Origin of the sequence: Streptomyces sp. cg36, assembly GCF_041080675.1 — a bacterium.
GTDB lineage: Bacteria > Actinomycetota > Actinomycetes > Streptomycetales > Streptomycetaceae > Streptomyces.
Genome location: NZ_CP163520.1, coordinates 3,296,962 through 3,410,987, shown reverse-complemented (window position 1 = coordinate 3,410,987; position 114,026 = coordinate 3,296,962). Strand labels below are relative to the sequence as shown.

Genomic DNA, 114,026 nt, shown 5'->3' with positions numbered 1-114,026 from the left:
AGGGCGTCCTCCTGGAAGACCAGCGCGCGCTCGGCTGAGGGCGCGAGCACCGCGTCGCCGTCCTGGGTGACCCGGCCCGCCAGCGGCGGCAGCAGCCCGGCGAGGGTGCGCAGCAGGGTCGACTTGCCGCAGCCGGAGGGGCCGACCACGGCCAGCACCTCGCCCGCCGCGACGTCGAGGTCGACCCCGTCGAGCGCGGGCGCGCCGGGGCGCCCGAGCGCCGCGCCGCGCAGCGCGAGCGCCGCCCCGGCGACGGCGGGGGCGTCAGACGAACTGGTCATGGGGCACCGCCTCGGTGGTGGGCGTACGGGGCGCGGGAGCGGGGGACCTGGGGGTGCGGACGCGGGGCCCGGGCACGTACGAGGTGCGCGGCAGCCAGCGGGTGAGGCGGCGGCCCAGCCACTCCACGGCGGTGGCGGTGAGCCGGCCGAAAACGCCGATGGTGACCATGCCGACGAAGACACCGGGGTAGTCGACGACCGTGTAGTCCTGCCAGGTGCGGTAGCCCACCCCGTACTCGCCGGAGATCATCTCGGCCGAGATCACACAGATCCACGAGACGCCGACGCCCACCGAGAGGCCGCCGAACACGCCCGGGAGCGCGCCCGGCAGCACCACCGAGCCCAGCACCCGCCACCGGCCGCCGCCCATGGTGCGCACCGCCTCCTCCCAGACCGGGGTGAGCGCGGCCACCGCGTGCCGGGTCGCCACCAGCACCGGGAAGAACGCGGCGGCGAAGGTGATGAAGACGATGCCCTGCTCGTTGGAGGGGAACAGCAGGATCGCGACCGGGACCAGGGCGATCGCCGGGATGGGCCGCAGCACTTCGAGGACCGGGCCCAGCAGGTCGGCGGCGAGCCGGGAGCGGGCGGTCGCGGTGCCCGCGGCGACGCCCGCGACGGCGGCGAGGACGAATCCGACGAGGATCCGGGTGAGGCTGTCGGTCACGTCCTGCCAGTACGTCGCGGTGCCGAGCCGGTCGCCGAACTCCCGGGCCACGTCGGCCACGGTCGGGAACTGCTCGAAGCGCAGCCACAGATCGACGTCCAGCGAGGTCAGCAGCTGCCACAGCCCGAGGGCGGCCACCAGCGACAGCGCGCGCGTCAGCCGCCGCCTCATGAGGCGGCCGAGGTCAGCGCGGCGGCGTACGGGAGGGTCCGCGCGCCGGGGTGGGCGCCGGTGTACCGGGCGGCCACCGACGCCGTCACGAACGGCTTCAGCTCCCCGCCGTCGCGCACCCACACCGCCCGGTCGGCGAACCACAGGGTGCCGGTGGTGGCGTCGGGCACGTACACGGCGCGCACGGTGTCGCGGTGCGCCGCCGCGTAACGCAGCGCCTGCCGGGGCGAGTCGAACTGCTCGGTGCGCTCCGCGCCCTTCAACCACACCTCGCTGTGCGGCGCGGCCCCGGCGAGGGGCCACCGTCGCCCGTAGCCGGCTCCGTAGGCGCGCTTGGCGTACTGGTCGTCGACGAACGCGTCCACGTCCACGTCACCGACCAGCTTCGCCGCCTTGAGGACCGGCACGTCCTGCTTGAGCGCGTCGACCAGCCGGGGCTGGAGCGTCGGGTCGAAGGTGGCGATGCCGTGGGCGCCGTTGTAGAGGTAGACCACCTCGGCGGGCAGCCCGGTCGCCGTCGCCACCGTCTCCGCCGCCGCCACCGGATGCTCGCGCAGATAGGCCGTGGCGGTGAGCTGTGCCCGCAGGAACGCTTCGAGCACGGCGGGGCGCTTCTTCGCGAAGTCCTCGCGCGCGGTGACGCCGTGGAACGTCGGCAGGTTCAGCTCGGCCCCGTCGTACAGCGCCCTGGCCTTGCCCTGGAAGGCCAGCAGCCCCGGCCAGGCCACGAACTGCGACAGCGCGTCCGCGCTGCCCGCGCCCAGCGCCGAAGCGCCCACCGCGGGCTGCTGGTTGACCTTGTGGATGTCCTTGTCCGCGTCGAGCCCGGCGCGTTGCAGCGCCCGTACGAGGGTGCCGTCGGCGGCCGAGCCGATACTGGTCGACACCTTCTTGCCGCGCAGGTCACCCAGATCGGTGAGTGTGGAATCCAGCGCTGTGACTATGGTGTTGAGGCCGCCGCGCAGGTTGTAGCCGGTGACCGAGACGAGCCGGGTCGGACGGCCCAGCTGCTTGCCGCGCGCGGCGTTGATCAGCAACGGGAAGTCGCCCATCGACCCTATGTCGATCTTTCCGGCGGTCATCTGCGCGGTGATGGGCGCGCCCGTCGCGTAGTCCTCCCACTTCACCTTGTAGGTGACGCCGTCCTTCCTGCCGCGCTCGGCCAGCTCGTGCTCGAAGGCGCCGAGCGAGCGCAGCAGGGTGCCCGCGGTCACGGTGTTGATGGTCTTGGACTGGTAGCCCACGGTCACGGTGACCGTCCTGGCGCCGCCCGCCCGGGCGTCCCCGCCGCAGCCGGTGAGGGGCAGGAGCAGGGCGGCGGCGGCGATACCGGCGGTGGTCGTGCGTTTCATCGGATTCGGCCTCTCACCTGAGTAGATAGGGCATGTTGACCGTGACGGCCCCGGTGGGGCACCGGGCGGCGCAGGGGCCGCAGTACCAGCACTCGTCGACGTGCATGTACGCCTTGCCGCTGTCCGGGTGGATGGCGAGCGAGTCGAGCGGGCACATCTCGACGCAGAGGGTGCAGCCGTCGATGCACTTGGACTCGTCGACGGTCACGGGCACGTCGGCCCGCTGGGGCGCCAGGGGCATGGCTGTCTCCAGGGAAGGGGTGCGGCGGGGGTACGGGGGCGGGGCGCGGCACGCCGGGCGGCCACGTCCACGGGCCGTGGATCACACGGTCCGGGTCAGGCGGCGCGGCGTCCGGTGCGGGTCGGGCGGCCGGGGTCGTGCGGTGCACACGGGGGTACGCGGGGGCGCACGGGCGGGTCACGCCGTGCGGTGCAGGACGCCGCTCATGGTGATGCGGTCGCCCCGGAAGCGGATGAACTCCAGGTCCACCGGGCGGCCGTCGCGCAGACGGGTGAGCCGTTCCAGCATCAGGACGGCGGCCCCGCGCGGGGCCTGGAGGACGGCGGCGGAGTGCGCGTCGGCGCTGACGGCCTCCAGGGTGATGTCGGCGGAGCCGAGCGACTGCCCGGTCAGGGTCTCGATCAGCCGGAAGACATCGGTGTTCTCCAGGTCGCAGCCGATCAGCTCGGCCCCGATGTCCATCGGGATGTAGGTGAGGTCGAGGGAGAGCGGCAGACCGTTCAGCAGGCGCAGCCGCTCGATGTAGAGCACGTCTGCGTGCTCGGGGACGCCCAGGCGCCCGGCCACCGGAGCGGGCGCGGGCACCGGCCCGGCCGTGCGCACCACGTTGGTGACCGCGCCGTGCTCGTGCAGGGTCTCGGCGAGGCCCTGCAGCCGGTCGAGGCCGTGCGCGTACTTCTCGCAGACCACCACCGTGCCCACGCCGGGCTGCCGCTCCACCAGGCCCTCCGCCCGCAGCAGGTCGAGCGCCTGGCGGACGGTGTTGCGCGAGACCCGGTAGTCGGCGCCGATCGCGTCCTCCAGCGGCAGCACCCCGCCGGGGAAGCCGCCCGAGAGCGCCTGGCGGCGCAGCAGGTCGGCGAGCTGCCGCGCCCGGTCCGCGCGCAGCCTGCGCCGACGGGCGGCGGAGACGGGCGCGGTGCGCTCTCGGGTGCGTTCGGCTGGCATGCGCTGGACCATACCGACGGCCGGGGCGAAGTGGTGTTGCCACAGTGTTGCGCCACCTGTGGATAACTTTGCGCCCACTCTGACCTGCGGTTTCGCGCCCGTACGAGGGAGATCTGCCAGGACGGCGGCGGGGGGCGTCGGCCCGGGCCCCTATCGTGGCAGAGGTGGCGGAGTTACGAGGACGACGGGCGGGGACGCAGCGATGATCGGGACGGACGAAACGGGCGTGACGGGCGGAGCGGAAGGGCTCGCGGCCGGAGCGGAAGGGCTCGCGGCCGGAGCGGAAGGGCTCTCGGCAGGTGTGGACGGGCTCGCGGGCGGCGCGGCGGGCGAGAGCGAGGCGCTGCGCACCCTGCACCGGGTGTTCGGCTACGACAGCTTCCGCGGTGACCAGGGCGAGGTCATCGAGCACGTGGTGGCGGGCGGCGACGCGGTGGTGCTCATGCCGACCGGCGCCGGGAAGTCGCTCTGCTACCAGATCCCGGCCCTCGTCCGGCCCGGCACGGGTGTGGTGGTCTCCCCGCTGATCGCCCTCATGCAGGACCAGGTGGACGCGCTGCGGGCGCTCGGCGTGCGCGCCGGGTTCATCAACTCCACCCAGGACTTCGACGAGCGCCGCACGGTGGAGGCCGAGCTGCTGGCGGGCGAGCTGGACCTGCTCTACCTGGCGCCGGAGCGGCTGCGGGTGGAGGCCACCCTCGATCTGCTCTCCCGCGCCAAGATCTCCGTCTTCGCGATCGACGAGGCGCACTGCGTGGCGCAGTGGGGCCACGACTTCCGGCCCGACTACCTGGCGCTCTCCCTGCTCGGCGAGCGCTGGCCGGACGTGCCGCGCATCGCGCTCACCGCGACGGCGACCCGGGTCACCCACAAGGAGATCACCGACCGGCTGGTGATGCCGCGGGCGCGCCACTTCGAGGCCAGCTTCGACCGGCCGAACATCCAGTACCGGGTGGTGTCCAAGAGCGACCCCAAGAAGCAGCTCCTCGCCTTCCTGAAGGAGGAGCACGAGGGCGACGCGGGCATCGTCTACTGCCTGTCCCGGGCCTCGGTGGAGAAGACCGCGCAGTACCTGTGCGACAACGGGGTGGCGGCGGTGCCGTACCACGCGGGCCTGGACGCGGGCACGCGCGCGAGGCACCAGTCGCGCTTCCTGCGGGAGGACGGCCTGGTCGTGGTGGCGACCATCGCGTTCGGCATGGGCATCGACAAGCCGGACGTGCGGTTCGTGGCCCATCTGGACCTGCCGAAGTCGGTCGAGGGCTACTACCAGGAGACCGGCCGCGCGGGCCGTGACGGCCTGCCGTCCACGGCCTGGATGGCGTACGGCCTCCAGGACGTCGTCCAGCAGCGCAAGATGATCCAGAGCGGCGAGGGCGACGAGGCGTTCCGCCGCCGGGCCGCCGCGCACCTCGACGCGATGCTGGCGCTGTGCGAGACCGCCGAGTGCCGCCGCGCCCAGCTCCTCGGCTACTTCGGCCAGGAGGCCGCGGCCGAGCGCTGCGGCAACTGCGACACCTGTCTGACCCCGCCCGAGACCTGGGACGGGACGGTGGCCGCGCAGAAGGTGCTCTCGACGGTGGTGCGGCTGGAGCGGGAGCGGCGCCAGAAGTTCGGCGCGGGCCAGATCATCGACATCCTGCTCGGCCGCAAGACGGCCAAGGTCATCCAGTTCGACCACGACGGCCTGTCGGTGTTCGGCATCGGCGAGGAGCTCTCCGAGGCGCAGTGGCGGGGCGTGGTGCGGCAGTTGCTGGCCCAGGGCCTGCTGGCGGTGGAGGGGGAGTACGGGACGCTGGTGCTGACGGAGACCAGCGCCGAGGTCCTCGGGCGCAAGCGCGAGGTCCGGCTGCGTGCGGAGCCCGCGAAGCCGGAGCGCGCGCCCCGCGCGCGGGGCGCGGCCAAGGCGAAGGCGGCCCCGGCCGACTTCCCGGAGGAGGCGGCCCCGCTCTTCGAGGCGCTGCGCGCCTGGCGGGCCGCGCAGGCCAAGGAGCAGGGCGTCCCGGCGTATGTGATCTTCCATGACGCGACCCTGCGGGAGATCGCCGTCGCCCGTCCCGGCTCGGTGGCCGAGCTGGGCACCATCGCCGGGGTGGGCGAGAAGAAGCTGGCGACGTACGGGGAGGGCGTGCTGGAGGTGCTGACGGGGGAGGGGGAGTAGCCGGGGCGGGCGTCGGCCCCGGCCGCGGGGGCGCGGTGGCCGCACCCCCGCCCGCCGGGGCGTGAGTCCCGCCGACGCCCCGCCGGCCGAGGGGAAGCCCGCCGGAGGCGGGAGCCCGCCGGAGCGGCTCCCGGCGGCTCCTGGACTCTCCGACCATGAGCCGCCGATCAGGAGCCCGCGATCAGGACTCCGCGATCGAGAGCCGCCGATCAGGAGCCCGCGACCATGAGCCCGCGACCAGGAGCCGCCGACCAGGACTCCGCGACCAGGACTCGGCGATGCGGAGTCCGCGACCAGGACTCCGCGACCATGAGCCGCCGATCAGGAGCCCGCGACCAGGAGCCGCCGACCAGGAGTCCGCGACCAGGACTCCGCGACCAGGACTCCGCGATCGAGAGCCGCCGACCAGGACTCCGCGATCGAGAGCCGCCGATTCAGGACGCGACGACGCGGCCGGTGACCTCGCCGAGGCCCACTCGGACGCCGTCCGGGCCCGGGGCCCAGGCGGTCATGGTGACGACGTCGCCGTCCTCCAGGAACGTCCGCTTGCCGGTGGGCAGTTCCATCGGCTCCGTACCGTTCCAGGTCAGCTCCAGGAAGGAGCCGCGCTGGTCCCGCTCGGGGCCGCTGACCGTGCCCGAGCCGTAGACGTCGCCGGTGCGCAGCGAGGCGCCGTTGACCGTCATGTGGGCGAGCTGCTGGGCGGCGGTCCAGTACATGCCGGCGAACGGCGGCTCGGCGACCAGCTGCCCGTTGAGCGCCACCGAGATGCGGATGTCGAAGCCGCCGGGGACCTCGGCCGCCGCGTCGTCGAGGTAGGGCAGCAGCGGGAAGTCCCGCGCGGGCGGGGCCACCCGGGCGTCGCGGAGCGCCTCCAGCGGGGTGACCCAGGCGGAGACGGAGGTGGCGAAGGACTTGCCGAGGAACGGGCCGAGCGGGACGTACTCCCACGCCTGGATGTCCCGCGCCGACCAGTCGTTCAGCAGGAAGAGCCCGAAGACGTGGTCCTCGAAGGAGGCCAGGTCCACCGGCTTGCCCAGCGGCGAGGGGGTGCCCACCACGAAGCCCACCTCGGCCTCGATGTCCAGCTTCACCGAGGGGCCGAAGACCGGCGCCGGGTCGGCGGGCGCCTTGCGCTGGCCGTGCGGGCGGGCCACGTCCGTGCCGGAGACCACGATCGTGCCCGAGCGGCCGTGGTAACCGATGGGCAGGTGCTTCCAGTTGGGGGTGAGCGCGTCGCCGTCCGGGCGGAAGATCCGGCCCACGTTGGTGGCGTGGTGCTCGCTCGCGTAGAAGTCGACGTAGTCCGAGACCTCGTACGGCAGGTGCAGGGTGACCGTGTCCAGCGGGTGCAGCAGCGGCTCTATGTCGGGCCGGTGCGCGGGCACGGTGACCCAGGCGGTGAGCGCCCGCCGGACGTCGCGCCAGGCGGTGCGCCCGGCGGCGAGCAGCGGGTTGAGCGTCGGCCGGGCGAGCAGCGCCGCGTACGGGGAGCCGAGCGCGTGCGCGGCGGCCCCCGCGTCCAGGACGTGGTCGCCGATGCGGACGCCGACGCGGCGGTGGTCGGGAGCGTCGGGCGTGGAGAAGACGCCGTACGGAAGGTTGTGCGGGCCGAAGGGGTCGCCCTCGGCCAGGTCGAGCGGGCTCTGCTCGGACATCTGTGCCTGCCTCGCTTTCCACGGGTGTGGAGGACACGTTACGTCGGCGGTGGTGGCGCGGGCAGTGTCTAAAGAGTTCGTAATGCCCGGAAAATCCACCTCCGGAAGGGGTGATTCCCCCTTACCTTCCTTGCCGGGACCCGAACGCGGCGAGGGGGCCGTGCGTTCCGAGGGGGGACTGGTGTCGCGCAGCACGCTGTGCACGGCCGACCGGACCGTGCCCGCACTCATCGTCAAGATCGGCAACTATCCGCTGCACCACGGAGGCGTCGCCGCGATCCGCACCCTCGGCAGACTGGGGGTGCCGGTGTACGCGGTGACCGAGGACCGCTGGACCCCGGCGGCCCACTCCCGCTATCTGCGCCGGGCGTTCACCTGGCCCACCACCGGCCGCGAGGACCCCGGCGCCCTGGTCCGGGGCCTGGCGGGGATCGGCCGCCGGATCGGGCGTCCGGCCGTGCTGGTGCCCACCGACGAAGAGGCCGCCGTGCTGATCGCCGAGCACCGCGCGGAGCTGGCCGGGCCCTTCCTCTTCCCGGCCGTGGACCCCGCACTGCCCCGGCGGCTCGCCAGCAAGCGCGGGCTGCACGAACTCTGTGTGGAACACGGGGTGCCGTCCCCGGCGGCGGCCTTCCCCGACAGCTACGGCGAGGTCGAGGACTTCGCCCGGCACGCCCGCTTCCCGCTGGTCGCCAAGAACCGCGAGGCGTTCGTGCGCCGCGCGCGGCCCGCCGTGCGCGGCACCACCCGGGTCGAGAGCGCCGCCCATCTGCTCGCGCTCGCCCGGGGCTGGGGGGAGCGGCCCGGCGTCGTCCTCCAGGAGTACCTGCCGCGCGAGGACGCCGAGGACTGGATCGTGCACGCCTACTTCGACGAGAACGCGGCACCGCTGGCGATGTTCACCGGCGTCAAGGTGCGCGCCTGGCCGCCGCACGCGGGGATGACGGCCACCGCGTACGTCGTCGACAACCCGGAACTGGCGCTGCTGGCCGAGCAGTTCGTCAAGCGGATCGGATACAGCGGCATCGCCGATCTCGATCTGCGCTTCGACCGGCGCGACGGGCGCTACAAGCTCCTCGACTTCAACCCCCGGATGGGCGCCCAGTTCCGGCTCTTCGAGAGCGCGGCCGGCGTCGACGTCGTACGGGCCCAGCACCTGCACCTCACCGGCCGCCCGGTCCCCGAGGGCGAACAGCGGGCCGGGCGGCGCTATGTGGTGGAGAACATCGACCTGCCCGCGCTCCTCGCGTACCGGCGCGGCGGCTACACCACCCCGCACGCGCCCGTGCGCCCCACCGGCACGGAACTCGCCTGGCTCGCCCGCGACGACCCCCGCCCGTTCCTCACCATGCTGGCCCGCCTCGCGCGGCCGGGCGCCGCGCACCTCTACCAGCTGTGGCGGAGCTCCCGCCGCGTGCCCGTCGACTGACCAGCGAGGAGACTGCCACGTGATTCGTCCGGTAGCTGTCATCGGGGCGGGGCCCTACGGGCTGTCGAGCGCCGCGCACCTGCGCGGCCGGGGGATACCGGTCCGCGTCTTCGGCTCGCCGATGGTGAGCTGGCGCGCGCACATGCCCGCGGGCATGGTCCTCAAGTCGACGCCGTCCGCCTCCGCCATCGACGCGCCCCAGCCGGGCCACACCCTGGTCGACTTCTGCGCCGACACCGGGACCCGGCGCCACGAGTCCGACTGGGACCTGATCCCGGTGGCGGACTTCGCCGCGTACGGGCAGTGGTTCGCCCGGCGGCTGCTGCCGGACCTGGAGGACGTCCGGGTGGTCTCGGTGGACCGGGCCCGGGGCGGGCACTTCGAGGTGAAGCTCGACTCGGGCGAGTCCTTCGAGGCGCACGCGGTGGTGGTCGCCACCGGGCTCACGGGCCTGGCCCGGATGCCCCGGGAGCTGGCGGCGGCCGTCCCCGACGGCCCCCGTGCCACCGGCCCCGTCTCGCACGCCTCCCAGCACGCCGACCTCTCCCGCTTCGCGGGCCGCGAGGTCCTGGTGGTCGGGGCGGGCCAGTCGGCGCTGGAGAGCGCGGTGCTGATGGCGGAGGCGGGGGCGGACGTACGGATCGTGGCGCGCCGCCCCGGGGCGGTCCGCTTCGGCGCGGCCCCCGACCGGCAGAGCCGCCTCAGCCCCGGCTCGCCCTTCGGCCGGGCCTGGTCGCTGTACGCCTTCTCGTACCACGCCACCCACTTCCGCCATCTGCCCGCGCCCGCCCGGCACCACCTGGTGCGCACGGTGCTCGGGCCGCTCGGGGCGTGGTGGCTGCGCGAGCGGTTCACCGGGCGGGTGGCCGTGACCGAGGGGCGCCGAGTGGTGCGGGCGCGGGTCGAGGGCGGGCGCCCGGTCCTGACGCTGAGCGGCGGCACCGGCCCGCAGCGCGAACTCGCCGCCGACCACGTGCTGGCGGCGACCGGCTACCGGATGGACGTGGCCGCCCTCGACTTCCTCGGCCCGGGCCTGCGCACCCGGCTCGCCACCACCCGGGGCGCCCCGGTCCTGGACGCGGGGTACCGGTCGACGGTGCCGGGGCTGTACTTCACGGGGCTGCCCGCCGCCTCCTCGTTCGGGCCGGTGATGCGGTTCGTGTGCGGCACGGAGTACGCCTCGCCGAGGCTGGCCGCGGCGGTGGCGGCCGGACGCTGACGGGCCGGTGGCGGCCCGGGGGCGAACGGGCCGGTGGCGGCCGGGAGCTGACGGGGCGACGGCGGACAGGGCCCGAACGGGTCCGCGCGCGGCGGGAGTTCAGCCCGCCGTGCGCGGGAGGCGCTGCTCCCAGGTGCGGTGGAACACGACCTCGTCGCCGTCGCGGCACACCACCTCGTCCGAGGTGATGAAGTCCGCGGCGTCGCAGGAGATCTCCGAGCGGGTGGTGACCGTCACGTCCCAGCCGAGCTCGGGCCGGTGCAGCCGGACCGTCCAGTGCGCGCGGGCCCGCGCGGAGAGCGGGTCCGACTCGTCGACGGTGTACGTCTCGTGGCCCTCCTCGGTGTGTTCGAGCCCGTCGGGGTGGACCCGGGTGCCGCCGTACCCGGGCTCCACCTCCAGGCGCCACTCGCCCCGGGCGACGTCGCGCACCACCAGCCGGCGCGGGCGCGGCTCGTCCAGCGGCTCCGGCGCGGCCACGCCCAGCGGCGCCGACTGCTCGGGCGGCGCGAAGGCGAGCGCGTCCCGGGTCGGTCCGCGCAGCGGCAGGGTCAGCGAACTGCCCGCCGGTTCCAGGGTGAAGCCCACCGAGTCCGCCTGCGGCCAGAGCCAGGGCCAGTACGCGGAGGAGACGGCCAGCCGGACGCGATGGCCGGGCGGGAAGCAATGGCCGGCGCCGCCGAGCGGAAACGTCACGTCCAGGGTGGCGCCCAGCGGCCAGGCGTCCGCGCGGTCCGCTCCCTCGCGCGCGGACAGGTTCAGCGCGCCCCGGGTGACGAGCGTGGACGAGCCGTCCGGCGCCACGTCGCACAGGCGCGCGGCCACCTGCCCGAACGGCACGTCCATGCGCAGCCGCAGGGTCACCTCGGGCCGCCCCAGGACCTCGACGGGCGGCCCCTCGTGCGGCACCGCGAAGTCGAACGCCGCCGAGTACGCGTCCTCGGCGCGCTGGTCCGGCGCCAGGTCCGCGTCCTCGCCGGCCGGGCGGAAGGGACCCGCGTCCATCCCGGTGTGCTGCGGCGAGCCCACCCGGACCGGGCCGCCGCCGAGCGCGTGGACGACGGGCGCGACGTGCGGCGAGGGCCAGGCCGGGTCGCCCACCCAGCGGCCCGGCAGCTCGCCGGGGCGGGGGGCGGGCCGGTACGAACCGGTCAGCCAGGAGCGCAGCCGCGGCTCGTCGAGCACCCCGCTCTCCCGGCCCCCGAGCCACTGGTCCCACCAGCGCAGGCTCTCCTGGAGGAAGCCGATCGCGGGCCCGGGCGGCAGCTCCCGGTCCGGGTACTGGCGCGCCCAGGGGCCGATCAGCCCGCGCACCCGGTCCGGCGCCAGCTCGGCCACCAGCCGCAGCACGGTGTCGCGGCCCGGGTCGCACCAGCCGCCCACCGCGAGCACGGCCGCGCGGATGCGCCCGTACTCCTCGCGCAGGCCGTGGCTCCGCCAGTGCGCGTCGCGGGTCTGGTGGCCGAGCCAGGTGTGGAGGGCGGGCCGCAGGGCCGCGAGCCGGGCCGGCCACATCTCCCGCCACTCCGCGCCGACGTGGGCCGGGTCCGGCGGGAGCGCGGTGCGGGCGAGGAGCGCCGCCGAGCGTCCGTGCATGTCCTCCGCGAGGACGGAACCTCCCAGGTAGGGACCGTCGTTGTCATGGAGGTCGTCCGAGGAGCAGACGGTGACGACCGCTTTGAGCGGCTCGGGCGCGAGGGCCGCGATCCGGAGGGAGTTGACGCCGCCCCAGCCGATCCCGAACATGCCGACCCCGCCGTCGCACCAGGGCCGGCGCGCCAGCCATTCGACGACCGCGACCCCGTCCGCGAGCTCCTGGGCGTCGTGCGGCTCGCCCGGCAGCCCCTCGCTGTTGCCGTGCCCGCGCACGTCGACGCGTACGGAGGCGTAGCCGTGCCCCGCGTACCAGGGGTGGCGCTGCGCGTCGCGCGCCGCGCTCGCGTCGGTGAGCCGGTCCGGCGCGTACTCCAGCAGCGCCGGTACGGGCCGGTCGGTCTCGGGGCGCCAGATCCGCGCGTACAGCCGCGTCCCGTCGGCGAGCGGGACGCGCACGTCCGCGCGGGTGGTGGCGTACGGGAAATCGGTCCGGATGCGCATGGTGGCCTCGGTCGGTGGACGGGGTACTCGGTGCGCCCGGGCCGGGCACGGCCGTACGTGCGCGGGGCGCTCTTCGGGGACCCGGCGTACGCACGGACAAAACGCCCATGAGTGGTCGAACAAGTCGATCACGAACATACCGGGGTGTATGGGACTGTGCGCGCGGGGTGACGGGAAGGCGCCCACGGTGATCGAACAACGACCGGATACGCTGACTTGAGTGAAGGCAGCGACACATCGACAATCCGTGTGATCGTCAGCAGACAGGAGTACCCCTCGTGACCGTCGTCGGGCCGTTCGGGCTGAGCGTGCGGGACCAGGCTCTTGAGGCCGATGTCCAGACCGGATTGGCGGCAGTCGAGGCGGGTCTGCTCGACGCCACCAAGAGCGAGGTCCCCTTCATCACGGAAGCCGCGCAGCACCTCGCGCGGGCCGGTGGCAAACGCTTCCGGCCGCTGCTCGTGATGCTCGCCGCGCAGTTCGGCGACCCCTACGCCCCGGGCGTCGTGCCCTCGGCCGTGGTCGTGGAGCTCACGCACCTGGCGACGCTCTACCACGACGACGTCATGGACGAGGCCGAGGTCCGGCGCGGGGTGCCCAGCGCCAACGTGCGCTGGGGCAACTCGGTGGCGGTCCTCACCGGCGACTTCCTCTTCGCCCGGGCCTCGCACATACTGGCCGACCTGGGCCCGGAGGCGGTGCGCATCCAGGCCGAGGCGTTCGAACGGCTGGTCACGGGCCAGATCCTGGAGACCGCCGGCCCGCGCGACGGCCGCGACCCGGTGGACCACTACCTCGACGTGCTCTCCGGGAAGACCGGCTCGCTGGTGGCCGTCTCCGGCCGGTTCGGCGCGATGATGTCGGGCGCCGACGAGTCGGTCGTGGACATCCTCACGCAGTACGGCGAGCGGCTCGGCATCGCGTTCCAGCTGGCCGACGACGTGCTGGACATCGCCAGCGACTCGCACGAGTCCGGCAAGACCCCCGGCACCGACCTGCGCGAGGGCATCCCAACGCTGCCGGTGCTGCACCTGCGGGCCCAGGCCGCGCAGTACGGGCACCCGGACGACCTGGAGCTCGTCGCGCTGCTCGACGGCGACCTGACGGACGACGCGCGCCACGCCGAGGCCCTGCGCCGGCTGCGGGTGCACCCGGCGCTCGAACAGGCCCGCCGGGACACCGTGCGCTACGCCGAGGAGGCCCGGGCCACCCTGGCACCGCTGCCCGAGGGCTACGCGAAGTCGGCCCTGGAGGAGCTGTGCGACGCGGTGGTGCACCGGGCGGGTTAGCGCCCCAGGGGCGCCCCCGGGCGCCCCTGCCCGCCGCTCCTCGGCGGCACGGGCTCAGTAGCCGGAGCCGTTGCCCGCGTCCGCGCCGCCGGTGTCGCCGCCCGTCGTGGTGCCTCCGTTCGTCGTGCCGCCATGGGTGTCGGACCCGCCGGAGGTGGTGCCGCCGCCGGTGTCGGAGGTGGCCTTGGCGCCGCTCGGGGTGATCGCGAACCAGGTGCCGCCCGCCCCCTGCCCGTACGCCTCGCGGGGCTCGTCGTCCTTGGCGTACCGGTAGAGCGGCCAGCCCGCGAGGGTCAGCTGCCGGGTGCCGTCCGGGCGGGTGACCGAGCCGACCAGGGCCTTGTCGATGCCCTTGAGGTCCAGGGCGCCGGTGGCGGGCGCCGGGGCCGGGGGCCAGATCGCGGCGCAGGCGGCCAGGCAGTTCGAGCGGGACGGCTTGGCGGTGTCCTGGTCGAAGCGGTAGAGCACGTACCCCTTGCTGTCGGTGACGACCGTGCCGACCTTGTCGACCTTCGCCGCGCTGAGCGTGGCTCCGGCCGGGGCCGCCGGGGTCGGTTTCGCGGGGGCCGTCGTGGTGGCCGACGGCTTCTCGGTCCTGCTGCTGTTGCCACTGCTGCCGCATCCCGTGGCCGCGAGCGCGAGGACGGCGGTCCCGGCGGCCGCGCCGACGGCGAGGCGATGGACGGTGAGCATGGCGATCCCCTTTGGTGGTGCCGATTGCTCTCACTCGGGTATACGGATTCCAGGCCATATCGACTCGAACACCCGCACTGGTGATGATGCGGCCCGGACCACCGGGGTGAGAGCGGAGACGCGCCCGGGCATCCCGTACGTGTGCCCGGCCCGCGCGCCCCAACTCCCCGTCCGCTTCTGACAGGTACGGGACGGGGAACCCCTACGGGAGGGGTTACTCCGCGGGGATCACTGTCATCCCAGAGAGGTACGCCAGGTTGCTCCCCCGGGCTGACGCCTTACGGCGGCCGATTTGGTCAGATGGACAACACCACTCCTGACCAATTCGGGTGAGAATGGCGGCGCGGGGTGGACGAGAGCGCAGCAGGACGGACGGACGCCGCCGACCACGGAGGTAAGGCACACATGGCACCGAACGACAGCGCACACACCACCGAGGAGGCCAGGGACCTCGTCGCGGGCCGCCGCAAGGCCGCGCGGTATCTGGTCCCGGTCGGGGTGGCGGGGGTGGCGGCCGCGACGATCGGGCTGGTCCCGGCGCTCGCGGCTTCAGGTGACCCCGATCTGCCGAAGATCAGCGCACAGCAGCTCATCGAGAAGATCGCCGCGTCGGACGCCCAGCAGCTGTCCGGCACGGTGAAGATCAACACGGATCTGGGGCTCCCGTCCGTCGACGGGCTCGCCTCGCTCGGCCCCAAGCGCACCGGGGGCGGGGGCGGTTCGTCCGCCTCTCCCGACAGCAAGCTGATGGAGCTCGCCTCCGGCAAGCACACCCTGCGGGTGGCGTCCGACGGCCCGGACCGCCAGAAGCTGTCGGTCCTGGACAAGGCGTCGGAGTACAGCGTCATCCACAACGGCGCCGACGTGTGGGCGTACGACAGCGCGTCCAACCAGGTCTACCACTCCAAGCGGGCCGCCGACGGCAAGAAGGAGCTCGGCGGCCACCCGGGCAAGGCGCCCGGGGCCGTGCCGACCACGCCCAAGGCGATGGCCGAGCAGGCCCTGAAGGCCGTCGACCCCACCACCTCGGTGACGGTGGACGGCACGCTGCACGTGGCCGGGCGCGACGCCTACCAGCTGGTGATCAAGCCGAAGCAGTCCGGCTCGACCATCGGCGCGATCCGCATCGCGGTCGACGCCAAGAACGGCGTGCCGCTGAAGTTCGTGCTCGCGCCGGCCGGCGGGGGCAAGGCCGTGATCGACGCGGGCTTCACCAAGGTGGACTTCGGCAAGCCGTCGGCCTCGACCTTCGACTTCACCGCGCCCAAGGGCGCCAAGGTCACCCAGGACGACGGCAAGGCGCACGGCGGCAAGGCCCCGAACGGCCCCCGGGGCCAGGAGTCCAAGGGGCTGAACGTCATCGGCAAGGGCTGGACCGCGGTCTACCGCCTGGACGCTCCCGGCGGGAAGGACACCGCGGGCCTGGTCTCCGGCAAGGGCGACATGAGCAAGGTCCCGCCGGAGGCCCAGAAGTTCATGAACTCGCTGGGCGACCACGTCACCGGCAAGTTCGGCTCGGGCACCGTCTTCAAGACCCGGCTGATCAACGCCCTGATGACCGACGACGGCAAGGTCTACGTGGGCGCGGTCAGCAAGGACGCGCTGGTGAACGCGGCGAACGCGGCCAAGTAGCGCCACGCGACAGGGGGCGGGGCAGCAAGGGGGAGGGGGACCCGGTTCCCCCTCCCCACCCCGCCGCCGCCCCCCCGCCCGCCCGCTTCCGGGCGGGCGGGGGCGGCGGCGGAGCACCGGATCGACGGAAAGGAACGGGGTGGGGAACTCCCAAGCGGTCATCGAGACCAGCGGCCTCAGCAAGCGGTACCGCGGCGGCCAGCTGGCGGTCGACGGCCTCGACCTCACCGTGCCGGCAGGGAGCGTCTTCGGCTTCCTCGGCCCCAACGGCTCGGGGAAGACGACCACCATCCGGATGCTGATGGGCCTCATCGAGCCGACCTCCGGCGCGGCGCGCGTCCTCGGCAGCCCCATGCCCCGCGCGGGCCGCACGGTCCTGCCGCACGTGGGCGCCCTGATCGAGGGCCCCGCGCTGTACGGCTTCCTGTCCGGCCGCGACAACCTCGTACGGTACGACTCGGCCGACCCCACCGCGGACCCCCGCACCCGGGCGCGCCGGGTGGCCGCCGCGCTCGACCGGGTCGGCCTCGCCGCCGCGTCCGGCAAGAAGGCGCGGGCGTACTCGCTCGGCATGAAGCAGCGGCTCGGCCTGGCCTCCGCACTGCTCCAGCCCCGCAAGCTGCTGGTCCTCGACGAGCCGACCAACGGTCTCGACCCGCAGGGCATGCGCGAGATCCGCGCCCTGGTGCGCGAGCTCGCCGCCGACGGCACCACGGTCTTCCTCTCCTCGCACCTCCTGGACGAGATCGAGCAGGTCTGCACGCACGCGGCGGTGATGGCCCAGGGCCGGCTGATCGTCCAGGGCGAGGTGGCCGAGCTGCGGGCGGGCAACCGGGGACGGCTCGCCGTCACCACGCCGGACCCGGCCGACGCGGCCCGCGTCCTGAAGGAGCACGGCGTGGCCGATGTGGCCGTGGACGGCGACCGGGTCACCGCCGAGACACCGCCGGACGAGGTGGAGCTGGCGGAGCTGACCGCGGCGCTGGTCCACGCCGGAGTCCGGGTGCGGTCCTTCGGGGTCGAACGGGCATCACTGGAGGACGCGTTCGTGGCACTGACGGGGGAGGGTTTCGATGTCGCGGGTTGAGCCGGACGTCACGGAAGGGACGGCCGGGGCGGCGGCCGGGAACACGACGGGGAGCACGACGGGGAAGGCGCCCGCGAAGGCGGCGGGCCCGGCGCCGGAGGGCACCCCGTCCGGGGCGCGCCCGGCCGAGGGCCCCGACGACCGGCCCGCGGACGGGGCCGTCGCGCGGCCCGCCGGGGCGGCGGCACCGGCGGCCCGGGACGCCGGGACCGCCGAGGCACCACGTTCGCCCGGCCTGCTGTGGACGCTCGGGCTCTTCCGGTCCGAGATCGTCACCGTCGTACGGCGGTGGCGCACGATCGCGCTGCTCGGCGTGCTGGCGGCCGTCCCGATCCTGATCGGCATCGCCGTGAAGATCGAGACGGGCGGCGGTGGCTCGGCCGGGCCCGATGGCGGCGGCGGCCCGGCCTTCATCTCGCAGATCACCAACAACGGCCTGTTCCTCGTCTTCGCCGGGCTGGCCGCCACCCTGCCGGTCTTCCTGCCCATGGCGATCGGCGTGGTCGCGGGCGACTCGGTGGCGGGCGAGGCCAACAGCGGCACCCTGCGCTACCTCCTGGTGGTCCCGGCGGGCCGCACCCGGCTGCTCCTCGCCAAGTACGCGTCGGTGCTCGCGTTCTGCGTGCTGGCGACCCTGGTGGTGGCCGCGTCGGCGCTGGCGGTGGGGGCGCTGCTCTTCCCCCTGGGCGATGTGATCACGATCTCCGGCACCCAGATCTCGTTCGCCGAGGGACTGGTGCGGGCGCTGGCGATCGCCGGGGTGGTGGCCCTGTCGCTCACCGGCATGGCGGCGCTCGGCCTGTTCATCTCCACCCTCACCGGCAGCGGCATCGCCGCGATGGCGGCCACGGTGGGGCTGCTGGTCACCGTGCAGATCCTGGACCAGATCCCCCAGCTGCACGCGATGCAGCCGTATCTGTTCCCGAACTACTGGTTCTCCTTCGCGGACCTGCTGCGGGTGCCGGTCTACTGGGACGACGTGATGAAGAACCTGGAGCTCCAGGCGGTCTACGTGGCGGTGTTCGGCACGGCGGCCTGGGCCCGTTTCACCACGAAGGACATCACGGCCTGAGCCGGGGACGCGGACGGGACGCGGACGGCCCCGGACGGGACGGATACGGATACGGAACGAACCCGGACGGACACGGAACGGTCGTGCGAGCCGACCCCCGTGGCGGCTCGACACGACACGTGCCGTTTCCTCGGCACATTGTTGGAGCAGACCATTCCGCTGTCAATACGCCCTGGGCCGCCCTCGTAGACTCGGCGTGTGACCGAGTCGCCGCGTTCCGCCCCCAACCCCCGCCGCCGGAGCGAGAGATCACGCCGGGCGATCCTCGGCGCGGCCCTGGAACTCTGCGCGGAAAACGGCTACGGGCGGGTCACGATCGAGGGCATCGCCGCGCGTGCGGGTGTGAGCAAGAAGACGATCTACCGCTGGTGGCCGACGAAGGGCGCGGTGCTCCTGGAGGGGGTGATCGAGGCCGTGGTGAGCACCTCGCCGCTGCCCGACACCGGGGACATCGACACGGACCTGGTGACCCATGTCACCAGTGTGATGCGGGTCTTCACCTCGCCGGTGATCGGGCCCGCGTACACCGGGATCCTCTCCGAGCTGCTGCACGAGGAAGCGCTGGCCAAGGCCGTCAACGAGGAGCTGGTGGGGCCGCGCGTGGCCCTGGTGCACGAGCGGCTGCGGGCGGCCCGCGACCGGGGCCAGCTCCCGCCGGACGCGGACCTCGACCTCGCGGTGGAGCTGCTCTACGGGCCGCTGTACTACCGGCACGCCCTGCAGCGGCCGTTCCACGACCCGGACAGGATCGCCCTGCTGGTGGCGCACGTCCTGCGCGCGCTGCGCACCCCCGCCCGCGGCTGACGGACTCCGCAGCCGCGGGCGGGGGAGGCGTTCCGGGTCAGAAGGTCAGCTTCCAGCTGTTGATGTAGCCGGTGTCCTGCGGGCCCTTGTCCTGGACCTTCAGCTTCCAGGTCCCGTTGGCCGTCTCCGTCGAGGCGTTGACGGTGTACGTGGTGTTGATGTTGGGCGTGGAGTCCGACGAGGAGTTGTGCAGCCGGTACGCCTTGCCGCTCGGGCCGATCAGATCGACCACCAGGTCACCGCTGAAGGTGTGGACGATGTTCACCGCCACCTTGAGGGCCGCGGGCGCGCTGCCCGTACGGCCGCTCACGGTGATCGACGAGGTCACGGCCGCACCCGGGGAGTCCGGGATGGTCACGTCGGTGGTGTTCTCGTAGCTGTCGCCGCCGGGCGGCGTGGTGGTGCCGGTGGAGAGCTGCCACAGCGCGTACGCGATGGCGTCGGTGTTGTGGTCGAGCGCGGTGTCGTCGATGTTCGCGCTGGTGTCGCAGGACTCGTGGTAGCAGGCGTCGAACGCGCGGCCCGCCGTGCCGCCCCACTTCTGCGCCTGGGCCGAGGTCTTGGTGTAGTCGGCACCGGAGAAGAGCCCGCCGACGGGTATCCCGATGTTCTTGAACGGGGCGTGGTCGGAGCGGCCGTCGCCCTCCGTCTCGATCTCCGTGGGTATGGAGAGCGTGGCGAAGTAGTCCTTGAAGACCTTCTCCAGGGCCGGGTCGTCGTCGTAGACGAAGTAGCCCGGGTTCGGCGAGCCGATCATGTCGAAGTTGAGGTACGCGGAGATCTTGGCGCGCTCCGCCGACGACAGGCTGTTGACGTAGTACTTCGAGCCGACGAGCCCCAGCTCCTCGGCGCCGAACCAGCCGAACCGCAGGTGCTTGTCCGGCTTGAGCTGGGCGCGCGAGACGGCGAGCGCCGCCTCCAGGACCCCGGCCGAGCCGGAGCCGTCGTCGTTGATGCCGGGCCCGGCGCTCACCGAGTCCAGGTGGGCGCCGGTCATCACGGTCTTGGTGGTGTCGCCGCCCGGCCAGTCGGCGATCAGGTTGTAGCCGGTGGCGCCGGAGGCGGTGAACTGCTGGACGGTGGTGGTGAAGCCGGCCGCGTCCAGCTTGCCCTTCACGTAGTCGAGCGAGGCCCGGTACCCGGCCCGGCCGTGGGCGCGGTTGCCGCCGTTGGCGTTGGCTATCTGCTGGAACTGGGCGAGATGCGCCTTGACGTTGGCGACCGGGATGTCCGGTGCGGCGGCCGTGGCCGCCCCGGCGGGGGCGGCGGCCTGGACGCCGGGGGCGGCGAGACCGAGGGTCAGCGAGGCGGCGGCGACGGCCGCGCCCGCTGCCAGGGAGTTTCTGAAGCGGTTGCGCATGGGGGGCTCCGTATTCCGTTCGGGGATGGGACGGAAACGCGAGCCTGATGTTCAAGGAGAGTTTGACGAGACGTCAAGAACGGATTTCGGACACGTATGTTCGATTTTCGGAGGATGGCCGGAACCGCGTTCCCGTCGCGGATCCGGCCTTTCGCCGCAAGTGGGCCCGTGACCGGGCGCTCAGACCGCGGGCTCCCGGGCCGCCGCCGCACCCGGCGCCACGGGCGGCACCGGCGGCACCGGTGCCGAGTCGCCTGCCGCCTCCGGCGGGACCGGCGCCGCCGCGGCAGCGGCCTCCGGCGGCACCGGCGCCCCGTCGGCGACAGTCTCCGGCGGCATCGCCCGGGCCGCCGCCAGGGCGATCCGGCCCCGGCGGGCCGTGCGCAGCGCGTCCCAGGTCAGCAGCGACAGCGCCAGCCACACCAGCGCGAACCCGGCCCAGCGCTCGGCCGGCATCTCCTCGTGGAAGTAGACGATGCCGAGCCCGAACTGGAAGACCGGCGCCAGGTACTGGAGCAGCCCGAGCGTGGAGAGCGGCACCCGGATGGCCGCCGCGCCGAAGCAGACCAGCGGCGCGGCCGTGACGATGCCGGTCGCGGCGAGCAGCGCGGAGTGCCCGAACCCGCCGGTCGCGAAGGTGGCGCCGCCGTGGAAGCCCAGCCACACCAGATAGGCGAGCGCGGGCAGGAACTGCATCGCGGTCTCGGCGGCCAGCGACTCCACCCCGCCGAGGTTCACCTTCTTCTTCACCAGCCCGTAGGTGGCGAACGAGAAGGCCAGGGTCAGCGAGATCCACGGCGGCCGGCCGTAGCCCACGGCCAGGACGACCACGGCCGTCGCGCCGACCGCCACCGCGGTCCACTGCACGGGCCGCAGCCGCTCCTTGAGCAGCAGGACGCCCATGGCGATGGTGACCAGCGGGTTGATGAAGTAGCCGAGCGACGCCTCGACGACGTGCCCGGCGTTCACCGACCAGATGTACACGCCCCAGTTGACCGTGATCACGGCGGCGGCGAAGCCTATGAGGGCGAGCCGGCGCGGCTGGCGCACGAGTTCGCCGATCCACGCCCAGCGGCGCAGGGCGAGCAGTGCGACGCCCACGAAGACCAGCGACCACACCATCCGGTGGGCCAGGATCTCGACCGCGCCCGCGGGCTTGAGGAGCGGCCAGAAGAGCGGGACCAGCCCCCACATCCCGTAGGCGCCGATCCCGTACAGCAGTCCTGTCCGCTGCTCACCGGCAGCGGTTGTCGCTTCCTCGGCCACTGGCCCTCCCTGCGCACGCGTCGACCCAGTCGAAGGTAGCGCCAGGAGGCCGGACCTGTCATGCCCCATATCCGAAAACGGTACTGACGGTACGACCTCGGTCGATCACCCCGTGGCACGGCCCGGGGCGGGTCAGGCGACGGCCGCCGCGATCGTCGCCGCGATCGGGGTGGTGGGCCGGCCGATCAGCCGGGCCAGGTCGCCGGAGGTGCCCGCGAGACGGCCCCGGCCGATCGCCAGGTCCACGTCGACCAGGATCTCGGCGAAGGGGGCCGGGACGCCCGCGCCGGTCAGGATCTCCAGGTGCGCCTCGGGCGTGACGGGCCGGTAGGCGATCTCCTTGCCGGTCGCCCCGGCGACCTCCGCCGCGTACTCGGCGAAGGTCCACGCCACATCGCCGCTCAGCTCGTACGTCTTGCCCAGGTGGCCCTCGCCGGTCACCACCACCGCGGCGGCGGCGGCGTAGTCGGCGCGGGCGGCCGAGGCGACCCGTCCGTCGCCCGCGTTGGAGACGACCGCGCTGTGCGCCAGGACCGGGGCGAGGTTGGCGGTGTAGTTCTCGGTGTACCAGCCGTTGCGCAGGAACGTGTACGGCAGGCCCGACTCCAGGATCAGCCGCTCGGTCACCTTGTGCTCGTCGGCCAGCGCGAAGTCGGCGTCCGGCCCGCCGAGGATGCCGGTGTACGCGAGCTGCGCCACCCCGGCCGCCTTCGCCGCGTCGATCACGGCGGTGTGCTGCGCCACCCGCTGCCCGACCTCGCTGCCGGAGATCATCAGCACCCGGTCGCCCGCCCGGAAGGCCCCGGCCAGCGTCTCGGGGGCGCTGTAGTCGGCGATCCGCAGCTCCACGCCGCGCGCGGCGAGCTCGGCGGCCTTCTCCTCGTTGCGCACGACGGCGGCGATCGAGTCCGCCGGGACCTGCGCGGCGAGCAGCTCCTCGATGACGAGACGGCCGAGGGCTCCGGTGGCTCCGGTGACGACGATGCTCATGGCTGCTGACTCCTGGGTGTGTTCGGTGCGTGTCTCGCACCCTTCGCGGGCACGGCACTCACTCTACGGAGGGCGCTAACTATCCGTAAGTACCCACTTTGAAGTAAGGTACTGGTATGGCAGTAAGCATCAATGCGGGAGCCACGGCCACGAGGAGTGCGGCCACGGGGACGGCGGTCGCGGGCCTCGACGCGCGCGAGGCCATGTGCCCGCACCGGCTCGTCCTGGAGCACGTCACCAGCCGCTGGGGCGTCCTCGTCCTCATCGCCCTGCTCGACCGCTCGTACCGCTTCAGCGAACTGCGCCGCCACGTCGGCCGGGTCAGCGAGAAGATGCTGGCGCAGACCCTCCAGACGCTGGAGCGCGACGGATTCGTGCTCCGCGACGCCAAGCCCGTCATCCCGCCGCGCGTCGACTACTCGCTGACCCCGCTCGGCCGCGAGGCCGCCGAGCAGGTGAGCGCATTGGCCCGCTGGACCGGCCACCGCATGGACGACGTCCAGCGGGCGCGCGAGGCGTACGACGAGGCGAAGGCGGCGGAGGCGGCGGTCCGGGACAGCGCCTGACCAGCGGCCGGCCCCGGGCCCCCGCGGCCTCACTCCGGCTGTGGCGCGCGCCCCGCCTCCAGCGACCGCAGAGCGCGCCCCACGTCGAACGGCAGCACCGTCACCGCGACCGACGGCAGGTGCTCCAGCGCCTTCGCCATGGCCTCGCCCGTGCCCCGGTGCAGCAGCCGGCCGAGGAAGCCCGAGTACGTGCGGTGCGGGACCAGCACCGTCAGCCAGGTGCGGCCGTCCTCGGTCGTCCGGGCCGCCAGCTCCACCATGGCGTGCCGCAGCCGCCGGTCCGGGCACTCCACCACCTCCAGCGGCACCGAGGTGGCCGCCGTCCGCTCCCACTGCGCGGCCAGCCGCCGCGCGTGCGCCTCGTCGATGGCGAAGTGCACGGCCCGGATCTCGTCCGGCCGCAGCTCGTGCGCGTACCGCAGCGCCTTGAGCGCCGCCAGGTCGAGCGTCTCGACCAGTACCAGCACCAGATGGCGGCGGCCGTGCGGCAGGTCCGCGCCGGGCGCCTGGAGGCTGCCGAGCGCGGCGGCCTCGCGCCGGTACTCGCGGTTGATCCTGGTCAGCGCCCACACCCCGAGCGGGAACACCACGACCACCAGCCAGGCGCCCTCGGTGAACTTGGTGATCGCGAAGACCAGCACCACGGCGGCCGAGACCACGGCCGCCAGCCCGTTGACGGCGATCTTCGCCCGCCGGTGCCGCCCGCGCCGCCGCAGGTGGTACGCGGTGAGCCCGGCCCCGGCCATCGTGAACGCGGTGAACACCCCGATCGCGTACAGCGCCACCAGCCGGTCGACGTTGGCCCCGGTGACGAGCAGCAGCGCCAGCGCGACCACGGTCAGCGCGATGATCCCGTTGGAGAACGCCAGCCGGTGCCCGCGCCGGGTCAACTGCCGGGGCAGGAACCGGTCCTCGGCCACGAAGCTCGCCAGGAACGGGAAGCCGGTGAACGGCGTGTTGGCGCCGGTGTAGAGGACCAGCGCGGTCGCCAGCTGCACGAAGACGAGCCCCGCCGTGCCGAGCACCCCGCCGCCGAACGCGAAGTGCGCCTCCTGCGCGATCACCGTCGGGGTGCCGTCGGTGTACGGCACCGCGTGCGTGAAGTGCGCCAGCGTCGAGACGCCGAGCACCAGCACCCCGAGGACGCAGCTCATCGCGATCAGCGTGCGGCGGGCGTTGCGCCCCTGCGGCTCGCGGAACGCCGAGATCCCGTTGGAGATCGCCTCCAGACCGGTCAGCGACGACCCGCCGTTGGCGAACGCCCGCAACACCATGAACAGCGAGGCCCCGTACAGCCAGCCGCCGCCGGAGCCGCCCACCGGGATCGCCCCGGCGGCGTGCAGATCGGCGCGCGGCAGCCCGGAGCCGAGCCCGCGCACGGCGGAGACGGCCAGTATCAGCGCCACCGCCGCCATGAACAGGTACGCGGGCAGCGCGAACAGCTTCCCCGCCTCGCGCACCCCGCGCAGGTTCCCGTACGCCAGGAAGAGGATCACCCCGACGGAGAGCGGGAGTTGGAGGTGGTCCATGCCGGTCCACCGGCCGCCGACGAGATGGGCGAGCGAGATGATCGCGTTGGTCCCGGCCGACACCTGCACGGCCACGGTCACGATGTAGTCCACCAGCAGCGCCACGGCCGCGATCTGCGCGATGTTCGGCCCGAAGTTCTCCCGCGCCACCACGTACGAGCCGCCCGCGCGCGTGTAGATCGTCACCACGTCGCTGTAACAGAGCGTCAGCAGGACGAGGACGAACAGGATCGCGCCCGTCACCGGCATCAGCAGACTGAACGCCGCCGCCCCCACCACCGGCACCAGGACCCGCAGTATCTCCTCCGAGCCGTACGCGGAGGAGCTGACGCAGTCCGAGGCCAGCACCCCGAGCGCGGTCCGGTTGTCGAGCTTCTCGTCGCGGATGCGCTCGGTGGTGAGCGGCTTGCCCAGCAGCCGCCGCTTGACGCGGTACGCGAGACGGTCCATGGACATATCAGTACGGGTGCCCGGCCGCCGCTCGACGCAGACTCCCCGGCCGGGCACCCGTACTGATTCAGCCGACCACGGTCCAGGTGTCGTTGCCGGTGAGGAGTGTGGTCAGGTCGCCTTTGCCGTGTTGTTCGATGGCGGTGTCGAGTTGGTTGGCCATGAGGGTGTCGTAGACGGGGCGTTGGGTGTTGCGGAGGATGCCGATGGGGGTGTGGTGGAGGGTGTTGGGGTCGGCGAGGCGGGTGAGGGCGAAGGCGGTGGTGGGGGTGGGGGCGTGGGCGTCGTGGATGAGGATGTCGGCCTGGTTGTCGGGGGTCACTGTGACGATTTCGAGGTCGCCGGTGTGGGGGTTGCGGGTGACGCCTTGGTTGTTGTCGGTGCCGAAGAGGATGGGGTGGCCGTGTTCGAGGCGGATGACGGCTTCTTCGGTGTGGTTTTTGAGGGTGGCGAAGGCGTCGTCGTTGTAGATGTTGCAGTTCTGGTAGATCTCGATGAGGGCGGTGCCGGGGTGGTGGGCTGCGGCGCGGAGGGTGTCGGTGAGGTGTTTGCGGTCGGAGTCGATGGTGCGGGCGATGAAGGTGGCTTCGGCTCCGAGGGCGAGGGAGAGGGGGTTGAAGGGGGCGTCGAGGGAGCCCATGGGGGTGGATTTGGTGATTTTGCCGAGTTCGCTGGTGGGGGAGTACTGGCCTTTGGTGAGGCCGTAGATGCGGTTGTTGAAGAGGAGGATTTTGAGGTTGACGTTGCGGCGGAGGGCGTGGATGAGGTGGTTGCCGCCGATGGAGAGGGCGTCGCCGTCGCCGGTGACGACCCAGACGGAGAGGTCGCGGCGGCTGGTGGCGAGGCCGGTGGCGATGGCGGGGGCGCGTCCGTGGATGGAGTGCATGCCGTAGGTGTTCATGTAGTAGGGGAAGCGGCTGGAGCAGCCGATCCCGGAGACGAACACGATGTTCTCTTTGGCGAGGCCGAGTTCGGGCATGAAGCCCTGGACGGCGGCGAGGACGGCGTAGTCGCCGCAGCCGGGGCACCAGCGGACTTCCTGGTCGGACTTGAAGTCCTTCATCGACTGCCGTGCCTCGGCCCGGGGCACCAGCTGGAGCAGGTCCGAGGCATCAGCCACCCCACTCACCCCGGTTACCTCGGTGAGATCGGTCGTGTCAGTCATGGATGACCTCTTTCACGGCGGTGGCGAGCTGTTCGGCTTTGAACGGCATGCCGTTGACCTGGGTGTGGGAGTGCGTGTCGATGAGGTATTTCGCGCGGATGAGGGTGGCGAGCTGGCCGAGGTTCATCTCCGGCACGATCACTTTGCGGTAGCGGGCGAGGATGGTGCCGAGGTTGGCGGGGAAGGGGTTGAGGTGGCGTAGGTGGGCCTGGGCGATGGGGATGCTGTCGCGGCGCAGGCGGCGGACGGCGGCGGTGATGGGGCCGTAGGTGGAGCCCCAGCCGATGACGAGGGTGTCCGCGTGGTCGGGGTCGTCGACGGTGAGGTCGTCGATGGTGATGCCGTCGATTTTGGCCTGGCGGGTGCGGACCATGTGTTCGTGGTTGGCGGGGTCGTAGGAGATGTTGCCGCTGCCGTCCTGTTTCTCGATCCCGCCGATGCGGTGTTCCAGGCCGGGGGTGCCGGGCACGGCCCAGGGGCGGGCCAGGGTGCGGGGGTCGCGCTGGTAGGGCCAGAAGACCTCGCTGCCGTCGGGCAGGGTGTGGTTGGGGCCGGTGGCGAACTGGACGCGCAGGTCGGGGAGTTCGTCGGCGTCGGGGATGCGCCAGGGCTCGGAGCCGTTGGCGAGGTAGCCGTCGGAGAGCAGGAAGACGGGTGTGCGGTAGGCCAGGGCGATGCGGGCGGCCTCGATCGCCGCGTCGAAGCAGTCGGCGGCGGTCCGGGCGGCGACGACGGGCACGGGCGCCTCGCCGTTGCGGCCGTACATGGCCTGCAGGAGGTCGGCCTGCTCGGTTTTGGTGGGCAGGCCGGTGGAGGGGCCGCCGCGCTGGATGTCCACGATCAGCAGCGGCAGTTCCAGGGACACGGCAAGGCCGATCGTCTCCGACTTGAGGGCGACGCCGGGCCCGGAGGTGGTGGTCACCCCCAGCGCCCCGCCGAAGGCGGCCCCCAGGGCCGCGCCGATGCCGGCGATCTCGTCCTCGGCCTGGAAGGTGCGCACGCCGAAGTTCTTGTGCCGGGAGAGTTCGTGGAGGATGTCGGAGGCGGGAGTGATGGGGTAGGAGCCGAGGTAGAGGGGGAGGTCGGCCTGGCGGGCGGCGGTGATCAGGCCGTAGGCCAGGGCGAGGTTCCCGGAGATGTTGCGGTAGGTGCCGGGCGCGAACGCGTGGGTGGCGGGCGCGACCTCGTAGGAGACGGCGAAGTCCTCGGTGGTCTCCCCGAAGTTCCAGCCCGCCCGGAACGCCGTCACGTTCGCCTCGGCGATCTGCGGCTTCGCGGCGAACTTGCGGCGCAGGAACGCCTCGGTCGCCTCGGTGGGACGGTGATACATCCACGACAGCAGGCCCAGCGCGAACATGTTCTTGGAGCGTTCGGCTTCCTTGCGGGTCAGCTCGAACGGCTTGAGCGCCTCCACCGTCAGCGTGGTCAGGGGCACGGGGTGGACGCGGTAGGCGTCCAGGGTGCCGTCCTCCAGCGGGCTCGTGGCATAGCCGACCTTGGCCATGGGACGTTTGGTGAACTCGTCGGTGTTCACGATGATGTCCGCGCCGCGCGGCACGTCCGCCAGATTGGCCTTCAAAGCGGCGGGGTTCATCGCGACCAGGACATCGGGGGCGTCGCCCGGGGTGAGGATGTCGTGGTCGGCGAAGTGGAGCTGGAAGCTGGAGACACCGGGCAGGGTCCCGGCCGGGGCACGGATCTCGGCGGGGAAGTTCGGCAGGGTCGACAGGTCGTTCCCGAACGACGCGGTCTCCGAGGTGAACCGGTCCCCCGTCAACTGCATCCCGTCCCCCGAATCACCCGCGAAACGGATGATCACCCGATCCAGACGCTTGACTTCCTTCTGACCGGCGGGCTTGCGCTGTTCGCCGACGACGGCCCCATCGGCCCCGTCGGCCTGCCCCGCAGACGTACTGACCTGGCTGGTCACTGAAATGGACCTCCCTTGGACGGGCTGCTCAGGCGCGTCCGGAGACCCGGTCGCTCCAAAGTCCACCCTACTTCGGTAAGGGTCGCCTTCCCTGGATGGATCGCATCCTGGACGCCCTTTTGGGATGGTCCAATGCCCCGGTTTGTCATATTTCAGTCGCCCCCCGGCTCCTTCTTCTGAAACGCTCCTCGCTCAGGCTTTGGTCTTGGGCCCCCGCTCGCGCGGGGGCTCGTCTGACAGGGTGTCAGGTCGTCAGGAATTGAGGTAGGTGAGGACCGCGAGTACCCGCCGGTGGTCCCCCTCGCTCGGGGAGAGCCCGAGCTTCAAGAAGATGTTGCTTACATGCTTCTCCACCGCGCCATCGCTCACGACCAGCTGTTTCGCGACCGCGGAGTTGGTCCGGCCCTCCGCCATCAGACCGAGGACCTCGCGCTCGCGCGGAGTGAGCCCGGCCAGCACGTCCTGCTTGCGGCTGCGGCCGAGCAGCTGCGCCACCACCTCGGGGTCCAGCGCGGTCCCGCCCCGGGCGACCCGGACGACGGCGTCCACGAACTCCCGTACCTCGGCCACGCGGTCCTTGAGCAGATAGCCCACGCCCCGGCTGGAACCGGCCAGCAGTTCGGTGGCGTACTGCTCCTCCACGTACTGCGACAGCACGAGCACGCCGATCCCCGGGTACAGCTTCCGCAGCAGCACCGCCGCCCGGACGCCCTCGTCGGTGTGGGTCGGCGGCATCCGTACGTCCGCGACCACCACGTCCGGCAGCTCGCCCTGGTCGGCGAGCTCGCCCACGGTCTTGACCAGCGCGTCTCCGTCGCCGACCCCGGCGACCACATCGTGGCCCCGGTCGGTCAGCAGCCGGGTCAGGCCCTCCCGAAGCAGCACTGAATCCTCGGCGATGACGACCCGCACCCTGTCCTCCACGATCTGCAGCCCCCCGGCTCGGTATTGCTCGGTTGTGCACACCCGACGGCTGTGCACACCCAGCATCCCAGGATCCGGACCGTGTCGCGCGAAATCCAGCCCTGGGGAGCGGTGGAGCGGGGGAGCGCGGGGGCGCGGCGCCCCGGGAAGTCAGCGGGTCACAAGGCCGAGGAGCGGGCCACGAGCCCGCTCACGCCGGTCGACGCCGGTCGACGGCGGTCGACGGCGGGCGATGCCGGTCGACGGCGGCCGGCCCGGCCGGTCGTGCGCGCCGCCTGCTGGGCAGGGCCGCCCGCCCGCGGATCGCGCGTTCGCGCTGCCCGCCGGTGGTCGCCGGATCAGGCCCGGTCACGCTGCCGGGCTGTCCGGTCGCCCGCCTGCGGGTCGTGTCCGTTCACGCGCGCCACGGCAGTTCCGCCGTGATCGTCGTCGGGCCGCCGCGGGGCGAGTCCACGACGAGGATGCCGTCCACCGCGTCCAGCCGCTCGGCGAGCCCCGCGAGGCCCGAGCCGTCGGCGGCCGAGGCGCCGCCCCGGCCGTTGTCGGTGACCTGGAGCATCAGCCGGTCCTGCGCGCGCCACACGTCGACCCCGGCCCGGTTCGCCCCGCTGTGCTTGCTCACGTTCTGGAGCAGCTCGGAGACCGTGAAGTACGCGATGCCCTCGATCGCGGGCACCGGCCGCCCCGGCAGGTCCACCTCGACCTGCACGGGCACGGTGCAGCGGGAGGCGACGGAGGAGAGCGCGGCGTCCAGGCCGCGGTCGGTCAGGACGGCCGGGTGGATGCCCCGGGCCAGGTCGCGCAGCTCCTGGAGCGCGACCTTCACCTCGCCGTGCGCCTCGTCCACCATCCGCGCCGCCGCCCCCGGGTCCTCGGTCAGCTTCTCCTTGGCCAGCCCCAGATCCATGGCGAGGGCGACCAGCCGCGCCTGCGCCCCGTCGTGCAGATCCCGCTCGATGCGCCGCAGGTCGGCGGCGGAGGTGTCCACCACGACGCCCCGGTCCGACTCCAGCTCCGAGACCCGCTCCTCCAGCCGCGACGGCCCGAGCAGCCCCACGACCAGCCCCCGGTCGACGTGGGCCAGGCCCCGGATGATCCACGGCGTGCCGAGCGTGATGATCAGCCCGACCAGGGCGGTCACCGTGATCTCGAACGGCGAGTCGAGGTAGAACCGGTGCGCGTCGTCCCCGTACAGCTGGATGCCTTCCTGATCGGTGTACGTGGGGAAGACCCACTGCCACAGCGGATAGGTCAGCAGCGCCCACCCGTTCACCCACAGGACCAGCGAGACGCAGAAGGCGAAGACCGCCCAGGGGAAGTGGAAGAGCGAGTACAGCAGGTGGCGCCAGGAGACGCCGCTCTTCAGCACGCCCCCGACCCACCCCATCGGGCTCTTGGCCCGTACCGGCTGCGGCGCGGGCACGTCGAGGTTGAGCAGCGCGCGCGCCCGCACGCGCTCCATCGCGCCGAGCGCCCGGCAGCCCGCGAGCCCGGCCGCCAGCACCGGGATGCCGAGGAAGGTGATCAGCAGTCCGGCGCCCAGCGACACCATCACGACCGACCAGGTGAACATGATGATGCTGATCGGCAGGCTGAGCAGCAGATAGCCGAACTCACGGAAGGTCCGGGCCTCCAGCGGCGCGCGCAGCGCCGGCGGAAGGAAGTGCCGCCGAGCAGGCCGCCGCCCGTAATCCATGTCCATGATCATCGGTCCGTCCGTTCCGTCATCTCCGCCGGTACGCGCGCGTGGTCGCGCTGTCGTACGTATAAGCCTGCTGTGCCCGGGTGCTGCCGACCATGGAGCCGGTCACCGTCTTGGGCGGGGGTTTTCCCTACCCCGGCGTGCGCGCGGGGCGCGCGAGCGGGGGGTGGAGGGTGCGCGCCGGGCTATTCCTTCGGGCCCCGCGCCCGCCACGGCAGCTCCGCCGTGACGACGGTGGGCCCGTCGGGCGGCGAGTCCAGGACGAAGAGCCCGTCCACCGCGCCCAGCCGCTCGGCCAGGCCCGCCAGCCCGGAGCCGCCGTCGAGGCTCGCCCCGCCGCGGCCGTCGTCCTCGACCTGGATGAGCAGCCGGTCGCCCGCCCGCCACACCTCCACCGAGGCGGTCCGCGCGCCGCTGTGCTTGCTGATGTTCTGGAGCAGCTCGGAGACCGTGAAGTAGGCGATGCCCTCGATGGCCGCCGCGGGCCGTTCCCGTACGTCCACGGTGACCCGGACCGGCACGGTGCAGCGGGAGGCGACGGAGGAGAGTGCGGCGTCCAGGCCGCGGTCGGTCAGGACGGCGGGGTGGATGCCCCGGGCCAGGTCGCGCAGCTCCTGGAGGGCCAGCTTCACCTCGCCGTGCGCCTCGTCGACCATCGCCGCCGCCGCGTCCGGGTCCTCCAGGAGCTTCTCCTTGGCGAGGCCGAGCCCCATGGCGAGGGCGACCAGCCGCGCCTGCGCCCCGTCGTGCAGATCCCGCTCGATGCGGCGCAGGTCGGCCGCCGCCGTGTCCACCACCACGCCCCGGTCCGACTCCAGTTCGGCGATCCGCCGCTCCAGGTCGTCGGAGGGCGAGAGGAGCCCGCGCACCATCGCCCGGTCGGCGTTGGTGAGCAGCCTGGCGAGGAAGCCGAGCACCGGCCACGCCACGAAGAGGCTGATCAGCGTGATCGCGAAGGTGAAGACGCCCCAGGGCAGCCGGATGAACTCGTACAGCACGTTCCGCCAGCCGACCGGGTCCTTCAGGCTCGTCCACAGCCAGCGCGTGGCCCCGCCCCTGCCGCCGGGCCCGCCCGGCCGCAGCGCCCGGACCGGGATCGGCGTGGGCTCCTCGACCCGTACGCCCAGCAGCGCGCGGGCGCGGGCCCGCTCCAGCTTGCCGAGCTGACGGGCGCCGAGCAGCCCGACCGCGAGCAGCGGCAGGCCGATCACCGTGACGGAGAGGCCGGCTCCGGTGAAGACGAGAACGGCCACGTAGACGAAGCCGATGAGCGCCATCGGGAGGTTGGTGAGGAGGTGAGCGACCTCCTGCCAGGTCCGCCGGTCGTACGCGAACCGCACCGGGGGCAGTCGGTCGTCGTCGTTCGGCAGGTCGGGCCGCCGGGCCGGTCGTCGGCCCGGGCGCCCGCCGGTCGGCTGCTCGTCGCGGAAAGTGCTGGTCATGAGGGCAAGCCTGCCGGGCCGGGCGGGCGGACGCCATGGGGTGACTACGCCGGTTCGCCCGGGGGAAAACCCCACCACGGGGTCACCGGACGTCTGCCGCGGGCCCCGTCGGCCGGGGCCGCGGGCCGTTTCCGGACATGTGCCGGGAGGGGAGCGCGAGGCCCGTGGGGACGCCCGGCGGGGCGACTTCGGGACACGGCCGCGCGGACGCCAGGTGTGCAACCTGCGTGAGACACCTGCTTACGGTCCCCTTATCAGGGCCTAGACTCCCGTGCGTACAGATCGTCGAACACACTGCAACGAGGTCAGGGAGCGAGGGGCGGACGTGCCGGAACCGACCGTACGCCAGCTGTCGGCGGACTACTTCCACAGCTATTCGGTCGTCGGACTGCTCGCCGTCGTCGGCGTGCTGTTCGTCGCGGTGGCCTTCGGGGCCGGGCGCCTGCTGCGGCCCGTGGTCCCGACACCGGAGAAGCTGCTCACGTACGAATGCGGCGTGGACCCCGTCGGCGAGGGCTGGGCGCACACCCAGGTGCGCTACTACGTCTACGCCTTCCTGTACGTGATCTTCGCCGTCGACTCGATCTTCCTCTTCCCGTGGGCGACCGTCTTCGCCGCCCCCGGATTCGGCGCGGCCACCCTGGTCGAGATGTTCATCTTCCTCGGCTTCCTGGCCGTGGGACTGCTCTACGCATGGAAGAAGGGCGTCCTCGAATGGACGTGACGACTCCGGACCCCCAGTTCCTGCCCACGCCGAAGGTGGCCGAAAACGGCGCACCGGCGCCCGCGGGGGCTCCCGCCGTGCAGGGCCAGCGCCTGGGCGTGCTCTCGCGCCTGGCGCCCGAGCCGATGAAGGTGGTCCTCAACTGGGGCCGCCGCTACAGCCTCTGGGTGTTCAACTTCGGACTCGCCTGCTGCGCCATCGAATTCATCGCGGCCTCGATGGCCCGCCACGACTTCATCCGGCTCGGCGTGATCCCCTTCGCGCCCGGTCCGCGCCAGGCCGACCTCATGATCGTCTCCGGCACGGTGACGGACAAGATGGCCCCGGCCGTGAAGCGGCTGTACGAGCAGATGCCCGAGCCGAAGTACGTCATCTCCTTCGGCGCCTGCTCCAACTGCGGCGGCCCGTACTGGGACTCGTACTCGGTGACCAAGGGCGTCGACCAGATCATCCCGGTCGACGTCTACGTCCCCGGCTGCCCGCCCCGCCCCGAAGCGCTGCTCCAGGGCATCCTCAAGCTCCAGGAGAAGATCGCCCGCGAGTCGCTGGAGGAGCGCTACAGCACCCGCCCGACGACGGCCCAGCTGACGAGCGGGCTGGTGAAGGCGCCGGTGGCGGCGGATCCGGAGGCAGTGACATCGGCCTCCGCTCCGGCTCCTGCTCCGGCACCGGCGGCAGCCGCTCCGGCGGCGCCGGGGGGCGCCGGCGGAACCTCAGCGGCCGACGCCGACGTCCCCGCCGACGACACGCCGACCCCGGGGGCCGCGCAGTGACCTCGTACGACCGTCTGCCCGACGCCGTCGCGGAGATCTTCGGCGAGGAGGCCACCGCCGAGGAGGCGTACGGCCTCCTCACTGTCGACGTCCCCGCCGACTCCTGGATCGCCGCGCTGGAGACCGCCCGCACCACGCTGGGCTGCACCTACTTCGACTGGCTGAGCGCGGTCGACGAGCCGGGCACGGGCTTCCGCGTCTGCGCGCACGTCGTCTCCCTGGCGGACCGCCGCGTCCGCCGCCTCCTGGTCCGTACGACCGTGCCGCACACCGCGCCCGTCCTGCCCTCGGCCGTGCACGTGTACGCGGGCGCCGCCTGGCACGAGCGCGAGACGCACGAGATGTTCGGCGTCACGTTCGAGGGCCACCCCCATCTGGTTCCCCTCCTCCTCCCCGAGGGCTTCGAGGGCCACCCGCTGCGCAAGGACTTCGTCCTCGCGGCACGGGTCGCCAAGGCGTGGCCGGGCGCGAAGGAGCCGGGCGAGTCGGAGCACGGCGGGCCCAAGCGCCGCCAGATGCTCCCGCCGGGCGTCCCGGACCCCAACGACTGGGGCCCCCTGAAGGGCCAGCTCCCCCCGGCCCCCGCCCGCACCCCCCGGGCGGCGGGCGACCGCCCGGTACGCCGCACCCGTACGGTGGCCGCCGGCTCGGCCTCCCAGCCCGCGCCGGAGGGCGGCACCACCGCCCCCGAGACCCCGACCCGCCCCCCGCGCCGCACCCGCAGCGTCTCGGACGGCTCGGCATCCCAGGCGGCGGCCCCGGCAACGGGCGAGCCCGCAACGGACACCCCGGCCCGCCCCGTCCGCCGCACTCGCAGCGCGTCGGACGGCTCGGCCTCCCAAGCGGCGGCCCCAGCCATTGAACCGGCCACTGAACCGGCCACCGGTCCCGGCGCTCCGGCGACGGAAGGCACGGCCGCGCCCGAGACCCCGGCCCGTCCCGCGCGCCGCAGTCGCAGTGCGTCGGACGGCTCGGCATCCCAGACGTCGGCCCCGGCAACGGGTGAGCCCACAGCGGACACCCCGGCCCGCCCGGCCCGCCGTTCTCGCAGTGCGGCGGACGGCTCCGCGTCCCAGGCGGCGGCCCCCGCCGAGGAGTCCGGCTCCGCCTCCTCGGTCGCCCGGCCCGAGAACGCGGCCCCACCGCGCACCCGCAGCACGGACGCGCCCTGGAACAACCCGCGCCCGGCGTTCGACGACACCCCGGACACCCCGGCCGCACCCGCCCGTACGGAACCGGCGCCCACAGCCCAGCCCGAGCCCACCCCGGAGTCGAGGGCGGCCGACTCCGCACCCACTCCGGAGCCCGGGGTCGATGCCGCCCCGGAGCCGGAGCCGGAGCCGGAGCCGGAGTCGGGGACGGGGACGGGGACGGGGACGGGGACGGCCGAGCCCGAGACCAGGCCCGCCACCGGCGACCGTGGCACCGGCAACGCCACCGGCGACCGCGACCGCGGCCCCGGCGCCAGCACCCGCGTCCACCCCGCAGCCGAAGCCAGACCCGAACCCGACCCCGAATCCGACACCCCCGCCGGAGGCGATCCCGCGTGAACGACGCACTCGACGTCGCCCTCCGGCTCCTCGTCGTCTTCGCCGTGTTCCTCGTGCTGCCCCTGGTCATCGGGCAGACCGAGCACAAGGTGATGGCCCACATGCAGGGCCGCCTCGGCCCGATGTACGCCGGCGGCTTCCACGGCTGGGCCCAGCTCGTCGCCGACGGCGTGAAGTTCGCGCAGAAGGAGGACGTGGTCCCGGCCGACGCCGACCGCCGCGTCTTCCAGCTCGCCCCCGCCGTCGCCCTCCTGCCCTACCTCCTCGTCCTGGTCGCCATCCCGGTCGGCCCGAGCGAGGGGGCGGTCGGCCAGGTCGTGGACGCGGGCATCTTCTTCGTCCTCGCCGTCATGGGCGTCGGTGTACTCGGCTCGCTGATGGCGGGCTGGGCCTCGGCCAACAAGTTCTCCCTCCTCGGCGGACTCCGCACCGCCGCCCAGCTCCTCGCGTACGAGCTGCCGATGCTGCTCGCCGCCGCCTCCGTCGCGATGGCGGCCGGCACCGTCTCCCTCCCCGGCATCCTCAACGCCTTCGAGTGGTGGTGGCTGCCCTGGCAGATCGTCGGCGCCCTGGTCTTCTTCATCGCCGGGCTCGCCGAACTCCAGCGCCCGCCCTTCGACATGCCGGTCGCCGACTCGGAGATCATCTTCGGCGCGTACACCGAGTACACGGGTCTGCGCTTCGCCCTCTTCCTCCTCGCCGAGTACGCCGGAATCGTCGTCCTGTGCGGCCTCACCACCGTCCTGTTCCTGGGCGGCTGGCACGGCCCCTTCGGCGCCGACGGACTCGGCTGGGTGTGGACGCTCCTCAAGACCGCTCTCCTCGCCTTCGTCGTCATCTGGCTGCGCGTCAGCTATCCGCGGCTGCGCGAGGACCAGCTGCAGAAGCTCGCCTGGACCACGCTCATCCCGCTCGCTCTCGCGCAGATCGCGCTCACCGGCATCGTGAAGGTGGCGATCAGCTGATGGCTGCAAACCTCCCGTCCACCCGGTCCCGCTTCCCGGGCTCCGGCCTCGCCAAGGGCCTGGCCGTCACCCTGCGGACGATGACCAAGAAGACGGTCACCGCGCAGTACCCCGACGCCCAGCCCGAACTCCCGCCCCGCAGCCGGGGCGTGATCGGCCTGTTCGAGGAGAACTGCACGGTCTGCATGCTCTGCGCCCGTGAGTGCCCCGACTGGTGCATCTACATCGACTCCCACAAGGAGACGATCCCGGCCGCCGCCCCCGGTGGCCGCGAGCGCAGCCGCAACGTCCTCGACCGCTTCGCCATCGACTTCTCCCTCTGCATGTACTGCGGTATCTGCATCGAGGTGTGTCCTTTCGACGCGCTGTTCTGGTCGCCCGAGTTCGAGTACGCGGAGACGGACATCCACGAACTCACCCACGAGCGCGACAAGCTCCGCGACTGGATGTGGACCGTCCCGGCCCCGCCCGCCCTGGACCCCGGCGCCGAGGAGCCCAAGGAGATCGTCTCGGCCCGCAAGGCCGCCGAGAAGCTCGCCGCCGCCGAGGCGGCACGGGCCGCCGAACCGGCCGCCGCCACCGACGAGGCCGAGGAGGGCCCGGCATGACACACCTCCTCGCCCAGGCAGCCCAAGCCGCCCAGGCAGCCCAGGCCGCCGGTCACCACCCGGTCCACCACGGCTTCCTCTCCCCGACCGGCGTCGAGATCGCGTTCCTCCTCGTCGGCGCCGTCACCTTCGGCGCGGCCGTCCTCACGGTCACGACCAAGCAGCTGGTGCACGCCGCCCTCTGGCTGGTCGTGGCGCTCGGCGGGATCGCCGTCGAGTACCTCCTGCTCACCGCCGAGTTCATCGCCTGGGTGCAGGTACTGATCTACGTCGGTTCCGTCGTGGTCCTCCTCCTCTTCGGTCTGATGCTCACCAAGGCCCCGATCGGCCGTTCCCCGGACGCCGACTCGGGCAACAGATGGGCCGCCCTCGTCGTCGCCCTGGCCGCCGCGGGCGCCCTCCTCTGGGTCGTCCTGGACGCCTTCCGTACGACGTGGATCAACCTGGACGGCCCCGGCCAAGGCTCCACCAAGGTCACCGGCTCGATCCTGTTCCGCCACTGGGTGCTGCCGTTCGAAGCGCTCTCCGTCCTCCTTCTCGCCGCCCTGGTCGGCGCGATCGTCATGTCCCGCAAGAGCGGCGAACCCGGCGGCGCCGTCGGCAGCGCCCCCGGCGACGCCCCCCGAGACGACCTGCGAGACGCCCCGCGAGACAAGGAGCAGCGCTGATGCACCTGATCTATCCGGCCGGTCTCGCCGTCCTGCTCTTCTGCACCGGCGTGTACGGAGTGCTCGCCCGCCGCAACGCGATCCTGGTCCTGATGTCCGTCGAGCTGATGCTCAACGCCGTCAACCTCAACCTGGTCGCCTTCGACGTCTGGCTGCGCGACACCGTGCACGCCGGACAGGCGCTCACCCTGTTCACCATCGCCATCGCCGCCGCCGAGATCGGCATCGGCCTGGCGATCGTCCTGGCGGTGTACCGCAACCGGGGCACCTCGGACATCGACCGGCTCCGCGACACCGCCGAGGGCTCCGGCCCCGACGACCCCTCCGCTGAGGCACAGAAGGCTGAGGCCGCCGCGTGACCACCACGACCCTCGCCGTACTCGTCCCCCTCCTGCCGTTCCTCGGCGCGGTCGCCGGACTGCTGCTCGGCCGCACCGCCCCCGGGTTCGTCCGGCCCCTGGCCGTCCTGCCGACGCTGGCCGCCTTCGCGCTGGCCGTCGCCGTCGCCGCGGACCAGGGCGGCGGCAAGTCGATCGACGCCTCGACCCGGCTCACCCCGACCGGCTCCGTCCCGATCGACCTGGCCCTGCACCTCGACGGCTTCGCCGTGCTGGTCGCCGTGCTGGTCGGCCTGGTGGCGACCTGTGTGCAGCTGTATTCGACCGGGTACCTGCGCGACGACCCGCGCTACCCCTCGTACGCCGCTCTCGTCTCCCTCTTCACCTCCGCGATGCTGCTCGTCGTCTACTCCGGCGACCTGATGGTGCTGCTGGTCGGCTGGGAGATCATGGGCATCTGCTCGTACTTCCTGGTCGGCCACTACTGGGAGACCCCCGAGGCGCGGGCCGCCTCCCTGAAGGCGTTCCTGGTCACCAAGCTCGGTGACGTCCCCTTCCTGATCGGTCTGTTCGCCCTGGCCACCGACGCCGGTACGTTCCGGATCACCGGGGTCGTCCAGGCCGCGCTGACCGGCGGGATCGACCACCCGACGCTGATCGCCCTGCTGCTCCTGGCCGGTGTGGCGGGCAAGTCGGCGCAGTTCCCGCTGCACACCTGGCTGCCCGACGCGATGGCGGGCCCGACCCCCGTCTCCGCGCTGATCCACGCGGCCACGATGGTCGCCGCCGGTGTCTACTTCGTGGCCCGCCTCCTTCCCGTCTTCGCGGCGTCGGCCGCCGCCCTGACCGTGCTCGCCGTGATGGCCGCCGTCACGATGGTCGGCTCGGCGCTCGCCGCCCTCGCGCAGGACGACATCAAGCGCGTCCTCGCCTACTCGACCATCGGCCAGCTCGGCTATATGACCGGCGCCCTGGCCGTCGGGGACCGCGGCGCCGCCGTCTTCCACCTCCTGTCGCACGGCGCCTTCAAGGCGCTGCTCTTCCTCGCGGCGGGCGTGATCATCCACGCCGCCGGCACCAACTCCCTGTCGGCCATGTCGCGCATGGACGGCCTGGCCAAGCGCATCCCCGACGCGTACTGGACGATGACCGTCGCCCTGCTCGCGCTCTCCGCGATCCCTCCCTTCGCCGGTTTCTTCTCCAAGGAGGCCGTCCTGTCGGCGGCCGAGCACACCGCCGTCGGTGACAGCGCGGTCGCCCCGGAGGGCTCCGGCTGGATCGTCCTGATCGCCGGGCTGCTGACCGCCCTGCTCACCGCCGCGTACGCCATGCGGCTGTGGCTGATGGCCTTCCACGGCAAGGGCGCGCCCGCCCCCGACCACGGCCGCCAGCCGGTGGCGATGAACGCGGTGCTCTGGGTGCTCGCGATCCCCTCGATCGGCTTCGGGCTGACCACCGGCTACCTCGACGACTGGTTCGACGGCCACGCGCTGACCCCGGCCCTGACGACCTCGGTGCTCTCGACCGGTGTCGCCCTGGTCGGCGGACTCGTCACGTACGCCACCTGGCGGCACACCAGCGCCCTGGCCGCCCGCACCCCGATCGGCGCGGTCGCCGCCCACCCGGAGGCGGACGGAGGGGCGGTCGAGGAAGAGGCCATCGCCAGCCACACCCCGGCCTACGGCGACATCGCCTCCGCCCAGGACCCGGCCGACCCGGGCCGGCTGCTGCTCGGGCCGCTGCACCGCCACGCGGCGACCGGCTTCCACCTGGACGCGGTCTACCGGAAGCTGTTCGTCCGCCCCGTGCTCGCCGCCGCCTCCCTGGTCCGCTTCCTGGACCGCGAGGTCGTGGAGACGTACGTACAGGCCGCGGGCGCCGTCCCGCGCTGGCTGGGCACGGCCGTCCGCAAGGCCCAGACCGGCAATGTGCAGACCTACCTCAGCGCGCTGCTCGCCGGCTCCGCCGTCCTGGCGCTCGTCGCCGTCGTCCTCGCCAACGTCAACGCCGGATCGTGAGCCGTGATTGATATCAGCGCGTCCGTGATGCAGTTCCTTCTCGCGTTCGTCGTCGTCGGCCCGCTCCTGGGCGCGGTGGCGGCCCTCCTGCCCGCCCCGCCCGGGCTGAAGGGGAAGTCGCCCGAGCAGGCCGTGCTCCGCCACGGCGTGACGGTCACCGGCGCGATCCTGCTCGCGGCCGTCGTCCTGGCGCTCGGCTTCGACCGCGACCACGCGTCGAAGATGCAGGCCACGACGGACATCAAGTGGATCCCCACGCTCAATGTGCGCATCCACCTCGGCATCGACGGCATTTCCCTCCCCCTTCTGGTCCTGACCGCGCTGCTGACCTTCCTCTGCGCGCTGTACAGCTACTTCAAGATGCCCGCGGGGCCGTCCCCGAAGGCGTTCGTCACGCTGCTGCTCGTCCTGGAGTCCGGCACCCTCGCCACCTTCGCCGTCCTCGATCTGCTGCTGTTCTTCCTCGCGTTCGAGATGGTCCTCATCCCGATGTACTTCCTCATCGCCCGCTGGGGCGGTGGCCAAAGGCAGGCCGCCGCCTGGAAGTTCATCCTCTACACCCTGCTCGGCTCGGTCGTGATGCTGCTCGGCCTGCTGCTGATCGGGCTGAAGACCGGCACCTTCGACATGGTGGCACTCGCCACTGACAACGGCCGGGGCATGACCACGTCCGTGCAGGTCATCGCCGTTTTGGCGATCGGGCTCGGGCTCGCGGTGAAGACCCCGATGTGGCCCCTGCACAGCTGGCTGCCGGACGCGCACACCGCCGCGCCGACGGTCGGCTCGGTGCTGCTGGCCGGCGTCCTGCTGAAGATGGGTACGTACGGATTCGTCCGGATCGTCCTGCCGATCGCGCCGGATGGAATGCACCGGTTCGCCCCGTATCTGGCCGCCTTCGCCGTCGCCGGGATCATCTACGGTTCGCTGGCCTGCCTGGCCCTCGCCAAGCGGGGCAACAAGGGCGACCTCAAGCGCCTCATCGCCTACTCCTCCGTGGGCCACATGGGCTTCGTGCTCCTCGGCATCGCGAGCATGACCCCCACCGGCGTCAACGGCGCGCTCTTCGCCAACATCGCCCACGGCCTCATCACCGGCCTGCTGTTCTTCCTGGTCGGCGCCCTGAAGGACCGGTACGGCACGGCGGATCTGGACACCCTCGCCGGGGCCACCGGCGCCGCGCTCTACGGCCGCGCCCCGCGCCTGGGCGGCCTGCTCGCCTTCGCGGCCGTCGCCTCGCTCGGCCTGCCCGGCCTCGCCGGGTTCTGGGGCGAGATGCTCTCGATGTTCGGCGCCTTCGACCCCGCCGACGGCCTGAGCCGCCCCGCCTTCCTCACCTTCGTGGCCATCGCGGCCCTCGGCACTCTGCTCACCGCCGCGTACCTGCTGGTGGTCGTGCGCCGCGTCTGCATGGGCGCGACCGCCGACCGGGCCGACGAGCCGCGGCTCGCCGACGTCCAGGGGTACGAAGTGGCGTCCTGGAGCCCGCTCGTCGCCCTCACCGTCCTCGCCGGCCTGTGGCCCGCGGTCCTCCTCGGCCTCACCGATCCGGCCGTCCACCAGCTCCTCGCAGGAGGCAAGTCGTGACCGTGGCCGCCGCAAGCGCCGCATCCGTCTCCGGCGCGGCAAGCGTCGTCCAGTCCGTCGACTGGCTCGCGATCGCCCCGCCGGTGATCACCGCGTCGGTCGCGCTGATCGTGCTGGTCGCCGACCTGTTCCTGCCGCGGCGCCACAAGCCGCTGCTCGGCTGGCTCTCGGTCGCCGGGCTCGCCGCCGCGCTGGCCTGCCTGGCCCCGCTGCACAAGTCGGCGCGCTCCACCTTCTGCCTCACCACCAACCCCGAGGCGTGCAGTTACACCGTCGACCGGTTCACGCTGGTCATCCAGCTCCTGGTGCTCGGCGGCGCCCTGCTGGCGGCGCTGCTCTCCATGACGGAGACCGAGGAGAAGCTGCCCGCGGGCGAGTTCTGGTTCCTGCTGCTCTCCTCGGCGGCGGGCGCCGCCCTGCTGCCCGCCTCCCGGGACCTCGCGACCCTGGTGGTCGCCCTGGAGGTCGCCTCGCTGCCCGCGTTCGCGCTCGTCGGCCTGAAGCAGGGCAACCGGCTCTCCTCGGAGGCGGCCCTCAAGTTCTTCCTGTCGTCGGTGACCGCCACCGCCGTCATGCTGCTCGGCGTCAGCTTCGTCTACGCGGCGACCGGCACCCTGCACCTCACCGAGATCGCCAACCGCCTCGCGGACGTGCCCTACCAGCTGGACACCCTCGCTCAGACGGGCGTGGCGCTCACCCTGGTGGGCTTCGCCTTCAAGACGGCCGCCGTCCCGTTCCACTTCTGGGTCCCCGACACCTATGTGGGCGCGCCCCTGCCGGTCGCCGCCTACCTCTCGGTCGTCGGCAAGGCCGTCGGCTTCTCCGGCCTGATCCTGGTCGCGGTCATCGCCTTCCCGGCGTACGCGGACGTGTGGGGCCCCGCGATCGCGGTCGTCGCCGCACTGACGATGACCGTCGGCAACGTGGCGGCGCTGCGCCAGTCGGCCACGCGCGCGTACAGCGCGGTCCGGCTGCTCGCGTGGTCCTCGGTCGGCCAGGCCGGCTATCTGCTGACACCGGTCGCGGCGGCGGCCTACTCCAGCGACGCCCAGGTCGGAGCCACCGTCGCGTACGCCCTGATGTACGCGGTGGTGAACCTCGGTGCCTTCGCGGTGGCCTCGCTGGTCGCCCGCTCGCGTCCGCTGAACCGCATCGCCGACTACCGCGGCCTGTACGCGGAACGGCCCCTGGTCGCCCTGTCCCTCGGCTTCTTCCTGCTCTGCCTGGCCGGTCTGCCGCCGGGCATCATCGGCCTGTTCGCCAAGGTGACGGTGTTCTCGGCGACGGTGGACGCGGGCCTGGGCTGGCTGGCGGTCGTCATGGCGTTCAACGTCGTGATCGCCCTGTACTACTACCTGCGGTGGACCGCGGTGCTCTTCCGCGCCCCCGAGGCCGCGGAGGCCGAGCCGGAGCCCGCCCTGGCCGCGGCCAGGGTCGCAGAGGGCGGGGGAGCGCAGGCGGATCCGGTGGCCGGCGCCGCGGGCGTGCTCACGGCGCGCCCGGCGCGCCTCGCCGTCCCGCTTCCGCTCGCGCTCGCCATCGCGCTCACCGCCCTCGCGGGCATCGCGCTCTCGGTGATGCCCCAGATCGCCCTGCACTTCGCTTCCATCAGCCTGTTCTGAGCCGCCAGGCCCCCCGTTCCGGGGCGGCCGGAGGCGCTGAGCGGCCCGTTCGGCCCAACCGGGCCACCCGGATCCGGGCAGCGGGTTTGAACTCGGACGCCCGGACAAGGCACTGTCGTACGCACGTCCGGGGACGCACGCGTGCCCGGACGGAAAAACGTTGCATCGGGCAGCCGGAAACGACGAGGAGCGACAGCAGTGCTGAGCGGGTTCAAGGACTTCATCCTTCGCGGGAACATAGTGACGATGGCCGTCGGTCTGGCCGTCGGATCGGCTTTCACGGCGGTGGTCACCGGCTTCAGCACCGCCTTCATCACCCCGCTGATCGGCATGGCCACCCGGTCCACCGGCGACTTCACCACGGCGACCTTCAAGGCCGAGGGCGTGGAGTTCCCGTACGGGAAGTTCATCAGCGCGGCCATCGCGTTCCTGATCACGGCGGCGGTGCTCTACTTCCTCGTCGTCGTCCCCATGATGAAGGTCCAGGCGCGCCTGGACCGGGACAAGCCCGTCGACATCAAGGCCGCCCTGCGCGACTGCCCCCGCTGCTACACCCAGATCCCGGGCATCGCGACCCGCTGCGGGCACTGCACCAGCGAGCTGGAGCCCGACCCCAAGGCGCTGGAGCTCGCGGGACTGCCCGCCCCGCGCTGACCCACCCGTACGGAGTAGCCGCCCTCCGGCGCGCACAAGGGAACCAGCGGTCCTCGTCTGGCGTTGACCAGTACGGGAGCGTCCACTGGAAAGTGGAAGGACCACCAGGCAAAGGGTTCCCCTGCCGCACCATTTGGAGGGCGTACCGTGCACCGCCGGCACAACGGGTTGAGGACCGCTGTCCTTCTCGGAGGACTGTCCGCGCTCATCATCGTCATCGGCAGCTTCTTCGGGCGCATGGGCCTGATCGTCGCGCTGCTCGTGGCACTGGGCACCAATGCGTACGCGTACTGGAACAGCGACAAGCTGGCGCTGCGCGCGATGCGCGCCAGGCCCGTCAGCGAGTTCGAGGCCCCGGCTCTCTACCGGATGGTCCGCGAGCTCTCGACGACCGCGCGCCAGCCCATGCCGCGCCTGTACATCTCACCGACCCAGGCGCCGAACGCGTTCGCGACCGGCCGCAATCCGCGCAACGCGGCCGTGTGCTGCACGGAGGGGATCCTCCAGATCCTCGACGAGCGGGAGCTGCGCGGAGTCATCGGCCATGAGCTCAGCCATGTCTACAACCGGGACATCCTGATCTCGTCGGTCGCCGGAGCGCTCGCCTCCGTGATCATGTTCCTGGTCAATTTCGCCTGGCTGATCCCGGTGGGCCGGTCCAACGACGACGACGGCCCTGGCATCTTCGGCATGCTGCTGATCATGATCCTCGGCCCCCTGGCGGCCACCGTGATCCAGCTGGCGATCAGCCGCTCGCGCGAGTACGAGGCGGACGCCTCCGGGGCCCAGCTGACCGGCGACCCGCTGGCCCTGGCGAGCGCCCTGCGCAAGCTGGACGCGGGCACCAAGCAACTGCCGCTGCCGCCGGAGCCGCGGATCGAGACCGCGAGCCACATGATGATCGCCAACCCCTTCCGCCCGGGCCAGGGCGTCTCCAAGATGTTCTCGACACATCCGCCGATGGCGGAGCGCATCGCCCGACTCGAACAGATGGCAGGTCCCCGCCCGTGAAGACAATCCTGAACGTCATTTGGCTGGTCCTGTGCGGCTTCTGGATGTTCCTGGGCTATGTGCTCGCGGGCGTCCTGCTCTGCATCACGATCATCGGCATCCCGTTCGGCCTGGCCGCGTTCCGGATCGGGCTGTACGCGCTCTGGCCCTTCGGCTACACGGTGGTGGAGCGGTCGGACGCGGGCGCCGCGTCGTGCATCGGCAATGTCCTCTGGCTGATCCTGGCCGGCTGGTGGCTGGCGCTCGGCCACATCGTCACGGGCTTCCTGCTGTGCATCACGATCATCGGCATCCCGCTGGGCATCGCGAACTTCAAGCTGATCCCGGTCTCGCTGCTCCCGCTGGGCAAGCAGATCGTGCCGACCGACCAGCCGTTCTACCGGTAGCCGAGGGGGCGGCGGGCGGGCCGGGACCGCGAGGCCGCGGCAGGTCCGCCGCCAGTCCAGACCCGGTCCGCGCACCCCGTCCGCACCCGGTCCGTCGCGTGGCGGCCGGGAGTTATCCACAGGCTGGGACGGCTCGCGGACGGATGTCGGCGATGTGGTCCACCATGGAGCCATGACCGAGAACGAGAAGGTGTCCGGGGCCTCATCCGCCGGTTTCCACCGCGTACGGATCGGCCGCGCCCGCCGAATATGAGGGCGCGGGCCACGGCATGACGGGTGGTCCGCCGATGGGGTGTTCGCGAGCGGCGGCCCGCCGCCGGTGATCCGTCGACGGCAACGGCCGATGGCCGATGAGCGATGGGTGTCGGGTGATTCGCGCGGGCAGGCGCGGGCGCGGGTATGTGCGCAGGCGCGGGTGGGCGCGGGTGCGCGGTTGAGGACGGCGGTGCTGGTCGCGTCGGCGCCAGGTACGTGGCGTGGGGGCGCGGCTGCGGGGCGTGGGCGTGTGGGGCGGGGCGGTGAGCGGTCGGGCGACGATCGGCCTTCCGCGCGCAGCACCGGGCGCCGAGGCCCCGTGAATCCGTGCTCAGCGTCGCCGCACGGCGTACGCGACCGTGCCCACGACCAGGACGGCGCTGCCCGCCAAGACCGACGACAGCGGCAGCGCGAAGGCGAGCAGCAGGCACCCGGCCAGCCCGCAGACCGTGAGCAGCCGTCCGGCGCGGCCCGAACCGAGCGTCCAGGCGGACGCGTTGGCGATCGCGTAATAGACCAGCACCCCGAACGACGAGAACCCGATGGCCCCGCGCAGATCGGCCGTGGCAGCCAGCACCGCCACCACCGCGCCCACCGCCACCTCGGCCCGGTGCGGTACCTGGAACCGGGGGTGGACGGCGGCCAGCGGCCCCGGCAGATGACCGTCCCTGGCCATCGCGAGGACCGTGCGCGAGACCCCGAGGACCAGCGCCAGCAGTGACCCGAGCGCGGCCACCGCCGCCCCGGCCCGCACCACCGGCACCAGCGCCGGAGCGCCCGCCGCACGGACCGCGTCGGCGAGCGGAGCCGACGCCCGGCCGAGCCCGTCCGCACCCAGAACAGAGAGGACCGCCACCGCGACACAGAGATAGACGGCCAGCGCGATGCCCAGCGCCAGGGGAACGGCGCGCGGGATCGTCCGGGCCGGATCGCGCACCTCCTCCCCGAGGGTGGCGATCCGGGCGTACCCGGCGAACGCGAAGAAGAGCAGCCCCGCCGCCTGGAGCAGCCCGCCCGCGCCCCCGGACAGCCCGACGTCCAGGTGCCCGGAGTCCGACGACCCCAGGCAGGCCGCCACCACCGCCGCGAGGACCGCGAGCACCAGCGCCACGATCGCCCGCGTCAGCCACGCCGACTTCTGTACGCCCCCGTAGTTCACGGCGGTGACCGTCACCACCGCCGCGACCGCCACCCAGTGGGCCTGTCCCGGCCAGACGTAGGCGCCCACGGTCAGAGCCATCGCCGCACACGAGGAGGTCTTGCCGACGACGAACCCCCAGCCCGCCAGATACCCCCAGAACGGCCCCAGCCGCTCCCGCCCGTACACATAGGTGCCGCCGGACGCGGGATAGCGGGCGGCGAGCCGTGCCGAAGCCATGGCGTTGCAGTACGCGACGGCCGCGGCCAGTGCCAGCGCGGCGAGCAGCCCGGTTCCGGCCACGCCCGCCGCCGGGGCGAGGGCGGCGAAGACACCCGCACCGACCATCGACCCGAGCCCGATGACCACGGCGTCGAAGACGCCCAGCGTGCGGCGGAGTTCCTGTGTCATGCGCCGCACCCTAACCACCGACGCAACCACGCCCTGCCGGGCATACGTCTTGCGGAATGACATCAGATGAAAGGCAGGTTCAGGACATGGGCATCGTCAGTTGGATCATTCTCGGCCTGCTCGCCGGAGCCATAGCCAAGGTCCTGCTCCCCGGGCGCGACCCGGGCGGCCTGATCGGTACGACGGTCATAGGCATAGCGGGAGCGTTCGTCGGCGGCTGGATATCGGCCCGCTGGCTGGACCGCCCCATCGCCAACCACTTCTACGACGGCGCCACATGGGCGGCGGCGATAGGCGGCTCGCTCGTGCTGCTGATCGCCTACCGGATCGTCTTCGGCAATTCGCGCGACCGGCGTTAGGTGCTGGGTGCTGGGTGCTGGGTGCTGAGGCGGGTGGGCGCGCGTAGACGACGAGCGCGGGCGGCCCAGCTGGACGAGCCACGGCCGGACGAGCCTCGGCTCAACACGGGCCCTGCTCAATGTGCCTCGGCTCAACGGTCCCGGCTCAACGGTCCCGGCTCAACCGTTCCGACTCAACGGGCTTCAGCTCAGGCCGGTTTCGCGGAGCGTCAGGTTGAGGCGGCCGACGGAGAGGCCGGTGCCGGGGTCGCCCGTACCCGGGAGCACTTTGGGCACCCCGTGGTAGGCGAAGCGCGAGGGCCCGCCGAAGACGAAGAGGTCGCCCGAGGCCAGCTCCACGTCGGAGTAGGGGCGGTTCCGGTCCGCGGTGTTGCCGAACCGGAAGACGCAGCTGTCGCCGACGCTGAGGGAGACGACGGGGGCGCCGGAGTGCTCGTCCTTGTCCTGGTGCATTCCCATGCGCGCGTCGCCGTCGTAGAAGTTGATGAGGGCGGTGTCGGGGGAGTAGCGCGCTCCGGCGGCGGGGTCGTCGTAGGCGTCGGCGACCGCGGCGCGGCCCAGGTCGAGCAGCCAGTCGGGGAAGGGGGCGACGGGACGGCCGTTCACGTCGTCGGCGGTGCGGGTGTACCGGTAGGGCTGCCAGTGCCAGCCGACGCAGACCGTCTGCACGGACATCACACCCCCGCCCGGCAGCACGGTGTGCCGGATCGGCACGGGCCCGCGCGCCCACTCCCGACAGGCGACGACGAGCTGTCGTTGCCGGTCGGGGGTGAGCCACCCGGGCACGTGCACGGCGCCGGGGGCGACGACGGCGCGCGGCCGGGGGAAGAGGGCGCCGCTCACACGGCAGACCCGGGAGAGCCGCTGCGGGGGCCCGGCTGGGCCGTGGTGGCGTCGGGTAGTTCTCCCAGGGCTCCTTCGAGTCCCAGGAGCCGGCGCTTGCGGTCGAGGCCGCCCGCGTACCCCTTGAGGGTGCCGTCGGACCCGATGACGCGGTGGCAGGGGCGGACGACCAGTACGGGGTTGCGGCCGATGGCCGTACCGACCGCGCGCACCTTCACGGAGGAGGCGCCGATGCGGCGGGCGATCTCCCCGTACGAGGTGGTGGCGCCGTACGGGATGGCGTCCAGCTCCGCCCAGACCTGCCGCTGGAACTCGGTGCCCGAGCCGGGGGCGTATTCGATGTCGAAGCGGGTCAGCTCGCCGCCGAAGTACGCCCGCAGCTGGCGGGCGATCTCCTCGAAGGCGTCCGGCGCCAGGCGCCACCCGTCCTGCACGGCCGCGCCGCCCTTCTGGCCGGGCAGGGAGAGCGAGACCAGCGCGGTCCCGCCGGTCGCGGTGGCGGACTCCTCACCGACGAGGAGCAGCTCGCCAAGGGGACTGTCGAGGGTCGCGTAGACCGTCATCGCACGTTCCTTTCCTCGCGTACGAGATCGAGTCTGCGACCCCCGCGCGCCGCCTGCTGGCGGAAATCGGACAGGGCGTCCGAGGGGGCGGGCGACGCGAGGGGGGCGTATGTGTCACCCGGTGGGTCGCCCGGCCGACCTGCGGGTTCTGCCGGGTGACGGTCGGATTGCCCGGCTGTCGGCCGAACCGGTTGCGGGTCCGCCCGCCCGTCCGCCTGGCAAGCCGGCCATCGGCCCACCCGTACGGGCAGTCGGCCCTCGACTCGGCCGGACGGGCAGTCGGCCTTCAGCCACCCGCGCAGGCTGCTGGTCCGCCGGTCCGCCGGCCGCCTGCCTACCGGTAGTTCACGAACTGCAGCGCGAAGTCGAAGTCCTGGCCCTTGAGCAGGGCCTGGACGGCCTGGAGGTCGTCGCGGCTCTTGGAGGTGACGCGCAGCTCCTCGCCCTGGACCTGAGCCTTGACGCCCTTGGGGCCCTCGTCGCGGATGACCTTGGCGACCTTCTTGGCGTTCTCCTGGGAGATGCCCTCCTGGATGGAGGCGAAGATCTTGTACTCCTTGCCGGACAGCTGCGGCTCACCGGCGTCCAGCGCCTTGAGCGAGATGCCGCGCTTGACCAGCTTGGTCTGGAAGACGTCGAGGATCGCGGTGACGCGGTCCTCGGAGTTGGCCTCCATCAGGATCTTCTCGCCGGACCAAGAGATCGACGCGCCCACGTTCTTGAAGTCGTAGCGCTGCGAGATCTCCTTCGCGGCCTGGTTGAGGGCGTTGTCGACCTCCTGCCGCTCGACCTTCGAGACGATGTCGAAACTGGAGTCGGCCATGTCCTGTGGCTCCTTGGATCGGGTGCGTGGGGGTACGGCCTGGCTGCCGAACCGTTGCCCCAAAGCCTAGCCACCCACACCCGCGCGAAGCGCTGATCAACCGGGTGGCGAAGCACCCCCGTACATCAGGTATCGTTTACGTCGTTGCCAGGGAGCACCGCGAAAGCGAGCCCCACCGGCGACATCCCATGGCGGTGTGCCCGAGTGGCCAATGGGAGCGGACTGTAAATCCGTCGGCTTAGCCTACCCAGGTTCGAATCCTGGCGCCGCCACGCGATGTGAGACCCCCTGTCACCTGCGGAAACGCGGGAGGCAGGGGGTCTTCTCGTTGTCCGGGAGTGATCTTTCGAGCGGAATCGAAAGTGGGTGAGCTGTCTCACATTGGGTCACCCGGATTCGGGGGGTGACCAGGACGTGCGGGCCAGTCGCGGGCCATGGCCGTCTGGGTGGGACGGGTCTGAGTGTCGACAGGATGGCGCTTGCCGCCTCGGCGGCAAGCGACGGTAGTCGGGAAGGTCCAGCCTTGCCCAAGGCTCCTCGCTCCGTGTGGGGCGTCGTGGGTGCGGTCGGGAGGGAGGCGCGTGGCTCTCCATGGCCTTGTTCCGGCAAGGGGCCCCGGACTCGACAAGATCGATTTCGTTGAATCCAGTGCGCGCACCATTGTCACCTGGAAGGATTCCCCCCATGCTGCTCATGATCGCAAAGTCGGCCGAGGTAAGCCAGCATCCAACCAACGCTCTGAAAGTGTTGACAGAGCGCCTCTCTGGCCAGTACCACGCAGTCGTTAATCCGCTTCTGTTGCGCCAGGCGGAGCTGTTTGGGATTCCTGAATCGAGACTGACCTCCTCAACGCGCGACAAATTCCGCCAAGCGGCTTACATGCCGGACGATAATGTTATTGCGGCCGAGATGTATGCCAAGGGGAGTATTCTGATTGCCATACGCCTGATCGAGGCAACCAGCAGTAGGCCTCGGCGCGGTGCGGATGGAAAGATGGCACGCCAAGAGGTTACGTATCGAGCAATATCTGTGGCTTACGCTGGACCGGCTATCGATGACAGGGTGATTTCCGAATTCGAATCCCACGTGAAAGACCTTTGGGATGCTGACCTTGTTGAGATTAAGGCTGCATCGAGGAAGTTGGAGGAGATCGAGCAGGTAAGCCAAGGGGGTCGGGCTGAATGTCCTACGGAGCAGGATATTCTCTGTGCAAACATTTTGTCCGATAGGTCCACAAGGGTGCTTGCGGTTGCTATTAAGTCTTCGAGTGGCCTACTGTTGAGTGATGCCCCGAAGCAGATTCCACAGAAAGAGCGAGGGCGTCTTGATGAGGTGGTAAAGAGTCTCGCCGACGCCGGTGTGGTAGCGGCAGAGATCGTTGTCATCTGCTCAAAGACGTCAGCTCAGGTGAATCGAGTTCCTAGTATTGAGGTTCTCGCTTCCCTGGATGAGCATGGAATTCGATGCTCATGTGGCAGGAAGCTATCTGAAGAACGGACGGAAGAAGCTCTCAGCGTGACCGACTATGGAAGGGTCATGCTTGATGGGAGTCGGTGGCTCTCGGTCCTGGTCCTGCATCATCTGATGGATCTCGGTGTTCCGATCGGTAGTATCAGGATGGAGCAGGAGTATGCGGGGGAAGAGATTGACTGCATCGCCGATGTTTATGGAAGGCTCGTGCTGTTCGAGCTGAAAGATAAGCAGTTTAATCTCGGCAATGCCTATTCGTTTGGCGCAAAGGTTGGTATTTTCAGGCCGGACTACCCGGTTATTATTACGACCGAAAAGGTCGGGTCCGATGCTCGCGAGCACTTCGCTCGGTCCATGCAGCGGGGGCGGCGATCGCCGCGCTATCTATCTGGTGATGGTGACGCTGCCGAAAGTATGCAATTCATCGAAGGGATCACGAATCTCCGTCCGGGCCTTGAAGATCTTTTGACTTCGCTTGCCATCGAAGCATTCGCGCCCATCACCCAGTCGGCGCTGAATTTTGCCACTGGATCGCCTGCGGCGATCCTTGCTGCTTGGTCGGGGCGAAACTTGTGACCTGACCAGATGGGTGGGGCACAGTGAGTGCCGCGCGCTTATGTGGCTTGCATTATGAGGCAATCCTAATTTCTGGCTTTTAGTCGCAGTTATAGTTGTAATTCGTGGTAGCTGATGTAGAGCTTCACGCGCCCTGCTCAGTTGATCAAACCCTTGATGTCGGGTGGGCTTAGAGGGGGCAGCCGACTGGCACGGGATTGAACGGCCTGCCTTTGCTCCTTATTCGCGGACCGAGGGGGCGGGCAGCTCCATGCGGGCGCCAGCAGGTGAAAGGTGGGGGGGGGAGGATGGTGCCGAAATGACCTAAGTCAATTTTCTTTCAGCATCAGTTACTCCATTCCTCCAAAGCCAAGTCGATCCGTTTGTTGGCTCGTTCCTGCGACTGGGCCAGCACCTTCGCGTAGATCCGGAACATCACTGCGAGGCTGTGGCCGGCGCGGCGGGCGCACTCTGCTGGGTCTACGCCTGAGTGGAGCCAGAAGGAGATGCCTGCGTGGCGGAGGTCGTACGGGCGCTTGGCGAGTAGGGAGGCTTGGTCGGTGGGGGAGAGTGAGTGCTTTCTTGCTCTGGACCAGACCTCGCCGTATCCGCTCTCCTGGACTATCCCGCCTCGCAGGGTCTGGAAGACGCGGCCGTCTCTCGCCGTGCCGTGCTCCTTGATGTGGTTGCGGAGCAGTTCGACGAAGATCGGTGGGATCGGTATTGTGCGGGACTCCTCTGGGGCTCGCCATTTCAGGCTTCGTTGGTCGTGGGCCGATCCGTCGTCGGTCCAGGCCGTGCCGACGCGGACCATCCCTCGGCGCAGAGTGAGGGTGCCCCAGCCCGTCGTCGGCAGGTGGCACTGCTGCACGCGAAGGTTCACCACTTCCGACGGGCGCATAGCCGCGTAGTACATGCAGCCGAAGAAGGCTTCCAGGCTCTCGCCTCGCTTGCCCTGTTCGCGGACGGCCGCCAGGAGCTGGGTCACCTGCCGCGGGTTCGCAACGCACTCGGGGTCGACTTCCTCCGATGTGCGCGGGGGAGTCCAGCTCACCGAATCCAGCGGGTTCGCCATGGTGGTGAAGTACTTCGATTCGGCGGCGAAGGCCATGGCCTGGTTGAAGCAGACGCGCTTGCGGCGGGCTGTTCTCGCGGCGGCCGGCTTGCCGTCGAGCTTCGTGCTCAGCGCGCGGAGTGCCTTCCGGAGAACGAGTGGGTCTTCGAGGTTGGATACGGAGATCGACTGCTTCTTCATCCAGTCCAGGGCCTCGCGCCACTCCTGCCGCGGTTCCTGTTCGCGGGCCTTCTTGTTGTACGACCAGCTGTACAGCGCCCTCCGCAGCACCCTGTGATCCGGGCGTCCCGCTACAGACTTCACCAGTACGGGCGTGATCGTGGCCAATGCGTCGGCGAATCCGGGGCGGGACTTCGCCGGGGTGCTGTCCCAGCGGGCGTCGATGAAGGCGACGGAGTGGTCGTACCAAGTGACGGCTTGCTTTTGCTTGCGGAGTTCGGAGAGGGGGAGTCGTGTCTCCAGGTCGAAGGGCTCACCGTTGCGAGCGGCCGTGATGAGTTCGGCCTTGCGGCTGTCGGCCAGGGGCTTCGTCAGGTACGACTCGGATCTTTCCCGGCCGGCCACTGCCCATCTGACCTCGAAGGGCTTTCGCCTTCCTGAGCGCTCGCGTATTTCCCAGAAGCGGACGTTGTAGCTCGTGGGCATCAGTGGGTGGTCTCCTCGTGGCTCTCTAACCAGGCGTCGAACTCGTGGCGTCGGAACCGGAGGTGGCCGTTCGGGAGCTTTATGCACTTCGGCGCCTTGCCGCGGGCGCGCATGCGGTAGAACGCGGCGCGGGACATGTCGAGCTCGAACAGGACGTCGGCGAGTTTCAGGTGTGGCTCTCGGCGCAAGGTGATCAAGCCCCCTTGGTGATCGGGTCGGTGGGCGGTGTGGGGTCGCAGCCGGGGTGGGTGGTCTCGCCGTACGCGGCCAGGGCGCTGTCGAGCGGGTAGCCGCAGGCGTTGCACGCGGTGGTGGGAGCAGAGAGAGGGTGCATTTCAGCGTCCCCAGCGGTCCCAGCGTCCCCCTGCTCGTATCCATGCAGGTCAGAGGCAGTGCCGTGGGGGGACGCTGCGAAGAGGGCAGCGTCCCCCTCAGCGGTCCCAGCGTCCCCCCGGGCCGGAAGGGGGGACGCTGACGGCGTCGCGCTAGCGTCCCCCCTGTTTGTGCAGGTCACCGGCATTTCAGGGGTGGTGGGGGACGCTGGGGACGCTGTTTCGCACCTTCTCTCTAGGGAGGGCGTCAGCTTGTACAGGCGCTGCTTCTTCGGCTTCGGGCCGCGCTGGGAGTCGTCGACCTCGATGCCGATCGTGCGCAGGGCGGGGGCGAGGCGCTTCAGCTGGCCGCCCGCGCGCGTGGGGTCCTTGGGCCACTTCTTCGGCAACTTGTCGGGGGTCACGACCTGTTCGAGCAACTGCGAGGCAGTGACGGTGATGCCTTCGGCTCCCACCTTGTCGACCAGATCGACGACGGCCTGGGCGAAGGGCTCGCCGTCCAGGACGTCGGCGACGGCGTCGGCCGTGGCGGACCTGTACGAGTCGAGCGTGTGCCAGCCGGTGACCTGGTCGACGGCGGCCAGGACGCGGGCGAAGTCAGCCATGCGCGGGCGTTCGCTCAGCTCGACGTCCGGGAGAGCCTTGAGGACCTGGGCCAGGAGGTCGAAGAGCGAGGCGAGGATGGCGGGGTGGGCGTCGGCGTAGGCCCGGTCCAACTCGGCTTCCTCGCGCCGCTTGTGGTCGGGGATGAGCTGGAGCTCGATCGTCATGAGTCGTTCGGCCAGGTCGCCCGCGAGCGCTCCGGCGTCGATGGTCGTCATCGCCAGGACGCGCCGGAATTCGAGGACGACCACGTCGTCGTCCGTGTAGAGAGCGCGGTCGACGATGCCGTCGCCCGTGACCGCTCGGCACAGTGCGTCCGAGAGCCAGTCCGGGACCGTGGAGACGTTGTCGAGGCAGATGGCCCATGAGTTGAAAGCCTGTACAGCCCAGGACTTCAGGTCGCGGGGTGCGGTGCGTTTCGGGGCGCCGGACGGGTCGATGATCCCGATCACCATGGCTGCGCCCTTGGACTTGCCGGTGCCCTGCTCGCCGCGGAACGCGAGGATCGGGTGCGGCAGGTCCGGGATGAAGGACGCGACCAGCCACGCAGCCAGGAGCTTGAAGCCGTCGTCGGTCGTGTTGAGGAGCGTGCGGAGCTTGGCCAGGCCGTCGCCGTCACTGATGGGCTCGGGGAGCGGCTTCATGGCGCCGGAACGGCGGAAGACCACCGGGGAGGCGGGCAGGCGCTGCCAGCCTTCGGGGTCCACGGCGACGCAGCGGCCGTCGGACGTGCCGAGGTCGATGATGATGCGTTCGTAGTGCCTGGCTACGCGTAACTGAGGGGTCCGTGGGTCTGCCACTGCGGCGATTCCTTCAAGGACAGTCATGGCGTCGGCGAGGGCGGACTGGGAGGGGACCGTCCCGTTGTTGCTGTCGGCGAAGTGGCGGGCGAGCTGTGAGCGCAGGCCGGCCTTGCCCCGCAGGGGGAGTGCGAGGTTGGGGCCGCCGATCGTCACGCCGTACGGGCGGCCGTCGTCCGACATGAACAGCTCGTAGCGTTTGCGGGCGAGCGCGGCGAGCTGCGATGCCTGCGAGGGGCCCTTCTTGTCGGGGTCGATGCCGTTGGCCTCGACGATGCGGCGGGCGAGATCGGGAGGGCTGGGGGAGGCTGAGCCATTGGCGTGCACGGTCACCGGGCGCCTCGCGCGGCGGCACGAGCTGCGGAGGCGATGGTGGCGCGGGCTTCGCTCTCGGGCAGGCCGGTGTGTACAGCCGCCTCGGCAAGGGCCTGCGTCAGCTGCGTTCCGTGGTGGCTCTCATGCGCTCGGCAGGCCGCCCAGTAGAGCCGGTCGTTTCGCTGTCCTTCGGGAGCATTCAGAACGAACTGCACCAAGGCGACGGCCTGACGGCCGGAGACGGGCGTGGCGGGGTACGACGCGGGCGCGGGTGTCGTCGGGGTGATCAGGAGCAGCAGTTGGCCCGGGGCTGTGGCGATCGAGTGCCGTTCGGTGCCGGGGGTGAGCACGTACTGCCCTCGCAAGGTGGTGGAGCCTGGTCCGACGAGGTAGCCGCCCGAGCCGCGTACGTCGATGCCGGGTGCCAGGCGCCCGACGGAGTTCGGCACGGTGTGGTCGGCGGGGCCGCGCAGCCACAGGTGGCGGCCGCCGCTCGGCGTCGTCACGTCGACCGTCTCGGGAATGGCGAAGCCGCCGTCGTGCGCCAGGCGCCGGAAGTTGGCGATGCCGTCCACGCCGTTCTTCACGTCCAGGTCCACGCCGATGAGGTGGTGCGGGGGCCCGCCGCAGGCGATGCCGTACCCGGTGGCCCATGGGGCCGCGGCGAACAGCGCCCGGACCGCATCGGGATCGGTCGTCGCGTCGTGGACTCCGTGGCCGATCTGCCCGCACTCACCGCGGCACCGCACGGGGCGCCGCTCCGCCCGGTGCGGGGAGCGCACCGCAGGCAACTTGGTGCGGCTCAGTGGGATGACCGCCAGGCCGTGCGCGGCCGCGGCCAACGCCCGCTCGACAGGGGCGGGGAGGTCGGGGCGGGCCATGCTTGCCTTCTTCCTGGACGGGCGGCGGGGCGTGTCAGACGCGTCAGGCGGTGGTGTCGGACGCGTCTGACGGGGCTCGCGCGTGCGTATGACCTGTGCGTTCGGGACGGGCGGCGCTGCGGGTGTCAGACGCGTCCGACGCGTCAGGCCGCTTCGTCGTCGCGCACGATGCGGTACTCGCCGGTCTCGCCGGTCTCAGCCAGGCGACCGGCCATGACGAAGACCGCGACCTGTCCGGAGACCCAGGAACGGGAACGACCGTGGCGGTCGCAGTGCGCCATGAAGTCGGCCGGCCGGACGACCGTGCGGCCCTCCGCCTCGAACTCGTCCAGGAGCTCTTCCATCGCCCGTCGGGCCTGTGCGGGGGAGAGCTGGATCTTCGGCTGGGCGGGCGGACGTTCGGCGAACTGGACGACCGTGGTCGGTTCGGGGAGCGGCTGCTCGGGGTCGATGTCGTCCAGGTCCTCGTCGTACGCGTCGTCGTCCTCTGCGTCGTACGAGGTCGGCTCACCGGCGAAGGCATCGTCCGCGTCGTAGTCGTCGTCCAGGCTCTGGTCGTACGTGGTGTTGGGCATGGTGGTGTCCTCCTCGGGCTGTGTGGTGCCGGGCAGGGGGTGGCGGGTGCGGCGGGTGTATTGGCGGCCGACGGCCTTGGCCGCGGCGGCTTCGCTGACCGGATCGGCGGTGGCGCGTGTGGATGCGAAGGCGAGGACGACCCAGTCGAGGTACTCGCGGGCGGTGAGGTAGCTGCGGGCGGGAGTGGCCCACAGGGTGTCGGGGATGCCGTTGGCGACCAGGTAGGAGTAGCCCGGCTTCTTGTCCTTCCAGATGTGTGGTGCGGCGCCCACGTCCAGGACGTCGTCGTCTAGGGCGAAGGTGGCGTCGCGGTCGTTGCGTACGCCGAAGCACCAGGTGGAGCCGAAGGAGGCGCGGGTGTCGGTGGAGACCTGGTTGCCGGAAGCGCGCTGCATGGAGACCACCAGGGAGATGCCTGCCGAGCGGGCTTCCTGGCTTATGCCGGTGAAGACGTCGTCGTCGGTCTCGCGGATCGTCTTCGCGGCTTCCTCGAACCAGGCGATCAGGTACGGCATGCCCGGGGAGCCGTCGGCCTGGACGTCGGCGCAGGCGGGCTCCCACTGCTTGTAGCCGTACTTGGCCAGCCACGCCGTGCGGGCCGGGATGACCGCCTGGAGCGCGGCGATCATGGCCTTGGTCGACTTCACGTCCAGGGCGGCCCAGTCGATCGCGGGCAGGAGCGGGCCCAAGGTCTGCTCGGACTTGGAGGGGTCGGAGGCCCACACGATCACGTCGCGGCGGGTCAGGATCTCCCCGAGCGCGGTGACGCCGCCCTCGGACTTGCCCGAGCCGGTCATTCCCATGACGAGCAACATCATCGCGTTGCGGGATGCGGCCGGGTCGCCAGGGAAGAAGAGGACGGCTTCGGTGCCGTCCTCGTAGATCGCCACGTGCACCGGGTCTGCGATCGAGCCGCCGGGATGCGACGGCCCCGGGCAGGGGACCGTGTTCTTCAGCAGATCGCGAGGTACGACGGTGAGCTGGACCCGGGAGGCGGAGTCGGGGTCGTTCACGACCCGTACCGCGTTGGGCGGGACATCGAGCGCGGACGCGAGTTTGGGCAGGGCCTTGGAGACGTCGTCGTGGGTGAGTTCGCCGCGAGGCAGTTGAAGATCGAAAGTCGCCTTGTTCGGCGCGACCGTCGAAGCAGTGACCTGGGTCTTGGCGAGGCCGACCTTTTCGAGGAGTCCGCCGTCCGAGCCGCTTCCGGTCTGGTCGGGGTTACGGCGCATGATCTGGCGGATGTTCCAGGTCAGGGCGAGCGTAGGGGCGCCGATGAAGTACAGGCCGGGCAGCGGGCCGACCGTGGGGCCCGCGATGGCGGCCGCGGTGAACCAGCCGGACGACGCGGCCACCGTGATCGCGGAGTGCAGACGGCGCTGCTGGGTGGTCGCCTTGCCCGCCCACCAGGTCGCCGACGTCAGCGCGACGGACGCGAGGGTGAGCCCGGCGGTCGCGGCGGCGTTGTCGGCCCAGAACAGATGGGCGGGGAGAGAGACCAGGCCGGTACCGATCCCGGCCAGCCACGGGGGCAGGTGCGGCTTGGCGCGGTGCAGCAGGTACTCGATGACGCCCCCGCCGCCGGTCGCGGCCCGCAGCTGCTCCTCGTAGACCTGCTCCGGCAGGATCTCGTACACGGCCTGGACTCCTTACCTGGTGGGCCGGGTGGACCTGGTGCGCTTGGCGGCTACTGGTTGAAGTCGAAGCGGCGCCGTGGCTGGCGGGCCTGGCGGGCGCGGTAGTTCGCGAGCTCCGGTTCGAACTCGCGCTGGAACGCGGCGTACGTGGCGGCGGCGTTCTTGGCCGCGTCGCGGGCGTCGTCCGCGACCTTCTTCAGGCGGCGCGTGACGCGGCGAGCCCGCGCGCGGGAGCCGAACGCGCGGCCCTCGGGATCGGGAATCTCCTTGAGCGCGCCGTTGAGGACCTCGGCGGCGCCAGCGAGCTCGAAGGACAGCTGGAGGAAGACGAAGCGGGCCTGGTCGCAGTAGTTGCGTACGTCGGAGCTGTTGAAGAACTCCGGGTCGGCGAGCGGGCTGTGCCCGGACTTCTCCCCGCCGCCGGCGCCGCGCGAGAAGAATCCGCCGCCGGGCCCGGCGTTGGTGCGCTTGTTGGCGCCGGACTCGTTGACATGGAAGTGGTACTCGCGTGATCGGGTCCGGTTGGTCGTCCAGTTCGTGGTGCGTGAGCGGCCGTTGCCGTTGGCGCTGGACCCGTTGCGGCTCTGTCCCTGCGGCCGTTGGCGGGCGCCCTTGGCTTGGCCGAAGTCGGGGCCGGGGGTGAAGAAGGCCATCAGCGGATCTCCTCAATCGGGTCGACGGACGCACGGAGGGAGCGCAGCCACAGGACCTGGGCGGTGGTGGTGCTGAGCACCCACAGCAGTCCGAGCGGGCCGGACAGCGGGCCGAACACGATGGCCAGTGCTGCCCATGCGGTCGCCGCGGTGGCGAGTGAGGCCAGGCCGCGGCGCCACCTGCGTACGGTGCGGTCGGCGGCGGGCCGACGGCGCGAGGTCCAGGCCAGCCACACCAGCGGGGCGGCGGTGAGCGGGGCCAGGACCAGCCCGGCCCACCAGAAGACGGCGTGGGCGATGGCGGTCGCGGGAAGGGCGAGTACGGCGAGCCCGATGGGCGCCCAGGTGCGGCGGCTGTCCCACAGCCAGCCCCCGACGGCCCAGGCCGCACGCGAGGCGAGGGTGGGCTGCTCGGGGACGACCAGCACGATCGGCTGCGTGGACCGGCGGCCGAAGCCACGGCGACGCTGGCGGGGGATGCGTAAGGCGGTGGTACCGGGCGGCACCTTGGCCGTACGGGTGCGGGTGCGGTTGGTCACGAGACGTTTCCTTCCTGGGAGTTGAGGGTGTGCACCTTGGCCGCGTCCCGGATGCGGGCCGCGCGGGTGGCGCCGATGCCGTGGGCGCTCATCAACCACGTGGCCGACGGCTCCTGGCCGCCCGCCAGCCGTGTGAGGGCGGATTCGATCAGCTCGGCGTCCGATGCCTTGGCCGACGGCTTCGCGGCACGCGGGCCGGATCCCCGGCGACTCGGCCGGGTAGGGGCTCGGCTTTTCGGCGGAGTGGGCCTACCGGAAGGGGCTACCGGCGGCGGAACGGTAGGGCTCTGGCTGGCAGCGCCCGAAGGGGCTACCGGTAGGGCGGCGGCCAAGGCGTCGGCGGACTCGTCGCCGATCAACTCGTGGACGCGCCAGACGACGACCGGAGCGATGGACGCCGTCAGGATGATCAGCCACCAGGCCGGTCGCCCGGCGCCGTCGACACCGAACAGGCCGCGCTCGGCAAGGTGGTAGACCGCGTTCGTCCCGATCATCATGGCGAGCGCGGCCCGTACGTCCCGCCCCCGGTGGAACGCGGTGACCGCCCATACGTCGATCGTGACCGGTAGCAGTGCGGCCACGGCGCCGGGCCAGCCCACCAGGTGGGCCAGCTCGTACTCGCCGGATGCGGTCAGACCCACCGCCGCGCACAGAGCCGCCCATGGAGCCTTGCCCCACAGCCACGAGGCCCACCGCATCCGCAGCCGTCCTCGTACCGCCTCGTGGGCGGCGCGGGCGCGCTCGAACTCTGCTTCGGCCTGGTGGCGTACGGCGTCGGCGTCGTACCGGATGAGCTTGGCCTGGCGGTGGGCCGCGGCCACGATGCGCGCGGACTCCTGCGCGGCCTGGTCCCGCAGCTGCCGCGCCTCGCTGACGCAGGCCTCGGCTGATCGCCGCATCTGCGTCGCGTCGGCTGCGGCTCGCTCCCCGACCGTACGGGCGTCATGGGCGGCGGCCGTTCGGGTACGCGCTGCGGCCTCGATGGCATCGCGGTGCACGCGGTCGGCCAGGGCCCGGTGCTGGGTGAGGAATTCCTCGGTTTCATCACGGACCACGCCCGCGCGCCGACGGCTCTGCTCCAGGTCGCGTACGGCCAGGGCCCTGCGCTCTTCCACGTCGGCCAGCGCGCTGTGGGCTTCGGCGAGATCGGCTTCCGCCTGCTTGCGCAGCGCGGCGGCCTGGCGGTCGGCATCCGCGAGGACCTGCTCGGCATCGGCGGTGAGCGCCGCGGCTTCTGTCCGTGCCGCAGCGATCAGGTCTTCGGCCTGCCGATCAGCGGCATCCGACGTGCGCGGGGGCACGGAGGCCGTCCCCGCCGGCGGACGGCGCTTGGCGGTACGTCGGTTGGTCATCGCTCACCGGCCCATGTGGGCGAGGGCGACGGCGATCTGGGAGACGACGGACTTGGTGGTCTCGGCGACGGGACCGGTGAGGAAGAGGCCGATCAGTACGCCGACGATCAGCGTCGACCAACGGTGTCCGATGTACGTGCACATCACGATCCCGGCGATGACCAGAGCGGCCACGACAGGGACGGTGACGACGGCGGAGGTGCTGGCCGCGGCGGCGGCCAGGGCGGTGGTCACAGCGGAGCTCCTGCAATAGGCGGAATGTGCTTCGGGAGTGGGTCCCGCCCGGCGCGGGTTCAGAGGCCGACGCGCGGGGCGGGACGGTCGGATGGCGGCTACTGGCCGTTTGCGCGCTCGTCCTGCGCGATCGTCAGATCGATCAGGTCGACGGCGGTGCAGTAGCCGACGTACCTGCCGCGCGCGTGCCAGACATGCCACCGCTCGGAGAGGTGGCGCGGTTCTCGAACAGCCACGGCGAGGTAGGCACGGCGACGAATGACCGGCAGGTTCGGCAGGATCACGGACTCGGGAAGCGGCGGGGGAGTGGTCATCACGCCCCCTCGGCAGCCGGAGGGATACAGGGCCAGGCGCTGTCCACGCGGGCATTCGGATCGGTGCGCCGCAGGTAGTCCTGGAGGCCGATGGCCTGCCGCTCAGCCCAACCGATCTGCAGCAGGTGCAGACCGCGCGGCTCCAACTGGCCGATCCGGGGGAACACCGTCCCAAGGCGCCATGCCAGCCGGGCCGCCGCGAATGCGTCGGCCACGGCGTCGTGGCCTGCCTGATGAGAGACGTGCCAGTGGCGGCACAGGTCGGGCAATTTGCGGGAGCCGCGCCGGTAGCGCGCCATCTCCTTGTCGATCACCAGCGGATCCACGACCGGTACGAGTTCGGATCGTGGCAGCCGATCCGCGAGGGGTACCAGGCCGTAGCGACGGCACTCGCGGTCCAGCACGGTCAGACCGAACCGGGCATTGAACACGACCAGCGGCGTGCCATTCGCCATGTGGGCCGCGAGACGGGCGGTGATCTCCTCAATCGCCTCCTGTGCGGCCTGCCCCTGGCTGCGAACCTGCTCAGTGGTGATGCCGTGGATTTCGGTGGCGGCGGCCGGGATCTCGACGCCGGGATCCAGGAGGCTGCGGATCTCCTCCGGCCCCTGGCCCCCGCCGACGGTGACGATCGCAGCGGACACGATGCGGTCGCACTCCACATCGATGCCTGTGGTCTCGGCGTTGAAGGCGACGAGCCGCCCGGCGGGCCAGCCCGTGTACGTGGATGTCATTGCGAGGATTCCTTCCGGAGCTGGAGGGGCCGGCAGGCGTGGGTACGAGCGGCGCGACGGGCCGCGCGCTGGCTGCGGTGCGTCGGGTGCCAGCGGCATACCGGGCAGCGAGGACGGGTCGCGCTCACGCGACTCGCCTCCCTGTGAGCGCCCCCGCGTCGGCGACCACGGCGGCCAGGCCGTCGTCGGTGAGCTGCGGCGTGTAGTCCGGGAGCGCGTCCAACTGGTCGAGCGTGTCGATCAGGACGGCGAGCGGCAGGGCCTCGCCGTCGTAGAACGCGACCACGGCGGCGCGAGCGGCCACCAGGAGCTCGGTGTGGTCGTGGCGCAGGGCCGCGAGCTGGCGACGCAGCTGGCCGTTGGCGCGGGTGAGGGAGCCGATGCTGGGCCGGGTTGTGGCCGCGGGCTTGGTCCGGGTGGACATGAGAGGAGAGACCTCCAGGGAGGGCCGCCGACCCGCGTACGGGCAGCGCGAGCCAGGCCGGGCACGGACCGGCGGCCAGGGAGCGGAAGGGAGGGCGGACGCGGACGCTCAGCGGCGTCGGTAACGACCGCGCGGCCCCTGGTTGTTGACCAGCGAGCGCAACACCACCGCGGCGACGGTGATGGACAGCGCCGTGGTGGCGATCGCGGCGGCAACGATGGCGATCGACAGCAGCAGCGCGACCAGCACCGCACCGACGGCCACGGTGCCGACGACCCCCGCCGCGATCAGAGCGGCGGGCGGCGGCCCGTACTGCCTGACTTGGGGAGTGGGGGCGTGCGAGCACCCACACGGCGGCGTCATGCTCTGCGGCACCTGCCCCTGGACGAAGGCTGAGGCGGGCGGCGGGGCCGACGAGTAGAAGGTGCGTCCGGCCGCGTCGGTCAGAACGTGCTGCCAAGCGCCTTGCTGCGAGGGGAAGACCGGCTCGTTCATGCCGCCTTCACCCCCATACGGCTGAGGCGACGGCGCAGCGTATGACGCTCGTCGGCGGTGAGGCCGCCGAAGACGCCGTACATCTCGCCGTTCGCCATGGCCTGGCGCAGGCACGCCACGCGCACCGGGCAGTGCGCGCAGATCCGCTTCGCCGCGTCGACCGCGCGGGGTGCGCTGGCGAAGAACAGGTCGGTGTCCTCGCCTACGCAGGCCGCGCCCGCGAGCGGATTCTCGGTCGGCAGGTAGTCCGCGATGACCGTGTGAAGCGGGGCCCGGTGAGGGTGGGCGGAGCCGGGGATCGCACCGCGGACGGGACGTGCAGCCATCAGTGCACCTCCGCCCGCTCGATCAGCAGACCCTGTGCCCACTCGTGGCCGCAGTGCCCGCAGAGCTCCCGCGCGGTACGGCAGCGGGAGACGGCGACGCGGCCACTGCAGCGCGGGCACGGGACGCGCGGTGCGACGGGGCGCCAGTCGTAGAACGGTGCCGCGGCCATCACGCGTCCTCCCGGTGCAGCGGCGCGTACACGTGGATGTGCAGTCCGCCGAAGCCGACGTCGGTCATGAACGACCACCAGTCGGAGACGGCGACCAACCGCGTCGTGCCGCGCAGCTCCTGCGCGATCCGGGCGACCGCCAGGCACCGCTCGCGCGGGCCGGCGATGTCCTCGGGCAGTTGGAGCGAGACGTCCATGCCTTCCGGATGAACCGTCAGGGAGGGCTCGGGCAGATCGATGAACTTCTCGAAGAAGCCCTCCAATAAGGAGAGCTTCACCAGGGTGCGAGAGATGGCCGGTTCCGTCGGCCGGGAGGTGGCCGCCACCTCGGCGGTACGCTCGTCGAGCATCGTTGAACTCCTTCAGACGGGGAGCGATGCGTTGGCCTCGGCAGGAGCTCGGAAGGCGTTGGCGCGCCTTCGGAGCCCGGATCTGCCGGGGCCTTTTACGTGCGCGAGGCGGGCCGCTGTGTCTCACTGCGACTCAACCTCATGCACTAAGTTCCACCTAGTGCATGAGGTTGTCAAGGGGTTCGGTGAAGGGGCCGGGCTTCTGGCTGGCCGCTCGCGGCATGTGTTGCACTGTCTGTGGCTGATGCAGCAGGTGCGGGCGGAAGGAAAGACGGAGTGGCCAAGGCGCAGGAAGGGCCCGCTTACAGGCGGCTGGCGGATGAGCTGCGATCGCAGATCGCACGCGGCGTCCTGCCCGTCGGTGAGCCGATTCCGTCAGCTTCGAACCTGATGAAGGAGCACGAGGTGTCCACCACTGTGGTGAGGGACGCGCTCAAGATCCTGCGGGACGAAGGGCTGATCTACGGCCAGCCCGGCAAAGCCGTCTACGTGCTCGCGACGCCGGACGAGTCGAAGGCGAAGCGGCACTCGTTGGATGAGCTGAGCGACGGCTTCTTGCAACTCCAGGAGCGAGTCGGCGAGTTGGAGGTACCGGCTGACGTTTCTGCCGTGGAGGAACTGCGCGAGGAGATGGGTGAACTGCGCCGCTCAGTTGCTGTCCTTCAGGCACAGTTGATCGAGCTGTACGGGCGCGTGGGGCAGCCGTACCCGCGCGACAAGGCCCCCATGAAGACCGAGGGGCCAGAGGGGTCACGCAGGGCTGTCAGCGGCTGAGCCGCATTCGGAGGGGGACATGGAGAGCCCGAGGAAGTCCGGCACAGTCGTATCGCTGCACGGCAGGGCGTCCTATCGCCCCGATCTCGCAGAGTTGGCACGGAACCAGCTGACCGCCGCCCGGACCACCAAGGGCCTGACCCACGCGGAATTCGCGGAACTCCTGTCGACGATGCTCGACTGGAACGTGAGCCCGGAAGCTCTGGAGTCGTGGGAGACGACGGCGACCCCGCCCGGCGACGTCCTGGTCGCCGCAGAGCTGATGGTGCGGCAGTCCGCGCCCGGCCTCACGGAGGGGGAGCCGCGGGACGCGCTGACGCAGATCGTCGGCGATCAGTTCGCCGACCTGGCGGGTGTCTACGCGAGCCGTTCCGAATTCCAGGCCAAGGTCTCCGCGGCCGACCTCCTGGACGACGCCAAGGACATCAGGATGGCCGGGCTGTCGCTCAACCTGCTGTGCCAGTCGTACTCCGAGGCGCGATTACGCCAGATCATCGAGGAGGGGGCAACGTTGCAGGCGCTCTTCCTCAAGCCGTACGGCCACTTCATCGCAGAGCGTGAACATGAAGAGGGGTACCCGGAAGGGCGCCTCTCCGCGCTGACGGCGATGAACCTGACCATCCTGCAAGAGCGTGTGGTGGAGCGCCTGAGTCCCGAGGCAGCGCAGCGGATCGCGTTCGGGGTGTACGACGAGCCGATTCGGTTCAACATCACCCTGATCGACGGCCAGTTGTGCGTGGCGCAGCCGTATTTGCCCCAGACTCGTGGTGTGGACTCGCCGACCTTCCTCGTACGCAAGCGCAGGGTCGCCGGCGGCCTCTATCCGACCTTCGACCAGATCTTCACCACACTGTGGGAGAGGCGGGAAGTAAATGGCTGACCTGCGGCCGTTGCTCGACATTGCCTGTGCGGCGCTGGACCAGACGTCCGGGCTGGTGACCGAGATGGCAGTCGGTGCGGTGCAGGCCAAGGGTGACCGCGACATGGTCTCCGAGATCGACTTCGCCGTCGAGGAGCGTGTGCGCGAGTTCCTGCAGAAGGAGACCCCTGAGATCGGGTTCCTGGGGGAGGAGCACGGCGCCACGGGGCTCGGTGGATCGCTGACGTGGGCGCTCGATCCGGTCGACGGCACGGCGAACCTGGTCAACGGGATCCCGCTGTGCGGGGTGTCGCTGGGGCTGATCGAGAACGACCGGGCGGTGCTGGGGGTCATCGATCTCCCGTTCCTCGGACAGCGCTTCAAGGCTGCGGAAGGACACGGTGCGTACGCCGACGGAAGTCGAATCGGCGTGAGCCGGACGAAGGTCCTGAGCGAAGCCATCGTCGGCGTGGGCGACTACGCAGTCGGCGAGCACGCCCAGGAGCGGAACGTGCGCCGGCTCGCCTTGACGGCCCGGCTGGCCGAGAGCGTGCTGCGCGTACGGATGCTGGGCTCCGCCGCGCTGGATCTGGTGTGGGTGGCTTCCGGGAAGCTGGATGCGAGCATCGCGCTCAGCAATCATCCGTGGGACATGGTTGCCGGGGTGGCCATTGCACGCGAAGCAGGTGCGGTTGTCATGGATATTGACGGGACTGCGCATGACCTTCGATCTGCAGCCACCATCGCTGTGACGCCTGGGCTGCGTGCCCCAGTCATAGGGCTCCTCACAGCGCTGTAGAGCCAGCCCCGCGTGGGCTCCTTGGTTCGGCCCGCATGCCGCTCGATGGCACCTGCCTGATGGGAGTTCCAGCATGAAGCCGCTATGCCAGGAGGCTCTGGCTGGTGCTCCTCGCTGAGACTCAAAGAATCTTCCGTAGCGCCTAGTGGCGAACTAAGTCAGGCACTTGGCTCCGAAGGCAAGCAGGGCGACCACCAGAGTGAGGGTGCCGGCGAAGACGGCCCCGCCCCGCTGAAGCGAGCCGGGGAGGGAAGTTCCGTCCCAGTAGGCCAACAGAGCGGCGGCGACAGCGCTCAGCATGGCCAGAAGGAGGGCGGCCAACAGGGCGAGGGTGAAAAGCATCAGGCGCGTGGGCGACGCGGTCATGGGGGTCTTCCTTTCCCTGGAGGGGGCGGTTACGGGAAGGAAGATGGCTGAACTGACGTACAGGGGCGTTCGGCTGGACGAAAATGTACGAGCTTGAACAGCGACTGGGACGCTGGCGTGGAGGGACTGGGTGACAACGAGCGAGGCCCGGCAAAAAGCGCTGATCGACTTGAAGGAGCGGCTGCGGAGCCTGCGGGCACAGCGACGGTTCTCCATGATCGTTCTGGCCAAGCGGGCCGGACTGAGCCGGACCACGATCAGCCAGGCGCTGAACGGGACCACCGTGCCCAGCGAATCAACGGTGGCGGCGCTCGCGGCGGCCCTGGGAGCCGATGCCGAGGCATTGCTGCGGACCTGGGCCCGCGCCCAGCCCTCTGCGGCTTCCGCTCGTACCCCAGACCCTGCCGAACCTATGTCGGATGGCGAGAGGCAATTCGAGGCCTGGTATCGACAGTACGTGGGAGAGCGTTACGGGCAACTGTCGGTCATCGGGCTGGATCTTTCGCGACCTGAGCGGGCTTGCTGGCCGTTGGACGCCGCGTACCTGAGCCTGGAGCTCGCCGCGCCGATCCACGGCATTGGTCTGGCCGACGGCCGAGGAGACATCAATGCCGCGCGGCCAGGTGCAGAGGACGGGGTGCGCGTGGAACGCGCGGAGCAGGCCTTGGCCGGCAAGCGCAGAATCCTGGTGCGGGGCCTGGCCGGCAGCGGCAAGACGACTCTGCTGCAGTGGCTCGCCGTGTCGACGGCCCGCCGCCGACTGCCGGCAGAACTGATCCACCTGACGGACTGCCTGCCATTCGTGCTGCCATTGAGGACCCTGGTACGCCGCGGTGAACTCCCGGCCCCACATGAGTATCTAGCCGCAGTGGGGTGCCAGCGCGACCAGGCCCAGCCGCAAGGGTGGGTCGATCGAGCCTTGCTTGACGGCCGTGCCTTCCTGCTTGTCGACGGTCTCGATGAAGTACCCGAGACGCAGCGTGCTCGCACCCGGCAATGGTTGCGAGAACTACTCAGTGCCTACCCACAGGCGTCCTATTTGGTGACAACGCGTCCCTCGGCAGTGCCCGAGGGATGGCTGGCAGACGGTGGCTTCACCGAGCTGACGGTGCGCCCGATGAGCACCCGGGACGTCGCGGTCTTCGTTACCCGATGGCATACGGCAGCCGCAGCCATTGCTACCACAGATCAAGAGCGAGATCACTTGGTGGCCATGGAGGAGGCCCTCAAGGACACGGTTCGTTCGCAGCGCGACCTCGCCCGCCTGACCACCACACCGCTGCTGTGTGCTTTGGTTTGTGCCCTCCACCGTGACCGGCGCGGTCACCTGCCTCATGGGCGGATGGAACTCTACGAGGCGGCCCTGTCGATGTTGCTGCACCGCCGTGACCGTGAACGTGACATCGACGCACCCGAAGGTCTCACTCTCACCGAACACCAGAGTATCCAGATTTTGCAGCGCCTGGCCTACTGGCTAATTCGAAATGGTCAGACGGAACTCGACCGCGACACCACTCGTGTCCTCATTTCTGATGCCTTGCCCGCGATGCCGCACGTCGCTCGACAGGGCGATTCCGGGGCTGTCCTGGCTCACCTGCTCGCCCGCTCAGGGCTTTTACGGCAGCCGACAGCCGACACTTTCGACTTCGTCCATCGCACCTTTCAGGACTACTTGGGCGCCAAGGCGGCAATCGAGGCTCGCGATATTCCCTTGCTGGTCCGCCACGCACATGACGATCAGTGGGAGGACGTTCTCCGCATGGCTGTCGCGCACGCTCGCCCACATGAACGCGCCGACTTGTTGCAGCGTTTGATCAGCCGTGGCGATCGAACTTCAAAGCACCGCACTCGCTTGCACTTGCTGGCCACTGCTTGCCTGGAACACGCCACCGAACTTGACCCGGGTATCCGTGAAGAAGTTCAAGACCGTGCTGCTGCGCTCTTGCCCCCGCGAAGTTTTGAGGAAGGGAATGCACTGGCTGCAGTCGGCCCGGTGATTCTCGACCTCCTCCCTGGTCCCGAAGGCCTAGAGGACGACGAAGCGCAAGCCGTGGTCCATACCGCTGGTCGGATCGGTGGCGACGCGGCTCTCACCGTCGTGAAGAAGTTCCGCACATGCACCAACAGAGACGTGCAGTGGGCGCTCCAAGGTGCGTGGGGTCGTTTCGACACTGAAGATTATGTGCGAGAGGTTATCTCTCACATCCCGGATTTTTACTATGCGATAGTGGAATCAGTTGAGCAACTCATGGCGCTGCGGTCCCTGCCCACCCCTAACAACCTCAGTTTCGTTGGCGCCTTCAGGAGCTGTGACATCGCTAGTTCAGTCGAACCCGCCCGCGTGTGGTCGATATCGATCGCAAACAATGTGCTGTTGCGGAGCTTGGACGACTTGCGGTCCTTCACATCCCTGAAGCAGCTGAGCCTTACTCGATGCCCTGGCGTCAAGGATCTGACTACTCTCGCCGACACATCCGTCACGGATCTCTACCTATATGAGGGTGTATCTATCGGTGGCCTCCACGAGTTGACGAAGCTGCAGTACTTGGGCCTCAATACGGAAGGCCAAGACGGGAATCTTGGGGCATGGCCGGTAAACGCGGACCTCAACGGTCTGTACCTCGGTAATATCGTGTGTGCGCACATCGGAACGCTGGACGGGATCTCCCGCTGGCCTAACCTCACGAACGTGAACCTGTGTGGCTCTGTGGAGGGCATGTCACAGTTGGCGAAACTCGCCCACCTGAGCCGCCTGCTGGTGCAACTGGACGCGCTACCGTCCATGCTCGGGCAACTGCCCCCCATGCCACAGGTTCGCGATCTCTTCCTCGGGAGCAGACGCGAGGAAGCCGATCTCGTCATGGTGCGCACCGTCTTCCCGGAGCTGGAGAGACTGACGATCAGCTGCCACGGCGAGCGGCGTCGGGTGGATCTCAACCCCCTGCGGGGTATGTCGTCTTTGGCCGCCGTACGGATCCGTGACGCGGACGAAGTGCTCGGAACGGATGATTTTCCACCTGGCACTGTTTCCCTCAACCCTCGCCCACGCGCGTGATCTAGCCGGCGTCGTGGCCTTGTGGGAGAGATCCGGGCCAGTCGCGGGCCACAGGCGATCGTCAAGAGTCGCACCGTGTCATCTGGCCAGCTTGATGGTCGGGTCGACTGTGTCGGCACAGCGGACTGTAAATCCGTCGGCTTAGCCTACCCAGGTTCGAATCCTGGCGCCGCCACGCGATGTGAGACCCCCGTTGATCTGCGGAAACGTTGATCGGCGGGGGTCTTCTCGTTGCTCGGGGGCGATCTTTCGACCGGAATCGAAAGTGGGTGACGTGTCTCACTCTGAGGCGCCGGGATCCCGGGGTTGGCCGGGGCGTGCGGGGCAGTCGCGGGCCAGGGCCTGGCGGGCATCGGTTGCCCCCACGCTGTCCTTGCGGGCGGCGGCCAGAGACCACCCCGCAGGCGCGGGGACCACTTCGGGTCGGCGACCTTCAAGAGCGACACCGGGAGACCACCCCGCAGGCGCGGGGACCACAAGGGCTGACCAGGCGCGTCAGGTGTGCCCGCCTCGGTTTTCGCCTACTTCTTGAGAGGTGGTGGTGACGTGGTTCTCTTCAGGGTGTTTCGTTGGGGGAGCGGCACACTTCAGCGTTGAGGGGTGGTGCCCCGGGGTCTGCCTCCTGCTCCGCGAGGGGGCGCGCCCCGGTCGTTTCGTTCGTACCGCCAACACGAGGAGGGCATTCGTCGCATGCCGCGTCCCCATGTCCTGCTGTCCGCGGCCGTCTCCCTGGACGGTTGTCTCGACGACACGAGTCCGGAGCGGCTGCTGCTGTCGAACGCCGCCGACTTCGACCGCGTGGATGCGGTACGGGCTTCGTGCGACGCGATCCTGGTGGGTGCGGGGACGTTGCGCGCGGACAATCCGAGGCTGCTGGTGAACTCCGAACGGCGCCGGGCCGACCGGGTGGCCGCGGGCCTCTCCGCGTACCCGCTGAAGGTGACGGTGACGGCCTCCGGGGATCTGGACCCGGAGTGGAAGTTCTGGCACTCCGGTGGGGAGAAGGCCGTTCTCGCGGTCGGTGACGCGGGGCGGAAGGCGGCCGAGGCCGTCGGTGCACTGGCGAGGGTCCACCGGCTTCCGGCCGGGGCGTTCTGGGAGGCGGGGCTGGAGCTGCTGTACGCGGAGGGGGTCCGGCGGCTGATGGTCGAGGGCGGGGGGCGCATCCACACCCAGCTCCTTCAGCGGGGGCTGGCCGACGAGCTGCACCTCGCGGTCGCGCCGGTGATCGTCGGGCAGCCGGACGCCCCCAGGTTCCTGGGGCCGGGCGCGTACCCCGGTGGTGCGCTGCGCCGGATGCGGCTGCTGGAGACGCGGCAGATCGGTGACGTGGTACTCCTTCGGTACGCACCGAAGGAGACCAGCGCACCGGAGCAGCCGTGAGCGACCAGGGAGAACCCCGCACCCCCCGCAGCCCCCTCAATCCCCGCGCCACCCCCCATCCCCCCGGAACGGGCGCGCAGGTGACCGGCGCCGACCACCGCTGGCTGGAGCTGGCCTGCGAGCTCGCGGCCCAGTGCCCGCCCTCGGAGACGGCCTTCAGCGTGGGGGCGGTCGTCGTGGCGGCGGACGGTACGGAACTGGCCCGCGGGTTCTCCCGCGAGGGCGGTGACCCCGCGGTGCACGCCGAGGAGGCCGCCCTGGCCAAGCTGCCCCGGGACGACACCCGCCTGAAGTCGGCGACGGTCTACAGCAGCCTGGAGCCCTGCGCGAAGCGCGCGTCCCGCCCGCGGCCGTGCGCACAACTGATCCTGCGGGCGGGGATCGCCCGGGTGGTGACGGCCTGGCGCGAGCCGGACACGTTCGTACCCGGGGCCAACGGTACGGAGCTGCTGGAAGCGGCCGGGGTGGTGGTGGCCGAGGCCCCCGACCTGGCCACCCTGGCGATGCGGCCCAACGCGCATTTGGTGGCGCCGTAAGGGGTCCCCCCACCCCCGCAGCTGCGGGGACCACACGTCGTTGACCGGCCCGAACGCGCCGTTGTGGGGATCACCCCCGTAGGTGCGGGGACCACATGGCGGTCGGACCCCGCACCAGGTACTGGGCGGGACCACCCCGTAGGCGCGGGGACCACATGGCGAACTCCCGCAAGGTGACCGCCTTCCCGGGACCGCCCCCGCAGGCGCGGGGCGCACTTGCGGGACCACCCCCGCAGGCGCGGGGCGCACTTGAGTGACTGCCCGGCCGTCGGCACGCGGGCGGGACCCCGCATGCGGGGGAACACGGCCGGGCTCAGCCGCTCCGCGCGGCCTGGACGGGCCAACCCCGCACACGCGGGGACCACTTCATGCCGGTCGCCCGGCGCGACGCCTGCGCGGGGCCACTGCCGCCCACGCCGGGAACACGCGCCTCAGTTCCCCGCCACCGCCTTGACCGCCACCGACACCGGTACCGAGCCGCTGATCGTCTCCAGGGTCAGGCCCGCCGTCGCCGGGGTGTCCAGGAGTTCCGCCAGGACCGCTGCCACGTCGTCGCGGGGGATCGGGCCCCGGCCCGTGGAGGCGGCCAGGGCGACCAGGCCCGAGCCGGCGTCGTTCGTGAGCATTCCGGGGCGCAGGACCGTCCAGTCCAGGCCGGGGCGGGCCCGTACCGCCTCGTCGGCCGAGCCCTTCGCGCGCAGGTACGCGTCGAAGATCTCGTCGCCCTCGTGGCGCGGGTCCGCGCCCATCGAGGACACGACGACATAGCGGCGCACGCCCGCCCGTTCCGCCGCGTCGGCGAAGAGCACCGCCGCCGCCCGGTCCACGGTCTCCTTGCGGGCCGCGTCGCTGCCCGGGCCCGCGCCCGCCGCGAACACCGCCGCGTCCGCGCCTTCCAGGGCCGCGGCCACTTCGTCCACGGACGCGGACTCCAGATCGAGCACGACCGGTTCGGCGCCCGCCTTCCGCAGGTCGTCGGCCTGCTCGGGCTTGCGGATGATGCCGGCCACCTCGTCGCCGCGCGCCGCCAGCAGCCGTTCCAGCCGCAGCGCGATCTGACCATGGCCTCCTGCGATGACAATGCGCATGGTCACGACCGTACGCCGGTACGACGCCTCGCGCGCCCCCGCGAGCTCCTTCGGGCGACCCACGGACCTCCCCGTCAAGGGCGCCGCGAGCTGCCGCTCGTGCGGTACGCGGCGCCCCGCCCCCGCCCCCGCCCCCGACCAGGCAACGACGCCGCCCCTACCCCGCTTCGCCCCGCCCCTGCCCGTGACCGTGCCCCTGGCCACCGTGCCCGCCCCCGCTCCCGCTGCCCGGGCCCTGGCCCTGGCGGGGGAGGTCCAGGGCCACCGTGGCCGCCGAGTCGCAGTACTCCCGTACCGCGCTCGTCCGGGCCACCACCCGGCCGCGGTGGATCACGATGCGGCTGTAGGCCAGGGACAGGACGCCCGCGATGTGTTCGCCGCGCACGGCGAGGAGTTCGGCCGGGAAGCCCGCCTCCACGCGGACCTCCGGCAGGCCCATCGCCTCCCGGGCCGCCGAGCCGACCGCCGCGTACGCCTCCTCGGGGCGCAACCCGGCCTGGGAGGCGAGGAGATACGCCGCCTCCAGGGGGTCGCCCCGGCCCACCGGGTTGGCGATGTCGCGCAGGGCGCCGCTCCCGGCCGCCACGCGCACGCCCGCCGCCCGCAACATCCGCACCGGCGGCAGGACCTGACGTTCCGGCAGGCCCGGGGCCACCGTCTGGCGGTCCGTCATGCCGCAGCCGCCCTGCGGCAGACAGACCACGGCCACGCCCGCCGCCGCGAGCTGGTCCGCCGCCCGCGCCGCCACCTCGCGCGGCAGCCGGGACAGGCCCGCGCAGGGGCCGATCGCGACGCCCGGGCGCAGCCCGCCGGCCATCGCCGCCAGCCTGGCGAGCCGGGCCGGGTCGTCCCCGTCGGTGTGCAGGTCGACCGCGCAGCCGTGTTCGGCGGCGATCTCCAGGACGGCCTCGGTGTATCCGGCGGGGTCCGGGTCCAGGTCGGGGCAGCCGCCGACCACCGAGGCGCCCATCTTCACCGCGTCCCGCAGCATCGCCAGGCCGTCCGCGCCGGCCACGCCCGTCAGGAGCCGGGGCACCGCCACCACGCTCAGCTCGGCGAGCCCGCGCAGCGAGCGGCGGGCCTGGAGGGCCGCCTCCAGCGGCTCCAGGCCGCATACGTCGTCGATGCGTACGTGCGAGCGCACCGCGGTCGCGCCGTGGCCGAGCTGGAGGAGGGCCGCCTCGGTGGCGCGGCGCTGGACGTCCTGCGCCGCGTACGAGACGGGGGCCTCGGGGCCGAGCGCGGTGAGGGCGGTGTCGCCGTGCGCGTGCGGCTCGGCGGGGGCGGGGAGCAGCAGGAAGCCGCTCAGGTCGACCCGGGAGAAGTGGGCGGCGAGGCTGCCCGCCGTGCCGACCGCCTCGATCCGGCCGCCGCCGAGCCGGACGTCCACGGTCCGGCCGTCGGCGAGCCGGGCGCCGGACAGCAGCAGGGTGGCGGCGGCCTCGGCGGGGCCGTCCCCGGTGCCGGGGGAGTGGGCCGGCTGCGACGGGCTGTCGGACATCGCGCTCCAGGTGGTGCGGGGCCCCTCGGGGCCTTCAGGGCAAGATCACGCAGCGTGACCCGAGCCTAGGGGCGCACCCGGCGCGCATCGAGGAGGAGCGCAATAGTCGTACCGGTGTGGCCACGAGTGGCGTACGGGACGGCTGGGGCGGGCCCCTGCGGCGATGCGCCGGGGGTGGGGGCGGGGTGAAGTGCGGGAGCCCGCCCCCGGCCCGCCCGCCGCCGCCCCGGCCCTGGCCTCGGCCCCGGCCCGGCTCCCGGCTCCGGCTCCGGCCGTCGGCTGCGGTCCAGCTTCCGCCCTGGCTCTGGTCCTGCCCCTGGCTCCGATCCGGCCTCCGGCCCCGGCCCCGCCCCGGTCCAGTCGCCGGCTCCGGTCCAGCCTCCGGCCCCGCCCCGGTCCAGCCTCCGGCTCCGGTCCAGCCGCCGGCCTGCCCCTGGCTCCGATCCGGCCTCCGGCCCCGCCCCGGTCCAGCCGCCGACTGCGGTCCAGCCTCCGCCCCAGCCCCCGGCCTCAGCCCCGCCCTCCGCCCCGCCCCAGCCCCCGGCTCCGGTCGGCCGCCGCCCTGCCCCGGCCCCCTGCCCCGGCATTCCCCGAGGGCGATTCCCCCGAGTTCCAGCAGCCGCCCCAGCCCCTCTCGCCCCACCCGAATCGGTCCCGGGGTGATCCCCGGACGGGGGCCGGGGAACGGATTTGGGCGATCGGCGGCCGACCGTGTAATGTCTTCCTCGCTCGCCCCAATAGCTCAGTCGGTAGAGCGTCTCCATGGTAAGGAGAAGGTCTACGGTTCGATTCCGTATTGGGGCTCTGGTGAGAGGGTCCCCGCGCAAGCGGGGACCGGATCATCAAAGCGGTGTAGCTCAGTCGGTAGAGCAAGCGGCTCATAATCGCTGTGTCACCGGTTCAAGTCCGGTCACCGCTACTCCAAGTAGCACCAGTAGCCGATTGTGGGGTCGGTCTCCCGATCGGCTACTCTTTTATGCGTTCATCCGTCTATCCGTCCGTCAAGGAGCACTCACGTGGCTGCCACCGACGTCCGCCCGAAGATCACGCTGGCCTGCGTGGAGTGCAAGGAGCGGAACTACATCACCAAGAAGAACCGGCGCAACAACCCGGACCGTCTTGAGATGAAGAAGCACTGCCCGCGCTGCAACTCGCACACCGCGCACCGCGAGACCCGCTAATCACGGGTCGAGCACTCAGGCTCGTACGAGAGGCCGTTCCCTGTTCGGGGAGCGGCCTCTCGTCGTATCCCGCGCCGCACGCCGTTATCCGGTGCGCCCCGCGTCCGGCGCGTTCGGTGGTGCCGGGTGTGTTCCGGCGCGGTCCGAGCCGAGTGTTCCAAGTGCTTCATGTGTTCCGCGTCTCAATCCGCGCACCCCGTTCCGTAGATCACCGATCACAGATCACAGATCACCAAGCTGGAGGTTGTGAGCCCATGGCGCTCGACCAGTCCTTCGTGGGGCGGACCTATCCGCCCACCGCGCCGTACGAGGTCGGCCGGGAGAAGATCCGCGAATTCGCCGAGGCGGTCGGGGACGCCAATCCCGCGTACACCGACCCGGAGGCCGCCAAGGCGCTCGGGCACGCCGATGTGATCGCGCCGCCGACCTTCGTGTTCGCCATCACGTTCAAGGCGGCCGGTGTGGTCGTCCAGGACCCGCAGCTGGGTCTGGACTACAGCCGGGTCGTGCACGGCGACCAGAAGTTCGCCTACCGGCGTCCGGTGCGGGCGGGCGACCGGCTGACCGTGACCTCGACCATCGAGGCCGTCAAGTCGCTCGCCGGAAACGACATCCTGGACATCCGCGGCGAGGTCCACGACGAGGCGGGCGAGCACGTCGTCACCGCCTGGACCAAGCTCGTGGCCCGCGCGGCCGAGGGGGAGTGACGATGACCGCACAGATCAACTACGCGGACGTGGAGGTCGGCACCGAGCTGCCGGCGCAGTCGTTCCCCGTGAGTCGCGCCACACTCGTGCAGTACGCGGGCGCCTCGGGCGACTTCAACCCGATCCACTGGAACGAGAAGTTCGCCAAGGAGGTCGGGCTGCCGGACGTGATCGCGCACGGCATGTTCACCATGGCCGCCGCGGTCCGCGTGGTGACCGACTGGACGGGCGACCCGGCGGCGGTCGTCGAGTACGGGGTGCGCTTCACCAAGCCGGTCGTCGTGCCCAACGACGCCGAGGGCGCCCTCATCGAGGTCAGCGCCAAGGTCGCGGCGAAGCTGGACGACGAGGCGCGGACGGTCCGGGTCGACCTGACCGCCATGAGCGCGGGCCAGAAGGTCCTCGGCATGTCCCGCGCGGTGGTCGCGCTCGCCTGAGCCGGCCCCACGGCCGGCCGCCGGTTCCCCGGACCGGCGGCCGTGCCCGTACGGGTTGCCAAGTTAGTTATTGACCACTAACTTTATCTGCATGGTCAGGATGAGTGCGGAAGAACGGCGCGAGAGCGTCGTACGGGCCGCGATGAGCGAGTTCGCCCAGCGCGGCTACTACGGCACGTCCACCGAGGCGATCGCCAAGCGCGTGGGCGTCTCGCAGCCGTACCTCTTCCGGCTGTTCCCCAACAAGCCCGCGATCTTCCTCGCCGCGATGCACCGCTGCATGGGGGACACGGTCAAGATGTTCGCCGAGGCGTCCGAGGGGCTCTCCGGCGAGGACGCGGTGCACGCGATGGCGAACGCCTACACGCGGGTCATCGCCGAGCAGCCCGAGCGGCTGCTGATGCAGATGCAGGTGTACGTGGCGGTGGCCGCGGCCGAGGCGGCGGGCGACCGCACCTTCGGCGAGGCCGTCCGGCGCGAGTGGATGGAGCTGTGGGACACGGTCAGTATCCCGCTGGAGGGCTACAAGGACACCACCGAGTTCCTGGCCTACGGGATGCTGATCAACACCCTGGTGGCCATGGGGTTCCCGCCCCAGCACCGGGTGTGGGAGGAGATCTACCCGTCGGCGCGGGTCAAGGGGCGCCTGGAGAAGTGAACCCCGGGACCCTTCCCGGTCCCGGCGGAGTCGGCCCCTCGTGGGCCATGCGGAGCACGCGTTTGTGGCGCACGGCGTACAGGCACGGGCTCGAAAGTTAGTAACTGATAACTAACAACAGGGGAAAGCGATGTCCGAGCACGGAACCGAGCGGGAACACGAGCGGCCCGAGGGCCCGTCAGGAACGTCCGAGCGCCGGTCCGGAACACCTGGGCCCCACTCCGGGACGCCCGAGCGCCGGCCCCGGACCCCCGGGCGCGCGAGTGCCGTCTGGGCCCTCGTCGTCACCAGCGTCGCCGGGTTCATGGCCGCGCTCGACAACCTCGTCGTGACCACCGCGCTGCCGTCCATCCGCGAGGACCTCGGCGGCGCCCTGGACGACCTCGAATGGACCGTGAGCGCCTACACGCTCACCTTCGCCGTCCTGCTGATGTTCGGCGCCGCGCTCGGCGACCGCTTCGGTCGCCGCAAGCTCTTCATGACCGGCCTGACGATCTTCACCGGCGCGTCCGCCGCCGCCGCGCTCGCCCCCGGCATCGACGGTCTGGTGGCCGCGCGGGCGGTCCAGGGCGTCGGCGCGGCCATTATGATGCCGCTCACCCTGACCCTGCTGACGGCGGCGGTCCCGGCCGCGCGCCGGGGCATGGCGTACGGCATATGGGGCGCGGTCAACGGTCTGGCCGTGGCCAGCGGCCCGCTGATCGGCGGCGCGCTCACCGAGCACTTCTCCTGGCAGTGGATCTTCTGGCTGAACGTTCCGCTCGGCGTGCTGGTGCTCCCGCTGGCCCGGCTGCGGCTGGCCGAGTCGTACGGGACCGGGGCGCGCCTCGACATCCCCGGCACCCTGCTGGCCAGCGGCGGCCTCTTCGGGATCGTCTACAGCCTGATCCGCGGCAACGTCGACGGCTGGACCAGCCCGACCGTGCTCGCCGGACTGGTGCTGGGCACCCTGCTGCTCGCCGGGTTCGTCCGGCACGGGATCCGGGCCGAGGCGCCGCTGCTGCCGATGCGGCTGTTCCGCAGCCGGGCGTTCTCGGCGATCAACCTGGCCAGCCTGCTGATGTTCGTGGGGATGTTCGGCTCGATCTTCCTGCTCAGCCAGTTCCTCCAGGGCGTCCTCGGCTACTCGCCGACCCAGGCCGGGCTGCGGATGCTCCCCTGGACCGCGATGCCGCTGCTGGTCGCGCCGGTCGCGGGCATCCTGTCCGACCGGATCGGCGGCAAGCCGGTGGTGACGGCGGGCCTGGCGCTCCAGGCGGTCGGCCTGGCCTGGTTCGCCGTGATCATGTCGCCGGACGTGTCGTACGCGGAGCAGCTGCCCGCGCTGATCGTCAGCGGCGCCGGGATGGCGCTGTACTTCGCCCCGGCCGCGAACCTGGTGATGTCCAGCGTGCTCCCCGCCGAGCAGGGGATCGCGTCCGGCGCCAACAACGCGCTGCGGGAGGTCGGCGGGTCGCTGGGGGTCGCGGTGCTCGCCGCGGTCTTCTCCGCCCAGGGCGGCTACACCTCCGGCCAGGCGTTCGTGGACGGCCTGCGGCCCGCGCTGTGGGTCGGCGCGGCGGCGGTCGCCCTGGCGGCGGCCAGTGCGGCGTTCCTGCCGGGGCGCCGGACCGCCGGGGCGGCTGCCCCGACCGCGCCGGCGGTCCGGGAGGACGCGCTGGTGGGCTGAGCCCGGCTCCGCACCCCGGCCCGCAGGCCGACGCCCCGCCCGCGCGCCGAAGCCCGCCCCGTACGCCGTCGCCCGGCCCGCGCGCCGAGCCCAGCCGCGCCCGCAGCCCCCGTCCCGCGTCCGCCCCCCCCGGCGGGCGGCGGGGCGGGGGCTCCGGCGCTCCCGCGGGCGGCCGGGCCCGGGAACGTCCGCCGGGGCCGTGCCCCGGGCCCGTCCGGCCCGACCCGTACGCTTGTCCCCGTGCAGGTACTTCACGACGCCCCCCTCGCCCCCCTCACCACCTTCCGGCTCGGCGGGCCCGCCGAGCGGCTGGTCACCGCCGTCACCGACGACGAGGTCATCGACGTCGTACGGGAGGCGGACGCGGGCCGGACGCCGCTGCTGATCGTCGGCGGCGGCAGCAACCTGGTCATCGGGGACAAGGGGTTCGCCGGCACCGTGCTGCGGATCGCCACCGAGGGCTTCTCGCTGGAGGGGACCCGGCTGGAGGTGGCGGCCGGCGAGGTCTGGACCGATGTCGTCGCCCGTACCGTGGCGGCCGGGCTGGCCGGCATCGAGTGCCTGGCCGGAATCCCGGGATCCGCCGGGGCCACCCCGATCCAGAACGTGGGCGCGTACGGGCAGGAGGTCTCGGCCACCATCGCCGAGGTCGTCGCCTACGACCGCGCCGAGGGGCGCACGGTCGTCCTGCCCGCCGCCGCGTGCGACTTCTCGTACCGGCACAGCCGCTTCAAGGCGCACCCCGACCGCTATGTCGTGCTGCGCGTGCGGTTCGAGCTGGAGGACGCCGGGGGGCTGTCCGCGCCGATCAAGTACGCGGAGACCGCCCGGGCGCTGGGCGTCGGGCCCGGTGACCGCGTCCCGGCCGCCGACGCCCGCGAGACCGTGCTGAAGCTGCGCGCGGGCAAGGGCATGGTGCTCGACCCGGAGGACCACGACACCTGGTCGGCCGGCTCCTTCTTCACCAACCCGATCCTGGAGGCGGCGGAGTACGAGGCGTTCCTCGCGCGCGTGCACGAGCGCCTGGGCGCCGACGTCGCCCCGCCCGCCTGGCCGCTGGACGACGGCCGCACCAAGACCTCGGCGGCCTGGCTCATCGACCGGGCCGGGTTCACCAAGGGGTACGGCTCGGGGCCCGCCCGCATCTCCACCAAGCACACCCTCGCGCTGACCAACCGCGGCGGCGCCACCACCGAGGACCTGCTCGCGCTGGCCCGCGAGGTCGTCGCGGGCGTGGAGCGGGCCTTCGGGGTGACGCTCGTCAACGAGCCGGTGACGGTCGGCGCCGAGATCTGAGCCCGCGGGGGCCGGGCGGGGCCACGGACGGGCCCCGGGCCCGGGGCGGCCGGGCGCGCGGCCCCCATCGGCCACCCGGCGGGCGCCTCAGTAGGCCACGCAGACGCCCTGTTTCACCGTCGCCGGGTCGTCGATCATCCGCAGCATCGCGTGCGCCACGTCCGCGCGCCCGATGCTGCGCGCGCTGCGCGGCGTCGCGGCCACGGCGGTGCGGTACGCGCCGGTGAGCGGCTTGTTCACCAGCCGGACCGGGCGCACCGCCGTCCAGTCCAGGGCCGAGGCCGCCAGGTCGGACTCCATCCGGCGCAGATCGCCGTAGACGTCCTTGAGGACGCGCTGCACCACCGTCAGCGTCAGCCGGTCCAGGAACGGGTCGTCCGGCGCCTCCGGGCCCACCGGGCCCGCGCTGACCACCAGCAGCCGGCGGGTGCCCGCCGCGTCCATCGCCTTCACGACCGAGGCGGTCAGCCGGGCCGTGACGCCGGTGGCCGCGTCCGCCCGGCTGTTGGCGCCCAGGCCGGAGAGCACCGCGTCCCGGCCCGCCACGGCGTCCCGCAGGGACTCCGGGTCCGCCAGGTCCGCCCGCACCAGCTCCAGGCCCGGCCCGGTCGCCGTGAACCGCGCCGGGTCCCGCACCACCGCGGTGACCTGGTGTCCTGCGGCCAGCGCTTGTGTGACGACCTGTGCGCCGATCCTGCCGCTCGCACCGAAGACGGTGAGCTTCATGGGTGTGGCCCTCCCCGTGGGTAAGTACTTACTCACCCCCTAGAGTGAGTAAGCACTCACCCACTCGTCAAGCGTGATCAACAAGCGAAGCCGGGCGCGCTCCCGGTGCGCCCCGGCCGAACGGAGCTTCCATGCAGCGTCAGTCGGCCCGGGGCCGCATCGTCGACGCGGCCCACGAGCTGATGCTCACCATCGGGCTCGCCCGCGCCACCACCAAGGAGATCGCCCGCGCCGTCGGCTGCTCCGAGGCCGCGATCTACAAGTACTTCGCGAGCAAGGAGGAGCTCTTCGTCACCGTGCTGCGCGAGCGGCTGCCCGAGCTGACGCCGCTGCTCGACCGGCTCGCGGCCCGGCCGGGGGAGGGCAGCGTCGAGGAGAACCTCACCGAGATCGCCCGCCAGGCCGCGCTGTTCTACGCCCAGACCTTCCCGATCGCCGCCTCCCTCTACGCCGACCCCCGGCTGCGCGAGCGCCACGCCGAGGGGCTGCGCGAGCTCGGCAACGGCCCGCACATGCCGATCCGGGGCCTGGACGCCTATCTGCGGGCCGAGCAGGCCGCCGGGCGGCTGCGCGCCGGAGCCGACACCTACGCAGCGGCCTCGCTGCTCCTGGGCGCCTGCGCCCACCGCGCCTACGCGTACGAGATGACCGAGGACGGCAAGCCCCCGGCCGCCCTGGACGACTTCGCCGCCTCGCTGGCCCGCACGCTGCTCGCCGGGATCGGCTGAGCGCCCGGCCCCGCTAGCGGGCGAGCCCGCCCGGGCCGTCCGACGGCTCGGCGGCCAGCCAGGCGTCGATGCCCGCCAGGAGCGTGCCGCGCACCTCCTCGGGCGCCGCCGAGCCCCGCACCGACTGGCGGGCCAGCTCGGCCAGTTCGGCGTCGGTGAAGCCGTGGTGGCGGCGGGCGATCTCGTACTGGGCGGCGAGCCGGGAGCCGAACAGGAGCGGGTCGTCGGCGCCCAGCGCCAGCGGCACCCCGGCCTCGTACAGCGTGCGCAGCGGCACGTCCTCGGGCTTCTCGTAGACGCCCAGGGCCACGTTGGAGGCCGGGCAGACCTCACAGGTGATCCCGCGCTCGGCCAGCCGCTTCAGCAGCCTCGGGTCCTCGGCGGCGCGCACCCCGTGGCCGATGCGGGAGGCGTGCAGATCGTCCAGGCAGTCGCGCACCGAGGCCGGGCCGGTCAGCTCGCCGCCGTGCGGGGCGGCCAGCAGCCCGCCCTCGCGGGCGATGGCGAAGGCGCGGTCGAAGTCCCGTGCCATGCCCCGGCGTTCGTCGTTGGAGAGCCCGAAGCCGACCACGCCCCGGTCGGCGTAGCGCACCGCGAGCCGGGCCAGGGTGCGGGCGTCCAGCGGGTGCTTCATCCGGTTCGCGGCGACCAGGACGCGCATGCCGAGCCCCGTCTCGCGGGCGGCCGTGTCCACCGCGTCCAGGATGATCTCCAGGGCCGGGATGAGCCCGCCCAGCATCGGCGCGTACGAGGTCGGGTCGACCTGGATCTCCAGCCAGCCCGAGCCGTCCCGGACGTCCTCCTCGGCGGCCTCGCGCACCAGCCGCTGGATGTCCTCGGGGGCGCGCAGACACGAGCGCGCGATGTCGTAGAGGCGCTGGAAGCGGAACCAGCCGCGCTCGTCGGTGGCCCGCAGCTTCGGCGGCTCGCCGCTGGTCAGCGCGTCGGGCAGGTGCACCCCGTACTTGTCGGCGAGCTCCAGCATGGTCGAGGGGCGCATCGACCCCGTGAAGTGCAGGTGCAGATGGGCCTTCGGCAGGTCGTGTACGTCGCGAACGTGCTCCATTGAAGGATCTTGCCGCACCCCACCGGCATCCGACAGCCCCTTTCCCCGATCGGGACCTTGCCCGAACGCAGTAACGGGCCGCCGGCCGGGATCGGCGGGCGGCCCGTCACCGGGGCGGGCGCGTCAGTCGCGCGCCTCGGCCAGCAGCTTCTGGATCCGCGAGACGCCCTCGATCAGGTCCTCGTCGCCGAGCGCGTACGAAAGACGCAGGTAGCCGGGAGTGCCGAACGCCTCGCCGGGAACGACCGCGACCTCGGCCTCGTCCAGGATCAGCGCGGCGAGCTCGACCGAGGTCTGCGGGCGCTGACCGCGGATCTCCTTGCCGAGCAGGCCCTTGACCGACGGGTACGCGTAGAACGCGCCCTCGGGGGTCGGGCAGACCACGCCGTCGATCTCGCCGAGCATCTTCACGATGGTCTGGCGGCGGCGGTCGAACGCCTTGCGCATCTCGGCGACCGCGTCCAGGTTCCCGGAGACCGCGGCGATGGCCGCCACCTGGGAGACGTTGGCCACGTTGGACGTGGCGTGCGACTGGAGGTTGGTCGCGGCCTTGATGACGTCCTTGGGGCCGATGACCCACCCGACCCGCCAGCCGGTCATCGCGTACGTCTTGGCGACGCCGTTGACGATGATGCACTTGTCGCGCAGCTCCGGCACCGCCACCGGCAGCGAGGTGAACTTCGCGTCGCCGTAGACCAGGTGCTCGTAGATCTCGTCGGTGAGCACCCACAGGCCGTGCTCGTGCGCCCAGCGGCCGATCGCCTCGACCTCGGCCTCGGTGTAGACCGCGCCGGTCGGGTTGGACGGGGAGACGAACAGGACGACCTTGGTGTTCTCGGTGCGCGCCGCCTCCAGCTGCTCGACCGAGGCCCGGTAGCCGGTGGTCTCGTCGGTGACGACCTCGACCGGCACACCACCCGCGAGCCGGATCGACTCCGGGTAGGTGGTCCAGTACGGCGCCGGGACGATGACCTCGTCGCCCGGGTCCAGGATCGCCGCGAACGCCTCGTAGATCGCCTGCTTGCCGCCGTTGGTCACCAGGACCTGGGACGGGTCGACCTCGAAGCCGGAGTCGCGCAGGGTCTTCTCGGCGATGGCCTTCTTCAGCTCGGGGAGGCCGCCGGCCGGCGTGTAGCGGTGGTACTTGGGGTCGTGACAGGCGGCGGCTGCCGCGTCGACGATGTAGTCCGGGGTCGGGAAGTCGGGCTCACCGGCGCCGAAGCCGATCACCGGGCGCCCGGCGGCCTTGAGGGCCTTGGCCTTGGCGTCGACGGCGAGGGTCGCGGACTCGGAGATCGCGCCGATGCGCGCGGACACCCGGCGCTCGGTCGGAGAAGTTGCAGCGCTCATACGGCCATCGTCCCAGACCTCCCGCGCCCCGGGCACACGGGTTTCACGGACCGGACGGGGCAGTTGCACACCCCCTCCGGGGCGTCCTCGGCGAGCCGTCGGGAGGTATCTGTTCGACGCCGGGCCCGGGACCACGTACACTCACCTGTCGTTGGCCTCCACCAACCAACTCCACTCCGTGCACTCGGTGCACTCGGGCGGATGCGGTAGGTTGGGGGAACCACAAAGGGTCGTAGCTCAATTGGTAGAGCACTGGTCTCCAAAACCAGCGGTTGGGGGTTCAAGTCCCTCCGGCCCTGCTACACACACCTTCGCCAGGGTGTGTGCGCATGTACGTACTTCTATGCACCGCCGTGCGGCTCCACCGGGCGCGGCACGGCCACGACCCGGAATCAGGTGAGAAGCGTGACGGACGCCGTGGGCTCCATCGACATGCCTGATGCCCAGGACGAGGCAGCCGACTCCGCCGCTGCGGACAAGGATGCGAAGAAGAAGGGCCGCAAGGGCGGCAAGCGCGGCAAGAAGGGCCCGCTGGGCCGTCTCGCGCTCTTCTACCGCCAGGTCGTCGCCGAGCTCCGCAAGGTCGTCTGGCCGACCCGCAACCAGCTGTCGACGTACACCACCGTGGTGATCGTGTTCGTCGTCATCATGATCGGCATCGTGACCGTGATCGACACCGGATTCCAGCACGTCGTCAAGTACGTCTTCGGCTGATCCGCTGCGTAACAGGGCGCCCACCGGCGCCTTTTTCGCATTTGTTCCACCCATCTGTAACCAGGAAGAAGCAGCCACGTGTCTGACCCGAACCTGAACGACGCCATCGAGTCGGTGGAGTCCGTGGAGGACCAGCTCGACATCGTCGAGGCGGCGGACGCCGTGGACCCGGACGAGGCCGAGGCTGCCGACGCCGAGGCGGGCGAGCCGGCCGAGGAGGCTGCGCTCCACGTCGAGGACGAGGACGAGCTGGAAGCGGACGAGTCCGAGGACGAGGACGCCGACGAGGACGTCGCCGACGAGGACGAGGCGGACGCCGACGAGGACGAGGCCGAGGAGGCTCCCGCCGCGCCCGTCGACCCGGTCGAGGCGCTCCGCCAGGAGCTGCGCGGCCTGCCCGGCGAGTGGTACGTGATCCACACCTACGCGGGCTACGAGAAGCGCGTGAAGGCCAACCTGGAGCAGCGCGCCGTCTCGCTGAACGTCGAGGAGTTCATCTACCAGGCCGAGGTGCCCGAGGAAGAGATCGTCCAGATCAAGAACGGCGAGCGCAAGAACGTCCGGCAGAACAAGCTGCCCGGTTACGTTCTCGTCCGCATGGATCTGACGAACGAGTCCTGGGGCGTCGTCCGCAACACCCCGGGCGTCACCGGCTTCGTGGGCAACGCCTACGACCCGTACCCGCTGACCCTGGACGAGATCGTCAAGATGCTCGCCCCGGAGGCCGAGGAGAAGGCCGCCCGCGAGGCCGCCGAGGCCGAGGGCAAGCCGGCTCCGGCCCGCAAGGTCACCGTCGAGGTCCTGGACTTCGAGGTCGGCGACTCGGTCACCGTCACCGACGGCCCGTTCGCCACGCTCCAGGCCACGATCAACGAGATCAACGCCGACTCGAAGAAGGTCAAGGGCCTCGTCGAGATCTTCGGCCGCGAGACCCCGGTCGAGCTCAGCTTCGACCAGATCCAGAAGAACTAGTTTCTTCCGGACCACACGTCTTCCGAACAGGTCAGACGGGCGCTGTAAAGCCCGTCTGACCTGCTCGGTTTTTAGCCGCACAGCTATACCCGTTATCGTTGTGCGGTATGCCTCCATCCGGATGACCGGATGCAGGCGGTTCACTCTCACTAGGACCCGGAGAGAGCAATGCCTCCCAAGAAGAAGAAGGTCACGGGGCTTATCAAGCTCCAGATCAACGCCGGTGCGGCCAACCCGGCCCCGCCGGTCGGCCCCGCGCTCGGTCAGCACGGCGTCAACATCATGGAGTTCTGCAAGGCCTACAACGCGGCCACCGAGTCGCAGCGTGGCTGGGTGATCCCGGTGGAGATCACGGTCTACGAGGACCGTTCCTTCACCTTCATCACCAAGACTCCGCCGGCCGCGAAGATGATCCTCAAGGCCGCGGGCGTGGAGAAGGGCTCCGGCGAGCCCCACAAGACCAAGGTCGCCAAGATCACCGAGGCGCAGGTCCGTGAGATCGCCACGACCAAGCTCGCCGACCTGAACGCCAACGACCTGGACGCCGCGTCCAAGATCATCGCTGGCACCGCCCGTTCCATGGGCATCACGGTCGAGGGCTGATCGCAGCCTTCCCCGCAGTACCCCCAGTGGTAGGGCCAAGCGCTGGCCCGCACCACGACTCCATGCCTGAACCAACACAGGAGCTGAAGTGAAGCGCAGCAAGACTCTCCGCGCTGCGGACGCCAAGATCGACGCGGACAAGCTGTACGCCCCGCTCGAGGCCGTCCGTCTCGCCAAGGAGACCTCCACGACCAAGTTCGACGGCACCGTCGAGGTCGCCTTCCGCCTGGGTGTCGACCCGCGCAAGGCCGACCAGATGGTCCGTGGCACCGTGAACCTCCCGCACGGCACCGGCAAGACCGCCCGGGTCCTGGTCTTCGCGACCGGTGACCGTGCCGAGGCCGCGCGTGCCGCGGGCGCCGACATCGTGGGCTCGGACGAGCTCATCGACGAGGTCGCTAAGGGCCGTCTGGACTTCGACGCCGTCGTCTCCACCCCGGACCTCATGGGCAAGGTCGGCCGCCTCGGCCGCGTGCTCGGTCCGCGTGGTCTGATGCCGAACCCGAAGACCGGCACGGTCACCCCCGACGTCGCCAAGGCCGTCGAGGAGATCAAGGGCGGCAAGATCGAGTTCCGCGTCGACAAGCACTCGAACCTGCACTTCATCATCGGCAAGGTGTCCTTCGACGACGCCAAGCTGGTGGAGAACTACGGCGCCGCTCTGGAGGAGATCCTCCGTCTGAAGCCGTCCGCCGCCAAGGGCCGGTACATCAAGAAGGCGACCATCACCACCACGATGGGCCCCGGTATCACCCTGGACCAGAACCGCACCCGCAACCTCCTCGTCGAGGAGGACCCGGCGGCTGTCTGACCGGGCCGAGCCTGATCGGCTCGCATCGGCTGGTCCCAAGCCGGGCCCCGCACCTCTCCGGAGGCGCGGGGCCCGGCTTTTTGTCGCAACCGCGTCCCAACAGCCCCCGCCGGACGCGGTGTTGTCAGAGCCCTGCGCTACCGTCGAGCGGCAAGGGAAAACGCATTCGAGGGGGAACCATGAGCACCAGGTCCGTACGGCGTACGGGGATATCGGTCGTCGCGATCGCCGCGGCGCTCGCGGGTGTCGCCGCCTGCGGCGGGTCGGACGGCAAGGACAAGAGCGCTCCCGCCAAGGAGCAGCACAAGTCCGGGTCCGACTTCAGCCCGGTCGCGGCCCTCCGGGCGGTGCAGAAGAAGACCGACGGCGCGGGCTCGGCCAAGGTCGAGATGACCATGTCGATGGGCACGACGCTGGGCCTGGCGGGCAACGGCGCGCTGGCGTGGGGCGACGGCACGACCGGCGCCATGCGGATGAAGTACACCCAGGGCACCATGGCGCAGACGATGCGGCAGATGGGCGCCGAGAGCATCGACGCCCGCTATCTGCGCGACGCCTACTTCGCCAACATGGGCCCCCGGTTCGCCCAGAGCATCGGCGGCAAGCACTGGATCCGGTACGGGTACGACGACATGGCCAAGCTGATGGGCCCGGCCGGCGCCGTCATGAAGGACCAGATGCAGAACTCGACGCCCCAGCAGGGCGTGAAGGCGCTGCTGGCCTCGGGCGACGTCAAGAAGGTCGGCACCGAGGACGTCCGCGGCGTCCAGGCCACGCACTACGCGGGCACGGTCGACATGGCCAAGCTGGTCGACCGCAGCTCCGGGCTGGACGCGAAGACGCTGGAAGCCTTCAAGGCCCAGATGAACCAGAGCGGCGTCACCACGGACACCGTCGACATCTGGGTGGACAAGAACGACCTGCTGGTCAAGAAGACCGAGAGCGCCGCGACCAAGAACGGCGTGCTGAACAGCACCGCCTTCTACTCGGACTACGGCGTGAAGGTCGCGGCCGAGGCCCCGGCGGCCTCCGACACGGTGGACTTCACCAGCCTCATCAAGCCCAAGTCGGCCGCCTCGCAGCAGTCGTAACCCGTACAACTGCCGACATAATTCGTCACACCCGTCACAGCCTTGGGTTACGGTGCAGATGATCGGCCCGGTCGACGGGATCACGGCGGGGATGGCAAGGGGTGGGGTTCATGAGCAGGTCCGGATGGACGCGGGCGGCGCTCTCGCTGGCCACGGTCACCGTGGTGGTGGCGGGAGCCGCGGGCTGCGGCGGCGACGACGAGAAGGCCGACGGCGCGGGGGCGGCCAAGGAGGCCGCGGCGCCGCAGTCGCGCACCGCCGCCTCCCAGGTCCTGGCGGCGGCGTACAAGAAGACCGCCGCGGCCAAGTCGGCCAAGGTCCGGATGTCGGTGACGGCCCCCGCCTCGCTGGGCGAGGGCCCGGGCACCACCGAGACCAGCGGCGTCATGGCCTGGAACCCGACGGCCATGGACCTCACGGTGACCACCTCGGCGGCCAAGGGCCTGTCGGGCGCCCCGGAGAAGACGCGCATGCTCTGGGTGGACAACGTCATGTACGTGGACATGGGCTCCGCGGGCGAGGCGGGCAAGATGTTCGACGGCAAGCGCTGGGTCAAGCTGGACCCGACCGCGCTGGCCAAGGAGTCCGGCAAGGGCCAGCTGGTCAAGCAGCTGACGGCCGGCATGGAGAACATGAACCAGGACCCGGCCCAGCAGCTGGCCCTGCTGCTGGACTCGCCCAATCTGAAGCACCTGGGCGCCGAGCGGATCGACGGGGTCGCCGCCGAGCACTACAAGGGCACGCTGACCATCGACGAGATGCTCAAGAACAACAAGATGCTCGACACCCTGACCGCCCAGGAGCGCGAGCAGCTGCTGGCCAACATGAAGAAGACCCAGGTCAAGGGGTACGACACCGAGGTCTGGGTGAACGCGGACGGCTACCCGGTCCGGATGGACGTCGGGATGGACAGCGCCCAGGGCAAGGTCACCACCTCCACGCACTACTCGGACTACGGCACCAAGGCCCGGGTCACGGCCCCGCCCGCGGCCGAGACCGCCGATCTGATGGCGATGCTGAAGAACCTCGGCGACCTGGCCGCCAAGGCGGGCGCGGGCACGGGCGGCGCCTGACGGCGGGCGGCACCGGCGGGGGCCTCACTGAAGGCTCGCCCCGCGCCCACCGCCCCGTACGACCGGATTTGCTCGATCCGGAATGCGTCGCGTACTCTCCTACAGAAGCCAAAGACCGCTGGTCGTTGCCGTGCCTTCGCAAGAGGGGCGGTGGCCGAAGGATCCGCTCCGTGCGGACGACCCGCGCAGGTGACTGTGGATGGTTCCCGGATTAGTCCGGTCGAGCTGCGCCCCGTGCACTTGCGCCGGGGCGTTTCGTATTTCGCGGCCCCTTCTGAGCGGTCCTCATCACCCGGAAGGAGGCCGACGCACTATGCCGACGCCCAACAAGGCTGCCGACGTAGCCGAGCTCGAGGACAAGTTCCGCAGCTCTAACGCCGTCGTGCTGACCGAGTACCGGGGTCTCACCGTGGCCCAGCTCAAGACGCTGCGCCGCTCGCTCGGTGAGAACGCCCAGTACGCCGTGGTGAAGAACACGCTGACCAAGATTGCGGCCAACAACGCCGGGATCACCTCGCTCGACGACCAGTTCACTGGTCCGACGGGTGCCGCCTTCATCACCGGTGACCCGGTGGAGTCGGCGAAGGGTCTTCGTGACTTCGCCAAGGAGAACCCCAACCTGATCATCAAGGGCGGTGTCCTTGATGGCAAGGCGCTGTCCGCCGATGAGATCAAGAAGCTTGCGGACCTCGAGTCCCGCGAGGTTCTGCTCGCCAAGCTGGCGGGCGCCATGAAGGGCAAGCAGTCCCAGGCTGCCGCGCTCTTCCAGGCGCTTCCCTCGAAGTTCGTCCGCACCGCGGAGGCGCTTCGTGCCAAGAAGGCCGAGCAGGGCGGTGCCGAGTAATTCGGCTCGCGCATTGATCCGCGCCGCCTAGTGCGCGGGTTGTAGCGGGCCGTTACGCCCGCCTCTCTATACATCCGGCACCTGCCGAATTAGTGGAAGGATCGCCCATCATGGCGAAGCTGTCTCAGGACGACCTGCTCGAGCAGTTCGAGGGCATGACCCTCATCGAGCTCGCCGAGTTCGTCAAGGCGTTCGAGGAGAAGTTCGACGTCACCGCCGCCGCCCCGGTCGCCGTTGCCGCCGCCGGTGGTGCCGCTGGTGGCGCCGCCGAGGCCGTCGAGGAGAAGGACGAGTTCGACGTCATCCTCACCGGCGCCGGCGACAAGAAGATCCAGGTCATCAAGGTCGTGCGTGAGCTGACCTCGCTGGGTCTGAAGGAGGCCAAGGACCTCGTCGACGGCACCCCGAAGCCGGTCCTGGAGAAGGTCAACAAGGAGGCCGCTGACAAGGCCGCCGAGTCCCTCAAGGCTGCCGGTGCGGCCGTCGAGGTCAAGTGACCTCACGAGTCTTCTGACTCTTCGCGCGTGACGTCCCCCCGGGGCGTGTAACGCGCACACACCAAAGGGCGATCATCCATCTGGGTGGTCGCCCTTCGGCGTACCCGGGCATCGCCGTGACGCCTGCGTTGCGCGGGGGCGGACAGGGAGTATGGTGATCATCGCTGTACGCCCCGTGCACGCCTCGTCGCAGTAACGGGGCGATCTCTGCGGAGCTGAGGGGTCTTGACGAACCGCACGCAGCGCGCAATTCTCAGGACGCGTCGTCACAACGATCCGGATCCGAGGCATGGATCGACGGCGAAGAGGGCAGTATCGATGTGCGCCGTCACGGCGCGTGGCTTGCCGAGGTACTGAGAAGAACAATGAGGGTCGCGAAAAATCCGCCCTGGACATCAGTGGGCCGAGTGGCTACACTGTCCCTTTGCGCTGCCTGTTAGCTGCCCCCTGCCCGTCACCAGGGGCATGCCCTCGCTTGAGCACCTCGGATGGAACTGCCCTGACCTGGCCTTCTCCGGCTGAATCGGGAAACGTCTTTCTCTGTGCCCACGTGGGACCGGTACGCGCGTAGTGAGTCCGAGCCCTCGGAAGGACCCCCTCTTGGCCGCCTCGCGCAACGCCTCGACCGCCAATACGAACAACGGCGCCAGCACCGCCCCGCTGCGCATCTCCTTTGCAAAGATCAAGGAGCCCCTCGAGGTTCCGAACCTCCTTGCGCTGCAAACCGAGAGCTTTGACTGGCTGCTCGGCAATGCCGCTTGGAAGGCTCGCGTCGAGGCCGCTCTCGAGAACGGACAGGACGTCCCCACCAAGTCCGGTCTGGAGGAGATCTTCGAGGAGATCTCCCCGATCGAGGACTTCAGCGGGTCGATGTCGCTGACCTTCCGCGACCACCGTTTCGAGCCCCCGAAGAACTCGATCGACGAGTGCAAGGAGCGCGACTTCACGTTCGCGGCCCCGCTCTTCGTCACCGCCGAGTTCACCAACAACGAGACCGGCGAGATCAAGTCCCAGACGGTCTTCATGGGCGACTTCCCGCTCATGACCAACAAGGGCACCTTCGTCATCAACGGCACCGAGCGTGTCGTGGTGTCGCAGCTCGTCCGCTCGCCGGGTGTCTACTTCGACTCCAACATCGACAAGACGTCCGACAAGGACATCTTCACGGCCAAGATCATCCCGTCCCGGGGTGCCTGGCTGGAGATGGAGATCGACAAGCGCGACATGGTCGGTGTCCGCATCGACCGCAAGCGCAAGCAGTCCGTCACCGTCCTCCTGAAGGCTCTCGGCTGGACCACCGAGCAGATCCTGGAGGAGTTCGGCGAGTACGAGTCGATGCGCGCCACCCTGGAGAAGGACCACACCCAGGGCCAGGACGACGCGCTGCTCGACATCTACCGCAAGCTGCGTCCGGGCGAGCCGCCGACCCGTGAGGCCGCTCAGACGCTGCTCGAGAACCTCTACTTCAACCCGAAGCGCTACGACCTCGCGAAGGTCGGCCGCTACAAGGTGAACAAGAAGCTCGGCGCGGACGAGCCGCTGGACGCCGGCGTGCTCACCACGGACGACGTCATCGCGACGATCAAGTACCTGGTCAAGCTGCACGCGGGCGAGACCGAGACGGTCGGCGAGTCGGGCCGGAACATCGTCGTCGAGACCGACGACATCGACCACTTCGGCAACCGTCGTCTGCGCAACGTCGGCGAGCTCATCCAGAACCAGGTCCGTACGGGTCTGGCTCGTATGGAGCGCGTCGTGCGCGAGCGCATGACGACCCAGGACGTCGAGGCGATCACCCCGCAGACCCTGATCAACATCCGCCCGGTCGTGGCGTCGATCAAGGAGTTCTTCGGCACCTCGCAGCTGTCGCAGTTCATGGACCAGAACAACCCGCTGTCGGGTCTCACCCACAAGCGCCGTCTGTCGGCGCTTGGCCCGGGTGGTCTCTCCCGTGAGCGGGCCGGCTTCGAGGTCCGTGACGTGCACCCGTCCCACTACGGCCGCATGTGCCCGATCGAGACGCCCGAAGGCCCGAACATCGGTCTGATCGGTTCGCTCGCCTCCTACGGCCGCGTCAACGCGTTCGGCTTCATCGAGACGCCGTACCGCAAGGTCGTCGAGGGCCAGGTCACCGACGAGGTCGACTACATCACGGCCGACGAGGAGGACCGCTTCGTCATCGCGCAGGCCAACGCCGCGCTCAACGACGAGCTCCAGCTCACCGAGGCCCGCGTCCTGGTCCGCCGCCGTGGCGGCGAGGTCGACTACGTGCCGCCGGCCGAGGTGGACTACATCGACGTCTCGCCGCGCCAGATGGTGTCGGTCGCGACCGCGATGATCCCCTTCCTCGAGCACGACGACGCCAACCGTGCCCTCATGGGCGCGAACATGATGCGTCAGGCCGTGCCGCTGATTAAGTCCGAGGCGCCGCTCGTCGGCACCGGCATGGAGTACCGCTGCGCCACCGACGCCGGCGACGTGCTCAAGGCCGAGAAGGACGGTGTGGTCCAGGAGGTCTCCGCGGACTACATCACCATCGCCAACGACGACGGCACGTACACCACGTACCGCCTGCACAAGTTCTCCCGCTCGAACCAGGGCACCTCGGTCAACCAGAAGGTCGTCGTCGACGAGGGCGCGCGGATCATCGCGGGCCAGGTCCTCGCCGACGGTCCGGCCACCGAGAACGGCGAGATGGCGCTGGGCAAGAACCTGCTCGTGGCGTTCATGCCGTGGGAGGGTCACAACTACGAGGACGCGATCATCCTGTCGCAGCGCCTCGTGCAGGACGACGTCCTCTCCTCGATCCACATCGAGGAGCACGAGGTCGACGCCCGTGACACCAAGCTCGGCCCCGAGGAGATCACCCGGGACATCCCGAACGTCTCCGAGGAGGTCCTCGCCGACCTCGACGAGCGCGGCATCATCCGTATCGGTGCCGAGGTCGTCGCCGGCGACATCCTCGTCGGCAAGGTCACGCCCAAGGGCGAGACCGAGCTGACGCCGGAGGAGCGCCTGCTGCGCGCGATCTTCGGTGAGAAGGCCCGTGAGGTCCGTGACACCTCGCTGAAGGTGCCGCACGGCGAGACCGGCAAGGTCATCGGCGTCCGCGTCTTCGACCGCGAGGAGGGCGACGAGCTTCCCCCCGGTGTGAACCAGCTGGTGCGCGTGTACGTGGCGCAGAAGCGCAAGATCACCGACGGTGACAAGCTCGCCGGCCGTCACGGCAACAAGGGTGTCATCTCCAAGATCCTGCCGATCGAGGACATGCCGTTCCTGGAGGACGGCACCCCGGTCGACATCATCCTGAACCCCCTGGGTGTCCCGTCCCGAATGAACCCGGGACAGGTGCTGGAGATCCACCTCGGCTGGCTCGCCAGCCGCGGCTGGGACGTCTCCGGCCTCGCCGACGACTGGGCCCAGCGCCTCCAGGTCATCGGCGCCGACCAGGTCGCCCCCGGCACCAACGTCGCGACCCCGGTCTTCGACGGTGCCCGCGAGGACGAGATCGCCGGTCTCTTCGGAGCCACGATCCCCAACCGCGACGGCGACCGGCTGGTCCAGCCCTCGGGCAAGGCCCAGCTGTTCGACGGCCGCTCCGGCGAGCCGTTCCCGGACCCGATCTCGGTCGGGTACATGTACATCCTGAAGCTGCACCACCTGGTCGACGACAAGCTGCACGCCCGCTCGACCGGTCCGTACTCGATGATCACCCAGCAGCCGCTGGGTGGTAAGGCCCAGTTCGGTGGCCAGCGCTTCGGTGAGATGGAGGTGTGGGCGCTGGAGGCATACGGCGCCGCGTACGCCCTCCAGGAGCTGCTGACCATCAAGTCCGACGACGTCACCGGCCGTGTCAAGGTCTACGAGGCGATCGTCAAGGGCGAGAACATCCCCGAGCCCGGCATTCCCGAGTCCTTCAAGGTGCTCATCAAGGAAATGCAGTCGCTCTGCCTCAACGTGGAGGTGCTGTCCTCGGACGGCATGTCCATCGAGATGCGCGACACGGACGAGGACGTCTTCCGCGCTGCGGAGGAGCTCGGTATCGACCTGTCCCGGCGCGAGCCGAGCAGCGTCGAAGAGGTCTGACGGGTCTGGCGGGGGCTCCCTGAGAGCCCCCGCCGTCCCCGGACCCCCCTCAGACCATCTTGAAGAATCGACCCCGAAAGAGGGATTGACGACAAGTGCTCGACGTCAACTTCTTCGACGAGCTGCGGATCGGCCTCGCCACTGCTGACGACATCCGTCAGTGGTCCCACGGTGAGGTCAAGAAGCCGGAGACCATCAACTACCGCACCCTCAAGCCCGAAAAGGACGGACTCTTCTGCGAGAAGATCTTCGGTCCGACCCGGGACTGGGAGTGCTACTGCGGCAAGTACAAGCGCGTCCGCTTCAAGGGCATCATCTGTGAGCGCTGTGGCGTCGAGGTCACGCGCGCCAAGGTGCGCCGTGAGCGGATGGGCCACATCGAGCTTGCCGCTCCCGTGACCCACATCTGGTACTTCAAGGGCGTCCCGTCGCGCCTTGGCTACCTGCTCGACCTCGCGCCGAAGGACCTTGAGAAGGTCATCTACTTCGCCGCGTACATGATCACGTTCGTGGACGAGGAGCGCCGTACGCGCGACCTGCCGTCGCTGGAGGCCCACGTCTCCGTCGAGCGCCAGCAGATCGAGAACCGCCGCGACTCGGACCTCGAAGGCCGCGCCAAGAAGCTCGAGACGGACCTCGCCGAGCTGGAGGCCGAGGGCGCCAAGGCCGACGTGCGCCGCAAGGTGCGCGAAGGTGCCGAGCGCGAGATGAAGCAGCTGCGCGACCGCGCGCAGCGCGAGATCGACCGTCTGGACGAGGTCTGGTCGCGCTTCAAGAACCTCAAGGTCCAGGACCTGGAAGGCGACGAGCTCCTCTACCGCGAGCTGCGTGACCGCTTCGGCACGTACTTCGACGGCTCGATGGGTGCCGCTGCCCTGCAGAAGCGCCTGGAGACCTTCGACCTCGACGAGGAGGCCGAGCGCCTCCGCGAGATCATCCGCACCGGCAAGGGCCAGAAGAAGACCCGTGCGCTCAAGCGCCTCAAGGTCGTCTCCGCGTTCCTGCAGACCAGCAACAGCCCCAAGGGCATGGTGCTGGACTGCGTGCCGGTCATCCCGCCGGACCTGCGTCCGATGGTGCAGCTGGACGGTGGCCGCTTCGCGACCTCCGACCTGAACGACCTGTACCGCCGCGTGATCAACCGCAACAACCGTCTGAAGCGTCTGCTCGACCTCGGTGCCCCCGAGATCATCGTGAACAACGAGAAGCGGATGCTCCAGGAGGCGGTCGACGCCCTCTTCGACAACGGCCGTCGTGGTCGCCCGGTCACGGGCCCCGGCAACCGTCCGCTGAAGTCCCTCAGCGACATGCTGAAGGGCAAGCAGGGTCGATTCCGTCAGAACCTGCTCGGCAAGCGCGTGGACTACTCCGCGCGTTCCGTGATCGTCGTCGGTCCGCAGCTGAAGCTGCACCAGTGTGGTCTGCCCAAGGCCATGGCGCTGGAGCTCTTCAAGCCGTTCGTGATGAAGCGCCTGGTCGACCTGAACCACGCGCAGAACATCAAGAGCGCCAAGCGGATGGTCGAGCGCGGCCGTACGGTCGTCTACGACGTCCTCGAAGAGGTCATCGCCGAGCACCCGGTCCTGCTGAACCGTGCGCCCACGCTGCACCGCCTCGGCATCCAGGCGTTCGAGCCGCAGCTGGTCGAGGGCAAGGCCATCCAGATCCACCCGCTCGTCTGCACCGCGTTCAACGCGGACTTCGACGGTGACCAGATGGCCGTGCACCTGCCGCTCTCCGCGGAGGCGCAGGCCGAGGCCCGCATCCTGATGCTGTCCTCGAACAACATCCTGAAGCCGGCCGACGGCCGTCCCGTCACCATGCCGACCCAGGACATGGTCCTCGGTCTGTTCTTCCTCACGACCGACGAGGAAGAGCGCGAGGTCAAGGGCGCCGGCCGGGCGTTCAACTCCACCGCCGAAGCGATCATGGCGTTCGACGCCCGGGAGCTCTCGCTCCAGGCGAAGGTCGACATCCGCTTCCCGATCGGCACCGTCCCGCCGCGTGGCTGGACCCCGCCGGTCGAGGAGGAGGGCGAGACGACCTGGCAGCAGGGCGACTCCTTCCGGCTGCGCACGTCGCTGGGCCGCGCGCTCTTCAACGAGCTGCTGCCCGAGGACTACCCGTTCGTCGACTACTCGGTGGGCAAGAAGCAGCTCTCCGAGATCGTCAACGACCTGGCCGAGCGCTACCCCAAGGTCATCGTGGCGGCGACGCTCGACAACCTGAAGGCGGCGGGCTTCTACTGGGCGACCCGTTCCGGTGTCACCGTGGCCATCTCCGACGTCGTGGTCCCCGAGGCCAAGAAGGCGATCGTCGCGGGCTACGAGGCGCAGGACGAGAAGGTCCAGAAGCAGTACGAGCGCGGTCTGATCACCAAGGACGAGCGCACGCAGGAGCTCATCGCGATCTGGACCAAGGCGACCAACGAGGTTGCCGAGGCGATGAACGCGAACTTCCCGAAGACGAACCCCATCTTCATGATGGTTGACTCGGGTGCCCGAGGAAACATGATGCAGATGCGTCAGATCGCGGGTATGCGTGGTCTGGTGTCGAACGCGAAGAACGAGACCATCCCGCGTCCGATCAAGGCGTCCTTCCGTGAGGGCCTCACCGTTCTGGAGTACTTCATCTCCACGCACGGTGCCCGTAAGGGTCTGGCGGACACCGCCCTGCGTACCGCCGACTCGGGTTACCTGACCCGTCGTCTGGTGGACGTCTCGCAGGACGTGATCATCCGCGAGGAGGACTGCGGCACCGACCGCGGCCTCAAGCTGAAGATCGCCGTGCGCGGCGAGGACGGTGTGCTCCGCAAGACGGAGGACGTCGAGACCTCGGTCTACGCCCGGATGCTCGCCGAGGACGTCGTCGTCGACGGCAAGGTCATCGCGCCGGCCAACGTGGACCTCGGTGACGTGCTCATCGACGCGCTGGTCAACGCGGGCGTCGAGGAGGTCAAGACCCGCTCGGTCCTGACCTGTGAGTCGGCCGTCGGCACCTGTGCCTTCTGCTACGGCCGCTCGCTGGCCACCGGCAAGCTGGTCGACATCGGTGAGGCGGTCGGCATCATCGCCGCCCAGTCCATCGGTGAGCCCGGTACCCAGCTGACGATGCGTACCTTCCACACCGGTGGTGTGGCCGGTGACGACATCACCCAGGGTCTGCCCCGTGTCGTCGAGCTCTTCGAGGCCCGTACGCCGAAGGGTGTCGCCCCGATCTCCGAGGCCGCGGGTCGCATCCGCATCGAGGAGACCGAGAAGACGAAGAAGATCGTCGTCACCCCGGACGACGGCAGCGACGAGACGGCGTTCCCGATCTCGAAGCGTGCCCGTCTGCTGGTGGGCGAGGGCGACCACGTCGAGGTGGGCCAGAAGCTCACCGTGGGTGCCACCAACCCGCACGACGTGCTCCGGATCCTCGGTCAGCGCGCGGTCCAGGTCCACCTGGTCGGCGAAGTCCAGAAGGTCTACAACTCGCAGGGCGTGTCGATCCACGACAAGCACATCGAGATCATCATCCGGCAGATGCTGCGCCGCGTGACGATCATCGAGTCCGGCGACGCGGAGCTCCTGCCGGGCGAGCTGGTCGAGCGGTCGAAGTTCGAGACCGAGAACCGTCGTGTGGTCACCGAGGGCGGTCACCCCGCCTCCGGCCGTCCGCAGCTGATGGGTATCACCAAGGCCTCGCTGGCGACGGAGTCCTGGCTGTCGGCCGCCTCCTTCCAGGAGACGACCCGAGTGCTGACGGATGCGGCGATCAACGCCAAGTCCGACAGCCTCATCGGCCTCAAGGAGAACGTCATCATCGGTAAGCTCATCCCGGCCGGTACGGGTCTGTCCCGCTACCGCAACATCCGGGTCGAGCCGACCGAGGAGGCGAAGGCCGCGATGTACTCGGCCGTCGGCTACGACGACATCGACTACTCGCCGTTCGGCACGGGCTCCGGCCAGGCCGTTCCGCTGGAGGACTACGACTACGGTCCGTACAACCAGTAAGGCGTACGTCTGACCGAAGGGCGCACACTCCGTTTCACACGGGGTGTGCGCCCTTCGGCGTGTCCCGCGCAGATCACCGGCCCGGCCGCAGGTAGGGCTGGAGGCGGAGCAGCCGGGTCGGGTAGTCCGGATGGTCGGACAGCAGTCTGGACAACGGACCGGTCCGCGTCTTCGGGGACCCCAGGGGAGTCGCCGAGAGGAGCGTCTGCTGGTCCGCGCTGTGCAGCATCTGGAGTACTTCCGCGAGCTTCGGTCCGAAGCCGTGCACAGCGGCGTATTCGTCAGCCCGCAGTTCGGAGCGGCGGCCGACGGCGGCCATGAGGTACGGAAGGGTGGGTAGCAGCAGGGGCGTCCCATAGAGCTCGGCCACCGTGGCCACGGCGACGGTGCCGATCACCGCAAGCAGGACGGTCGTGGCGAGCCAGGACAGGCGGCTGGCGAAGGTGATGACGAAGAGGACGACCTCACGGACCGTCCGCCAGGCGATCCGGCCGGGCAGCGCGTACCAGTAGCCGAGCAGCGAAGACCAGGCGTGTCCGCCGGTGTGGTGGCCGAGTTCATGGGCGAGTACGGCGGCGAGCTGGGCACTCGGCAGCTGCTCCAGCGCGTAGCGGGTGACGCCGACGATATGGCCGGCCGCCGCGTAGGCGTTGAGGTCCTGGCTGTTCTCGATCCACAGCTCGTACCGACTCCCGTCCACACCGGCTCTGGCCGTGACTTCCCGCCACACCGGCGCGAGCCGGGCCGTCTCCCACGGCATCGGGCGCCGCAGGCCCAGGAGGTGGCGGGCGAAGAAGTCCTCGGTGGGCCGGTGGAAGACGAGGGCGCCGGACAGGACCCATAGCAGGGCCAGGATCCAGTAGGGGAGTCCCACGCTTTCGTCGAGCAGCCAGGTGACGAGCAGAACCGACAACAGGCTGATCAGGAATCCGGGGACGTGCAGGGCGAGCCTTCCCAGCGCGGCGGCGTCCGTGCCGCGCTGGTGTGCCCTGAGGTGGACGCGGCTGCCGGGTGCGTGCTGGTAGTCCAAGTCGTCCGGGGCGGGCAGCGGTTGGGCAGGGCCGGGTCCCGGTTGCCCGGGCGGGGTCGGCCCGGTGCCCGGGTAAGGCGGCTCGGGTGGTGTGGCCATGGCGATCCTTCGCTGGGCGGGCATCAGCCGACGAGCCGGGAGAGCGGCAGCAGGACCGCCCCGGCACAGAAGGCGAGGAGCCCGCCGCGTATCCACTGGTGCTTGCGGGCGGCGATCCGGCTGGTCTCGGCGAGGGCGGCCAGGAGCGAGGCGGCCGGGGCGTGTTCGGTGTCGGCGAGTGCCTGTGTCAGTCGCCCCTGTCGCGCGGCCTGCCGGATGTCGCCGAAGTACGAGAGGGGCATCCCGGGTGTCCAGCCGTTCGCTCCGAAGCGCGGCACCACCGCCATGAGGAGTGCCAACAGCGCGAGGGCGAGGAGGGTGGTGCCGCCCCACCAGGTGACCGCACCGAGCCGGGAGAGCGAGTCGGGGCTCCAGCCGCATCCGGCCAGGAGTCCGCTGACCACACCCGCCGTGATGCCGAGGGCAGCGACCAGTACGGATGCCTTGCTGTCAGCGCGGGCGATCTCCGCGCGTACGTCGGACAGCAGGCGCACACCGACGTCGGTGCCCGGGGCGGTCGGCTGCCGGGGAGCGGACCGGGTCACGGGGCATCGTCCCCCGTCTGTGTCTCCCCGTCGGCCGTGTCAGGCGCTTCCCCGGCTGGGTGGGACTCGGCGGCGGGACGGTCCGCTGCCGGCATCCGCGGGCTGCTTCCATATCCCGGCGGTGGCTGCCAGCCCTCGAAGGTGGTGTGCTCGATCGGCCGGGCCGGGGGCGCGGCGGGCATCGGGGGGACAGGGGGACGCACCGTTGCCGGAGGCTGGGAAGCGGTCGGCGAGGCGTCCTGGGGTGCCGGTGCCGCCAGCTGGATCGGATGGGGCGCGGAGGCGGGAGCCGCCTCCCCCCAGCCCGGTTCGGCATGTCCGAGGAGTCGCTGGTTGAGGATCTCGCTGAACCGCTTGAAGGCGAGCTGCTTGGGGCCCTCGAGTTCGTAGCTTTCCGCGGTGCCGCTGCTGAGCACCTGGCCGACCAGGTCCTTCTGCGTCTCCAGCAGTCTCAGCTGGTCCTCACGCATGCTGTTGATGGCGAGCACCGCGTCATCGGGATGCTCGGCGAGGTGCAGGGCCCAGGCGCGGATTCCACCCTGTTCGAGTTGTTCCTGGTAGAAGGTGATCTTCTCGGCCCTGAGCCGCTGCAGCTCCACCTCCTGCTGGGTCTCCAGAACCGCCCGCTCGTGCTGCCACCGCTGCTTCTGGAGCACGAGATCCTGTTCCTGGTGGCCGTACTCGCGCTGGCGAGCCACGGTCAGTGCGTCTTGTTGTCGCTGGCGTCGGTCCAGCTCGATGTCGAACTCCATGCCGCGCCGCTGCGTGAGGATCTGCTCGACGGCATCGTGGTCGATGGCCTGCAGGCGCAACTGGTGGTCGATGTTCTCCTGGTCTCTACGGAGTCGAAGGGTCCAGGAGACGGTGAGGCCGGCAGCCGTGCCGAGGTCGCCCGACGCTGCCACCGCCGCCAGGATCGTCTGCTCGGCGGCGGCGCTGTCAGCTATCGCGAAACGGCGGGCCACTGGGCGCGCCGCCTCCTCCAGTTCGCCCAGGAGCAGTCGGGGCACGTCCCGGTGGCCGCTCGCCACGAACTGTCCCGGGTCGGCCACCTGCCAAGACAGGTCCAGGACCACGCCGAACTCGAATGCGTCGTTGTCGCTCGGCAGTGTGAAGTCGGCCCGTACGGGGTGGACACCCATGTCGACTTCGTACACCGAGGTGTACCGCTTGCCGGCGGCCTCGGCGCGGGACGGCCGTACGGGCGGGAGATACGTGTCGTACGAGCCCTTCAGGGTCGAGAAGACCAGGGCGTGGTCGATCCGGGTGAGCGGTCTGCGGGAGAACCCCAGCCGCGACAGCTGCCGGACCGTGATCACCGGGTCGACCAACTCGCTGTGCCGGTCCGCCGGCTGTTCCCAGTCGGTAGTGCGGATCATGCTTCGGGTCTCCTTGAGGGGCGTGGGTTCAGCGGGGTGAGAGGACGGTCCGCAGTCTGCGGGTGACGAGGGGCGGAGCCGCTCCGTCCTCGCCCGGCATGGTGCGGAGGAGATGGTCGAGACGCTGGTACTCGGTTGGTGAGCCCGTCAGCGCGGGCAGGAGTGCGGCGAGTGCCCACTCGGCGGGGCCGGCGGAGTGCTCGGCGATCAGCACCCAGCCGCGCAGCACTTCGAGTGCCTGCTTGGTGTGCTCGGGGTCCTTGAGCGCGGCTCGCCACAGCTCGGCGATGTGCCCGGCGGTCGGGCCGCGCTCATGGACCGCCCGCGCGTAGACGTCCAGAACGGGGGGAGCGGCATGCGGCTCACCCGGCTCGGTGCGTCGGCAGGCACCGAGGAAGCCCCGCAGGGCGAGGTCGAAGACGGCGTGGTCGTCATGGAGCGTCCGGACGAGGTCGGCCAGGACCTGGTCGGCGGCGGGGGAGAGGATCAAGAGCTCCACGGACTCGGCCAGTACGGCGGTCACCTGTTCCTGGGGCTCGTCCAGGTCGTGCTGGCGGCGGGCCGCGCCCCGCAGGGCGACGAGTGTCTCCAGAGGGCGTTCGGGCCCGATGAGCCCGTGGGCCCGTATCGCCACCCAGGACAGCCGCCACTCGTCGCTGACGCACCAGGAGTCGATGATGCGCGGCACATTGGGCAGGCCGAGCAGGTGCGCGAGGACGAGTGCGTTGACGGTGACCTGGCGGTGCCGGAAGCCGGACGCGGTTGCCCACGGTTCGATGACCAGAGCCATCGCGGACGGCAGGTCGGCGCGGGCCAGGACGGCGGCCGTGGCCGCGGCCCGCGTGCGGACCAGTGGACGGCCGTCGCCCGCGAGCCGCCGCAGCCACTCGACCAGTGCCGGGCGGGCCGAGGGGTGCCCGGTCCACACTTCGCGCATCAGGATCAGTGCCGCGCGATCGTCTTGGAAGGCTGCCTTGAGCTGGGTGACCGAGCCCCACTCGGTGTTCTCCTCCTCCTGATAGGAGGTGGCACGAGCGAGGTGGAGACGCTTGCCCATATGGGTGCCGAAGACGGGGATCCGGGGGAAAACGCCGGAGTTCTCGGTCTTCTGGAGAAGGCCGAACAGTAAATCGCTGAGCTCGGCCGTCAGGGCGTAAGGACCGCCGTCGAAGGCGGCCAGGGCGACCAGGAATGCCTTGTCACGCAGGTGCAGCGAGGCTTCGTCCTCCTCGAACCACTCCTGAATCTGCCGCTCCAGGGCGGCCTGAGAGAACTGCTCGATGGCCTGGCCATCGGTGTCCCCGCTGATGAAACGGACGAGCTCCTTCGCGTATGTGGCGGCCTCTCGCAGCTGGTGGCCGCGGCCGAGGAACTCGGTGACGGCGGGCAGTGCCAGTAGCTTCTCCGCGGTCTCGGGGTCGGTGGCCACGCGCAAATGGGCCTCCAGCACGGTCGCGGCCGTGGGCGGCCGCCATTTGGTGTCCTGGATGTCGTCGAGGGCGGCGAGGGGCCCGACCGTGATCACGAGGTGGCCGTCCTTCTCCAGGAGCCGGTCGCGTGCCGCCAGTACGTCGGCCTCCCTCAGCGGACGGCCGCGTTCGGTGATCAGGTCGCAGAGCACATGGCCACCGGCGCCCAAGTGCTGGGCGAGGGCGCTGGGCGCCGTCGTCCGGTCCAGTGCGCGTACGGGTGCCGCACCGAGGCGGTGCAGCAGCATGAGGGCGGCGGTGCGTCGTCCGGAGAAGTGCGGGCCGGAGAGCACCAGCACACGGTCGGCTCGCAGCCGCTCGGTGAGCTCGGCGAACCGGGATTCGTCGGTGACGAAGTGCGCGGCGAGGCGGTCCAGCGCGGCCGGCGGCACCTCGCCGGAGGAGTGGGTGACCCCGCCGAACTGGTAGTAGATCTCCGTCTTGGTGCGGGTGATCACGTTGCCGACGATCTGGCCCGCGCTGACGCCGTGGTTGTCGCCGTCTACCCGGCCGCTGCTGAATCGGGCGCGGGCGCCGTACCGCATGTTCCTGGGGGTGTGGTCCTCCAGGTCACGACGGGCGGACCAGGCGTCCTGGGGCTGATCGTCGGCGTTGGACTGATCGTCGGCCGGTTCGTCGGATTCGGTTGGCTGCTCCGGCTTTTCGTCGTCGGCTTGTGATGGACCGGCCTCGGGGGCGGCGGCGCTCACTGCTGTTCTCCCCGGTGCCCGCCGAGGGAGACGTTGCCGACGATCTGTCCTGCGGAGACCCCGTTGTTGTCCCCCTTGACGGTGCCGCTGCTGAACCGGGAGCCCGGTGGCACGGCTCTGCGGGCGGTGTCGCCCTCCGGCTCGGACGCCGGTGCTTGGCCCCCGTCGTCGGAGCTCCGGAGGTCTCCGGCCGGTACCGGCCCGTGCAGCCACGCGCCGAGCGATCCGTTCTTGCTGTCCACGGTGATCCGGGTGAACGCCTCGGCCGGGAGCCCGACGTGGTTGTGCCGGATGATCCCCGCGTAAACGGACTCCGAGACGCAGAGGGCCAGGTCGTGGTCCGGTCGCTCCCGCAGCGCGGCCCGGAGCACCGCTCCGTCGAGCAGTCGGCAGGCGTGATTGAGGTCGGAGCCGACCCAGCCGTCGAGCCGGTCGGTGGCCACGAATCCGGTGGCGACCACCGCCCGCAACCGCATCTGCGCCGAGCTGGAGGCCATGCGGTTCACCGCTCGCAGCTGGGTGGGGACATCGGTGAGCAGAGCGCGCAGGAGCGCGGAGACCGAGGCGTTGGCGTCGATCAGCTCCATTACCGAGTCCCCCCGGTCGGCGCGTCGCCGGAGGGTTTCGTCGATGCCCGCGGCCAGTAGGGCGTGGTCGGCGACGTCGTACAGCATCCGGCGCAGATACGCCTGCTCGACGTCGTCACGCGCGCTGTACTTCTCGATGTCGAACAGCAGGATGGTGCTGCTCACGGGGTCGGTCATGGTCGCCTCTCTGCCGAATGGGGTGCTGGGAAGAGAGTCACGACGGCGAGGCACCGGTGGTGAGGGCGGATGACGCACTCGAACTGTGACGGTGTGCACAGAGTCACTCCGGGCAGCGGCACGGCGACGCGGCGTCAGAAGTGAGTGAGGGGCCCACCGATGCCGGTTCCGGCGATCCGCCGCAAGACGTCCGGACGCACGATCACCAGTGCCCGGCGCCCGGTGTGCACGGCCCCGCGGTCGCGCAGCTCCTTGAGGAGCCGCTGCACCATCTCCCGGGACGCGCCGATCGCCCCGGCCAGCTCCTGCTTGCTCAGTGGCACCCCGAGCTCGATGCCCTTGTCGGTGCGGCGGGCGTGGGTGCGGGCCAGGTCGAGGAGCAGGACCGCGAACCGCTCCCGCACGTTCATCGACCCGAATTCGAGTCGGCGCTGGTCGGCCGCGCGCGTACGGTCGGCGGTCAGTCCGAGCAGCTTGAGAGCCACCTCGGGGGAGCCCGCCAGGAAGTCCCTGAACCGCTCGTGCTCTATGGCGACCGCCGTGAGCGGCTCCAGAGCGCTCACGGTGGCCGAGCGCGGGCGTCCGGTCAGGGCGGCGGACTCGCCCACGATGTCGCCGGGCCCGCGTAACGCGAGCAGCGCCTCGTAGCCATTGGCGGCGGCCGCCGTCACCTTGGTCCAGCCGTACAGGATCAGCAGTACATGCGAGGACGGTTCGTGCTGGTGGATCAGGGGAGCGCGGGATGGGAAGGAGAGCTCACGGCCGAGGGCGAGGAGTGCCGCTCGGTCCTCCTGCTCCAGCCTGGTGAGGAAGGGGACCCGGTCGTCGAGCCCGCCTCCGGCTCCGTAGGACGCCGCCATGAGGTCCTCCCGATCGTCAATGGCGGGCTCAAATCTACTGAGAGCGCCGGTTGGCCCGAGCCCTAACGGCAGGATTGCGGCGCATAACCGGGGAGCTCTGAGGGTGAGGGGTGCGTTAGGCTGCAAATATCGAACGCATATTCGAAAACGGGTGGGCGGGAGAGGCGGTGCGGCCGATGGTGGCGGGTGCTCAGGAGCGGCTGGTGGATGTGGTGGTGGCCGCCGTGGAGGTGGCCGCCGAGGCGGGGGAGGCCGGGACGTACAGCGCGGAGGTCGGACGGGCGCTGGGGGCCGTGGTGGCCAAGGTCGGCGCCCGGATCGCCATCGACGGGGAGGCGCGGGGCTTCGGCAGCGGCTGGCGGGAGGCGATGGAGCTGATGGCGGGGGCGGGCGACGCCGGGGCCCGGGTGGTGGCGATGCCGGCGCGCGGGGGCGACGGCGAGGTCACGCCGGGGTGAGGGGCGGGTGGAGCGCGGGGGAGTCCCGGGCTGGGTGGCCCGACGCCCCCTGGGTGGCGCGCCGCACCCCGGCGCCCGGGACGGGAGGCCGTCCCTGACGCCCGGGACGGGAGGCCGTCCGTGACGCCCGGGACGGGACGCCGTCCCCGATGGCTGGGACGCCCGCCGGACCTCGGATGCCGTCGAGAGTTGCGGGGGCGCACGCTCCGCCGCGTGCGAGCGGGCACGCAAACAGGGATGAGCGCGACAAGACCCGGAATCCCGCCACAAAATCCTCACAGTGGAGCCCGGGTTAGCCATTAATTCCTTGCGCGCAAGCGCGATAGTCTGGTCCTTGCTTCGGAGGGAGGCGATCACCATGACCACCAGCGAGCTGGACCGGTTCGCAGCCTGGATCGAAGAGCTGATCCGCAGGCGCGGCTTCGACATCGACAGCCCGCGCGGTGGCGGCAGGTCGCGCCTCGCCGACGAGGCCGGGGTGCACCGGGCCGCCGTCACCCGTCTGCTCCAGCGCCAGAGCATGCCCGACCTGGAGACCACCCGGCGCCTCGCCCACGTCCTCCAGGTGCCGGTGCGGGAGATGCTGATCCGCTCCGGACGGCTCACCGAGGACGATCTGCCGCTGCCGTCGCCGCGTGCGACCGCGCCGCCGGTCCCCGGGGCGCCCGCCTGGCGGCTCACCCTGGAGGAGGCCGCCGTCGGCCTCGGGGTCCCGCCCGAGCAGCGGGCGATGTTCATCAAGGTGGCGGGACAGTTCCTGCCGGACGAGCGCTCGCAGGACTCGGTGGAGTCCCGCTAGAGCGCCACTGGAGGCCCGCTGGAGTCCCGCTCGCGGCTCCGCGGTCGCACGGACGTCCCCTGCCGAAACGGACGGCTCCCGGGCCCGGGACAGTAAGCTGTCACGGCCTGTCCCACTTGGGCGGGATCGGCGGCGAGGGGACGCGAGAGAGAGCCGTGCATGGCTGAGAGCGACGGGTTCTCCCGGCCCAGCGGCGACCGAGCCGGTCGTGCGGGCCGCGATCCCGGCTCTCGTCCGCCGGACGACCCCCGCGCCGAGTACGACCGCCGCGCCGAGTACGACTCCCGTGCCGAGTACGACCCTCGTGCCGAGTACGAGTACGACCGGCCCCCCGGCGCCGCCGCCGAGCTGCCGCCGCCGCCGGACGACCTGCCCGGACTGCTGGCCTCCCTCGGGGTGCAGCTGGAGCGCCACTCCGCCGACGAACTCGTGGTCCTGGTCCGCGAGGAGCTGGAGCGGCGCGAGCTGCGCGCGTACGCGGCGGGCTGGCGGGACGCGGCGGCCCAGTACCAGCGCGCCCTGGACGAGACGGCCTCGGCCGCGCGGGCCCGCAGCTTACGCAGAGGGGGCCGCCGCCCCGGGCAGGGCGAGGTCATCCCCCTGCGGCGCGACCCCCGTACGCCCGGCGCCCCCGCGCCCGGTGACGCGTTCGAGGACGGGCGGGAGGCCGACACCGACGCCCCGGCGCCGCAGCGGGCCCGTACGCCGGAGCGGGCCACCACGCCGGGGGAGACCCGTACGCCGGGGGAGGCCCGTACGCCGGAAACGGCCGGCGCGGCAGAACCGGCCCGCACGACGCAGCCCGACCCCGTCCCCGCGCCGGAGCCTGGCCCCGGCCCCGGCCCCGCGGCACCGTCCCCGCCCCCCTGGCCGGAATCCGCCGTCGCCGCGGGTCCGGCTCCCGGGGGCGGGTCCGGGGCCGCGGCCCGCACCACGCCCGGGGCCGAGGCGCAGAATCCCGGGCTCGTGCGCAAGAGCCGCCGCTCCCGGGTGCCCACCATCCCCCCGTTGCCCGCGCCCAGGCGGGACAGGGGCGGGGAGGGGGCGGAGCCGTCCGGGGAGGGGCCCGGGTGAGACGGGTCTCACCCGCCCCGGAGGGTGTCCCGCGTGTGGGTATTTGTTTTGACCCAAGTCGATGAGGTAGGTACGCTCAGACCTTGTGCCTGGGGTGTGCCTGGGCTCCCCTGCGTGCCTACGTCCGCAGGACGAGCCAGATACGGCCACCGCGATCTGCGCTTTCTCCGTGCCCACGGCGAGAGCCTGCAGCATTCGACACACCCGACCGCGTGGGTCGGCGACGTTCCAGGTTAGTTTCACCAACGGCACACAGAAACCGGAGAAGTAGTGCCTACGATCCAGCAGCTGGTCCGGAAGGGCCGGCAGGACAAGGTCGAGAAGACGAAGACGCCCGCGCTTGAGGCTTCGCCCCAGCGCCGTGGCGTCTGCACGCGTGTGTTCACGACCACCCCGAAGAAGCCGAACTCGGCGCTGCGGAAGGTCGCGCGTGTGCGTCTGACCTCCGGCATCGAGGTCACGGCCTACATTCCGGGTGAGGGACACAACCTGCAGGAGCACTCGATCGTGCTCGTGCGTGGTGGCCGTGTGAAGGACCTGCCGGGTGTTCGTTACAAGATCATCCGCGGTGCGCTTGACACCCAGGCTGTCAAGAACCGCAAGCAGGCCCGCAGCCGCTACGGCGCCAAGAAGGAGAAGTAAGAATGCCTCGTAAGGGCCCCGCCCCGAAGCGCCCGGTCATCATCGACCCGGTCTACCAGTCTCCTCTTGTCACCTCGCTGATCAACAAGATCCTGCTGGACGGCAAGCGCTCCACCGCCGAGCGCATCGTCTACGGCGCCATGGAGGGCCTCCGCGAGAAGACCGGCAACGACCCGGTCATCACGCTGAAGCGCGCGCTGGAGAACGTCAAGCCGTCCCTCGAGGTCAAGTCCCGCCGTGTCGGTGGCGCGACCTACCAGGTTCCCGTCGAGGTCAAGCCGGGTCGCCAGTCGACCCTGGCTCTCCGCTGGCTCGTGGGCTACTCCCGCGCCCGCCGCGAGAAGACCATGACCGAGCGCCTCATGAACGAGCTCCTCGACGCCTCGAACGGCCTCGGTGCGGCCGTCAAGAAGCGCGAGGACACGCACAAGATGGCCGAGTCCAACAAGGCCTTCGCGCACTACCGCTGGTAGTCGCAACCCACATCGAGACCGAGAGAAGACTGAGCCGATATGGCTATCACTTCGCTTGACCTGGCCAAGGTGCGCAACATCGGCATCATGGCCCACATCGACGCGGGCAAGACGACCACCACTGAGCGGATCCTGTTCTACACCGGCGTCTCGTACAAGATCGGTGAGGTCCACGACGGCGCTGCCACGATGGACTGGATGGAGCAGGAGCAGGAGCGCGGCATCACCATCACGTCCGCCGCGACGACCTGCCACTGGCCGCTCGAGGACGTCGACCACACCATCAACATCATCGACACCCCGGGTCACGTGGACTTCACGGTCGAGGTGGAGCGTTCGCTCCGCGTCCTCGACGGTGCCGTCACCGTGTTCGACGGTGTCGCCGGTGTGGAGCCGCAGTCCGAGACGGTTTGGCGTCAGGCCGACCGTTACGGCGTGCCGCGCATCTGCTTCGTCAACAAGCTCGACCGCACCGGCGCCGAGTTCCACCGCTGTGTCGACATGATCGTGGACCGCCTCGGCGCCACCCCGATCGTCATGCAGCTCCCCATCGGCGCCGAGGCCGACTTCAAGGGCGTCGTGGACCTGGTCCGCATGAAGGCCCTGGTCTGGTCCGCGGAAGCGACCAAGGGCGAGATGTACGACGTCGTCGACATCCCGGCCACGCACACCGAGGCTGCTGAAGAGTGGCGCGGCAAGCTGGTCGAGACCGTCGCGGAGAACGACGAAGAGATCATGGAGCTCTTCCTCGAGGGCGTCGAGCCCACCGAGGAGCAGCTGTACGCCGCGGTCCGTCGTATCACCATCGCGTCCGGCAAGGGCGGGGAGACCACGGTCACCCCGGTCTTCTGTGGCACCGCGTTCAAGAACAAGGGCGTTCAGCCCCTGCTCGACGCCGTCGTCCGCTACCTGCCGTCGCCCCTGGACGTCGAGGCCATCGAGGGCCACGACGTCAAGGACGCCGAGGTTGTCGTGAAGCGCAAGCCCTCGGACGAGGAGCCGCTCGCGGCTCTCGCGTTCAAGATCGCGAGCGACCCGCACCTCGGCAAGCTCACCTTCATCCGGGTCTACTCGGGTCGCCTGGACTCCGGCACCTCGGTGCTGAACTCCGTGAAGGGCAAGAAGGAGCGCATCGGCAAGATCTACCGCATGCACGCGAACAAGCGTGAGGAGATCGAGTCGGTGGGCGCCGGTGACATCGTCGCCGTCATGGGCCTGAAGCAGACCACCACCGGTGAGACGCTCTGCGACGAGAAGAACCCGGTGATCCTGGAGTCCATGGACTTCCCGGCGCCGGTCATCCAGGTCGCGATCGAGCCCAAGTCCAAGGGCGACCAGGAGAAGCTGGGTGTCGCCATCCAGCGTCTCGCGGAGGAGGACCCCTCCTTCCAGGTGCACTCGGACGAGGAGACCGGCCAGACCATCATCGGTGGTATGGGCGAGCTCCACCTCGACGTCCTCGTCGACCGCATGCGTCGCGAGTTCAAGGTCGAGGCGAACGTCGGCAAGCCGCAGGTCGCGTACCGCGAGACGATCCGCAAGGCCGTCGAGCGTCACGACTACACGCACAAGAAGCAGACCGGTGGTACCGGTCAGTTCGCCAAGGTGCAGATCGCGATCGAGCCGATCGAGGGCGGCGACGCCTCGTACGAGTTCGTGAACAAGGTCACCGGTGGCCGCATCCCGAAGGAGTACATCCCTTCGGTCGACGCGGGTGCGCAGGAGGCCATGCAGTTCGGCATCCTGGCCGGCTACGAGATGACCGGCGTCCGCGTCATCCTTCTCGACGGTGGCTACCACGAGGTCGACTCCTCCGAGCTCGCGTTCAAGATCGCCGGTTCGCAGGCGTTCAAGGAGGCCGCGCGCAAGGCTTCCCCGGTGCTCCTCGAGCCCATGATGTCCGTCGAGGTCACCACGCCCGAGGACTACATGGGTGAAGTCATCGGCGACATCAACTCCCGCCGTGGCCAGATCCAGGCCATGGAGGAGCGCAGCGGCGCTCGCGTCGTGAAGGGCCTCGTGCCCCTCTCGGAGATGTTCGGCTACGTCGGAGACCTCCGCAGCAAGACCTCGGGTCGCGCAAGCTACTCGATGCAGTTCGACTCCTACGCCGAGGTTCCGCGGAACGTCGCCGAGGAGATCATCGCGAAGGCCAAGGGCGAGTAACTCTTCGGAGTTCACCCGCTTTAGGCTTGTCACCGGAGTCCGGCGGGGCATTCGGCGCAATGCGAGAGTATTGCGGCGAATGCCCCCGGACCCGGCATCCCAGCAAAGATCACCTGGCGCCGATGAAGCAAGGCGTACAGAACCACTCCACAGGAGGACCCAGTGGCGAAGGCGAAGTTCGAGCGGACTAAGCCGCACGTCAACATCGGCACCATCGGTCACATCGACCACGGTAAGACGACCCTCACGGCCGCCATTACCAAGGTGCTGCACGACGCGTACCCGGACCTGAACGAGGCTTCGGCCTTCGACCAGATCGACAAGGCTCCCGAGGAGCGCCAGCGCGGTATCACCATCTCGATCGCGCACGTCGAGTACCAGACCGAGTCGCGTCACTACGCCCACGTTGACTGCCCCGGTCACGCGGACTACATCAAGAACATGATCACGGGTGCGGCGCAGATGGACGGCGCCATCCTCGTGGTCGCGGCCACCGACGGCCCGATGCCGCAGACCAAGGAGCACGTGCTCCTGGCCCGCCAGGTCGGCGTTCCGTACATCGTCGTCGCCCTGAACAAGGCCGACATGGTGGACGACGAGGAGATCCTGGAGCTCGTCGAGCTCGAGGTCCGTGAGCTCCTCTCCGAGTACGAGTTCCCGGGCGACGACCTGCCGGTCGTCAAGGTCTCGGCGCTCAAGGCGCTCGAGGGCGACAAGGAGTGGGGCCAGTCGGTCCTGAACCTGATGGCCGCCGTCGACGAGGCGATCCCGCAGCCCGAGCGTGACGTCGACAAGCCGTTCCTGATGCCGATCGAGGACGTCTTCACGATCACCGGTCGTGGCACCGTCGTCACCGGTCGTATCGAGCGTGGTGTCCTCAAGGTCAACGAGACCGTCGACATCATCGGCATCAAGACCGAGAAGACCACCACCACGGTCACCGGCATCGAGATGTTCCGCAAGCTGCTCGACGAGGGCCAGGCCGGTGAGAACGTCGGTCTGCTCCTCCGTGGCATCAAGCGCGAGGACGTCGAGCGCGGCCAGGTCATCATCAAGCCCGGTTCGGTCACGCCGCACACCGAGTTCGAGGCCCAGGCGTACATCCTGTCCAAGGACGAGGGTGGCCGTCACACGCCGTTCTTCAACAACTACCGCCCGCAGTTCTACTTCCGTACCACGGACGTGACCGGCGTCGTGACCCTCCCCGAGGGCACCGAGATGGTCATGCCGGGCGACAACACCGCCATGACGGTCGCGCTGATCCAGCCGGTCGCCATGGAGGAGGGCCTGAAGTTCGCCATCCGTGAGGGTGGCCGGACCGTGGGCGCCGGCCAGGTCGTCAAGATCACGAAGTAATTCGTGTGCTGACCTGGTAGCTCGCTGAGCAACCGGGAAGGGCCCCGCACCGAGAGGTGCGGGGCCCTTTCTTCGTTCTCCGGCGGCCCCGCGGGCCGGCCGGTCCGCGCCCGGGAGCGGCTCAGCCCGCCGCCCGCACCGGGGGAGCGGCCGAGCCCAGGGGCCACACCCAGGGCGCGCCGTCCACGCCCAGGCCCACGGCGACCGGGCCGCGCGCGGTGAGGTGCAGGGTCGGGGCGTCGACCGGGACCACCCCCTGCGTACGGACGCGGTGCTCGGGGCCGACCAGCGCCTGCACCCGCCCCCTGGTGTCCTTGCCGAGGATCACCAGGCCGTCCTTGGGGGAGTGGAGCGCGCCGACGGGCCCGTACCCGTCGAACCGGAGCGCGGGCGCGCGCCCCGGGCCGTCCACGCGGACCGACACCAGCCCCGGGGCCGCCGGGGCCAGCCCCTTGCCCTTGGTCTTGCGGGGGTCGGTGAGCGTCCGGTACAGCAGCTGCACCCCGCCGTCCGCCCCCGGCAGCCCCACGGCGGCGACCGCGTCCACCGCCACCGGCAGCCGGGGCCCGGACCGCACCGGGGCCAGCGGTGCGCCGGGCGCCTCCTGCGTCCAGCGGTGGACGAAGTCGTACCCCGGCGCGAACACGTGCACCCGCCCCTGGCCGTCCACGGTGGCGCCCAGCCCGTCCTGGACGGTCTCGCCGCGCAGCGAGACCCACGGACCCCAGGACCCGTCGCTCTCGCGCACACGCGTGCTGAGGCCCTTGTCGGCGTTGCGTACGAAGAGGTGGACGCGGCCGTCCGGCGCGGTGACCGCGACGGGGGAGCCGATCCGGCGCCCCCGGTCGTCCCCGCGCTCGGGGTTGCCGAGCCCGCGCCAGGCCCCGAACGCGCCGCCGGGCGCGCTCTGTTCGAGCAGCACCACCTCCCGGGTGTTCGCCCCGGCGCGCCCGGCTATCGAGGCGAACCGCACCCCGAACAGCAGCTGGCGCCCGTCCCGCAGCGCGGTCCCGCCGAGGACCGGGGCGAGCGGTCCGCCGCCGAGGTCGTCGGCCGCGCCGAACCGCCCGCTGCCGGGCGCGGTCTCGCGCCACCGCACCGCCCGCAGCCCCAGCACCCCGTACGCGGCGAGCCGCCCGTCCGGCTCATCGGCGACGACCGGCCGGGGCCCGGGGTAGCGGTAGTGGGTGGAGCGCACCCAGCCCTTCCAGTTGGTCAGCGGGCGCTTGCCGCCGACGTTGTAGTCCCCGCAGCCGCCCGGGTTGCCGCACCGCCAGTCGGGGGCGCCGCCGTACGGCTTGAGGTGCGCGGCCTTCTCGGCGAGCACGGCGGGCGGCAGGTTCTTGGGCCAGTGCCGGTTGTAGTAGGCGCGGTACGAGGTGACCGCGAACCCCGGCACGCCCTTCCCGGCGCGGGTGGCCTCGGCGACGTACCGGACC

102 protein-coding genes, 5 tRNA genes and 1 pseudogene (2 of these 108 only partly in view) are annotated in these 114,026 nt (G+C 70.9%); 58 read left to right on the top strand and 50 right to left on the bottom strand.

Annotated elements, in window-relative coordinates; all coding sequences use genetic code 11:
- The 5 genes from AB5J87_RS15150 to AB5J87_RS15130 all read right to left on the bottom strand — a co-directional run.
- Positions 1-281, bottom strand: partial view of an ABC transporter ATP-binding protein gene (locus AB5J87_RS15150; RefSeq protein ID WP_369377149.1) — the 5' portion only. Its footprint begins 478 nt before the window's first position; only the first 281 of its 759 coding nucleotides appear in the window; the start codon lies at positions 279-281; the stop codon falls past the left edge of the window.
- Complete coding sequence (locus AB5J87_RS15145) at positions 265-1,119, bottom strand: ABC transporter permease (protein ID WP_369377147.1); 855 nt, start codon at positions 1,117-1,119, stop codon at positions 265-267. Before AB5J87_RS15145 ends, AB5J87_RS15150 begins: the two co-directional genes overlap by 17 nt.
- Complete coding sequence (locus AB5J87_RS15140; protein ID WP_369377146.1) at positions 1,116-2,471, bottom strand: ABC transporter substrate-binding protein; 1,356 nt, start codon at positions 2,469-2,471, stop codon at positions 1,116-1,118. Before AB5J87_RS15140 ends, AB5J87_RS15145 begins: the two co-directional genes overlap by 4 nt.
- A gap of 13 nt (positions 2,472-2,484) precedes the next feature.
- Positions 2,485-2,712: a ferredoxin family protein gene (locus tag AB5J87_RS15135; RefSeq protein WP_369377143.1), complete on the bottom strand. Its 228-nt coding sequence runs from the start codon at positions 2,710-2,712 to the stop codon at positions 2,485-2,487.
- A gap of 177 nt (positions 2,713-2,889) precedes the next feature.
- Positions 2,890-3,660, bottom strand: a complete 771-nt coding sequence (locus tag AB5J87_RS15130; protein WP_369377142.1) for a GntR family transcriptional regulator — start codon at positions 3,658-3,660, stop codon at positions 2,890-2,892.
- Positions 3,661-3,961: 301 nt separating this feature from the next.
- Between AB5J87_RS15130 and recQ the strand changes: the two genes are divergently transcribed.
- A complete protein-coding gene (gene recQ, locus AB5J87_RS15125) occupies positions 3,962-5,821 on the top strand; it encodes a DNA helicase RecQ (protein ID WP_369383535.1) in 1,860 nt (619 codons plus the stop codon).
- 434 nt (positions 5,822-6,255) lie between these two features.
- On the opposite strand, the gene fahA is transcribed toward recQ, so the two are convergent.
- The gene (gene fahA / locus AB5J87_RS15120) at positions 6,256-7,479 is read right to left on the bottom strand and encodes a fumarylacetoacetase (RefSeq protein WP_369377141.1); all 1,224 of its coding nucleotides are present in this window, start codon (positions 7,477-7,479) and stop codon (positions 6,256-6,258) included.
- A gap of 181 nt (positions 7,480-7,660) precedes the next feature.
- Here fahA and AB5J87_RS15115 point away from each other — a divergent pair, with 181 nt between their 5' ends.
- Positions 7,661-8,908, top strand: coding sequence for an ATP-grasp domain-containing protein (locus AB5J87_RS15115; RefSeq protein WP_369377140.1), 1,248 nt, complete (start codon positions 7,661-7,663; stop codon positions 8,906-8,908).
- A gap of 19 nt (positions 8,909-8,927) precedes the next feature.
- Complete coding sequence (locus AB5J87_RS15110; RefSeq protein ID WP_369377137.1) at positions 8,928-10,127, top strand: FAD-dependent oxidoreductase; 1,200 nt, start codon at positions 8,928-8,930, stop codon at positions 10,125-10,127.
- 99 nt (positions 10,128-10,226) lie between these two features.
- On the opposite strand, the gene AB5J87_RS15105 is transcribed toward AB5J87_RS15110, so the two are convergent.
- Entirely contained in the window at positions 10,227-12,224 is a 1,998-nt protein-coding gene (locus AB5J87_RS15105) for a CocE/NonD family hydrolase (protein WP_369377135.1), read from the bottom strand.
- Between the two features lie 278 nt (positions 12,225-12,502).
- On the opposite strand from AB5J87_RS15105, the gene AB5J87_RS15100 reads away from it, so the two are divergent.
- Complete coding sequence (locus AB5J87_RS15100) at positions 12,503-13,513, top strand: polyprenyl synthetase family protein (RefSeq protein ID WP_369377134.1); 1,011 nt, start codon at positions 12,503-12,505, stop codon at positions 13,511-13,513.
- A gap of 54 nt (positions 13,514-13,567) precedes the next feature.
- On the opposite strand, the gene AB5J87_RS15095 is transcribed toward AB5J87_RS15100, so the two are convergent.
- Positions 13,568-14,206, bottom strand: a complete 639-nt coding sequence (locus AB5J87_RS15095; protein ID WP_369377133.1) for a hypothetical protein — start codon at positions 14,204-14,206, stop codon at positions 13,568-13,570.
- A 405-nt stretch (positions 14,207-14,611) separates the two neighbouring features.
- Here AB5J87_RS15095 and AB5J87_RS15090 point away from each other — a divergent pair, with 405 nt between their 5' ends.
- From AB5J87_RS15090 to AB5J87_RS15075, 4 genes are all read left to right on the top strand, one after another.
- The gene (locus AB5J87_RS15090; RefSeq protein WP_369377132.1) at positions 14,612-15,838 is read left to right on the top strand and encodes an outer membrane lipoprotein carrier protein LolA; all 1,227 of its coding nucleotides are present in this window, start codon (positions 14,612-14,614) and stop codon (positions 15,836-15,838) included.
- Positions 15,839-15,977: 139 nt separating this feature from the next.
- Positions 15,978-16,925, top strand: a complete 948-nt coding sequence (locus tag AB5J87_RS15085) for an ATP-binding cassette domain-containing protein (protein ID WP_369377131.1) — start codon at positions 15,978-15,980, stop codon at positions 16,923-16,925.
- On the top strand, positions 16,912-17,997 hold the full coding sequence (locus AB5J87_RS15080; protein ID WP_369377129.1) for an ABC transporter permease: 1,086 nt from the start codon (positions 16,912-16,914) through the stop codon (positions 17,995-17,997). The genes AB5J87_RS15085 and AB5J87_RS15080 overlap by 14 nt, the downstream gene beginning before the upstream one ends.
- A 198-nt stretch (positions 17,998-18,195) precedes the next feature.
- On the top strand, positions 18,196-18,801 hold the full coding sequence (locus AB5J87_RS15075) for a TetR/AcrR family transcriptional regulator (protein ID WP_369377127.1): 606 nt from the start codon (positions 18,196-18,198) through the stop codon (positions 18,799-18,801).
- Between the two features lie 37 nt (positions 18,802-18,838).
- Here AB5J87_RS15075 and AB5J87_RS15070 read toward each other — a convergent pair whose 3' ends face one another.
- From AB5J87_RS15070 to AB5J87_RS15060, 3 genes are all read right to left on the bottom strand, one after another.
- Positions 18,839-20,161 carry a M28 family metallopeptidase gene (locus AB5J87_RS15070; RefSeq protein WP_369377126.1) on the bottom strand — a complete coding sequence of 441 codons (1,323 nt, stop codon included), beginning with the start codon at positions 20,159-20,161 and terminating at the stop codon, positions 18,839-18,841.
- Positions 20,162-20,341: 180 nt separating this feature from the next.
- A complete protein-coding gene (gene rarD, locus AB5J87_RS15065) occupies positions 20,342-21,427 on the bottom strand; it encodes an EamA family transporter RarD (RefSeq protein ID WP_369377125.1) in 1,086 nt (361 codons plus the stop codon).
- Between the two features lie 132 nt (positions 21,428-21,559).
- Positions 21,560-22,417 (bottom strand): SDR family oxidoreductase, encoded by an 858-nt coding sequence (locus AB5J87_RS15060; RefSeq protein WP_369377123.1) that lies wholly within the window; start codon positions 22,415-22,417, stop codon positions 21,560-21,562.
- Positions 22,418-22,620: 203 nt separating this feature from the next.
- Here AB5J87_RS15060 and AB5J87_RS15055 point away from each other — a divergent pair, with 203 nt between their 5' ends.
- A complete protein-coding gene (locus AB5J87_RS15055) occupies positions 22,621-22,983 on the top strand; it encodes a winged helix-turn-helix transcriptional regulator (RefSeq protein WP_369383534.1) in 363 nt (120 codons plus the stop codon).
- 29 nt (positions 22,984-23,012) lie between these two features.
- On the opposite strand, the gene AB5J87_RS15050 is transcribed toward AB5J87_RS15055, so the two are convergent.
- The 6 genes from AB5J87_RS15050 to AB5J87_RS15025 form a co-directional block, all read right to left on the bottom strand.
- Positions 23,013-24,968: an APC family permease gene (locus AB5J87_RS15050; protein WP_369377121.1), complete on the bottom strand. Its 1,956-nt coding sequence runs from the start codon at positions 24,966-24,968 to the stop codon at positions 23,013-23,015.
- Positions 24,969-25,029: 61 nt separating this feature from the next.
- Positions 25,030-26,082, bottom strand: coding sequence for a 2-oxoacid:ferredoxin oxidoreductase subunit beta (locus tag AB5J87_RS15045; protein WP_369383533.1), 1,053 nt, complete (start codon positions 26,080-26,082; stop codon positions 25,030-25,032).
- A 37-nt stretch (positions 26,083-26,119) separates the two neighbouring features.
- On the bottom strand, positions 26,120-28,057 hold the full coding sequence (locus tag AB5J87_RS15040) for a 2-oxoacid:acceptor oxidoreductase subunit alpha (protein ID WP_369377120.1): 1,938 nt from the start codon (positions 28,055-28,057) through the stop codon (positions 26,120-26,122).
- Positions 28,058-28,309: 252 nt separating this feature from the next.
- Positions 28,310-28,969, bottom strand: a complete 660-nt coding sequence (locus tag AB5J87_RS15035) for a response regulator (protein WP_369383532.1) — start codon at positions 28,967-28,969, stop codon at positions 28,310-28,312.
- A gap of 406 nt (positions 28,970-29,375) precedes the next feature.
- Positions 29,376-30,683, bottom strand: a complete 1,308-nt coding sequence (locus AB5J87_RS15030; protein ID WP_369377119.1) for a sensor histidine kinase — start codon at positions 30,681-30,683, stop codon at positions 29,376-29,378.
- 185 nt (positions 30,684-30,868) lie between these two features.
- Complete coding sequence (locus tag AB5J87_RS15025; protein ID WP_369377118.1) at positions 30,869-32,125, bottom strand: sensor histidine kinase; 1,257 nt, start codon at positions 32,123-32,125, stop codon at positions 30,869-30,871.
- Positions 32,126-32,450: 325 nt separating this feature from the next.
- Between AB5J87_RS15025 and AB5J87_RS15020 the strand changes: the two genes are divergently transcribed.
- From AB5J87_RS15020 to AB5J87_RS14960, 13 genes are all read left to right on the top strand, one after another.
- A complete protein-coding gene (locus tag AB5J87_RS15020) occupies positions 32,451-32,849 on the top strand; it encodes an NADH-quinone oxidoreductase subunit A (RefSeq protein WP_190092168.1) in 399 nt (132 codons plus the stop codon).
- Between the two features lie 125 nt (positions 32,850-32,974).
- On the top strand, positions 32,975-33,622 hold the full coding sequence (locus AB5J87_RS15015) for an NADH-quinone oxidoreductase subunit B (protein WP_369383531.1): 648 nt from the start codon (positions 32,975-32,977) through the stop codon (positions 33,620-33,622).
- Positions 33,619-35,172, top strand: coding sequence for an NADH-quinone oxidoreductase subunit C (locus AB5J87_RS15010; protein WP_369377116.1), 1,554 nt, complete (start codon positions 33,619-33,621; stop codon positions 35,170-35,172). The genes AB5J87_RS15015 and AB5J87_RS15010 overlap by 4 nt, the downstream gene beginning before the upstream one ends.
- On the top strand, positions 35,169-36,137 hold the full coding sequence (locus AB5J87_RS15005; protein ID WP_369377115.1) for an NADH-quinone oxidoreductase subunit H: 969 nt from the start codon (positions 35,169-35,171) through the stop codon (positions 36,135-36,137). The genes AB5J87_RS15010 and AB5J87_RS15005 overlap by 4 nt, the downstream gene beginning before the upstream one ends.
- Positions 36,137-36,745, top strand: a complete 609-nt coding sequence (locus AB5J87_RS15000; RefSeq protein ID WP_369377114.1) for an NADH-quinone oxidoreductase subunit I — start codon at positions 36,137-36,139, stop codon at positions 36,743-36,745. Before AB5J87_RS15005 ends, AB5J87_RS15000 begins: the two co-directional genes overlap by 1 nt.
- Positions 36,742-37,413 carry an NADH-quinone oxidoreductase subunit J gene (locus AB5J87_RS14995; protein ID WP_369377113.1) on the top strand — a complete coding sequence of 224 codons (672 nt, stop codon included), beginning with the start codon at positions 36,742-36,744 and terminating at the stop codon, positions 37,411-37,413. The genes AB5J87_RS15000 and AB5J87_RS14995 overlap by 4 nt, the downstream gene beginning before the upstream one ends.
- Positions 37,413-37,772 (top strand): NADH-quinone oxidoreductase subunit NuoK, encoded by a 360-nt coding sequence (nuoK, locus tag AB5J87_RS14990; protein ID WP_369377112.1) that lies wholly within the window; start codon positions 37,413-37,415, stop codon positions 37,770-37,772. The genes AB5J87_RS14995 and nuoK overlap by 1 nt, the downstream gene beginning before the upstream one ends.
- Positions 37,769-39,769, top strand: a complete 2,001-nt coding sequence (locus AB5J87_RS14985; protein ID WP_369377111.1) for an NADH-quinone oxidoreductase subunit L — start codon at positions 37,769-37,771, stop codon at positions 39,767-39,769. The genes nuoK and AB5J87_RS14985 overlap by 4 nt, the downstream gene beginning before the upstream one ends.
- Before the next feature lie 27 nt (positions 39,770-39,796).
- Positions 39,797-41,353 (top strand): NADH-quinone oxidoreductase subunit M, encoded by a 1,557-nt coding sequence (locus AB5J87_RS14980; RefSeq protein ID WP_369383530.1) that lies wholly within the window; start codon positions 39,797-39,799, stop codon positions 41,351-41,353.
- Entirely contained in the window at positions 41,350-42,975 is a 1,626-nt protein-coding gene (locus AB5J87_RS14975) for an NADH-quinone oxidoreductase subunit N (RefSeq protein WP_369377110.1), read from the top strand. Before AB5J87_RS14980 ends, AB5J87_RS14975 begins: the two co-directional genes overlap by 4 nt.
- 198 nt (positions 42,976-43,173) lie before the next feature.
- A complete protein-coding gene (locus AB5J87_RS14970; protein WP_369377108.1) occupies positions 43,174-43,629 on the top strand; it encodes an MscL family protein in 456 nt (151 codons plus the stop codon).
- Between the two features lie 147 nt (positions 43,630-43,776).
- Complete coding sequence (htpX, locus tag AB5J87_RS14965; RefSeq protein ID WP_369377107.1) at positions 43,777-44,640, top strand: zinc metalloprotease HtpX; 864 nt, start codon at positions 43,777-43,779, stop codon at positions 44,638-44,640.
- Positions 44,637-45,026, top strand: a complete 390-nt coding sequence (locus AB5J87_RS14960) for a YccF domain-containing protein (protein WP_369377105.1) — start codon at positions 44,637-44,639, stop codon at positions 45,024-45,026. Before htpX ends, AB5J87_RS14960 begins: the two co-directional genes overlap by 4 nt.
- Before the next feature lie 586 nt (positions 45,027-45,612).
- Here the strand turns inward: AB5J87_RS14960 and AB5J87_RS14955 are convergent.
- Complete coding sequence (locus AB5J87_RS14955; RefSeq protein ID WP_369377103.1) at positions 45,613-46,830, bottom strand: APC family permease; 1,218 nt, start codon at positions 46,828-46,830, stop codon at positions 45,613-45,615.
- Between the two features lie 86 nt (positions 46,831-46,916).
- Here AB5J87_RS14955 and AB5J87_RS14950 point away from each other — a divergent pair, with 86 nt between their 5' ends.
- A complete protein-coding gene (locus tag AB5J87_RS14950; protein ID WP_369377102.1) occupies positions 46,917-47,189 on the top strand; it encodes a GlsB/YeaQ/YmgE family stress response membrane protein in 273 nt (90 codons plus the stop codon).
- A 183-nt stretch (positions 47,190-47,372) separates the two neighbouring features.
- On the opposite strand, the gene AB5J87_RS14945 is transcribed toward AB5J87_RS14950, so the two are convergent.
- The 3 genes from AB5J87_RS14945 to AB5J87_RS14935 all read right to left on the bottom strand — a co-directional run bounded on the left by AB5J87_RS14945 (position 47,373) and on the right by AB5J87_RS14935 (position 49,418).
- Positions 47,373-48,032: an alpha-ketoglutarate-dependent dioxygenase AlkB gene (locus AB5J87_RS14945; RefSeq protein WP_369377100.1), complete on the bottom strand. Its 660-nt coding sequence runs from the start codon at positions 48,030-48,032 to the stop codon at positions 47,373-47,375.
- Positions 48,029-48,595, bottom strand: a complete 567-nt coding sequence (locus AB5J87_RS14940) for a methylated-DNA--[protein]-cysteine S-methyltransferase (RefSeq protein ID WP_369377098.1) — start codon at positions 48,593-48,595, stop codon at positions 48,029-48,031. The genes AB5J87_RS14945 and AB5J87_RS14940 overlap by 4 nt, the downstream gene beginning before the upstream one ends.
- A 334-nt stretch (positions 48,596-48,929) precedes the next feature.
- Positions 48,930-49,418: a YajQ family cyclic di-GMP-binding protein gene (locus AB5J87_RS14935; RefSeq protein ID WP_369377097.1), complete on the bottom strand. Its 489-nt coding sequence runs from the start codon at positions 49,416-49,418 to the stop codon at positions 48,930-48,932.
- 190 nt (positions 49,419-49,608) lie between these two features.
- On the opposite strand from AB5J87_RS14935, the gene AB5J87_RS14930 reads away from it, so the two are divergent.
- Together AB5J87_RS14930 and AB5J87_RS14925 are read left to right on the top strand one after the other, a co-directional pair.
- Positions 49,609-49,690 (top strand) — tRNA-Tyr (locus AB5J87_RS14930).
- A gap of 412 nt (positions 49,691-50,102) precedes the next feature.
- A complete protein-coding gene (locus AB5J87_RS14925; protein WP_369377096.1) occupies positions 50,103-51,464 on the top strand; it encodes a hypothetical protein in 1,362 nt (453 codons plus the stop codon).
- Between the two features lie 325 nt (positions 51,465-51,789).
- On the opposite strand, the gene AB5J87_RS14920 is transcribed toward AB5J87_RS14925, so the two are convergent.
- The 16 genes from AB5J87_RS14920 to AB5J87_RS14845 form a co-directional block, all read right to left on the bottom strand.
- Positions 51,790-53,163 (bottom strand): tyrosine-type recombinase/integrase, encoded by a 1,374-nt coding sequence (locus AB5J87_RS14920; protein ID WP_369377094.1) that lies wholly within the window; start codon positions 53,161-53,163, stop codon positions 51,790-51,792.
- Positions 53,163-53,300: a helix-turn-helix transcriptional regulator gene (locus AB5J87_RS14915; RefSeq protein WP_369383529.1), complete on the bottom strand. Its 138-nt coding sequence runs from the start codon at positions 53,298-53,300 to the stop codon at positions 53,163-53,165. The genes AB5J87_RS14920 and AB5J87_RS14915 overlap by 1 nt, the downstream gene beginning before the upstream one ends.
- 56 nt (positions 53,301-53,356) lie before the next feature.
- Positions 53,357-55,225, bottom strand: coding sequence for an ATP-binding protein (locus tag AB5J87_RS14910; RefSeq protein WP_369377093.1), 1,869 nt, complete (start codon positions 55,223-55,225; stop codon positions 53,357-53,359).
- A gap of 2 nt (positions 55,226-55,227) precedes the next feature.
- Positions 55,228-56,094, bottom strand: a complete 867-nt coding sequence (locus tag AB5J87_RS14905; RefSeq protein ID WP_369377092.1) for a bifunctional DNA primase/polymerase — start codon at positions 56,092-56,094, stop codon at positions 55,228-55,230.
- 143 nt (positions 56,095-56,237) lie between these two features.
- Positions 56,238-58,307: a plasmid transfer protein TraB gene (traB, locus tag AB5J87_RS14900; protein WP_369377091.1), complete on the bottom strand. Its 2,070-nt coding sequence runs from the start codon at positions 58,305-58,307 to the stop codon at positions 56,238-56,240.
- Positions 58,308-58,357: 50 nt separating this feature from the next.
- Positions 58,358-58,960: a plasmid transfer protein TraA gene (gene traA, locus AB5J87_RS14895; protein WP_369377090.1), complete on the bottom strand. Its 603-nt coding sequence runs from the start codon at positions 58,958-58,960 to the stop codon at positions 58,358-58,360.
- Entirely contained in the window at positions 58,960-59,499 is a 540-nt protein-coding gene (locus AB5J87_RS14890; protein ID WP_369377089.1) for a hypothetical protein, read from the bottom strand. The genes traA and AB5J87_RS14890 overlap by 1 nt, the downstream gene beginning before the upstream one ends.
- Complete coding sequence (locus tag AB5J87_RS14885; protein WP_369377088.1) at positions 59,496-60,851, bottom strand: hypothetical protein; 1,356 nt, start codon at positions 60,849-60,851, stop codon at positions 59,496-59,498. Before AB5J87_RS14885 ends, AB5J87_RS14890 begins: the two co-directional genes overlap by 4 nt.
- Positions 60,852-60,854: 3 nt before the next feature.
- The gene (locus AB5J87_RS14880; RefSeq protein ID WP_369377086.1) at positions 60,855-61,085 is read right to left on the bottom strand and encodes a hypothetical protein; all 231 of its coding nucleotides are present in this window, start codon (positions 61,083-61,085) and stop codon (positions 60,855-60,857) included.
- 98 nt (positions 61,086-61,183) lie between these two features.
- On the bottom strand, positions 61,184-61,399 hold the full coding sequence (locus tag AB5J87_RS14875; RefSeq protein ID WP_369377085.1) for a hypothetical protein: 216 nt from the start codon (positions 61,397-61,399) through the stop codon (positions 61,184-61,186).
- A complete protein-coding gene (locus AB5J87_RS14870; protein ID WP_369377084.1) occupies positions 61,399-62,133 on the bottom strand; it encodes an exonuclease domain-containing protein in 735 nt (244 codons plus the stop codon). The genes AB5J87_RS14875 and AB5J87_RS14870 overlap by 1 nt, the downstream gene beginning before the upstream one ends.
- Positions 62,134-62,257: 124 nt before the next feature.
- Positions 62,258-62,557, bottom strand: a complete 300-nt coding sequence (locus AB5J87_RS14865; protein ID WP_369377083.1) for a hypothetical protein — start codon at positions 62,555-62,557, stop codon at positions 62,258-62,260.
- A 108-nt stretch (positions 62,558-62,665) separates the two neighbouring features.
- On the bottom strand, positions 62,666-63,052 hold the full coding sequence (locus AB5J87_RS14860; RefSeq protein WP_369377082.1) for a hypothetical protein: 387 nt from the start codon (positions 63,050-63,052) through the stop codon (positions 62,666-62,668).
- On the bottom strand, positions 63,049-63,378 hold the full coding sequence (locus AB5J87_RS14855) for a WhiB family transcriptional regulator (protein WP_369377081.1): 330 nt from the start codon (positions 63,376-63,378) through the stop codon (positions 63,049-63,051). Before AB5J87_RS14855 ends, AB5J87_RS14860 begins: the two co-directional genes overlap by 4 nt.
- The gene (locus tag AB5J87_RS14850; RefSeq protein ID WP_369377079.1) at positions 63,378-63,548 is read right to left on the bottom strand and encodes a hypothetical protein; all 171 of its coding nucleotides are present in this window, start codon (positions 63,546-63,548) and stop codon (positions 63,378-63,380) included. The genes AB5J87_RS14855 and AB5J87_RS14850 overlap by 1 nt, the downstream gene beginning before the upstream one ends.
- On the bottom strand, positions 63,548-63,898 hold the full coding sequence (locus AB5J87_RS14845; RefSeq protein WP_369377078.1) for a hypothetical protein: 351 nt from the start codon (positions 63,896-63,898) through the stop codon (positions 63,548-63,550). Before AB5J87_RS14845 ends, AB5J87_RS14850 begins: the two co-directional genes overlap by 1 nt.
- Positions 63,899-64,174: 276 nt before the next feature.
- Between AB5J87_RS14845 and AB5J87_RS14840 the strand changes: the two genes are divergently transcribed.
- From AB5J87_RS14840 to AB5J87_RS14830, 3 genes are read left to right on the top strand one after another with little or no spacing between them, the layout of a single operon-like run.
- The gene (locus tag AB5J87_RS14840; RefSeq protein WP_369377076.1) at positions 64,175-64,672 is read left to right on the top strand and encodes a GntR family transcriptional regulator; all 498 of its coding nucleotides are present in this window, start codon (positions 64,175-64,177) and stop codon (positions 64,670-64,672) included.
- 19 nt (positions 64,673-64,691) lie between these two features.
- Positions 64,692-65,552, top strand: coding sequence for a DUF5919 domain-containing protein (locus tag AB5J87_RS14835; RefSeq protein WP_369377074.1), 861 nt, complete (start codon positions 64,692-64,694; stop codon positions 65,550-65,552).
- A complete protein-coding gene (locus tag AB5J87_RS14830) occupies positions 65,545-66,330 on the top strand; it encodes an inositol monophosphatase (protein WP_369377072.1) in 786 nt (261 codons plus the stop codon). Before AB5J87_RS14835 ends, AB5J87_RS14830 begins: the two co-directional genes overlap by 8 nt.
- Positions 66,331-66,483: 153 nt before the next feature.
- On the opposite strand, the gene AB5J87_RS14825 is transcribed toward AB5J87_RS14830, so the two are convergent.
- A complete protein-coding gene (locus AB5J87_RS14825; RefSeq protein WP_369377071.1) occupies positions 66,484-66,696 on the bottom strand; it encodes a hypothetical protein in 213 nt (70 codons plus the stop codon).
- 130 nt (positions 66,697-66,826) lie between these two features.
- Between AB5J87_RS14825 and AB5J87_RS14820 the strand changes: the two genes are divergently transcribed.
- The 3 genes and pseudogenes from AB5J87_RS14820 to AB5J87_RS14810 all read left to right on the top strand — a co-directional run bounded on the left by AB5J87_RS14820 (position 66,827) and on the right by AB5J87_RS14810 (position 71,670).
- Positions 66,827-69,751, top strand: coding sequence for an NACHT domain-containing NTPase (locus tag AB5J87_RS14820; RefSeq protein ID WP_369377069.1), 2,925 nt, complete (start codon positions 66,827-66,829; stop codon positions 69,749-69,751).
- Between the two features lie 97 nt (positions 69,752-69,848).
- Positions 69,849-69,926 (top strand) — tRNA-Tyr (locus AB5J87_RS14815).
- Between the two features lie 515 nt (positions 69,927-70,441).
- A pseudogene (locus AB5J87_RS14810) lies at positions 70,442-71,670 on the top strand (dihydrofolate reductase family protein).
- 431 nt (positions 71,671-72,101) lie between these two features.
- Here the strand turns inward: AB5J87_RS14810 and AB5J87_RS14805 are convergent.
- Together AB5J87_RS14805 and AB5J87_RS14800 are read right to left on the bottom strand one after the other, a co-directional pair.
- The gene (locus tag AB5J87_RS14805) at positions 72,102-72,758 is read right to left on the bottom strand and encodes an SDR family oxidoreductase (protein ID WP_369377068.1); all 657 of its coding nucleotides are present in this window, start codon (positions 72,756-72,758) and stop codon (positions 72,102-72,104) included.
- Between the two features lie 157 nt (positions 72,759-72,915).
- The gene (locus AB5J87_RS14800) at positions 72,916-74,259 is read right to left on the bottom strand and encodes a hydrolase (protein WP_369377066.1); all 1,344 of its coding nucleotides are present in this window, start codon (positions 74,257-74,259) and stop codon (positions 72,916-72,918) included.
- A 731-nt stretch (positions 74,260-74,990) separates the two neighbouring features.
- Here AB5J87_RS14800 and AB5J87_RS14795 point away from each other — a divergent pair.
- The 8 genes from AB5J87_RS14795 (at position 74,991) to AB5J87_RS14760 (ending at position 80,207) form a co-directional block, all read left to right on the top strand.
- Positions 74,991-75,063: transfer RNA gene (locus AB5J87_RS14795), tRNA-Thr, on the top strand.
- Positions 75,064-75,105: 42 nt separating this feature from the next.
- Positions 75,106-75,178: transfer RNA gene (locus AB5J87_RS14790), tRNA-Met, on the top strand.
- Positions 75,179-75,275: 97 nt separating this feature from the next.
- Positions 75,276-75,440 carry a 50S ribosomal protein L33 gene (rpmG, locus tag AB5J87_RS14785; protein WP_003956487.1) on the top strand — a complete coding sequence of 55 codons (165 nt, stop codon included), beginning with the start codon at positions 75,276-75,278 and terminating at the stop codon, positions 75,438-75,440.
- A 254-nt stretch (positions 75,441-75,694) separates the two neighbouring features.
- Positions 75,695-76,147 carry a MaoC family dehydratase N-terminal domain-containing protein gene (locus AB5J87_RS14780; protein ID WP_369377065.1) on the top strand — a complete coding sequence of 151 codons (453 nt, stop codon included), beginning with the start codon at positions 75,695-75,697 and terminating at the stop codon, positions 76,145-76,147.
- Between the two features lie 2 nt (positions 76,148-76,149).
- Positions 76,150-76,584 carry a MaoC family dehydratase gene (locus tag AB5J87_RS14775; protein WP_369377064.1) on the top strand — a complete coding sequence of 145 codons (435 nt, stop codon included), beginning with the start codon at positions 76,150-76,152 and terminating at the stop codon, positions 76,582-76,584.
- 91 nt (positions 76,585-76,675) lie between these two features.
- Positions 76,676-77,242, top strand: a complete 567-nt coding sequence (locus tag AB5J87_RS14770) for a TetR/AcrR family transcriptional regulator (RefSeq protein ID WP_369377062.1) — start codon at positions 76,676-76,678, stop codon at positions 77,240-77,242.
- Positions 77,243-77,372: 130 nt separating this feature from the next.
- Positions 77,373-78,911, top strand: a complete 1,539-nt coding sequence (locus tag AB5J87_RS14765) for an MFS transporter (protein ID WP_369377061.1) — start codon at positions 77,373-77,375, stop codon at positions 78,909-78,911.
- A 240-nt stretch (positions 78,912-79,151) separates the two neighbouring features.
- Positions 79,152-80,207: a UDP-N-acetylmuramate dehydrogenase gene (locus AB5J87_RS14760; protein WP_369377060.1), complete on the top strand. Its 1,056-nt coding sequence runs from the start codon at positions 79,152-79,154 to the stop codon at positions 80,205-80,207.
- An 87-nt stretch (positions 80,208-80,294) separates the two neighbouring features.
- Here the strand turns inward: AB5J87_RS14760 and AB5J87_RS14755 are convergent, their stop codons facing one another.
- The gene (locus AB5J87_RS14755) at positions 80,295-80,933 is read right to left on the bottom strand and encodes an NAD(P)-dependent oxidoreductase (protein WP_369377059.1); all 639 of its coding nucleotides are present in this window, start codon (positions 80,931-80,933) and stop codon (positions 80,295-80,297) included.
- A 131-nt stretch (positions 80,934-81,064) separates the two neighbouring features.
- Here AB5J87_RS14755 and AB5J87_RS14750 point away from each other — a divergent pair, with 131 nt between their 5' ends.
- A complete protein-coding gene (locus tag AB5J87_RS14750; RefSeq protein ID WP_369377058.1) occupies positions 81,065-81,661 on the top strand; it encodes a TetR/AcrR family transcriptional regulator in 597 nt (198 codons plus the stop codon).
- Between the two features lie 13 nt (positions 81,662-81,674).
- Here the strand turns inward: AB5J87_RS14750 and AB5J87_RS14745 are convergent, their stop codons facing one another.
- Positions 81,675-82,727, bottom strand: coding sequence for an adenosine deaminase (locus AB5J87_RS14745; RefSeq protein ID WP_369377057.1), 1,053 nt, complete (start codon positions 82,725-82,727; stop codon positions 81,675-81,677).
- Positions 82,728-82,850: 123 nt separating this feature from the next.
- Positions 82,851-84,077, bottom strand: coding sequence for a pyridoxal phosphate-dependent aminotransferase (locus AB5J87_RS14740; RefSeq protein ID WP_369377055.1), 1,227 nt, complete (start codon positions 84,075-84,077; stop codon positions 82,851-82,853).
- Positions 84,078-84,303: 226 nt separating this feature from the next.
- On the opposite strand from AB5J87_RS14740, the gene AB5J87_RS14735 reads away from it, so the two are divergent.
- The 11 genes from AB5J87_RS14735 (at position 84,304) to AB5J87_RS14685 (ending at position 98,763) form a co-directional block, all read left to right on the top strand.
- Positions 84,304-84,376, top strand: a tRNA-Trp gene (locus AB5J87_RS14735).
- A 106-nt stretch (positions 84,377-84,482) separates the two neighbouring features.
- A complete protein-coding gene (secE, locus tag AB5J87_RS14730) occupies positions 84,483-84,791 on the top strand; it encodes a preprotein translocase subunit SecE (protein ID WP_369377054.1) in 309 nt (102 codons plus the stop codon).
- 78 nt (positions 84,792-84,869) lie between these two features.
- Positions 84,870-85,763 carry a transcription termination/antitermination protein NusG gene (gene nusG, locus AB5J87_RS14725; RefSeq protein ID WP_369377052.1) on the top strand — a complete coding sequence of 298 codons (894 nt, stop codon included), beginning with the start codon at positions 84,870-84,872 and terminating at the stop codon, positions 85,761-85,763.
- Positions 85,764-85,931: 168 nt separating this feature from the next.
- A complete protein-coding gene (rplK, locus tag AB5J87_RS14720; RefSeq protein WP_053731185.1) occupies positions 85,932-86,366 on the top strand; it encodes a 50S ribosomal protein L11 in 435 nt (144 codons plus the stop codon).
- 88 nt (positions 86,367-86,454) lie between these two features.
- The gene (gene rplA / locus AB5J87_RS14715; RefSeq protein ID WP_369377051.1) at positions 86,455-87,177 is read left to right on the top strand and encodes a 50S ribosomal protein L1; all 723 of its coding nucleotides are present in this window, start codon (positions 86,455-86,457) and stop codon (positions 87,175-87,177) included.
- Positions 87,178-87,356: 179 nt separating this feature from the next.
- A complete protein-coding gene (locus tag AB5J87_RS14710; RefSeq protein WP_369377050.1) occupies positions 87,357-88,268 on the top strand; it encodes a hypothetical protein in 912 nt (303 codons plus the stop codon).
- Between the two features lie 110 nt (positions 88,269-88,378).
- Positions 88,379-89,341, top strand: a complete 963-nt coding sequence (locus tag AB5J87_RS14705) for a hypothetical protein (RefSeq protein WP_369377049.1) — start codon at positions 88,379-88,381, stop codon at positions 89,339-89,341.
- 313 nt (positions 89,342-89,654) lie between these two features.
- Positions 89,655-90,185, top strand: a complete 531-nt coding sequence (gene rplJ / locus AB5J87_RS14700) for a 50S ribosomal protein L10 (RefSeq protein ID WP_369377048.1) — start codon at positions 89,655-89,657, stop codon at positions 90,183-90,185.
- A gap of 110 nt (positions 90,186-90,295) precedes the next feature.
- Positions 90,296-90,682 (top strand): 50S ribosomal protein L7/L12, encoded by a 387-nt coding sequence (rplL, locus tag AB5J87_RS14695; protein WP_369377047.1) that lies wholly within the window; start codon positions 90,296-90,298, stop codon positions 90,680-90,682.
- A 600-nt stretch (positions 90,683-91,282) separates the two neighbouring features.
- Positions 91,283-94,768 (top strand): DNA-directed RNA polymerase subunit beta, encoded by a 3,486-nt coding sequence (gene rpoB, locus AB5J87_RS14690; protein WP_369377046.1) that lies wholly within the window; start codon positions 91,283-91,285, stop codon positions 94,766-94,768.
- A gap of 95 nt (positions 94,769-94,863) precedes the next feature.
- Positions 94,864-98,763 carry a DNA-directed RNA polymerase subunit beta' gene (locus AB5J87_RS14685; protein WP_369377044.1) on the top strand — a complete coding sequence of 1,300 codons (3,900 nt, stop codon included), beginning with the start codon at positions 94,864-94,866 and terminating at the stop codon, positions 98,761-98,763.
- A gap of 73 nt (positions 98,764-98,836) precedes the next feature.
- On the opposite strand, the gene AB5J87_RS14680 is transcribed toward AB5J87_RS14685, so the two are convergent.
- From AB5J87_RS14680 to AB5J87_RS14655, 6 genes are all read right to left on the bottom strand, one after another.
- On the bottom strand, positions 98,837-99,892 hold the full coding sequence (locus AB5J87_RS14680; protein WP_369377043.1) for a M48 family metalloprotease: 1,056 nt from the start codon (positions 99,890-99,892) through the stop codon (positions 98,837-98,839).
- Between the two features lie 23 nt (positions 99,893-99,915).
- Positions 99,916-100,437 (bottom strand): Pycsar system effector family protein, encoded by a 522-nt coding sequence (locus tag AB5J87_RS14675; RefSeq protein ID WP_369377042.1) that lies wholly within the window; start codon positions 100,435-100,437, stop codon positions 99,916-99,918.
- On the bottom strand, positions 100,434-101,816 hold the full coding sequence (locus AB5J87_RS14670) for a hypothetical protein (RefSeq protein ID WP_369377041.1): 1,383 nt from the start codon (positions 101,814-101,816) through the stop codon (positions 100,434-100,436). Before AB5J87_RS14670 ends, AB5J87_RS14675 begins: the two co-directional genes overlap by 4 nt.
- A gap of 28 nt (positions 101,817-101,844) precedes the next feature.
- Positions 101,845-103,995, bottom strand: coding sequence for a hypothetical protein (locus AB5J87_RS14665; RefSeq protein ID WP_369377040.1), 2,151 nt, complete (start codon positions 103,993-103,995; stop codon positions 101,845-101,847).
- Positions 103,992-104,759: a hypothetical protein gene (locus AB5J87_RS14660; RefSeq protein WP_369377038.1), complete on the bottom strand. Its 768-nt coding sequence runs from the start codon at positions 104,757-104,759 to the stop codon at positions 103,992-103,994. Before AB5J87_RS14660 ends, AB5J87_RS14665 begins: the two co-directional genes overlap by 4 nt.
- A gap of 134 nt (positions 104,760-104,893) precedes the next feature.
- Positions 104,894-105,619: a Crp/Fnr family transcriptional regulator gene (locus tag AB5J87_RS14655; RefSeq protein ID WP_369377037.1), complete on the bottom strand. Its 726-nt coding sequence runs from the start codon at positions 105,617-105,619 to the stop codon at positions 104,894-104,896.
- A gap of 176 nt (positions 105,620-105,795) precedes the next feature.
- On the opposite strand from AB5J87_RS14655, the gene AB5J87_RS14650 reads away from it, so the two are divergent.
- The 7 genes from AB5J87_RS14650 to tuf all read left to right on the top strand — a co-directional run bounded on the left by AB5J87_RS14650 (position 105,796) and on the right by tuf (position 112,587).
- Positions 105,796-106,077 carry a hypothetical protein gene (locus AB5J87_RS14650; RefSeq protein ID WP_369383528.1) on the top strand — a complete coding sequence of 94 codons (282 nt, stop codon included), beginning with the start codon at positions 105,796-105,798 and terminating at the stop codon, positions 106,075-106,077.
- A gap of 358 nt (positions 106,078-106,435) precedes the next feature.
- The gene (locus AB5J87_RS14645; protein ID WP_369377035.1) at positions 106,436-106,876 is read left to right on the top strand and encodes a helix-turn-helix domain-containing protein; all 441 of its coding nucleotides are present in this window, start codon (positions 106,436-106,438) and stop codon (positions 106,874-106,876) included.
- A 159-nt stretch (positions 106,877-107,035) separates the two neighbouring features.
- Positions 107,036-107,950, top strand: coding sequence for a hypothetical protein (locus tag AB5J87_RS14640; RefSeq protein ID WP_369377034.1), 915 nt, complete (start codon positions 107,036-107,038; stop codon positions 107,948-107,950).
- Between the two features lie 270 nt (positions 107,951-108,220).
- Positions 108,221-108,592: a 30S ribosomal protein S12 gene (rpsL, locus tag AB5J87_RS14635; RefSeq protein ID WP_007265893.1), complete on the top strand. Its 372-nt coding sequence runs from the start codon at positions 108,221-108,223 to the stop codon at positions 108,590-108,592.
- Positions 108,593-108,594: 2 nt separating this feature from the next.
- Positions 108,595-109,065, top strand: a complete 471-nt coding sequence (gene rpsG / locus AB5J87_RS14630) for a 30S ribosomal protein S7 (RefSeq protein WP_101389595.1) — start codon at positions 108,595-108,597, stop codon at positions 109,063-109,065.
- 39 nt (positions 109,066-109,104) lie between these two features.
- Positions 109,105-111,231 carry an elongation factor G gene (gene fusA, locus AB5J87_RS14625; RefSeq protein WP_369377033.1) on the top strand — a complete coding sequence of 709 codons (2,127 nt, stop codon included), beginning with the start codon at positions 109,105-109,107 and terminating at the stop codon, positions 111,229-111,231.
- Between the two features lie 162 nt (positions 111,232-111,393).
- The gene (tuf, locus tag AB5J87_RS14620; protein ID WP_369377032.1) at positions 111,394-112,587 is read left to right on the top strand and encodes an elongation factor Tu; all 1,194 of its coding nucleotides are present in this window, start codon (positions 111,394-111,396) and stop codon (positions 112,585-112,587) included.
- A gap of 121 nt (positions 112,588-112,708) precedes the next feature.
- Here tuf and AB5J87_RS14615 read toward each other — a convergent pair whose 3' ends face one another.
- A protein-coding gene (locus AB5J87_RS14615) for a PIG-L family deacetylase (RefSeq protein ID WP_369377030.1) crosses the window boundary here: on the bottom strand, positions 112,709-114,026 show its 3' portion. 830 nt of this gene lie beyond the right edge of the window; only the last 1,318 of its 2,148 coding nucleotides appear in the window; its start codon lies beyond the right edge, outside the window; it ends in the stop codon at positions 112,709-112,711.

Coding starts and splice junctions, on each gene's coding strand:
- AB5J87_RS15130 (WP_369377142.1), bottom strand. CDS start 3,660: ATGCCAGCCGAACGCACCCGAGAGCGCACCGCGCCCGTCTCCGCCGCC.
- AB5J87_RS14750 (WP_369377058.1), top strand. CDS start 81,065: ATGCAGCGTCAGTCGGCCCGGGGCCGCATCGTCGACGCGGCCCACGAG.
- AB5J87_RS14645 (WP_369377035.1), top strand. CDS start 106,436: ATGACCACCAGCGAGCTGGACCGGTTCGCAGCCTGGATCGAAGAGCTG.
- fahA (WP_369377141.1), bottom strand. CDS start 7,479: ATGTCCGAGCAGAGCCCGCTCGACCTGGCCGAGGGCGACCCCTTCGGC.
- AB5J87_RS14995 (WP_369377113.1), top strand. CDS start 36,742: ATGACACACCTCCTCGCCCAGGCAGCCCAAGCCGCCCAGGCAGCCCAG.
- traA (WP_369377090.1), bottom strand. CDS start 58,960: ATGGCCTTCTTCACCCCCGGCCCCGACTTCGGCCAAGCCAAGGGCGCC.
- rpsG (WP_101389595.1), top strand. CDS start 108,595: ATGCCTCGTAAGGGCCCCGCCCCGAAGCGCCCGGTCATCATCGACCCG.
- AB5J87_RS14885 (WP_369377088.1), bottom strand. CDS start 60,851: ATGACCAACCGACGTACCGCCAAGCGCCGTCCGCCGGCGGGGACGGCC.
- AB5J87_RS15140 (WP_369377146.1), bottom strand. CDS start 2,471: ATGAAACGCACGACCACCGCCGGTATCGCCGCCGCCGCCCTGCTCCTG.
- AB5J87_RS15095 (WP_369377133.1), bottom strand. CDS start 14,206: ATGCTCACCGTCCATCGCCTCGCCGTCGGCGCGGCCGCCGGGACCGCC.
- AB5J87_RS14980 (WP_369383530.1), top strand. CDS start 39,797: ATGCAGTTCCTTCTCGCGTTCGTCGTCGTCGGCCCGCTCCTGGGCGCG.
- AB5J87_RS14830 (WP_369377072.1), top strand. CDS start 65,545: ATGGCTGACCTGCGGCCGTTGCTCGACATTGCCTGTGCGGCGCTGGAC.
- AB5J87_RS15060 (WP_369377123.1), bottom strand. CDS start 22,417: ATGAGCATCGTCGTCACCGGAGCCACCGGAGCCCTCGGCCGTCTCGTC.
- AB5J87_RS14775 (WP_369377064.1), top strand. CDS start 76,150: ATGACCGCACAGATCAACTACGCGGACGTGGAGGTCGGCACCGAGCTG.
- AB5J87_RS14920 (WP_369377094.1), bottom strand. CDS start 53,163: ATGCCCACGAGCTACAACGTCCGCTTCTGGGAAATACGCGAGCGCTCA.
- AB5J87_RS14875 (WP_369377085.1), bottom strand. CDS start 61,399: ATGACCACTCCCCCGCCGCTTCCCGAGTCCGTGATCCTGCCGAACCTG.
- AB5J87_RS14705 (WP_369377049.1), top strand. CDS start 88,379: ATGAGCAGGTCCGGATGGACGCGGGCGGCGCTCTCGCTGGCCACGGTC.
- AB5J87_RS15050 (WP_369377121.1), bottom strand. CDS start 24,968: ATGTCCATGGACCGTCTCGCGTACCGCGTCAAGCGGCGGCTGCTGGGC.
- AB5J87_RS15090 (WP_369377132.1), top strand. CDS start 14,612: ATGGCACCGAACGACAGCGCACACACCACCGAGGAGGCCAGGGACCTC.
- AB5J87_RS14640 (WP_369377034.1), top strand. CDS start 107,036: ATGGCTGAGAGCGACGGGTTCTCCCGGCCCAGCGGCGACCGAGCCGGT.
- AB5J87_RS15070 (WP_369377126.1), bottom strand. CDS start 20,161: ATGCGCAACCGCTTCAGAAACTCCCTGGCAGCGGGCGCGGCCGTCGCC.
- AB5J87_RS14870 (WP_369377084.1), bottom strand. CDS start 62,133: ATGACATCCACGTACACGGGCTGGCCCGCCGGGCGGCTCGTCGCCTTC.
- AB5J87_RS14905 (WP_369377092.1), bottom strand. CDS start 56,094: ATGGCCCGCCCCGACCTCCCCGCCCCTGTCGAGCGGGCGTTGGCCGCG.
- AB5J87_RS15135 (WP_369377143.1), bottom strand. CDS start 2,712: ATGCCCCTGGCGCCCCAGCGGGCCGACGTGCCCGTGACCGTCGACGAG.
- AB5J87_RS14845 (WP_369377078.1), bottom strand. CDS start 63,898: ATGCTCGACGAGCGTACCGCCGAGGTGGCGGCCACCTCCCGGCCGACG.
- AB5J87_RS14770 (WP_369377062.1), top strand. CDS start 76,676: ATGGTCAGGATGAGTGCGGAAGAACGGCGCGAGAGCGTCGTACGGGCC.
- AB5J87_RS14800 (WP_369377066.1), bottom strand. CDS start 74,259: ATGTCCGACAGCCCGTCGCAGCCGGCCCACTCCCCCGGCACCGGGGAC.
- AB5J87_RS14680 (WP_369377043.1), bottom strand. CDS start 99,892: ATGGCCACACCACCCGAGCCGCCTTACCCGGGCACCGGGCCGACCCCG.
- AB5J87_RS14780 (WP_369377065.1), top strand. CDS start 75,695: ATGGCGCTCGACCAGTCCTTCGTGGGGCGGACCTATCCGCCCACCGCG.
- AB5J87_RS14670 (WP_369377041.1), bottom strand. CDS start 101,816: ATGATCCGCACTACCGACTGGGAACAGCCGGCGGACCGGCACAGCGAG.
- AB5J87_RS14925 (WP_369377096.1), top strand. CDS start 50,103: ATGCTGCTCATGATCGCAAAGTCGGCCGAGGTAAGCCAGCATCCAACC.
- AB5J87_RS14950 (WP_369377102.1), top strand. CDS start 46,917: ATGGGCATCGTCAGTTGGATCATTCTCGGCCTGCTCGCCGGAGCCATA.
- AB5J87_RS14660 (WP_369377038.1), bottom strand. CDS start 104,759: ATGACCGACCCCGTGAGCAGCACCATCCTGCTGTTCGACATCGAGAAG.
- AB5J87_RS14955 (WP_369377103.1), bottom strand. CDS start 46,830: ATGACACAGGAACTCCGCCGCACGCTGGGCGTCTTCGACGCCGTGGTC.
- AB5J87_RS15025 (WP_369377118.1), bottom strand. CDS start 32,125: ATGACCAGCACTTTCCGCGACGAGCAGCCGACCGGCGGGCGCCCGGGC.
- AB5J87_RS14655 (WP_369377037.1), bottom strand. CDS start 105,619: ATGGCGGCGTCCTACGGAGCCGGAGGCGGGCTCGACGACCGGGTCCCC.
- AB5J87_RS15105 (WP_369377135.1), bottom strand. CDS start 12,224: ATGCGCATCCGGACCGATTTCCCGTACGCCACCACCCGCGCGGACGTG.
- AB5J87_RS14825 (WP_369377071.1), bottom strand. CDS start 66,696: ATGACCGCGTCGCCCACGCGCCTGATGCTTTTCACCCTCGCCCTGTTG.
- AB5J87_RS14915 (WP_369383529.1), bottom strand. CDS start 53,300: ATGTCCCGCGCCGCGTTCTACCGCATGCGCGCCCGCGGCAAGGCGCCG.
- fusA (WP_369377033.1), top strand. CDS start 109,105: ATGGCTATCACTTCGCTTGACCTGGCCAAGGTGCGCAACATCGGCATC.
- AB5J87_RS15000 (WP_369377114.1), top strand. CDS start 36,137: ATGGCTGCAAACCTCCCGTCCACCCGGTCCCGCTTCCCGGGCTCCGGC.
- nuoK (WP_369377112.1), top strand. CDS start 37,413: ATGCACCTGATCTATCCGGCCGGTCTCGCCGTCCTGCTCTTCTGCACC.
- rplL (WP_369377047.1), top strand. CDS start 90,296: ATGGCGAAGCTGTCTCAGGACGACCTGCTCGAGCAGTTCGAGGGCATG.
- AB5J87_RS14805 (WP_369377068.1), bottom strand. CDS start 72,758: ATGCGCATTGTCATCGCAGGAGGCCATGGTCAGATCGCGCTGCGGCTG.
- AB5J87_RS14755 (WP_369377059.1), bottom strand. CDS start 80,933: ATGAAGCTCACCGTCTTCGGTGCGAGCGGCAGGATCGGCGCACAGGTC.
- AB5J87_RS15145 (WP_369377147.1), bottom strand. CDS start 1,119: ATGAGGCGGCGGCTGACGCGCGCGCTGTCGCTGGTGGCCGCCCTCGGG.
- AB5J87_RS14855 (WP_369377081.1), bottom strand. CDS start 63,378: ATGGCTGCACGTCCCGTCCGCGGTGCGATCCCCGGCTCCGCCCACCCT.
- AB5J87_RS14850 (WP_369377079.1), bottom strand. CDS start 63,548: ATGGCCGCGGCACCGTTCTACGACTGGCGCCCCGTCGCACCGCGCGTC.
- AB5J87_RS14935 (WP_369377097.1), bottom strand. CDS start 49,418: ATGGCCGACTCCAGTTTCGACATCGTCTCGAAGGTCGAGCGGCAGGAG.
- AB5J87_RS14745 (WP_369377057.1), bottom strand. CDS start 82,727: ATGGAGCACGTTCGCGACGTACACGACCTGCCGAAGGCCCATCTGCAC.
- AB5J87_RS15015 (WP_369383531.1), top strand. CDS start 32,975: ATGAAGGTGGTCCTCAACTGGGGCCGCCGCTACAGCCTCTGGGTGTTC.
- rplJ (WP_369377048.1), top strand. CDS start 89,655: ATGCCGACGCCCAACAAGGCTGCCGACGTAGCCGAGCTCGAGGACAAG.
- AB5J87_RS14940 (WP_369377098.1), bottom strand. CDS start 48,595: ATGACGGTCTACGCGACCCTCGACAGTCCCCTTGGCGAGCTGCTCCTC.
- AB5J87_RS15030 (WP_369377119.1), bottom strand. CDS start 30,683: ATGGACATGGATTACGGGCGGCGGCCTGCTCGGCGGCACTTCCTTCCG.
- AB5J87_RS14740 (WP_369377055.1), bottom strand. CDS start 84,077: ATGAGCGCTGCAACTTCTCCGACCGAGCGCCGGGTGTCCGCGCGCATC.
- AB5J87_RS14650 (WP_369383528.1), top strand. CDS start 105,796: ATGGTGGCGGGTGCTCAGGAGCGGCTGGTGGATGTGGTGGTGGCCGCC.
- AB5J87_RS14860 (WP_369377082.1), bottom strand. CDS start 63,052: ATGAACGAGCCGGTCTTCCCCTCGCAGCAAGGCGCTTGGCAGCACGTT.
- AB5J87_RS14765 (WP_369377061.1), top strand. CDS start 77,373: ATGTCCGAGCACGGAACCGAGCGGGAACACGAGCGGCCCGAGGGCCCG.
- AB5J87_RS14865 (WP_369377083.1), bottom strand. CDS start 62,557: ATGTCCACCCGGACCAAGCCCGCGGCCACAACCCGGCCCAGCATCGGC.
- AB5J87_RS15080 (WP_369377129.1), top strand. CDS start 16,912: ATGTCGCGGGTTGAGCCGGACGTCACGGAAGGGACGGCCGGGGCGGCG.
- rplK (WP_053731185.1), top strand. CDS start 85,932: ATGCCTCCCAAGAAGAAGAAGGTCACGGGGCTTATCAAGCTCCAGATC.
- AB5J87_RS15055 (WP_369383534.1), top strand. CDS start 22,621: ATGTGCCCGCACCGGCTCGTCCTGGAGCACGTCACCAGCCGCTGGGGC.
- AB5J87_RS14835 (WP_369377074.1), top strand. CDS start 64,692: ATGGAGAGCCCGAGGAAGTCCGGCACAGTCGTATCGCTGCACGGCAGG.
- AB5J87_RS14710 (WP_369377050.1), top strand. CDS start 87,357: ATGAGCACCAGGTCCGTACGGCGTACGGGGATATCGGTCGTCGCGATC.